Source organism: Kitasatospora sp. NBC_01539 (genome assembly GCF_045040525.1).
Classification (GTDB): Bacteria; Actinomycetota; Actinomycetes; order Streptomycetales; family Streptomycetaceae; genus Kitasatospora.
Genome location: NZ_CP109390.1, coordinates 3,261,218 through 3,376,560, shown reverse-complemented (window position 1 = coordinate 3,376,560; position 115,343 = coordinate 3,261,218). Strand labels below are relative to the sequence as shown.

The window sequence follows — 115,343 nt, the reverse complement described above, 5'->3', positions numbered from 1 at the left end:
GCCCTCAAGGGGGCCGGCTCGGTGCGGATCACCGGCAAGGGCACCAGCGGCGGCCAGTCGGTCACCTTCGACCTGGCCGCCGACACCGACGGCAACTGCGCGGGCACCATGGGCCTGAGCGGCCAGGGCAGCTTCCGGCTGGTCAAGCTCGGCACCCAGCTGTGGGTGAAGCCCGACGCGGTGTTCTGGCTCGGCCACGGCGGGCCCGCCGCCCAGGACCTGGTCGGCGACAAGTACCTGAAGACCACCACCGACAACACCGACTTCTCCGCCATGGGCACCGTCTGCGACCTGGACGCCCTCGGCGGCTCCCTCGCCGACCGGGCGGGCGTCCTCGCGGTCGGCGGCACCGCCACCGTGGCGGGCGTCCCGGCGGTCACCGTCACCGGCGACGGCGAGGACGGCCGCAGCACGCTGGCGGTGGCCACCCGCGGCGCGCCGTACCCGCTGCAGGTGGAGCGGACCGGCGGCGTCGAGACCGGCCGGGTCGACCTGAAGGAGTTCGGCGTGCCCGTGCCCACCACCACCCCCTCGCCCGCCGAGACCGTCGACCTCGACGCGCTGAACGGCGGCGGCACCGACGACGGCAGCGGGTCCGCCGACCCCGCCTACCCGTCCGACCCCGCCGACCCGTCCGGCTCCGCGGAGCCGTCCGAGCCGTCGGAGCCCGAGCCGGTGAACCCCGTCGGCCTGCCGCTCTGACCGCCGGCCGCCGCGCCGGGCCCGCGCCCGCGACCGCCCCGCCCGGCGTCGCGGGCTTCTGCGTCACGGGGCGCCGCGGTGTGCGCCCTAGGATGTGTCCCTAGACCAAGAGGACGGGCCCGCCCCCGGTCTCACCCGAACCCGAACCTGAGGATCGCTGCATGCCTGGCATCACGCGCGAGGAGGTCGCCCACCTCGCCCGGCTGTCGCGTCTGGAGTTGCAGGCCGAAGAGCTGGACCACTTCGCCGAGCAGCTCGACGTGATCATCGGCGCGGTCGCCCGCGTATCCGAGGTCGCCGGACAGGACGTCCCGCCGACCTCCCACCCGCTGCCGCTGACGAACGTCATGCGCGCCGACGAGGTGCGGCCCTCGCTCACCCCCGAGCAGGCCCTCTCCGGCGCACCGGCCAGCGAGGAACAGCGTTTCCGTGTGCCCCAGATCCTCGGGGAGGACTGACCGATGACCGAGCTCATCCGCTACACCGCCGCAGAGACCGCCGCCGCGATCGCCGCCGGCCGGGTCTCCGCCGTCGAGGTCGCCCAGGCGCACCTGGACCGCATCGACGCCGTCGACAAGAAGGTCAACGCCTTCCTCCACGTCGACACCGAGGGCGCGCTGAACGCCGCCCGCGCCGTCGACGAGAAGCGCGCCCGCGGCGAGGAACTCGGCCCGCTGGCCGGCGTCCCGCTCGCCCTCAAGGACGTCTTCACCACCAAGGGCGTCCCCACGACCTGCGGCTCGAAGATCCTCGAAGGCTGGGTCCCGCCGTACGACGCCACCGTGACGACCCGTCTGAAGGACGCCGGCGTCGTCGTGCTCGGCAAGACCAACATGGACGAGTTCGCGATGGGCTCCTCCACCGAGAACTCCGCCTACGGCCCCACCGGCAACCCGTGGGACCTCTCCCGCATCCCCGGCGGCTCCGGCGGCGGCTCCGCCGCGGCGCTCGCCGCGTACGAGGCCCCGCTCGCCATCGGCACCGACACCGGCGGCTCGATCCGCCAGCCCGGCGCCGTCACCGGCACCGTCGGCGTCAAGCCGACCTACGGCACCGTGTCGCGCTACGGCCTCGTCGCGTTCTCCTCCTCGCTCGACCAGGGCGGCCCGTGCGCCCGCACCGTCCTCGACGCGGCGCTGCTGCACGAGGCCATCGCCGGGCACGACCCGCTCGACTCCACCTCGGTCGACGCCCCCGTGCCCGCCGTCGTCGCCGCCGCGAAGCTCCGCGACGTCCGCGGCATGCGCATCGGCGTCGTCAAGGAGTTCGGCGGCGAGGGCTACCAGGCCGGCGTCATGCAGCGCTTCCACGAGTCCGTGGAACTGCTGCGCGAGCTCGGTGCGGAGGTCGTCGAGGTCTCCTGCCCGTCGTTCACCCTCGCCCTGCCCGCCTACTACCTCATCGCGCCCAGCGAGGCCTCCTCCAACCTGGCCCGCTTCGACGCCATGCGGTACGGCCTGCGCGTCGGCGACGACGGCACCCGCTCCGCCGAGGACGTCACCGCCCTCACCCGCGAGGCCGGCTTCGGCGCCGAGGTCAAGCGCCGCATCATCCTCGGCACGTACGCCCTCTCCTCGGGCTACTACGACGCCTACTACGGCTCCGCGCAGAAGGTCCGCACGCTCATCTCGCGCGACTTCGACGCGGCCTTCGCCGGCGTGGACGTGCTGATCTCGCCCACCACCCCGACCACGGCCTTCCCGATCGGCGAGCGCGCGGACGACCCAATGGCCATGTACCTCGCCGACCTGTGCACCATCCCGTCGAACCTGGCGGGCAACGCGGCCATGTCGCTGCCCTGCGGCCTGGCCCCGGAGGACAATCTCCCGGTCGGCCTCCAGATCATCGCCCCCGCGATGGCGGACGACCGCCTGTACCGCGTGGGCGGCGCCGTCGAGGCCGCACTCAACGACAAGTGGGGACACCCCCTGCTGGAGGAGGCACCGGCTCTGTGAGCAGCATCGCGAAGGCCAAGGGATTCAAGCACTCCAAGCCCGGCCTCTGGCTGTCCATCGGCACCACCGCGTTCGGCGCGGTCTCGATCGCCAAGGACGTCAAGAAGGCCCGCGGCGACCACGACACCCTCAAGCTGATCAACGCCCTGGTCGGGGCCGCCGCCCTGATCACCGGCACCGCCCTGCTGCTGCGCGAGCTCAGGCAGCTCGGCGACGACGACGTCCTGCTGGGCTGACGGGCCCGCACCTCTCAAGATTTCAACGAAGGGGGCGCAGTGAGCGCCATTAGCCTGGTCTCGTACGAGGACGCTCTTGCCTCGTACGACCCGGTGATGGGCCTTGAGGTCCACGTCGAGCTGGGGACCAAGACCAAGATGTTCTGCGGCTGCTCGACCGAGCTCGGCGCCGATCCGAACTCCCAGACCTGCCCGACCTGCCTCGGCCTGCCCGGCTCGCTGCCGGTCGTCAACGCGGTCGGCGTGGAGTCGGCGATCCGCATCGGTCTGGCCCTGAACTGCTCGATCGCCGAGTGGTGCCGGTTCGCCCGGAAGAACTACTTCTACCCGGACATGCCGAAGAACTTCCAGACCTCCCAGTACGACGAGCCGATCGCCTTCGACGGCTACCTCGACGTGCAGCTGGAGGACGGCGAGATCTTCCGCGTGGAGATCGAGCGCGCCCACATGGAGGAGGACACCGGCAAGTCGACCCACGTCGGCGGAGCCACCGGCCGCATCCACGGCGCCTCCCACTCGCTGCTCGACTACAACCGGGCCGGCATCCCGCTCATCGAGATCGTCACCAAGCCGATCCAGGGCGCCGGCGAGCGGGCCCCCGAGGTCGCCAAGGCGTACGTCGCCGAACTGCGCGAGCTCATCCGGGCGCTCGGCGTCTCCGAGGCCCGCATGGACAAGGGCCAGATGCGCTGCGACGTCAACCTGTCGCTGCGCCCCAACGGCACCGAGACGTTCGGCACCCGCAGCGAGACGAAGAACGTCAACTCCCTGCGCAGCGTCGAGCGGGCCGCCCGGTTCGAGATCCAGCGGCACGCCACCGTCCTCACCGACGGCGGCACCATCGTGCAGGAGACCCGGCACTTCCACGAGGAGAACGGCAGCACCACCGCCGGCCGGATCAAGGACAACGCCGAGGACTACCGGTACTTCCCGGAGCCCGACCTCGTGCCGATCGCCCCGGCCCGTGAGTGGGTCGAGGAGATCCGGGCGTCGCTGCCCGAGCTGCCGCGGGTGCGCCGCGCCCGCCTGCAGGCCGAGTGGGGCCTGTCCGACAAGGACATGCAGGCCGTGCTGAACGCCGGCGCGGTCGCACCGATCCTGGAGACCATCGCCGCCGGCGCCCCCGCCGACCAGGCCCGCAAGTGGTGGCTCGGCGAGCTCGCCCGCCGCGCCAACGAAGCCGGCACCGACCTCACCGACCAGCCGATCACCCCGGCCCAGGTCGCCCGGGTCTGCGCCCTGGTCGCCGAGGGCAAGCTCAACGACAAGCTGGCCCGCCAGGTCATCGAGGGCGTCCTCGCCGGCGAGGGCGAGCCGGACGAGGTCGTCGCCGCCCGCGGCCTGGCCGTCGTCTCGGACGACTCCGCGCTCGGCGCGGCCGTCGACCAGGCCATCGCCGACAACCCGGACGTCGCCGCGAAGATCCGCGACGGCAAGGTGCAGGCCGTCGGCGCACTGGTCGGGGCGGTCATGAAGACCACCCGCGGCCAGGCCGACGCGGCCCGCGTCAAGGACCTCATCCTGGCCAAGCTGGTCTGAGGCCCCGCACTCCACGGAACCCGCCCCGTCGCCCCGGCGACCGGGCGGGTTCCGTGCGTCCGGCCCCGACCGGCAGACGCCCTAAGGCACCCCCGGACGTCCCCTAAGGCCCCGCACCCCGCGGAGATCCGGCATCCTGCCGATGCGGCGCACCCCCCTGGGCGAGGAGGCTCGTGGTCGACGACGAACGAGGGGACCCCGATGATCGAGTACGAGCTCATCCGGCAGCAGCAGGCCGAACTCCACCGGCAGGCAGCCCACGCCCGGCTCGCCCGGGAGGCCGCCGAGGCCGCCCGCGGCGACCGGACGCCCGCCCGCTGGCGGCGGTTCGCGGACGGCGTACGCCCGGCCGGCCGGCGCCCCGCGCGCACGGCCGAATGCTGACAGAACGGTACGACCCGGCCCTCCGGCCGGCGCACGGAGGGGAGGACGCCGACGGCGCCTCCCCTCCCGGCCGTCCGGACCGTGGGAAAACCCCTCCGAACCCGTCCGGCCCGTGTGGCATGCTCGCCGCCATGGAGCAGCAGTACTCGGTGAGCCCCGTCTTCGTCGGCCGCGGCACGGAGTGCGAGGCGCTCGCCGCCGCGCTGCGCCGCGCGGACACCGGCGAACCCCAGGCCGTCCTGGTCGGCGGCGAGGCCGGGGTGGGCAAGACCCGCCTCGTCGAGGAGTTCCTCGCCACGGCCGCCGCCGCGGGCGCCGTCACCGCCCTCGGCGGCTGCCTGGAGATCGGCGCCGAAGGCCTGCCGTACGCCCCGCTGGCCACCGCGCTGCGCCGCCTGCACCGGTTGCTCGGCGCAGACCTGGAACAGGCCGCCCGCGGCATGGAGGGCCACCTCGCCCGCCTGCTGCCGGACTTCGGCGAGGCCGACGGCGAGCCCAACAACGAGTACGGCCGCGCCCGGCTCTTCGAGCACACCGAGCGCCTCTTCGAACGCCTCGGCGCGGAGCGCACCCTCGTCCTCGTCGTCGAGGACCTCCACTGGTCGGACCGCTCCACCCGCGAACTGCTCGCCTACCTCATCCGCACCCTGCACCGCGCCCGGGTGATGATCGTCGCCACCTACCGCACCGACGACCTGCACCGGCGCCACCCGCTGCGGCCCTTCCTCGCCGAGCTGGAGCGCCAGCGCACCGTGCAGCGCCTCGAACTCGACCGCTTCGACCGGCCCGAGGTGACCGCCCAGCTCGCCGGGATCCTCGGCACCGAGGCCCCGGAACTGGCCCTCGTCGACCGCATCCACCGCCGCTCCGAGGGCAACCCGTTCTTCGTCGAGGAACTCGCCACGGCCCACCAACAGGGCTGCCTCGCCGGGATGACCGACTCGCTCCGCGACATCCTGCTGGTACGCGTCGAGGCCCTGCCCGACGCCACCCAGCAGGTGCTGCGGATCGCCGCCGAGGGCGGATCCTGCGTGGAGCACGCCCTGCTGGCCGCCGTCCTCGACGAGGGCGAGGAACGCCTCATCGAGGCGCTGCGCACCGCCGTCGGCGCCAACATCCTGCGGCCCGACCCCGACGGCGAGGGCTACTGCTTCCGGCACGCGCTCGTCCGCGAGGCCGTCTCGGACGACCTCCTGCCCGGCGAGCGCCACCGCATCAACCGCCGCTTCGCGGCCGCGCTGGAGGCCGACCCCTCCCTCGTCGGCGGGGACGTCAGGCCCGCCCGGCTGGCCAACTACTGGTACCACGCGCACGACCCCGCCCGGGCCCTCCCCGCCGCCCTGGACGCCGCCCGCGCCGCCCGCCGCCGCAACGCCTTCGCCGAGCAACTGCGCATGCTGGAAAGGGCCCTGGAACTCTGGGACGAGGTCTCCGAGGAGGACATGGCCCGCACCCTGCGGCCCTACGACTGGGCGGAGACCTACCCCGCCTGCACGTGCGCGCGCAGCACCCACGACGAGGCCTGCGACCGGCTGAAGATCGTCGACGTGCTCGCCGAGGCCGTCGTCGCCGCCCGGCGCAGCGGCGAACGCGAACGCGGTCTCAGCCTCGCCAAGCGCGCCGTCGGCATGGTCGACGAAGGCCGCAGCCCGTTGCGCGCGGCGTGGTTCCGGATGCAGCGGGCCCGGATGCTCGGCCACCTGCACCGGCCCGGCGGCGACACCGAACTGGAGCACGCCCGGCAGCTGGTCGCCGACCTCGGGCCGTCCGCGGTGCAGGCCGAGGTGTTCGCCCTGGAGGCCTCCCACGCGATGCTGCGCCGGCCCGGCCCGGGCCACCTGGAACTCGCCGAACGGGCCGTGCGGATCGCCCGCGAGGTCGGCGCCGTGGACGTCGAGCAGCACGCCCGGATGACCCTGGCGGGCCTCACCGCCGACTTCGGAGACCCGGCCGCCGCCCAGGCGCTCCTCGCGGACGCGGTGGAGCGCGCCCGCGAGATCGGCACCCCCGACCTCTACCTCCGCGGCCTCAACAACCTGGCCAGCCTGCTCAACGACCTCGGCCGCTCCGAGCGGGCCGCCGAGGCGGCCGAGCGCGGCCTGGAGGCGGCCGGCCGCACCGGCCTGCTCGGCAACACCGGGTCGATCCTGTCGGGCAACCTGGTGGAGGCGCTGATCACGGCGGGCCGCACCCGGCGGGCCGCCGAGGTGCTCGACGACTGGGACACCGACCCGGCCCGGGCCTCCAGCCACGAGTTCCGGTACCGCCTGCACGCCGAACTCGCCCTGCTGGACGCCGACCCGGAGAGCGCCGCCGCCCACCTCGCGCAGTCCCGCGCGGCCGGGCGCAACGACCAGCCGCAGCACACGCTGCCGGCCGCACGGGTCGCCGTCAGCGTCGAGGCGCGCCTGGGGCGGCCGCTCGCGGCCCGGGCGGAGCTGCTGGCCGTGCTCGACGCCGGGCTGCCCGCGGGCAGTGCCGCGACCGTCCTGCCGCTGCTCGCGGCCGCCGCCGCCGCCGAGGCCGACGCCCGCGCGCTGCCCGCCGCGGCCGAGGGCCGGGCCGCCGTCCTGGCCCGGATCGCCGCGGCGGCGCCGCCGGGCACCGGCGTGCCGCTGCACACGGGCTGGGCCCTCCTGCTGGAGGGCGAACTCGCCCGCGCGGCCGGCGACGACGAACGGGCCGCCGCCTCCTGGCAGGCGGCGATCGACGTGCTGCGGCCGTGCGGACCGCCCGGTCCGACGGCCCTGGCCCTGCTGCGGGCCGCCGAGTGCGCCGCCGCGGCCGGGCGGCGCGAGGAGGCGCGGACGCTGCTGCGGGAGGCCGCCGACCTCGCCGGGAGGGCCGGGGACCGGCACCTGGCGGCGGAGGCCGCCCACCTCGCCGACCGGGCCGGGCTCGCCGCGGCGCCCGCCGGCCCGCGGGTGCCCGTCCAGGCGGCCGGGCCGGAGGCCGTCCTCGGTCTCACGCCGCGCGAGCACGACGTGCTGCGGCTGCTGGCCCTGGGCCGGACCAACCGGCAGATCGCGGAGGAGCTGTACATCTCGCCGAAGACGGCGAGCGTGCACGTCTCCAACATCCTGGCGAAGCTCGGGGTGGCGGGCCGCGGCGAGGCGGCGGCGGTCGCGCACCGGCTGCGGCTCTTCGGTGCGGACGGCCCCGCGCGGGCGGGCGCCTGAGGTCCGCCGGTTGGGCCGATCGGGGGGCGTGACCGGCACAACGGGGCGCACGGCACATTCCGGGCGCCCGTGCCGCCGCCCGCCGGACCGGCACGGAAGCCTCCGCCGCCACCGGCACCATTACTCTAAGTTGAGCATGCGTGCCGTTGAGTGACCGTTGTGGTGTAGTGTCCCGGGTGGGAACACTGGTACGGCACGGCGGAACAGGCCCCCCGCGACGCGATGGTGACGTGGCGTCAGGGTGCGTCTGATCGCTGCGAAGCCGAGGTCCGGGAGCGGACGAGCCCCGGGCCGGAGGGGGAGATGTCGAGTGAACTCCACCGATGCGCTGCTGCCCGCCGCAGCCCCGGCCTCCGCGGCGCAGGACGCCGCCGGCCCGCGACGCCGGTCCGCGGCGCGCCCCGCCCGCAGGCCCGGGCTCCCGGGGCTGCCGGCCGGCGTGCTGCTCGTGGTCGCCGCCGCGTACACCGTCGGGGCGGCGCTCGGCTGGGGGACGCACGAGCTCGCCCTGGTCATGGGTGACTTCGGCCTCGCCGCCGCCGCGGCCGCCGCCGCGCTCTCCTGCCTCGTGCACAGCCTCCGGATCGGCGGCCCGGCCCGGCCGGCCTGGCTGCTCTTCGGCCTCGCCTCCGCCGTCGTGGCTTTCGGGAACGGCGCCTGGGGCTGGTACGAGGTCGTCCTGCGGACCCCGCTGCCGCAGGACTCGCCCGCCGACTACGCCTTCCTGCTGTTCGCGCCGCTCGCCATCACCGGACTGCTGGTGCTGGCCCAGCGGCCCCGCACCGCGGCCGGATGGTTCTGCCTGCTGCTGGACGGCTGGCTGGTCGCCGGGTCGCTCTTCACGCTGAGCTGGAGCCTCGCGCTCGGCCGCACCGCACAGGGCCAGTCCGGAGACCCGCTGGACGTCGCCCTCGCGCTCGCCTACCCGGTGATGGACATCCTGCTGGTCAGCCTGGTGGTCGGTCTGCGCTTCCGGCGGCGCGACGGCAACCGCGCCGCGGTGCACACCGCGATGGTGGCGCTCGCCGTCACCGTCGTCTGCGACGCCCTCTTCACCTCGCCCGAACTGCGCAGCAGCTACCACTCGGGCGAACTCCTGGACGCCGGCTGGTTCGCCGGCAGCCTGCTGCTGGCCTGGGCGCCGTGGTCGCCGGGCGCCCGGCGCCCCTCCCGCGAGCACCCCTCCGCGGGCGGCGTCCCGCGGCGCCGGGTGGCCTCCACCTTCAGCGCCCTCACCCCGTACGCGGCCGCCGCCGTCTGCACCGCCGGCATCCTCTACAACGCGCTCGGCGACGAGCACCCGGTCGACCGCGTGGTGCTCGCCGCCGCCTGCACCGTGGGCCTCGCCCTCATCGTGCGGCAGGGCGTGATGCTGCTCGACAACCTGTCGCTCGCGCAGGAGCTCGCCCACAAGGAGTCGCACTTCCGCTCCCTGGTGCAGGGCTCCAGCGACGTCATCATGATCGCCGGGGCGGACGGCGTGCTCTCCTACGTCAGCCCCGCCGCGCTGGGCGTCTACTCGCGCGACCCGGAGGACCTCGTCGGCGGCAACCTGCTGACCCTGGTGCACCCCGAGGACGTCGACCGGGTGCTCCGCGAGGTGCGCCGCTTCCTGGCCCGCGGCCACCTGCCCGGGCTCGCCGAGAGCACCGAGCCCTCCGCCCGGGTCGAGTGCCGGATCCGCTCCGGCACCGGCGAGTGGCTGCACGTCGAGTCCACCGTCAACCGCCACCGCGACGGACTGATCCTCAACAGCCGGGACGTCACCGAGCGGGTCCGGCTCCAGGCGCAGCTCCAGCACAACGCCTTCCACGACCCGCTCACCGACCTGCCCAACCGGGCGCTGTTCGCGCAGCGCCTCGGCGCCGCGCTCGCCGGCCCCGCGGGCGGCCGGGCCGGCGGCGGGCGCGAGCCGGCCCCGGGCCGCACCGGGGCCGCCGTCCTCTTCGTCGACCTCGACGGCTTCAAGGCGGTCAACGACAGCGTCGGCCACCAGGCCGGCGACCAGCTGCTGGTGCAGGCCGCGGGCCGGCTCCGGCGCGCGGTGCGCTCCGGCGACACCGTCGCCCGGTTCGGCGGCGACGAGTTCGCCGTGCTCGTCTGCGGCCGGCTCGACCCCGAGCGCGTCCAGGACCTGGCCGAGCGGGTCCGCGCCGCCCTCTCCGAGCCGTACTGGATCGGCGGCACCGAGCTCGGCGTCGCCGCCAGCATCGGCATCGCCATCGCCCCGCGCGACCACGGGCCCGGCGCCGGCCCGAAGGCCGCCACCGACGAGCTGATGCGCAACGCCGACCTCGCGATGTACCGGGCGAAGTCCGAGGGCAAGGGCCGGGTGGTGCTCTACCAGGCGGGGATGCGGGCCGACCTGGAGCGCCGGGCCGACCTGGAGAGCCGCCTGCGCACCGCCGTGCGCGAGGGCGGTTTCACCCTCCTCCACCAGCCGGTCGTCGACCTCGCGACGGGCCAGGTCGTCGGGGTCGACGCGCAGGCCCGCTGGCGTTCCGCGCAGGGGCTGCTGCTCACCCCGGCGGAGTTCCTGCGGACCGCGGAGCAGGGCGACGCGGCCGCGAGGTTCGCCCGCTGGATGCTGCAGGAGGCGGTGGCCGCGGCCGCCGCCCGCCGCCGCGAGTGGTCCTGCACCGTGCCGGTACGGGTGCGCCTCAGCGCCGAGCGGCTCTGCGCCCCCGGCCTGTACGAGGCGGTCGCGGCCGCCCTCCGCGAGACCGGCCTGCCCGCCGAGCAGCTGGTGGTGGAGCTGGCCCGGACGGGCCCGGACCGCACCGCAGACGAGCTCGGCCGGCGGCTCGCCGCGCTGCGCCGGCTCGGGGTGTCGACCGCGGTCGGCGGGTTCGGCGCGGGCAGCGGCTCTCTGGGGGCGCTGGCCCGGCTGCCGTTCGACCTGCTCGGGCTCGACCGCAGCCTCGTCCAGGACGTCGCCGACTCGGCCCTGGCCCGCGCCCTGGCCGGCCACGCGCTGCGGCTGGGCCGCGATCTCGGCCTGGTGACGGGGGCGGACGGGGTGGACCACCCGCGCCAGGCCGCCGTCCTGCGGGAGCTCGGCTGCCGTCAGGCGCAGGGCCAGGCGTTCGCCCCGGCACTCGACGAGGCGCGGCTGAGACGGGCGCTGGCCCGCCGCGCGTACCCGGTGCCGCGGCCGCTGGGGGCGCCCGCGGGCCGGCGGTCGCATCCCGGCGCGGAGGCCCGACCGGGTGGCCGGGCGGACGGCGGGCAGGGCCGGGCCGGCCCGCTCCACACCGCCTCCGACCTGCCCGAACGCCATGTCGTGGGCGGTCCGCAAGGGGGTCCGCATGGCGAGACTGCAATCCCACCAGCTTGACACCCCATGCCGCAGGGGAGGAAGGTCGGTGCCATGCGCACCCGAATTCTCGTACTTGGCGGGCGCGTCGGCTGAGTGGGCCTGTGTGCTCCACTGCATGAGACCGACGCGCCACCCCTCGCATGCCCTGGGCACGAGGGGTTTTTTGTTGCACGCGAACCGTTCCACCTTCGCCAGACCACTGGCCCCAAACGCCACACATCGGGACGATTGGGGCAGAGCCGGAGACCGGCCCACCGCACGGCAGGACCCTCAACTGCCGGGGCCGGCAGAACCCGAGAAGAGACAGGCAGATGACTGAGCACGCCGCATCCCCCCGCCGCGGGGACACCCCGGCAGCCCACGCTCCGGGTCCCCAGACGACCGTCGAGACCATGACCGGAGCGCAGTCGCTCATCCGCTCGCTCGAAGCCGTAGGCGCGGACACGGTCTTCGGCATCCCCGGCGGGGCCATCCTCCCCGCCTACGACCCGCTGATGGACTCCACCAAGGTCCGCCACATCCTCGTCCGGCACGAGCAGGGCGCCGGCCACGCGGCGACCGGGTACGCGCAGGCCACCGGCCGGGTCGGCGTCTGCATGGCGACCTCCGGCCCCGGCGCCACCAACCTGGTCACCCCGATCGCCGACGCCTACATGGACTCCGTGCCGATCGTCGCGATCACCGGCCAGGTCGCCTCCAAGGCGATCGGCACCGACGCCTTCCAGGAGGCGGACATCTGCGGCATCACGATGCCGATCACCAAGCACAACTTCCTCGTGACCGACCCGGCCGAGATCCCCCGGGTCATCGCCGAGGCGTTCCACATCGCGGCCACCGGCCGGCCCGGCCCCGTCCTGGTCGACATCGCCAAGGACGCCCTGCAGGCCACCACCGTCTTCCGCTGGCCCGTCGAGACCTCGCTGCCCGGCTACCGCCCGGTCACCAAGCCGCACGCCAAGCAGATCCGCGAGGCCGCCAAGCTGCTGGTCGGCGCCCGGCGCCCGGTGCTGTACGTCGGCGGCGGCGTGCTCAAGGCCCAGGCCGCCACCGAGCTGCGCATCCTCGCCGAGCTGACCGGCGCCCCCGTCGTCACCACCCTGATGGCGATCGGCGTCTTCCCGGACAGCCACCCGCAGCACCTCGGCATGCCCGGCATGCACGGCTCCGTGCCCGCGGTCACCGCGCTGCAGAAGGCCGACCTGCTCTTCACCCTCGGCGCCCGCTTCGACGACCGCGTCACCGGCAAGCTCGACAGCTTCGCCCCCAACGCCAAGGTCGTGCACGCCGACATCGACCCCGCCGAGATCGGCAAGAACCGCCCGGCCGACGTGCCGATCGTCGGCGACGCCCGCGAGGTCCTCGCCGACCTGATCGTCGCCGTCCAGGCCGAGTACGACGCCGGCCACCGCGGCGACTACACCGAGTGGTGGTCGAAGCTCGACGAGTGGAAGAAGACCTACCCGCTCGGTTACGAGCCGGCCCCGCCCGGCGAGCTGTCCCCGCAGCAGGTCATCGAGCGGATCGGCCGGCTCGTCGGGCCGGACGCCATCTACGCGGCGGGCGTCGGCCAGCACCAGATGTGGGCCAGCCAGTTCATCACCTTCGAGAAGCCGGCCACGTGGCTGAACTCCGGCGGCGCCGGCACCATGGGCTACGCCGTGCCCGCCGCGATGGGCGCCAAGGCGGGCAAGCCGGACACCCCGGTCTGGGCGATCGACGGCGACGGCTGCTTCCAGATGACCAACCAGGAACTGGCCACCTGCGCGCTCAACAACATCCCGATCAAGGTCGCCGTCATCAACAACGGCTCGCTGGGCATGGTCCGCCAGTGGCAGACGCTGTTCTACAACCAGCGGTACTCCAACACCGTGCTGCACGCCGGCCCGGAGCACGACGGCATCGAGCCGCCCGCCCGCGGCACCCGCATCCCCGACTTCGTGCTGCTCTCCGAGGCGATGGGCTGCGTCGGCCTGCGCTGCGAGCGCCCGGAGGACCTCGACGCGGTCATCAAGCAGGCCATGGAGATCAACGACCGCCCGGTCGTCATCGACTTCATCGTCCACCAGGACGCCATGGTCTGGCCGATGGTGGCCGCCGGCACCAGCAACGACGAGATCCTCGCCGCCCGGGACGTGCGCCCGGACTTCGGCGACGACCTCGACTGAAGCCCCCACGGACAGATAGAGAGCCAATGACCGTCATGTCCAAGCACACCCTCTCCGTCCTGGTCGAGAACAAGCCCGGCGTGCTCGCCCGCATCGCCTCCCTGTTCTCCCGGCGGGGCTTCAACATCGACTCCCTCGCCGTCGGCCCGACGGAGCACCCGGACATCTCCCGGATGACCATCGTGGTCAACGTCGAGGACCTCCCGCTGGAGCAGGTGACCAAGCAGCTCAACAAGCTGGTCAACGTGATAAAGATCGTCGAGCTGGACCAGGCCCAGGCCGTCCAGCGCGAGCTGGTCCTGGTGAAGGTCCGCGCGGACGCCGAGTCCCGCTCGCAGATCGTCGAGATCGTCCAGCTGTTCCGCGCGAAGACCGTCGACGTCTCGCCCGACGCGGTGACCATCGAGGCCACCGGCAGCAGCGACAAGCTGGAGGCGATGCTCCGCATGCTCGAGCCGTACGGCATCAAGGAGCTCGTCCAGTCCGGTCTGGTGGCGATCGGGCGCGGTGCCCGGTCGATCACCGACCGCTCGCTGCGCGCCCTCGACCGCAGCGCGTAGCCGAGCCGTCTCACCACCTGAAGCAACGCCCCACACCCCGCCGGGTCACCGTACGGTGGAGACCGCACCACCCGGCATCACCATCACGCAAGGAGATGTGCCCCCGTGGCCGAGCTGTTCTACGAAGACGACGCCGACCTCTCCATCATCCAGGGCCGCAAGGTCGCGGTCATCGGTTACGGCAGCCAGGGCCACGCCCACGCGCTGTCGCTCCGCGACTCGGGCGTGGACGTCCGTGTCGGCCTCCTGGAGAGCTCCAAGTCCCGTGCCAAGGCGGAGGAGGCCGGCCTGCGCGTCGTCACCCCGTCCGAGGCCGCGGCCGAGGCCGACGTCATCATGATCCTGGTGCCGGACCCGATCCAGTCCGACGTGTACGAGGAGGCCATCGCGCCGAACCTCAACCCGGGCGACGCCCTGTTCTTCGGCCACGGCCTGAACATCCGCTTCGGCTTCATCAAGCCCCCGGCGGACGTCGACGTCTGCATGGTCGCCCCGAAGGGCCCGGGCCACCTGGTCCGCCGCCAGTACGAGGAGGGCCGCGGCGTCCCGTGCATCGTGGCCGTCGAGCAGGACTCCACCGGTGGCGCCTTCGACCTGGCGCTCTCGTACGCCAAGGGCATCGGCGGCACCAAGGCCGGCGTCATCAAGACCACCTTCACCGAGGAGACCGAGACCGACCTGTTCGGTGAGCAGGCCGTCCTCTGCGGTGGCACCGCCGCCCTGGTCAAGGCCGGTTTCGAGACCCTGGTCGAGGCCGGCTACCAGCCGGAGATCGCCTACTTCGAGTGCCTGCACGAGCTGAAGCTCATCGTCGACCTCATGTACGAGGGCGGCCTGGAGAAGATGCGCTGGTCGGTCTCCGAGACCGCCGAGTGGGGCGACTACGTGACCGGCCCCCGCATCATCACCGCCGACACCAAGGCCGAGATGAAGAAGGTCCTCACCGAGATCCAGGACGGCACCTTCGCCAACACCTGGATCGCGGAGTACAAGGCCGGCCTGCCGAAGTACAACGAGTACAAGAACGCCGACGCCGAGCACCTGCTGGAGACCACCGGCAAGAAGCTCCGCAAGCTGATGAGCTGGGTCGACGAGGAGGCGTAAGCGCCTCCGGAGGTCCTTCCTCCTTGTACAACACGGCTGTTCCCGTCCGGGTGATTTCGCCGGACGGGAGCAGCCCGTGCACCAGCCCGCCGATACACTTCCGAGTGCGCGTCAGGCCCACAGCGTCGTGCGTCTCCTACGCGGCATGCCACCTTCCCCCGCCGAACACGCCACCTACGTGCCGGGGCGAACCGGACAGTTAAGGACAACACTGTCGTGAGCAAATCCGTCGTTCTGATCGCCGAAGAGCTGTCGCCCGCCACCGTCGACGCCCTCGGTCCCGACTTCGAGATCCGGCACTGCAACGGTGCCGACCGCACCGAGCTGCTGACCGCCATCGCCGACGTGGACGCGATCCTCATCCGCTCCGCCACCAAGGTGGACGCCGAGGCCCTGGCCGCCGCGAAGAAGCTGAAGGTCGTCGCCCGGGCCGGTGTCGGCCTCGACAACGTCGACGTCTCCGCCGCCACCAAGGCCGGCGTGATGGTCGTCAACGCGCCGACCTCCAACATCGTCACCGCCGCCGAGCTCGCCTGCGGTCTGCTGATCGCCAGCGCCCGGCACATCGCGCCCGCCAACGCCGCGCTCAAGCAGGGCGAGTGGAAGCGCAACAAGTACACCGGTGTCGAGCTCTCCGAGAAGGTGCTGGGCGTCGTCGGCCTCGGCCGCATCGGTGTGCTGGTCGCGCAGCGCATGTCGGCCTTCGGCATGAAGATCGTCGCGTACGACCCCTACATCCAGGCCGCCCGCGCGGCCCAGATGGGCGTCAAGCTCGTCTCGCTGGAGGAGCTGCTGGAGGTGTCGGACTTCATCACCGTCCACCTCCCCAAGACCCCCGAGACGATCGGCCTGATCGGCGACGAGGCGCTGCACAAGGTCAAGCCGTCCGTGCGCATCGTCAACGCCGCCCGCGGCGGCATCGTCGACGAGGCCGCGCTCGCCTCCGCGCTGAAGGACGGCCGCGTGGCCGGCGCCGGCCTGGACGTCTACGCGAAGGAGCCGTGCACCGACTCCCCGCTGTTCGCCTTCGACAACGTGGTCGCCACCCCGCACCTGGGCGCCTCCACCGACGAGGCCCAGGAGAAGGCCGGCATCGCCGTCGCGAAGTCGGTGCGCCTCGCGCTCGCCGGTGAGCTCGTGCCGGACGCGGTCAACGTCCAGGGCGGCGTGATCGCCGAGGACGTGCGCCCGGGCCTGCCGCTCGCCGAGAAGCTCGGCCGGATCTTCACCGCGCTGGCCGCCGAGGTGGCCGTCCGCCTCGATGTCGAGGTCCGCGGCGAGATCACCCAGCACGACGTCAAGGTGCTCGAACTCTCCGCCCTCAAGGGTGTGTTCGAGGACGTGGTGGCCGAGACGGTGTCGTACGTCAACGCCCCGCTGTTCGCGCAGGAGCGCGGTGTCGAGGTACGCCTGACGACCTCCAGCGAGAGCCCCGAGCACCGCAACGTCATCACCGTGCGCGGCACGCTGGCCGACGGCGGCGAGGTGGCCATCTCCGGCACGCTCTCCGGCCCGAAGCAGATCCAGAAGATCGTCGGCGTGGACGGCTTCGACGTCGACGTGGCGCTCACCGACCACATGGCGTTCTTCACCTACGAGGACCGGCCCGGCGTGGTCGGCACCCTCGGCCGCATCCTCGGCGACGCCGGCATCAACATCGCCGGCATGCAGGTCGCCCGGGACGGCTCCGGCGCGCTCGCGTCCATCACCGTCGACAGCGAGATCTCGCAGGACGTGCTGAACGCCATCGCCGCCGAGATCGGCGCGAAGTTCGCCCGCGCGGTGAACCTCGGCTGAGTCCCCCCAGGGCTGTGACCAGGGCCCGGACCGCTTCGGCGGTCCGGGCCCTGCGCGTTCCCGCCGGTGTTGGCGGCCGTTCGCGTCTCAGATACTAGGAAATCCAACTATTCGTGCAGACAACCCGGCCGGACCGTCGTACGGTGAAAGGGTCATACGGTGAGCCACCCCCGAAGCCCGGGGCGCGTGGCCCGTGTGCGCGCACGTACGCGCATCCGGCAGGCGATCCCTGCCCGCGGCGTACCAACCCTCCCCACCCCGGCGCCCTCGAGCGGCGCATGCATCAAGGAGTCGGTATGCCCCCCGTCGCAGACCGCCACGCCCCCGCCACCCCCACCGCCCCCGCGCCGCGCCGCCGCCGGCGCAGCGAACCCGCTCCCCGGCGCGCCGCCGACGCGCTGCAGCGCGCCCTCGACCGCCGTGACAACGGCGGGGTGACGGGTCATCACCTGCACTGACGACCCCGCTGGGCCGAAAGACTGACGTGGCGTCACTCCAACGAGTGCACCATGGCCACGGACGAGCGAAAGGGCTCGCCCTCCCCGGCGCGATGATCCTAATTTGGGCCGTCCGGGAGGGTGATCGACGTCCGCACGGTGCGGGCGGCCGCAGGATCAGGCCACCCCTGCCGGGGAGGCCCCTCCCGTGCGTATGCCCGCAGCCCTCGCGCTCGCCCTCGTCACCTTCGCCGCCCCGGCCGCCTGGGCCGAACCGGGCCCTGACCGTGCCCCGGCACCACCGGGCACCCCGGTGACCGTCCTGCTGGAACTGGACACCGAAGCCGCCGCCCCCGCCTGGCAGCGGGCCGCCGCCGACGCCCGGCGGCAGCGCCGCAGCCCGGAGGCCGTCCGCGCCCGGGCCGCCGGCGCCGGTGCCGAGCAGCGCGCCCGCGCCGCCCGTGCCCTCGACGGGCTCGCCGGCTCGGTGCGCGCCGCCGCCCCCGGGGCGCGCGTCGTCTACCGCACCCACACGCTGGTCAGCGGGCTCGCCGTCGCGGTGCCCGCCGCGGCCGTGCCCCGGCTGTCGGCGCTGCCAGGCGTGCGCGCCGTCCACCGGATCGCGCTCAAGCACCGGGCCAACGCCTACTCGGTGCCGCTCACCGGGGCGCCCGCCGTCTGGTCCGGCCCCGCCGGGAACACCGGCACGGGGGTGCGGATCGGCGTCATCGACTCCGGCATCGACTACACCCACGCCGACTTCGGCGGGCCCGGCACCGTCGCGGCCTTCACCGCCGTCGACGGGGCGCGCCCCGCACCCGCCGGGCTCTTCCCGAACGCCAAGGTGACCGGGGGCACCGACCTCGTCGGCGACGACTACAACCCGGACCCGTCCGCCGAGCACTACCAACCCGTGCCGCACCCCGACGCCAACCCCATCGACTGCGCGCTCAACGGCCACGGCACCCATGTCGCCGGCACCGCCGCAGGTCTCGGCGTCACCCGCGACGGCCACCCCTACACCGGGCCCTACCGCACCGGCCTCGACCCGGCCGGGTTCACCGTCGCCCCCGGCGCGGCCCCCGGCGCGCAGCTCCACGCCATCCGCGTCTTCGGCTGCGACGGCTCCACCGACCAGCTCTCCCAGGCCCTCGACCTCGCCGCCGACCCGAACGGCGACGGCGACCTCACCGACCGCCTCGACGTCGTCAACCTCTCCCTCGGCAGCGGCTTCGGCAGCCCCGACGACGCCGACGCGCTCGCCGCCGACCGGCTCTCCGAGCTCGGCACCGTCGTCGTCGCCTCGGCCGGCAACGAGGGCGACGTGTACGGCATCGGCGGCAGCCCCGGCAGCGCCGCCCGCGCCGTCACCGTCGCCGCCTCCGTCGACCCGCACAGCGACGCCGACGGCATCCGGGTGCTCGCCCCCGAGCCGATCGCCGGCACCGTGCCCGGCCACTGGAGCGCCGAGTACCGCGGCTGGGCCGACCACGACGTCACCGCCGAGCTCGCCCTGCCCGTCGGCCAGACCGACGGCTGCACCGCCTTCGACGCCGCCGACGCCGCCCGCCTCAAGGGCCGCATCGCCGTCCTCGCCTGGCGCAGCAAGGACTCCGACCGGGCCTGCGGCTCCGCCCCGCGCGCCGACCACGCGGCGGACGCCGGCGCGGTCGGCGCGCTCTTCGCCGCCGACGCCGAGGGCCTCGCCGAGATCGCCGGCAACGACCGCATCCCGGCCGTCCTCCTCGGCCGCGCCGACGGCGACCGGCTCACCGCCGCGGCCGCCGCAGGCCCGGTCCGCGTGCAGCTCGCCGCCCCCGGCAACACGCTGCACGGCGCCGTCGGCCAGGAGCAGCCAGGGCGCACCGACACCCTCACCGCCTTCACCTCCCGCGGCATCGGCGTGCCCGGCATCGTCAAGCCGGACGTCGCCGCGCCCGGCGAGACCATCTGGTCGGCCAAGGCCGGCAGCGGGGCCGACGGCATGCGCGAGGACGGCACCTCGATGGCGGCCCCGCACGTGGCGGGTCTCGCGGCGCTCGTCCGCGCCGCCCACCCCGACCGGACGGTCGCCGAGGTCAAGGCCGCACTCATGAACACCGCGGTCGACACCCACCGCGGCGAGGGCCCCGACGGCCCGGTGTACGGGCCCGAGCGCACCGGCGCGGGCCGCGCCGAGGTCGACGCCGCCGTCGCCACCCCCGCCGTCGCCTACGCGGCGGGCGAGGGCGCGGTCGACGGGGCGGTCGGCGTCTCGTTCGGCCCGGTCGCCGTCACCGGGCCCACCGAGCTGCGTCGCGAGGTGGAGGTCCGCAACTTCGGCGAGGCGCCGCTGACGTACGCCATCGGTTACGCCCCCGCCACCGAGCAGCCGGGCGCCTCGTTCGGCCTCTCGCCGGCGCAGGTCACCGTGGAGCCCGGCGGCACGGCCAGGGTCACCGTGACCCTGCGCGTGCCCGGCCGCCTCGACCGCACCCCCGACCAGACGCTCGACCTGACCCAGGCGGGGCACGCGCGCAGCCTGCGCGGCGAGCTCTCCGGGCGTCTGCGGCTCACGCCGGTCGGCGCGGACGTGCCGGTGCTGAGGGTCCCGCTGTTCGCCGCGCCCCGGGCCGCGTCCGCCGTCACGGCCGGTCCGCAGGTCGCCGCACCCCGCGCCGGGACGGACCTGCTGGCCCTGACCGGCAGCGGCGCCCCGACCGCCGACGGGTCCGGCCTGCTGAGCGCGTTCGTGCTCGGCGGGGAGGCGCCGCGCTGGCCGGACTGCTCGGCGAACCCCGAGCAGCAGCCCGAGGACCTCTGCGTGGACCGGCCCGGCGAGCGGGCCGCCAACCTGCGGGCGGCCGGCGCCGCCAGTGACGCGCCCGCGCACGCCGACCCGCTCGCGGAGGGCACCCTCTACCTGGCCGCCGCCCTGTGGGCGCCCGCCCCGACCCCCGTCGGGATCTTCGGCGTGCGCGCCTCGCTCGACACCGACGGCGACGGCCGCACCGACGCGATCACCGCCGCCGCCCGGCTGCGCGGCAGCGACGTGCTGGTGGCCCGCACCACGGACGCCCGGACCGGCAAGGAGCTCGACGTCCAGCCGCTGAACGCGCGCTGGGGCGACACCGACACCGCCCTGCTGGACGGCGACGTGCTGGTGCTGCCCGTCCGGCTCTCCGCACTGCCGGGCCTGCGGGCGGGCGCGAGCACCGTCCGGTACGCCGTGTGGACGGCGCAGGTGCTGCCGGGTGCGCCGAGCGAGCAGGACGCCATCGCCTCGATCGGGCTGGACGGGGGCCGTCCCGGCCTGGCCCTCGACGTGCTGCACCCGGCGCTGGACGTCCGGCACGGCGTCGACGGACCGCCGGCGGTCGTGGTGCCGGAGGGACCGGGAGCGGTGCTGCAGGTCACCCGGAACGACGCCGGGGCCCGGCTGCTACTGCTCCACCACCTCAACGCGGACGGGCGCCGCGCCGAGGTCGTCACTCTGCGCTGAGCCGGCCGCCCGGTCCGGTGCGGGCCGGGCGGGGTGCTCCCCCCGCCCGGTCAGCACGATCTTCGACAGCACGTAGGTGATCGGGATCGCGACCGCCGCGGCCGGCAGCGGCGCGATCCGGTCGTCCATCCGCGCCCATTCGACGAGCGCGAAGACGCCGCCGCTCTGCACGAGGTAGTTGGTGACGTTGGGCAGCGGGAAGAGCAGGAACTTCCGCCAGGTCGGCCTGGTGCGGTACGTGAAGTAGGTGTTCATGAAGAACGACCCGACCATGCTGAGGAAGAACGCCCCGGTGAAGGCCGCGAAGTACGGCAGGTGCGGGTGCAGCAGCAGGTACAGCAGGTAGAACGTGCCGGTGTTGACCGCGCCGACCAGGCCGAACCGGACGAGCTGCCAGAGCTGCGGCCTCACACCGGTTCCCCGGCGCGGTAGCCCTCGGCGCGGAACGCGGCGCGCGGCACGTTGGTCTCCTTGACCAGGAAGTGCGGGCGGCGCTTGGTCTCGTAGTAGATCCGGCCGATGTACTCGCCTATCAGGCCCAGCATCACCATCTGCAGACCGCCCAGGCCGACGATGGCGACGATCAGCGTGACGTACCCGGGGGAGTCGACGCCGTCGATCAGGGCCACGCCGGTGATCCACGCGGCGTACAGCGCGGCGACGCCGACCAGGGCGAGGCCCAGGTAGATGGCGATCCGAAGCGGCCGGTTGTTGAACGAGATCAGGCCGTCGATGCCGTAGTTGAGCAGGGCGCCGAAGTGCCACTTCGTCTCGCCGGCCTCGCGGGCGACGTTCTCGTAGTCGAAGGTGACGGTGTCGAAGCCGATCCAGGAGAAGAGTCCCTTGGAGAAGCGGTTGTACTCCGGCAGCGCGAGCAGGGCGTCCACCGCGGGGCGCGAGAGCAGCCGGAAGTCACCCACGCCGTCCTGGAGTTCGACGTCGACCCAGCGGTTGACGAGCCGGTAGTAGAGCTTGCTGACCGCGGTGCGCAGCGGCAGGTCGCCCGTCCGGCTGCGGCGGGCGATGACCTGGTCGTGGCCGCGGTCGTACAGCTCCAGCATCCGCTCGATGAGCTCCGGCGGATGCTGGAGATCGGCGTCCATGAGCACCACCGCGTCGCCGGTGGCCTCCTTGAGGCCGGCGAGCATGCCGGCCTCCTTGCCGAAGTTCCGGCTGAAGGAGACGTAGCGGGTGGTGTCCGGGTGCTCGGCGGCGATCTTGCGCAGCCGGTCGAGGGTGTCGTCGGCGCTGCCGTCGTCGACGTAGCAGAGCTCGTAGTCGACGGGGAGCGCGTCGAGGGTCTCCCGGATCGCGGCGTCGAAGAGCTCGACGACCGCTTCCTCGTTGTAGCAGGGCACCACGACGGACAGTCGCACCCGCGTACCTCCGGCCTTCCCGCAGTCGGCGGCCGAACGCTTAGCCCCCTGGCCCTGCCTGTCTGAATTCACACAGATGGTACCGGTCCGCCACTCACCGCAGGCGCGTTCCGGCGCCGCAGCGGGGTGACCACCGCCACGCCGAGGAGCACCGCGGCGGCCGCTCCGCTCGCGGCGAGTCCCGCCGTCAGGCCCGGCGGACGGTAGTCGCAGGAGACCGTGGACGCCCCGGCGCCGAGCGGTACGCCGATCATCCCCAGCTCGGAGCGCGGGGCGCGGGCGGGCCCTCCGTCCACCGAGCAGTGCCAGCCGTCGACGGCCGGCACGGAGACGAGCGCGGTGCCGGTCGACCCGGCCGGCAGCCGGGCGTGCAGGGTGTGGCCGCCGGTGGTGACCTTCGTCGCACCGGTGAGCCCGCCCAGGGCGGCGTGCAGCGCCGAGCGGTCGAGGCAGCCGACCGGCAGGCCGGGGATCTCCGTCCGGTGGGAGGCTCGCAGCCGGACGGTGAGGGTGCCGTCGGCGGGCACCTCGCCGAGCTCGCGGATCGGCATCGCGGTCATCGGCTGCCGTCCCCAGCTGTTGGACGTGCCCCGCGGGCCCATCACGGCGCCGCCGAGCCACGGGGCGTAGAGGAAGGCGGTGCGGCCGGGGGTGCAGGACGCGGCGAGGGTTGTCCAGGTGCCGCCCTTGCGGGTCGCCGGGACGGTCCAGCCGCCGGCGGACCGGACCGGCCGGGGCCCGTCGGTCCAGCGCGGTTCGGGGGTCTCGTACACGTGCGCGCCGAGCAGCGACTCCTGGCGGCTCCACACCGAGCGGGTGTCCGGGGCGACGGCGGGGTGCACGGTGACCAGCGGCGCGGCGGGGGCGTGCCGGACGACGAAGCCGCCCGGGGCGGCGGTGCCGTCGAGGTGGGTGGTGACGCCGAACAGCGCCTGCCCGACCGGGTCGGCCGGGCTGAGGGTGTGCCGGCCCTGGATGTACCAGCCGGCGCCGAGCCCCTGCAGCATCCCGGCGGTGACCGCCGGCAGGTAGCTGCTGTAGTACGAGCCGCCCTCGCCGCCGAGCAGCAGCGGGTCGTTGTTGGCGAACTCGTGCGGACCGGGGTCGGTGCGGCCCCGAGGCCACTGCTCCGCCCGCCGCAGGGCGTCGCGGGCGTCGAGCGCCTGCGCGGAGAGCGTCGTGCGGGGCACGTAGAACGGCAGCCCGTCGCGGATCCTCGTGACCGCCCAGGTGGTGTGCACCGCACCGGCGAACACCCCTGCCACGAGCAGCACGCCGGCGGACCGGCGCACGAGCGGGCGCGTCGGCCGGTGGGCGAGCGCGAGCAGCGCACCGAGGACGAGCGCGCCGCCGGCCGCCGTGGCGATCCAGGTCGACCAGCGCACCGAGCTCTGTCCGTGCCCGGCCAGCGCCAGCACGGCGACCAGGCCGGCGCCGCCGAGCAGCGCCCGGGTGTCCGGGCGGCGGGCGAGCGAGACCCAGGCGGCCATCACCAGCAGGCCGCTGAGCACGAACGAGGCCCGGTAGGGGCTGCCGTTGGGGATGGCCAGCCCGTGCCAGAGCAGGATGGTCGGCTCCCACACGAAGCTCGCGCCGACCAGGACGAGCAGGGCGCACCATCCGGCGCGCTCGGCCGGGCGGACCTTCCGGTTGAACGGCAGCGAGGCGGCCAGCAGCAGGCCCAGCACGCCGACGAAGACGTTCGGCAGCTGGTGGTCGGCGCGGCCGCCGGGCAGCAGCTGCGCGAGGTAGTCGGTGAGGCCGGGCGCGCCCTCGTACACGGCGGGCGGGGCCGGCTGGGACGCCTTGCTGGCCTTGAGCGACACGGTCATGGCGGGTGCGGCCAGCAGGATGCCGACGGCGAACATCGAGGCGGCCCGCCCGGCCGGCCGCAGCCGGGCACGCACCGGCCGGCCGTCCAGCGCCAGGCGCAGCAGCAGCACGAGGGCGGAGGCGAGGGTGGCCATCGCGGCGGTGTAGAAGTTGCCCGCCCACGCGGCGGCGACCAGCAGCGTGCCGAGCACCCAGTGGCGGCCGCGCAGGCACCAGTCGCAGGCCAGGCCGACGGCGGGCAGCGAGAGCAGGCCCCACATCCACATCGGGTCGGGGGAACCGTCGTTCAGCACCCAGGCGCACAGGCCGTAGCCGACCGCGAGCAGGGCCCGCTGCCAGGCCGCGCCCGGGGCGATGCGGCCGAGCAGCACCGTCATGGCGGCGGAGCCCGCACCGATGCCCAGCAGGGTGACGAGGAAGACCGGCAGGTCGACGGCGTCCCGCGGGAAGAGGCCGACCAGCCAGGAGAACGGGTTCATCAGGTAGGTGAGGAAGTCGCCGAGGAAGGGCGCGCCGTACCCGCTGTTCCAGTTGAAGAACAGGTCGCCGGTGGACTCGCCGTGCATCAGGTCCCACAGGTGCGCGTGGAACGGCACGAACTGGTTGCCGAGGTCGTTCACCGCCCGCGAGCGGCCGCCGAAGGGGTACGTGCCGCGCAGCGCCGTCGCCAGGCAGAACGCCGACATCGACAGCACCGCCGCCAGACCTGCTGCGGCCGCCCCGCTGCTCCGGAGGCGGCGCGCGATGGATCGCTGGCTCACTGCGGGGTGCTCCTGTCCGGCCCGTGCGGGCCCCACGGATGATGCGGTCGCGCGGCGTCGGGCCGGGCGGTCACCGAGCATAGGCATGGCGTCAGCCCGCCTGGCCCCACGTGCCGAACGGGGCGCCCGGCACGGGTTGACGCGCGGTGTAGAGGTGGCCGTCGCAGCCGAGCGCCGCGGCGGTGATCCGCCCGTCGGCGTCGGAGGCGAGGGCGGGGGTGTGCGCGAGCAGCGGCCCGTCGTGCTGCCAGTCCCGGCCGTCCGCGCGCAGCGCGGTGCGCCCGCCGTCGTCGCGGACGGCGATCGCGCCGTCGGCGACGGCGACCCGTCCGAAGCCGCCGGGCGGCGCGGACTCGGCGACCACCCGCCAGACCGCGGTGCCCGGGCGCCGTTCGGCGGTGAGGACGCGGGCGCTGCGGGGCTCGCGGTAGTGCACCCGCAGCGCGCCGTCCGCGGCGAGCCGGGCGGTGACGGGCCCGGCCGGTACGGGCAGCCCCGTCGGGCGGGCCGGGCGCAGCGGGCCGCCCGGGGTGTCGGAGGCCCAGTGCGCGACGGTGCGGCCCGGGGCGAAGAGGTGGCTGTTGCCGTCGGCGTCGACCACGGCGCCGAGGCCGTCCTGGACGCCGGGGCCGGCCTCCGGCGGCAGGGACAGCACGGTCCAGGGGCCGTCCAGGGTGCGGACGGCGACCGAGCCGTTCCAGCTGCGGACGGCGACCTGCACGGTGCCGTCGGACAGGGCCAGCCCGATCGGGTAGCCGGCCTCCATCGACCGCACCGGATCCTCGCCCTCGGGCGTTCCGAGGCTCTGCCACGGCCCGTACGCGGCCGGCCCGGTCTGCACCGCGGTGACGATCTCGCGGCGGTGGTCGGCCGGGGCGTGGCCGAGCACGGTGCGGACCCCGAGCAGCCGCAGCCGGCCGTCGGCCTGGCGGAGCGCGTGCAGCTGCCCCTCCAGGCCGGTGCCGTCGACGGGGTGCGGGCCCGTCCAGCGGCTGCCGGTGCGGGTCCAGTGCACGGCGGTGCCGTTGAGGAGGGCGAAGGCGGCGAGCCCGCCGCCGGTGAGCGGCTGCAGCCAGGCGCCGCTGCCGGGGGCGCGGTACCGGGTGGACTGGGCCCAGCCGTTGCGCAGCGCTCCGGCGCCGACCTTGCGGTCGCCGCAGCCGGCCGGGTCGCCGCAGTGGCGGTTGTCGGCCCAGCCGTAGCTGTTGAGCGCGACGACCTTGCGGCCGACGGCGGCCTGGTCGAGGTTGTGGGGGAGGACGGCGTTGACGTACCCGAGGTAGTGCTCGACGGAGGCGGCGCGGGCCCGCCCGCCGGCCCAGTGCCGGGCGAGGGCGGCCTGGGCGAAGTACGCGGAGTAGGTGTGGTCCTGGTGGTCGAGGTAGACCGGGGGGGCCTGCGGGGTGCGGCCGGGTTTGGTGGAGTGCTCGGGGTTCGGGTCGAGCGTGCGCACGACGGTCGGGCGGAAGTGGTCGAGCACGGCGTGGAGGGTGGCGACGAGCTGTTCGCGGCTGTACCCGGCACCGGGCGGCAGGCCGCTGCGGACGGGCGGCAGGGTGGCCAGGCGCGGGGTCTCGCCGACCCAGAGGCCGCGCAGGCTGTCCTTGCGGTGGAGGCTGACGGAGCGGGCCTCGACCAGGGCGAGCAGGATGAGCTGGACGTACGGGGCGGCGCGCAGCGTGTGCTGCTCGACCTGGTGGCCGTCGATGTAGCTGACCAGGGATATGTCCCACGCGCCGGTCTCGTCGCCGGTGGCGAGCAGGGACAGTGCGGCGGTGAGGCCGTTGATCCGGGCCCGGGTGTAGGCCGGGCGGTCGGCGCGGGTGACGCGGCCGAGCTCGTTGTGGAGCACGTTGCGGCCGTCCGACTCGCCGTCGGTGAGGCAGACCGTGACGCAGGCGGCGCCGGAGGCGAGCGCGTGGTCGAGGTCGGGATTCATGAAGTAGAGATTGTCGTCCGGATGTGCGATGACGTGCACGAACGACTCGGTGATGTCGTGCGCGGCGATCGCGGTCGCCCGGACCGGCGCGGCCGGCTGCGCCGCGGGCCCCCGGTCCTCGCGCACGGCCTGGGCGACGCCGCAGCCTGCGGCGGGCAGGGCGAGTGCCCCGCCGGCCAGCCAGAGCAGGCGGCGTCTGCGGATCCGACCCCCCATGGTGCTTTCCCCCGTGAATTCCCCGTGTAGATCTGCTGGATTTTAACCGAGCGATTTCCGGTGCGGCCCGGCCCCCCGGACGGCGACCCTTCCGGGACGTCCGAATAGTGGACATAAGGTGTCATCCACTGGGACGCGGAGTAGGGTCCGGGGCATGTCTCGCAGCCTTCGTCTCGCAGTGATCCCCGGTGACGGCATCGGCCAGGAAGTCGTGGCCGAGGGCCTCAAGGTGCTCGGCGCCGCCCTCCCCGCCGACGTGAAGCTGGAGACCACCGAGTACGACCTCGGTGCCCGGCTCTACCACCGCACCGGCGAAACCCTGCCGGACTCCGTGCTGGAGGAGCTCAAGGGCCACGACGCGATCCTCCTGGGCGCCATCGGCGACCCGAGCGTGCCGTCCGGCGTGCTGGAGCGCGGTCTCCTGCTGAAGCTCCGCTTCGCCTTCGACCACCACATCAACCTCCGCCCGGGCAAGCTCTTCCCCGGCGTGAAGTCGCCGCTGGCCGGTGACCCGAAGATCGACTTCGTCGTCGTCCGCGAGGGCACCGAGGGCCCGTACGTCGGCAACGGCGGCACGCTGCGCACCGGTACCGAGCACGAGGTGGCCACCGAGGTCAGCCTCAACACGGCCTTCGGCATCGAGCGCGCCGTGCGCGACGCGTTCGCCCGGGCCCAGGCCCGCCCCCGCAAGAAGCTCACGCTCGTCCACAAGAACAACGTGCTGGTGCACGCCGGCCACCTGTGGACCCGGATCTTCGAGCGGGTCGGCCGGGAGTTCCCCGAGGTCACCACCGACTACCTGCACGTCGACGCCGCGACGATCTTCTTCGTCACCCAGCCCGAGCGCTTCGACGTGATCGTCACCGACAACCTGTTCGGCGACATCCTGACCGACCTCGCCGCGGCCGTCACCGGCGGCATCGGCCTGGCCGCGTCCGGCAACATCAACCCCACCGGCGCGTTCCCGTCGATGTTCGAGCCGGTGCACGGCTCCGCCCCGGACATCGCCGGCCAGGGCAAGGCCGACCCGACCGCCACCGTGCTGTCCGTCGCCATGCTGCTGGAGCACCTCGGCTACGCCGCCGAGGCCGCCGCCGTCGAGGCCGCGGTCACCGCGGACCTCGCCGAGCGCTCCGGCACCCGCTCCACCTCCGAGGTCGGCGACGCGCTCGCCGCCCGAGTATCCGGCTGACGGGCCGGGAACGATCGGTTCCGGCCTCGGGCCGGACCCAGCACGGCAGCCCACCGGCTGTTCGGCACGGCCCTCTGGATGCGAGTATCGACAGTGGGCCGTGCCGTCGTGCGTTCTTCACTCCGGCGGGTCGGCCCCGACCAACCCCACGGTGAAGGACAGGCAGTCATGAGTACGCCCACCCAGGCGCCCATCGCGTTCGACCTCAAGCCCTCCGCGCACCCGCTGTCCGACGCGGAGCGCGAGGCCCGGCTGGCCAACCCCGGGTTCGGCCGGATCTTCACCGATCACATGGTCACCATCCGGTGGACCGAGGGCCTGGGCTGGCACGACGCCCAGCTGACGCCGTACGCCCCGCTGGAGATCGACCCGGCGAACATGACGCTGCACTACGGCCAGTCGATCTTCGAGGGCCTCAAGGCGTACCGCCAGGCGGACGGTTCCATCGCCACCTTCCGGCCGGAGGCCAACGCGGCCCGCTTCCAGACCTCCGCCCGCCGGCTCGCGATGCCCGAGCTGCCGGTCGAGACCTTCGTCGAGGCGGTCGAGCTGCTCGTCCAGCAGGAGCAGGCCTGGGTGCCGGACCAGCCCGAGCAGAGCCTCTACCTGCGGCCCTTCATGTTCGCCACCGAGGTCGGCCTGGGCGTGCGCCCGGCCAACTCCTACCTCTTCATGATCATCGCCTCGCCGGCCGGCGCCTACTTCCCCGGTGGCATCAAGCCCGTCTCCGTCTGGCTCTCCGAGGAGTACGTCCGGGCCGCGCCCGGCGGCACCGGCGCCGCCAAGTGCGCGGGCAACTACGCCGCCTCGCTCATCGCCCAGGCCCAGGCCGCCGAGAAGGGCTGCGACCAGGTCGTCTGGCTCGACGCCGCCGAGCACCGGTGGATCGAGGAGATGGGCGGCATGAACCTGTACTTCGTCTTCGGCGAGGGCCGGGACGCGACCATCGTCACCCCCGAGCTGTCCGGCGCCCTCCTGCCCGGCATCACCCGCGACTCGCTGCTGCAGCTCGCCGCCGACCTCGGCTACCAGGTCGAGCAGCGGAAGATCTCCACCGACGAGTGGAAGCAGGCCAACGCCGACGGCACCCTCACCGAGGTCTTCGCCTGCGGCACCGCCGCGGTCATCACCCCGGTCGGCTCGGTGAAGTCCACCCGTGCGGACTGGACCGTCGGCGCGGGCGAGCCCGGGCCGGTCACCATGGAGCTGCGCAAGGCCCTGCTGGCCATCCAGGGCGGCCAGGCCCCCGACACCCACGGCTGGCTGCACAAGATCGTCTGACCCGCGGGCCCGGGCGTCCCGCCTCGGCGGGACGCCCGGCCCGGGTAACCTCGGAGTGCTCCGCTCGTTGAGCCGGACGACATCGGAAGGAGCGGCCGTGAGCGCGGTGACGCACGACCTTCACGACACCTGGCCGAGCGGCGACGACGATCTGCTGGAGGCCTTCCTCACGCTGGACACCCCCGAGGGGTTCACGGCGGAGCTCATCGAGGGGGAGATCGTCGTGACGCCACCGCCCGACGGCGGCCACGAGACCGCGATCGGCCGGATCGTCCGTCAGGTCCACCGGTACGGCCCGCCGGACCTGGACTTCGCACCCGGCAAGGGGCTGATCGTCCCCGGCGGGCGCTACGTCCCGGACGGCACGTTCACCGAGGCCGACGCGCTGCGCGGCCGCGGCTCCTGGTCGGAGCCGGACGGCGTGCTGATGGTGCTGGAGGTCACGTCCCGGCGCCCCGGCAAGGACCGCGAGGCCAAGCGCGTCGGCTACGCCGCGGCCGGCATCCCGCTCCACCTCCTCGCCGACCGCGAGTTCGACCGGATCGTCCTGCACAGCGACCCCCGGAACGGCGAGTACACCACCGTCACCGGTGTGCCGGCGGGGGATCCGCTACCGCTGCCCGGGCCGTTCGGCTTCACGCTCGCCACCGACCGCCTCACCTGAGCCGTTCCGCATCGCGAGACGCCGGCGCCGCATTCCGGATGGTGTGCCAGACTGCGAACGTGTCCTCGCTCTCGCTGATCATTAGCAGCAGGCGCGCCGGTCCGCAGTGACCGCTCCGCAGTACCCGATGCGGAGCGCCCACGAGCGTCCAGACCCGCGCGCAGACCTCTCGCACCCGCGAGGGGTCTTTTGTTTTGCCCCCCGGACCGGCCGGAGCCCCCACAAGGGGCGGAGGGACACCGGGAGCGCGCGGGATGCTGGACAGTGGAGCCGGTCCCCAGACCCGGCAACAGCAGTAACTCCCCGAACGGAGAACCCAGGGCCATGACCGAGGCCAGCACCCCCAACGACAGCTTCCACGTCTTCGACACCACGCTGCGCGACGGCGCCCAGCGTGAGGGCATCAACCTCACCGTCGCGGACAAGCTGACCATCGCCCGGCACCTGGACGAGTTCGGCGTCGGCTTCATCGAGGGCGGCTGGCCTGGCGCCAACCCCCGCGACACCGAGTTCTTCGCCCGCGCCGCCGTCGAACTCGACCTGCAGCACGCCCAGCTGGTCGCCTTCGGCGCGACCCGCCGGGCCGGCGGCCGCGCAGCCGACGACCCGCAGCTCGCCGCCCTCGTCAACTCCGGCGCCCCGGTCGTCACCCTGGTCGCCAAGTCGCACGACCGGCACGTCGAACTCGCCCTGCGCACCACGCTCGACGAGAACCTGGAGATGATCCGCGACAGCGTCGCGTACCTCCGCGAGCAGGGCCGCCGGGTCTTCATCGACTGCGAGCACTTCTTCGACGGCTACAAGGCCAACCCGCAGTACGCGCTCGCCGTCGTCCGGACCGCCCACGAGGCCGGCGCCGACGTCGTCGTGCTCTGCGACACCAACGGCGGCATGCTGCCGCTCGGCGTCCGGGAGACCGTCGCCGAGGTGCTCGCCGCCACCGGCGCCCGGCTCGGCATCCACGCCCAGGACGACACCGGCTGCGCGGTCGCCAACACCCTCGCCGCCGTCGACTCCGGCGCCACCCACGTGCAGTGCACCGCCAACGGCTACGGCGAGCGGGTCGGCAACGCCAACCTCTTCCCGGTGGTCGGCGCCCTGGAGATCAAGTACGACCGCCGGGTGCTCCCCGAGGGCCGGCTCGCCGAGATGACCCGCATCTCGCACGCCGTCGCCGAGGTCGTCAACCTCACGCCCTCCACCCACCAGCCGTACGTGGGCTTCTCCGCGTTCGCGCACAAGGCCGGCCTGCACGCCTCGGCCATCAAGGTCGACCCCGACCTGTACCAGCACATCGACCCCGAGCGGGTCGGCAACACCATGCGGATGCTCGTCTCCGACATGGCCGGCCGGGCCTCCGTGGAGCTCAAGGGCAAGGAGCTCGGCTACGACCTCTCCGCCGACCGCGACCTCGTCGGCCGGGTGGTCGCCAAGGTCAAGGAGCAGGAGAACCTCGGCTTCACGTACGAGGCCGCCGACGCCTCCTTCGAGCTGCTGCTGCGCGACGAGGTGCGCGGCCGCCGGGAGCGCTTCTTCACGCTGGAGTCCTGGCGGACCATCAGCGAGCAGCGCACCGAGGGCACGGCCGGCAACGAGGCCACCGTGAAGCTCTGGGCCAAGGGTGAGCGGCGGATCGCCACCGGGGAGGGCAACGGGCCCGTGGACGCCCTCGACAAGGCCCTGAGGGCCGCCCTGGAGCGCATCTACCCGCAGCTCGGCAAGCTGGAGCTGGTGGACTACAAGGTGCGCATCCTGGAGGGCCAGCACGGCACCGGCTCCAAGACCCGGGTGCTCATCGAGTCCGGCGACGGCGAGGCCACCTGGGCCACCGTCGGCGTCGCCGACAACGTCATCGGCGCCTCCTGGCTGGCCCTGGAGGACGCCTACACCTACGGGCTGCTGCGGGCCGGGCTGGAGCCCGACGCGGCCTGACGGGCCCGTCACGGTCCGACGGGGCCGGACGCGCGGAGGGGCCGGCCGGACCTGGTGGTCCGGCCGGCCCCTTCCGATGTCCGCGGCCGGTTCCCGCGGACGGCTCCTCGCGGTCAGCGCAGGCGGGCCAGGAGGGCGTGCTCGACGAGGGTGATGAGGGCGCTCTTGGCGCTGTCCCTGCGTCGGGCGTCGAGGGTGACGATGGGGGTGTCGGGGCCGAGCTGCAGCGCCTCGCGGACCTCGTCGGGAGTGTGGGCCTGGTGCCCGTCGAAGCCGTTGAGGGCGACGACGAAGGGCAGGCCGCTGTTCTCGAAGTAGTCGAGGGCGGGGAAGCAGTCGGCGAGGCGGCGGGTGTCGACGAGGACGACGGCGCCGATGGCGCCGCGGACGAGGTCGTCCCACATGAACCAGAACCGGTCCTGTCCGGGGGTGCCGAACAGGTAGAGGATGAGGTCCTCGTCGAGGGTGATGCGGCCGAAGTCCATGGCGACCGTGGTGGTGGTCTTGCCGGAGACGTGGCTGAGGTCGTCGATGCCGGCGCTGGCGCTGGTCATGACGGCTTCGGTGCGCAGCGGGTTGATCTCGGAGACGGCGCCGACGAGGGTGGTCTTGCCGACACCGAAGCCGCCGGCGACGACGATCTTCGCGGAGGTGGTCGCGCGGCTCGGGGCGGCCGCGTTAGAGCTTGCGAAGTCCACTGAGGACCCTTTCGAGCAGCGTGACGTCGGGCTGGTTGCCGGATTCGCCGCCGGCAGCGGGCTGGTGGATCGTGACGAGGCCGGCCTCGGCGAGGTCGGCGACGAGGATGCGGGCCACACCCAGGGGCAGTCCGAGCAGCGCCGACACCTCGGCGACGGACTTGACCTCGGTGCACAGGCTGCAGATCCGCTGGTGCTCGGGCAGCAGCGTGGCCATGCGGCCGGGATCGACGGCGGCGGACACCAGTGCCTCGATCGCCAGCTCGTACCGCGGCCGGGTGCGGCCACCGGTCATCGCGAAGGGCCGGATCAGCGGCCCGGAGTCGGAGTCGTCCTCGAACTCCTCGACGTGGCCCGGGTCCTGCGGGGCGTGTTCGGGAAAGCCCTCCGGCCCCGGGTAGTCCTGGTACCCGGCGTCCTGGCCGCCGTAGTGGCCGCCCTGGCCGTCGCCGTAGGGCTGTTGCCGGTCCCCGTAGGGACCGGGGTGGTACTGCCGGCCTCCGGGGGCGGCGTACGGCTGCTGCTGGTACGGCTGTCCGTGGCCGACGCCGGGGGCTCCGAACGCGTCATGGCCGGTACCGGGGTACGGGACGCCGTACTGACCGCTGCGGTCGTCTGGCGGTGTCACGGTTCCTCTCCTCACAAGGTGCGGCGGTGCTTTGCAGGTCCGGACACGGGGGTGTCCGGACCGGTGGTGCGAAGGCCGTACAACGCCCGAACCCGAGTCCGCCGGCGGGTGCCGGAGGACTCGGGGACGGGCAATGAGGTCATTCGAATACCAGGACGGTATCCGACGAACCGTCAGTGCAGCAGGCTGCCCTGGAGTTCTGCCCGGAGGGCGGGGGTGAGGACGGCTCCGGCGCGGTCGACGAGGAGGGCCATCTCGTAGCCGACGAGGCCGATGTCGGAGTCGGGTGCGGCGAGGACGGCGAGGGCGGAGCCGTCGCTGACGGCCATGAGGAAGAGGAAGCCGCGCTCCATCTCGACGACGGTCTGGTTGACGTCGCCGCCCTCGAAGATCCGGCTTGCGCCGGAGGTCAGCGAGGTGAGGCCGGAGGCGACGGCGGCGAGCTGGTCGGCGCGGTCCCGGGGGAAACCTTCGGACATGGCCAGCAGGAGACCGTCTGCGGAGACCACCACCGTGTGCGACACCCCGGGGGTGTTGTCCACGAAATTGGTGATCAGCCAGTTCAGGTTCTGTGCGGCCTGGCTCATCTGACTCAACTCATCGCTCCTGGTGGTTCGAGCCGCCGAAGAGATCGGTGCTGCTGTTCTGGTTGCCGCCACGACCCCGGTTCGGGTCCACGCGGAAGCTGCCGGTGGCCCCCGGGTCACCGACGGCGTTACGTCCCTGCTCCACACCGCGGCGCAGGTTGGTCAGGCGTCCGCGGACCTCCTCCGGGTTGCGGGAGACCTGGGGGCCTTCCGTCGGAGCAGGCTTGGCGTTGCCGGGCACGAGATTCTGCTTGGGCACGCGGCGCGGCAGACCGGAGGGCGTGGTGCCCCCGGACGAGGGCTCGCGCACCTGCTCGGCGCGCTGCCAGCTGCCGTCGTTCGCCGACTGCCAGGCGGTCGACGGGCCGGTCGGACCGGTCGGGCCGTAGCCGCCGAGCGACGACACCTCGTGGCCGCGGGACTCGTCCAGGTCGGAGTTGTCCTTCGCACCGGTGAACCAGTTCGGCTTGTCCTCGGCCGACTCGCCGCCGAAGCCGCTGCCGCCACCGAAGGCACCGCCGCCGCCGCCGGCCAGCTGCTGGCCGGGACGCCGCTGGGGCAGGCCGCTGTCGGCCGTGTGCGCGGCCGGGGCCGCGGGCAGCGCCGGCGGCGTGTCCGCGCCGTAGGCGGGCGCCGCGGGCTGGTTCTCGTAGCCGTACGGCTGGTAGCCGTCGCCCTGGTAGCCGGTCTGCTGCGGGATGCGGTCGTAGCCGCCGTCCTGCGCGTACGGCGCCTGGCCCTGGTACTGGTCGTAGCCGTCCTGGGCGTCGTAGCCCTGGCTGCCCTGGCCCTGGTAGGCGTTCGGGTCGTAGCCCTGGTAGTCGCCGTCGTAGGCGTCCTGGTAGCCGTCCGGGGAGTAGCCCTGGTCCTGGTAGCCGCCGTCCTGCTCGTAGCCCTGGGGGGCGTACTCGTCGGCGTAGGGGGCGTCGGTCTCGATCGCCTCGGCGTCGATGACCCGGTCGTCCGGGCCGGCCTCCAGCGCGGCCGTCCGGCGGCGCTCGTCGAGGCGCTGCGAGCGCTGCATGGCCTCCAGCGCGGGGCTGAAGCCGCTGTTGCCAGCGCCGGTCAGGTGGTCGTCGAAGCCGAGCTCGGCGGCGCTGCGCTGGCCCTGGAGGTCCTGCTGCCAGCCCTGGGTGGGCTCCTGCTCGGAGAAGATCCGGGAGACCGTGAACTCCTCCTCGGGCTCCGGGGCGTCGAGCAGCTGCACCAGGGGCTGCGGGAGCATCACCAGCGAGGTGGTGCCGGCGGACTCGCCGGACGGGCGCAGCTGCACGCGGATGTCGTGCCGCTGGGACAGCCGGCCGACCACGAAGAGGCCCATGCGGCGCGAGATGGTGGCGTCGACCGTGGGCGGCTCGGCCAGCTTCTCGTTGATCTCCGCGAAGTCGTCGGCGGTGAGGCCGATGCCCTTGTCGTGGATCTCGACCAGGACACGGCCGTCGGGCAGGCGCGTCGCGTTGACGAGCACCCGGGTCTGCGGGCTGGAGAACGTGGTGGCGTTCTCCAGCAGCTCGGCCAGGAGGTGGACGAGGTCGGTCACGGCCGCGCCGATGATCTCGGCCTCGGGGATGCCGGCCAGCTCGATGCGCTCGTACTGCTCCACCTCGGAGGCGGCGGCGCGGAGCACGTCGACCAGCGGGACGGGCGTGTTCCAGCGGCGGCCCGGCTCCTCGCCGGCGAGGACGAGGAGGTTCTCGCCGTTGCGGCGCATGCGGGTCGCGAGGTGGTCCAGCTTGAAGAGGTTCTCCAGCTGGTCCGGGTCGGCCTCGTTGTTCTCCAGGTCCGTGATCAGCGCCAGCTGGCGCTGGATCAGGCTCTGGCTGCGGCGCGACAGGTTGGAGAAGATCGCGTTGAGGTTGCCTCGGAGCAGGGCCTGCTCGGAGGCGAGGGACACCGCCTGGGAGTGCACCTGGTCGAACGCGCGGGCGACCTCGCCGATCTCGTCGGTGCCGTACAGCGGGATGGGCGAGACCGAGGTGTCCACGCGGTCCGGGTCGGTCTTGGAGAGCTTCTCGACCAGGTCGGGCAGACGGTGGTTGGCGATCTCCAGCGCGGCGCTGTTGAGGGTGCGCATGCCGAGGATCATCGAGCGGGCGATGAAGCCGGTGAGCAGACCGGCCAGCGCGAGCGCGGCGATCACGATGCTGGAGTTGAGGATGGCGTCGTTCTGCGCGCGGGACTTGATGTTCGCGGCGTCGCCGACGACCTCGGTGAGCAGCTTGGCCTCGGTGGCGCGCAGGCCGCTCATGTGGCTGGCGCTGGCCTGCTGCCAGTTCTGGACGGTGAGGCCGGCGTTCTTCGCGGTGTTGAAGAGCTGGTCGGCCTTGTCCTTGTCCTTGCTGTCGGTCACGCGCAGCGCGGCGTCCGAGTAGGCCAGGCCGATGTTGAGCAGGTTGGTGACGGTCGGCACGGTCTGGCCGTCCGGCATGCGCAGCGGGCTGCGCTGGTCGGCGGCGCCCTGGGCGACGAGCGCGTCGGCGTAGACCTTGGCGTCGGCGGCGCTGGAGCCGGTGTTGAACTCGCTGATCGCGGTCTGCTCCAGCTTCGCGGCGACCAGCAGCGACTGGATGAGCTCGGTGGTCTCGTACTTGGTGACCGTGCCCTGCGAGATGCCGGCGAGCAGGCTGAGCATCAGCGCGCGCTGGGTCGAGGCGGAGGCCTTGGCCAGCGACATCGCGTAGATCGCGCGGCCCTTGCTGGTGATGTTGGAGCTGCCGAAGCCGACCGAGTTGTCGATGGCCAGCAGCGGGGCGAACATCACCGAGTACGCGGCCTGGGTGGCCGAGGCGAGCAGCTCCGGCTTGTAGGCGTTCTCCCGCAGGTGGGGAAGGGCGACCACGAGCTCCTGGAAGGCGGCGTTGCGGCGCTGGAGCGTCTCGTCGTCGGCGATCTTCGCGTAGGCCGCGTTGTACGCCTTGAGGGCGTCGTCGGTCTTCTTGCGCAGGTCAGGGAGCTTGTTCTGCGAGTCGGTGCCGGTGAGGATCGGCACGATCGAGAGGTCGCGCTCGTTCTCCAGCGCGTCCGCGAGGTCGGTCGCGGCGTTGGCCAGGCGGGCGGTCTTCACCGCGCGGTCGGCCGTGTGGAAGTCGTCGAGCGAGGAGTTGACGCGCAGACCACCGAAGACGAGGCCGATGATGACCGGCACGATCATGATCGCGACGAGGCGGGTCGGCACGCGCCAGTTCCGGGGGGAGAGGCTGTCGTACCGGCCGCTCTTCCCCGGTGCCGGCGATGCGGCCTTGCCCTGGCCGGCCGGTCCCGACGACGGGCCCGGGCGGTTGCCCGGGCCGCTGAGTATCTGGGTCGGCGGCCCGGCGGGGCCTCGGCCCGTCCGGTCCTCGTTCGCGGCGAACGCGGAGAAACCGCCGGATGCCTGGCCGTTCGTGCCCGGCTCGTCCTGGCGGGGCTCGGTACGCCGCTGCGGGGTGTCTGGCTGCTTACGCCTCACTCGACAACAACCTCTCGGCCGATGGTTCGGCCATGGATCAATCCAGCGGCTACCCCCGCCGGCCGCAGCCCGCTGCTGGGTGAAACTGCCATATGGGGTGACTACGGGGTAGCTGGAATTTCAGCACGTGCAGGGATGGGGGACAAACAGGTCCCCCCGACCGACCTGTGCCGAAAAAATCGGACAAATGGTGACGACTCGGGTCGAACCGGCGGGTTGACAGTGCACAGTGGATCGAAATCTTCACCAACTGTCACTGTTGATCTCGAAATGCCTACCGAACTGTTATGAGCGGATAAACACGCGCCCGCCCCCGAGCCCTGCCGGGCCGTGGAGCGGGCGCGCGCCGTCATCGGTCTTCCCGTCCCCGGTCAGCGCAGACGGGCCAGGAGGGCGTGCTCGACCAGGGTGATGAGGGCGCTCTTGGCGCTGTCCCTGCGTCGGGCGTCGAGGGTGACGACGGGGGTGTCGGGGCCGAGCTGCAGGGCTTCCCGCACCTCGTCCGCGGTGTGGGGCTGATGTCCGTCGAAGCCGTTGAGGGCGACGACGAAGGGCAGGCCGCTGTTCTCGAAGTAGTCGAGGGCGGGGAAGCAGTCGGCGAGGCGGCGGGTGTCGACGAGGACGACGGCGCCGATGGCGCCGCGGACGAGGTCGTCCCACATGAACCAGAACCGGTCCTGTCCGGGGGTGCCGAACAGGTAGAGGATGAGGTCCTCGTCGAGGGTGATGCGGCCGAAGTCCATGGCGACCGTGGTGGTGGTCTTGCCGGAGACGTGGCTGAGGTCGTCGATGCCGGCGCTGGCGCTGGTCATGACGGCTTCGGTGCGCAGCGGGTTGATCTCGGAGACGGCGCCGACCAGCGTGGTCTTGCCGACACCGAAGCCGCCGGCGACGACGATCTTCGCGGAGGTGGTGGCGCGGCTGGGGGCGGCCGCGTTAGAGCTTGCGAAGTCCACTGAGGACCCTTTCGAGCAGCGTGACGTCAGGCGCACCGCCCGACTCGCCCGCCGCAGCGGGCTGGTGGATGGTGACCAGGCCGGCCTCGGCCAGGTCGGCGACGAGAATGCGGGCGACCCCGAGCGGGACCCCGGCGAGCGCCGAGATCTCGGCGACGGACTTGACCTCGCGGCAGAGCCCGACGATCCGGGCGTGCTCCGGCAGCAGTCCGCCCGAGCGCTCGGCCGAGCTGGTGGTCGAGATCAGCGCCTCGATCGCCAGCTGGTACCTGGGCCGCGTGCGGCCACCGGTCATCGCGTACGGACGGACGAGCGGCTGCTGCTCGTAGCCGCCGGACTGCTGCTGCCCACCGTAGCCGCCGGCCTGCTGGCCGCCGTAGCCACTGCCGTACCCGTTGCCGTAGGAGCCGGCCGGTGTCGGGGGCGGGGTCATAGGTCCTCCTCGTGCTGCCGCCGTTCGCAGCGGGGTTCCAGCCGGACGGTGCCGGCTGAGGCGGTCGGCCGCCCGGGGGCGGCCGATGGTCGGTGCGCCCGACCAGGCGGGCCGGGCGCATGGGGGTCGGGATCAGTGCAGCAGGCTGCCCTGGAGTTCTGCCCGGAGGGCGGGGGTGAGGACGGCTCCGGCGCGGTCGACGAGGAGGGCCATCTCGTAGCCGACGAGGCCGATGTCCGAGTCGGGTGCGGCGAGGACGGCGAGGGCGGAGCCGTCGCTGACGGCCATGAGGAAGAGGAAGCCGCGCTCCATCTCGACGACGGTCTGGTTGACGTCGCCGCCCTCGAAGATCCGGCTTGCGCCGGAGGTCAGCGAGGTGAGGCCGGAGGCGACGGCGGCGAGCTGGTCGGCGCGGTCCCGGGGGAAACCTTCGGACATGGCCAGCAGGAGACCGTCTGCGGAGACCACCACCGTGTGCGACACCCCGGGGGTGTTGTCCACGAAATTGGTGATCAGCCAGTTCAGGTTCTGTGCGGCCTGGCTCATCTGACTCAACTCATCGCTCCTGGTGGTTCTGGCCGAAGCCGTCGAAGCCCTGCGGCTGCTGGCCGAAGTTCTGTCCCTGTCCCTGACCCGCCTGCCGGCCCTGCTGGATGCCCCGGCGCAGGTTCGTCAGACGGCCCCGCACCTCCTCGGGGCTCCGGGAGACCTGCGGGCCGGTCAGCGGCGCCGCCTCGGCGGTGCCGGAGACCAGGTTGGCCTGCGGGGTGCGCCGGGGCAGGCCCGACGTGGTCAGCCCACCGGTCGAGGGCTCGCGCACCTGCTCGGCACGGCGCCAGCGCTCGTCGTTCGCCGACGGACGCCACGGGGCGTCCGCCGCCTCGCGGTCCCGCTGCGGCTCGCCGCCGGGCCGGGCCTGACCCTGCTGCGGACCACCCTGCGGGCGGGCCTGGGGACCACCCTGCGGGCCACCCTGGGGGCGGCCCTGCGGCGGCTGCTGCGACTGCTGCTGCTGAGGAGCCTGCGGACGCTGCGGGGCCTGCGGCCTCTGCTGCTGCGGGGCGGGGCGGCCCTGCGGGGCGGCGGCGGCCGGCGAGGCGGTGCCGGGACGCTGCGGACGGTACTGCCGCTCCTGCTCCTGCTGCGGCCGCGGCCGGGACTGCTGCGGGGCACCCTGGGCCGCGTCCTCGGGACGGAACCACTGCTGGGTGTCCTCGGCGGGGCCGGTCGGCAGGGCCATCGGCTGGTTCTGCTGCTGCGGAGCCTGCTGAGGGGCCTGCTGCTGGGCCTGCTGCCCGTACGCCTGGCCGGGGCCGGGCGCCTGCGACGGGTCCGGCAGGACCGGCGCGACCAGGCCGAGGCCCAGCGGGTCGCGCGGGTCGATGTCGCTGGCCTCGAAGCGCGGGCGGGAGAACTGCACGGTCGAGTCGACCGGCTGCTGGTCGTCCTGACCCTGGGGGAGCGGCGCCTGCGGGCGGCGCTGCGGGTCCTGCTGGGCGGGGATGCCGGGGCGCTGCCCGCGGGTCTCCGGACCGTCGGCCGGCCGCTGACGCTCGGGCATCGGACGCCGGGCGCCGGGCGCCTGCTCCTGACCCGGGCCACGGCGGGGGAGACCGCCCTGGACACCGGGACCGCCCTGCGCACCGGGACCACCCTGGGCCCCGGGAACGCCCGGGGCGCCGGACGCGCCGGGCACGCGGCGCGGCTGCTGCCCGGGGGCGGCACTCTCGCGCATCGCCTGGCCGACCTCACGGGTCGGCAGGCCGCCGGCGGCGCGGCCGCCCTGAGGCTGCTGCGGCGCCTGCTGCTGCGGGGACTGGCCCTGCTGCTGGCCCTGCTGGCCGCCCATCGGGCCCTGGCCGAGCTGCGGCCGGCCGCCGGGGCCGCCGGAAGGCGCGGCCGAGGACTGGCCGAGCGCGGCCGCGGCCCGGCCGGCGAGTGCCTCGGCGGTGCTGGCACGGCCCTGCTGGCGGGGCGTCGGAGCGGCGCCGCGGCCCTTGCCGGCCGCACCGCCCGGACGGCCCGCGCCACGGCGGTCGGCCGTGTTGGTGACGTCGACGGGCAGCATGACCAGCGCGGTGGTGCCGCCGGAGTCGCTGGGGCGCAGCTGGATGCGGATGCCGTGTCGCAGGGACAGGCGGCCGACCACGAAGAGGCCCATGCGGCGGGAGACGGAGACGTCCACGGTGGGCGGGCTGGCGAGACGCTCGTTGATGTCCGCGAGGTCGTCGGGGCTGAGGCCGATGCCGGTGTCGTGGATCTCGACCAGCACGCGGCCGTCGGGCAGCGCGTGGCCGGTGACCCGGACGCGGGTCTGCGGGCTGGAGAACGAGGTCGCGTTCTCCAGCAGCTCGGCGAGCAGGTGGACGAGGTCGTTGACGACGCGGCCGGCGACCTCGGTCGACGGCACCGCGGCGAGTTCGATGCGCTCGTACTGCTCCACCTCGGAGGCGGCGGCGCGGAGCACGTCGACCAGCGGGACGGGGCGGGTCCAGCGGCGGCCCGGGTCCTCGCCCGCGAGGACGAGGAGGTTCTCGCCGTTGCGGCGCATGCGGGTCGCGAGGTGGTCCAGCTTGAAGAGGCTGGCCAGCTGGTCCGGGTCGGCCTCGCGGCTCTCCAGCTCGGAGATGAGCGACAGCTGGCGCTGGATGAGGCCCTGGCTGCGGCGCGAGAGGTTGGTGAACATCGCGTTGATGTTGCCTCGCAGGAGGGCCTGCTCGGCGGCGAGGCGGACGGCCTCGCGGTGCACCATGTCGAACGCGTGGGCCACGTGGCCGATCTCGTCCGCGGAGTCGACGCCGACGGGTTCGACGGTGACGTCGACGTCGTGCGGGTCGCTCTCGGAGAGGGTCTTGACGAGCTCGGGCAGCCGCCGCTCGGCGACGTCCTCGGCCGCGGCCTGCAGACGGGTCAGCGAGCGCACCATCGAGCGGGCCACGATCGCGGCGCCGGCGATGGCGACGATGAGCACGACGGCGATCAGCGCGGCGTTGAGCAGCGCCTCGGTGTCGGCGGTGGACTGCAGCTCCTGGGCCTTGCCGTCCAGCACCTCCAGGAGCTGGCTCTCGATCCGCTGCTCGGCGTTGATCTTGACGCTGGCGGCCTCGTACCAGTCCTGGTAGCTGCGCGGGTCGGTCTGGCGGATGCCGTTGGTGTTCAGCACCTGCTGGGTGTACCGGTCGGTGTCCGCGATCGTCTGGTTGAAGCTCAGGCTGGAGCGCAGCCTGCGGGCCTCGGCATCGCCGTAGATGGCGGTGAAGTTGGCGAGGGCGCTCTCCTCGGAGACCTGGAGGCGGATGCCGAAGGTCTCGTCGGAACCGGTGAGGTCGGCCCGCTCGGGGCGCGCCAGGGCAGCGGCGATGAGCGCCCGCTGCATGGAGCTGTTCTCCTTCGAGAGGGCGAACTGGCTCAGCGCCCGGGTGATCTTGATCAGCTCGGTGGAGTTCGACGCGATCGCGATCTCCTCGGTGATCCCGATCAGACCCTTGATGATGACGTCGTAGTTGAGGACGGTCGCCTGGATGTTGTCGCGGTTGCTGTAGGCGGAACCACGGGCCTCGGAGAGCTGGTTGAGGTCCTTGCGGACCTGCAGCAGCAGCGCCTTGCCACCGGCGAGGTCGAGCTCGTCGAACTTGTCGGCGCTGGCGGCGAAGGCCTTGCTCAGCTGGTCCGTCGTCTTCTGCGAGTCGACGATGTCCGGGTCCTGGCGGTTGCCCTGGCTCACCGTGAGCGGGCCGGCGCTGATGTCGCGCTCGGTCTCCAGCGCGTCGGCCAGCGCGGTCGCCTTGCGGGCGAGGTCCGCGAGGTCGGTCATCTGCGCGAGCTGGCGGGAGTTCTCCATGGAGACCTGCACCCGCAGGCCGCCGAGCACGAGCGCCACCATCACGGGGAGCAGCAGCAGCGCGATCAGGCGCGTCCGGATGCGCCAGTTGCGCAGCGCGAACCTGTTGAAGCCGGTTGCCCGGCGGTAGGTCAGCGTGCTGCGGAGCCGCCCGCGGGCGTCCCGCCTGTCGGCTTGATCACTTCCGTCCGTGACGGTGTCGGTGGCCGGCTCGGCGTTGCCGGTGGGCGGCCGGTCGCCCTGGCCCGTCATCGGCGCTGCCTGGTGGGGGCCTGCGGCGGGCTCGCGCGACTCCGGGTCACCCGCGGCGCCGCTGCCCTTCTTGAAACGTCCCTGCACTGGCGTCGCAACCTCTGGACCGGGCGCCCCTCCCCGCTGGCGCGGAGGGGGACGGTGTCGAGTTTTTCCGTGGCATTCCAGCACAGCGCGGGAAGTCCAACAAGGGGCGTTATGACACGGTGTCCTGAGCTACTGACCGCGCGCGCCATCTCACGGAGTGTGTGGCAACCGGTCGGTAATACGGCCTTTTTCGGACACTGGAGGGTTGCATGCCAAGCCTGCGGCGTCCCGACATGTGCGAAAAATGTCCGAGATGTGTGGAATGACGGAATATTGCGGCGATCCAGAATGCCCCGCACGACCGAAATGCATGCCAAATTGTGAGCAAAGTCACAGCCTGATGTGTAGCTTTGGTCACGGCTCCTGTGACAGGAGATCCTTAGCCTTGGCACGGTCGCGGGGAGCCTGCCCGGCTCCCGCCGCCGTAAAAGTCCCCCTCCCGGAAACCAAGGTGCCCCGCCCATGTCGCAGCCGATCACGGCCACGAAGTCCACGCTCTCCGACCAGGCCACCGCCAACCCGCGTCGGACGACCCTGGCCGCGGTCGGGGACCTCGCGCTCCTCCCCGGCGTCGCCGCCTCCCAGCAGCCCCGCGAGTACGGCCTGGAGCTGCCCGCCGTCACCGCCAACCCGCGGCGCACCCGGCTGATGGTGGCCCCGGCCCCGCGCACCCCGCAGGACTGAGCGGCCGCCGGATCGCGCCGCCGCGGACGCGCCCCCCGGGGGCGCCCGCGCACACCGAGGGGCACGGGCCGTACGGCCGGTGCCCCTCGCGGCGTCCCCGGGCCCGTGCGGCCCGGCGGCGGGCGGCCCACGCGATAGCCTGGGGATGATCGAGCAGGTCGACGAACCGAGAGGCTGCAGGGTGCGAATCGCCAGGTTTTCCGTCCGGGAAGGGAGTCCTGCCGCGGGCAGCGTCTCCTTCGGTGTCGTCGAGGGCGATGCGGCGCAACCCGATTCCCTGGTCGTCCACGCGCTGGCCGGCCACCCCTTCGGCCCGCCGCAGCTGACCGGCGAGAGCTACCGGATGCAGGACGTCCGGCTGCTGACCCCGATGCTCCCGAACAAGATCGTGGCCGTCGGCCGCAACTACGCGGCGCACGCCGCGGAGCTCGGCCACGACGTGCCGGACGTGCCGCTGACGTTCTTCAAGCCGTCCACGTCGGTGATCGGCCCGACCGAGGCCATCGCCTACCCGCCCTTCTCCTCCGACGTGCAGCACGAGGCCGAGCTCGCCGTGGTGATCGGCCGCATGTGCCGTGAGGTGCCGGCGGAGCGGGTGCCCGAGGTGATCCTCGGCTACACCTGCGCCAACGACGTCACCGCCCGCGACGTGCAGCAGCGCGAGGGCCAGTGGGCGCGCGCCAAGGGCTTCGACACCTCGTGCCCGCTCGGCCCGTGGATCGAGACCGAGCTGGACCCGTCGGACCTGGCCGTCACGTGCACGGTCAACGGCGAGCTGCGGCAGGCCGGCCGCACCTCCCTGATGGTGCGTTCGATCGCCGAACTGATCGTCCACATCTCCGAGGCGATGACGCTCCTCCCCGGCGACGTCATCCTCACCGGCACCCCCGCGGGCGTCGGACCCATCAACGTCGGCGACGAGGTCGCCGTCTCCGTCGAAGGCATCGGCACTCTCGCCAACAAGGTGATCAAGCGTGGCTAACTCCGCCCCGGGCTCCGACGTCCGGGTCCGTTTCTGTCCGTCCCCGACCGGCAACCCGCACGTCGGTCTCGTCCGCACCGCCCTCTTCAACTGGGCCTTCGCCCGCCACCACGGCGGCACGCTGGTCTTCCGGATCGAGGACACCGACGCGGCCCGCGACTCCGAGGACTCCTACGACCAGCTGCTCGACGCCATGCGCTGGCTCGGCTTCGACTGGGACGAGGGCCCCGAGGTCGGCGGCCCGCACGCGCCGTACCGGCAGTCGCAGCGGATGGACGTCTACGCCGACGTCGCCCGCCGCCTCCGGGAGGCCGGCCACGCCTACCGCTGCTACTGCTCCACCGAGGAGCTCGACGCCCGCCGCGAGGCCGCCCGCGCGGCCGGCAAGCCGTCCGGCTACGACGGCCACTGCCGCGCGCTGGACGACGAGCAGGTCGCCGTGTACGAGCGCGAGGGCCGCACGCCGATCCTCCGCTTCCGGATGCCCGACACCGCGCTGACCTTCGACGACCTCGTGCGCGGCCCGGTCACCTTCGACCCCAAGGACGTGCCCGACTACGGCATCGTCCGGGCCAACGGCGCGCCGCTCTACACGCTGGTCAACCCGGTCGACGACGCGCTGATGGGCATCACCCACGTGCTGCGCGGCGAGGACCTCCTCTCCTCGACGCCGCGTCAGATCGCGCTGTACGCCGCGCTCGCCGAGATCGGCGTCGGCCCCGGCACCACCCCGCGCTTCGGCCACCTGCCGTACGTGATGGGCGAGGGCAACAAGAAGCTCTCCAAGCGCGACCCGCAGGCCTCGCTCAACCTCTACCGCGAGCGGGGCTTCATCCCGGAGGGCCTGCTCAACTACCTGGCGCTGCTGGGCTGGTCGCTCTCCGAGGACCAGGACCGCTTCTCCATGGAGGAGTTCGTCGCGGCCTTCGACGTCTCCAAGGTCAACGCCAACCCGGCGCGCTTCGACCTCAAGAAGTGCGAGGCGATCAACGCCGAGCACCTGCGCGCGCTGGCCCCGGAGGACTTCGTCCGCCGCCTGGTGCCGTACCTGCAGGCCCCCGGCCTGCTGCCGGCGGAGCCCACCGCGGAGCAGCTCGACCTGCTCGCGAAGGTGGCCCCGCTCACGCAGGAGCGCATGGTCGTGCTGAGCGAGATCGTCGGCATGGCGGGCTTCCTCTTCGTGAGCCCGGACGACTTCGCCGTCGACCCGGACGACGCCGCCAAGGTGCTCGTCGCCGACGCCCGCCCGGTGCTGGAGGCCTCGGCCAGGGCGCTGGAGGCCCTGGAGGACTTCAGCCCGGAGCCGATCCAGGCCGTGCTGCGCGAGGCCCTGGTGGACGGGCTCGGCATCAAGCCGAAGTTCGCGTTCACGCCGCTGCGGGTGGCCGTCACCGGCCGCCGGGTCTCCCCGCCGCTCTTCGAGTCGATGGAGCTGCTGGGCCGCGCCGAGACGCTGCGCCGGCTCGCCGCCGCGCTGGAGCACGTACCGGCCTCCTGAGCCCTTCCCCGGGCGGCTGCGGCCCCGGTCGCTGACCAGGCCCGCAGCCGCCGGGGGTGCTGCCTGCGCTTATCGATTTTGGAGCGGGGCCGGGCGTCGGGTAATGTTCTTTCTGCGCCGCCCGGGCAGGGTGGCGTGAGACACCGAGGAAGACCCCGAGGGGTTGAACTCTGGTGGGGTATGGTGTAATTGGCAGCACGACTGATTCTGGTTCAGTTAGTCTAGGTTCGAGTCCTGGTACCCCAGCGCAGTACAGAGCAGTACAGGCCCCCGTTGTGTAGTGGCCTAGCACGCCGCCCTCTCACGGCGGTAGCGCCGGTTCGAATCCGGTCGGGGGTACGCAGTTCTATAATTGCAGAGTGAATAATGAGTATGCCCCCGTTGTGTAGTGGCCTAGCACGCCGCCCTCTCAAGGCGGTAGCGCCGGTTCGAATCCGGTCGGGGGTACTCAGCACCAGTGATGGTGCGGGCCCCCGTTGTGTAGTGGCCTAGCACGCCGCCCTCTCACGGCGGTAGCGCCGGTTCGAATCCGGTCGGGGGTACTTTTGGGGTATGGTGTAATTGGCAGCACGAGTGATTCTGGTTCATTTAGTCTAGGTTCGAGTCCTGGTACCCCAGCCAAACGAAGCTCCGGGAAACCGGGGCTTTTTTGTTTTTCCGCTCCGGCCCTGAACGGCTCCGGAGCATGCCGAAGGACCCGCCCGGTATTCCGGGACGGGTCCTTTCCCGGTGCCGGCCTCCGCGCGGGGTCCGCCGGAGGCGCCGGGCGGTCAGCCGCGGCGCAGCGCCTCGGTGAGGCGGTTCGCGGCCTCGATGATGGCCTGGGCGTGCATCCGGCCCGGGTGGCGGGTCAGCCGCTCGATCGGACCGGAGACCGACACGGCCGCCACCACGCGGTTGGACGGGCCGCGCACGGGGGCGGAGACGGACGCCACGCCCGGCTCGCGCTCGCCGATCGACTGGGCCCAGCCGCGCCGCCGCACGCCGCTGAGGGCGGTGGCGGTGAAGCGGGCGCCCTGGAGGCCGCGGTGCAGGCGCTCGGGCTCCTCCCAGGCGAGCAGCACCTGGGCGGCGGAGCCGGCCTTCATCGGCAGCGTGGAGCCGACCGGTACGGTGTCGCGCAGGCCCGAGAGGCGCTCGGCGGCGGCGACGCAGATCCGCATCTCGCCCTGGCGGCGGTAGAGCTGGGCGCTCTCGCCGGTGACGTCCCGCAGGTGCGTGAGCACCGGGCCGGCGGTGGCGAGGAGCCGGTCCTCGCCCGCGGCGGCGGAGAGTTCGGCGAGTCGGGGGCCGAGGATGAAACGGCCCTGCATGTCCCTGGTGACCAGGCGGTGGTGTTCGAGTGCGACGGCGAGACGGTGGGCCGTGGGCCGCGCCAGACCGGTGGCGGCGACCAGCCCCGCCAACGTGGCGGGGCCCGACTCCAGTGCGCTGAGCACCAGAGCGGCCTTGTCGAGAACGCCGACGCCGCTAGTGTTGTCCATGTCTCGATACTGCAGTCTCAGTGGGCGAGACGCAAGTTCAATCTCCCGAGAAAAGCGTCACTCTTGATGGAGCAGCCCGGGAGACGTCCAGGATCGACCCTCACCAAGGTGTCCACATCCTGGACACGACGATCCGGTGTGCAGGTCACGCCTCGCAGCGAGCCTCACCAGGGCGGCATGGGACAAGACCTCGGACACACGAGAAGGCCGGCAATGCGGCCGGCTGGAGGGAAAGCGATGGGACGGACACTCGCAGAGAAGGTTTGGGACGACCACGTCGTCCGGCGCGCCGAGGGCGAGCCCGACCTCCTGTTCATCGACCTGCACCTGCTCCACGAGGTCACCAGCCCCCAGGCCTTCGACGGCCTGCGGCTGGCGGGCCGACCGGTCCGCCGCACCGATCTCACGATCGCGACCGAGGACCACAACACCCCCACCCTCGACATCGACAAGCCGATCGCCGACCCGGTCTCCCGGGTCCAGCTGGAGACGCTGCGTCGCAACGCCGCCGAGTTCGGCGTGCGCATCCACTCGTTGGGTGACATCGAGCAGGGCGTTGTGCACGTGGTGGGCCCGCAGCTGGGCCTGACCCAGCCCGGCACCACCGTGGTCTGCGGCGACTCGCACACCTCCACCCACGGCGCCTTCGGCGCGCTGGCGTTCGGCATCGGCACCAGCCAGGTCGAGCACGTGCTGGCGACCCAGACGCTGCCGCTGGCCCCGTTCAAGACCATGGCGATCACCGTCGAGGGCGAACTGCCCGAGGGCGTCACCGCCAAGGACCTGATCCTCGCCATCATCGCCAAGATCGGCACCGGCGGCGGCCAGGGCTACGTCCTGGAGTACCGCGGCTCGGCGATCCGCAGCCTCTCCATGGAGGCCCGGATGACGATCTGCAACATGTCGATCGAGGCGGGCGCCCGCGCCGGCATGATCGCCCCCGACCGCACCACGTTCGACTACCTGGAGGGCCGTCCGCACGCCCCCAAGGGCGAGGACTGGGACGCCGCCGTCGCGTACTGGGAGACCCTCGCCACCGACGAGGACGCCGTCTTCGACGCCGAGGTCTTCATCAACGCCGACGAGCTCACGCCGTTCGTCACCTGGGGCACCAACCCGGGCCAGGGCGCCCCGCTCGGCTCCTCGGTGCCGGACCCGGCGTCCTTCGAGGACCCGCAGGAGCGGATCGCCGCCGAGAACGCCCTGGCGTACATGGGCCTGGAGGCCGGCACCCCGCTGCGCGAGGTCGCCGTCGGCGCCGTCTTCGTCGGCTCCTGCACCAACGGCCGGATCGAGGACCTCCGGGCCGCCGCCGCCATCCTCGACGGCCGCCAGGTCGCCGACGGCGTGCGGATGCTGGTCGTGCCGGGCTCGGTGCGCGTCGCTCTGCAGGCCGTCGAGGAGGGCCTGGACAAGGTCTTCACCGCGGCCGGCGCCGAATGGCGCCACGCGGGCTGCTCGATGTGCCTCGGCATGAACCCGGACCAGCTGGCCCCCGGCGAGCGCTGCGCCTCGACCTCGAACCGCAACTTCGAGGGCCGCCAGGGCAAGGGCGGCCGCACCCACCTGGTGTCGCCCCAGGTCGCCGCCGCGACCGCGGTGCTGGGCACGCTCGCGTCGCCCTCCGACCTGTCGTCCAACGTCGCTGTGGAGGTCTGAGCAGCCATGGAGAAGTTCACCACCCACACCGGCCGGGCCGTCCCGCTGCGCCGCTCCAACGTCGACACCGACCAGATCATCCCGGCCCACTGGCTGAAGAAGGTCACCCGGTCTGGCTTCGAGGGCGGGCTGTTCGAGGCGTGGCGCAAGGACGAGAACTTCGTCCTCAACCGCCCGGAGCGCCAGGGCGCCAGCGTCCTGGTCGCCGGCCCGGAGTTCGGCACCGGCTCCTCCCGCGAGCACGCCGTCTGGGCGCTGCAGAACTACGGCTTCCAGGCCGTCGTCTCCTCGCGCTTCGCCGACATCTTCCGCGGCAACTCGCTGAAGAACGGCCTGCTGACGGTCGTCCTCCCGCAGGAGACCGTCGAGCAGCTGTGGACGCTGATCGAGGCCGACCCGACGGCGGAGATCACCGTCGACCTGGAGGCCCGCGAGGTCCGCGCCGAGGGCGTCACCGCCTCCTTCGAGCTGGACGACAACGTCCGCTGGCGCCTGCTGAACGGCCTGGACGACATCAGCATCACCCTGCAGAACGAGGGCGACATCGCCGCTTTCGAGGCGACCCGCCCCTCTTTCAAGCCGCGCACGCTGCCGGTGGCCTGACCGCCCGCAGTCCCGCACGTACGCCGGATGGCCCGCTCCCCTCGGGGGGGCGGGCCATCCGCCGTTCGGGGTGCCGCGGGGGGCGGTACGGCCGACCGGGGGAGCGGAGTTCGAGCCGGAGTTCGGGTCTGACACGCACTCGGGATAGGACCGGGCATTTGCCCAAGAGGCCCCTTGCGCAGGGCATCTCGCAACAGATGGCACAATCGTTGCATGCACCGGCACGATGAACCTCCGTACGCGGGTGGCGAACCCGTGTACCCGGAGGACAACGGCGGTGCTGCCGGTGGTCGGGACGACGACCGGACGGACGACCAGACCTCACCTGCTGAGGAACCGGACGACCCGGAAGTCGCAGCGCTCTACGCGCTCGTGGCCGAGCGGTTGAAGCAAGCGCACGCTCGCGTATCTGCGCTGAACGTGTCAACGGATGCAAAGACCGCTCTCACCCGTCAACTGCTGATCGTCACGGAGACCGCCAAGCGCGATCTCCCGGGGGCGGCCCGGCGGTTGAGTCGCTTTGTGCAGGACCTCGACGCGGGGCGCCCGCCGCTCGGCTGAGGTCGCGAACGCGCAAATCCATTGCGACACTAGGGTGATTCACGCGTTTGGTAATTGAAAGTCCGCAGATACATACCTAACGTGCGAAATGAACGGATGGATTCATCCGGCGCCCGTTTCCGAAGGGGAAGACGTGAACAAGGCTCAGCTTGTCGAAGCGGTGGCCGAGCAGCTGGGCGGTCGCAAGGCTGCCGCAGAGGCCGTCGACGCAGTGCTCGACACCATGGTGCGTGCCGTCGTGGCCGGTGACCGGGTCTCGGTCACCGGCTTCGGCACTTTCGAGAAGGTGGAGCGCTCGGCGCGCTTCGCCCGCAACCCCCAGACCGGCGAGCGCGTGAAGGTCAAGAAGACCTCGGTGCCGCGCTTCCGCCCGGGCCAGGGTTTCAAGGACCTCGTCAGCGGCTCCAAGAAGCTGCCGAAGGAGGGTCCGTCGGTCAAGAAGGCCCCCAAGGGCTCGCTCACCCCGGGCAAGAGCGGTGCCACCACCGCTGCGGCCAAGCGCGCCGCCACCAAGCGCGTCGCGGCCGCCGCCGGCACCGCCGCCGCCAAGAAGACCGCCGCCAAGAAGGCGGCTCCCGCCAAGACGACGGCTCCCGCCAAGACGACGGCCGCGGCGGCCAAGAAGACCACCGCCACCGCCAAGAAGGCGGCCCCCGCCCGTACGACGGCCGCGGCGGCCAAGAAGACCACCGCCACCGCCAAGAAGGCCGCTCCGGCCAAGACGACGGCCGCGGCGGCCAAGAAGACCACCGCCACCGTCAAGAAGGCCACGGCGGCGGTCAAGAAGACCGCCCCCGCGAAGAAGACCACGACGCGCAAGACCACCGCGCGCAAGACCGCCGCCAAGTAGCCTCTGCCGGCCCTTCGGGCGACGGCCGGTCAGAGCTCGGCGACAAGCTGCGGCGGCCCGCACACCGGGAGACCGGGTGCGGGCCGCCGCATTCTCTCGTCCGGGTGCGGGCGCCCTCAGCCCTCGGCGCCCGGGTCGGGGAACGTCTGCAGCGTCACGAAGACCACCCGGCGCCCGGCGCCCTCGCCCTCGGTGCGGATCCGCACCCGCTGGCCGGGCCGCAGCAGCCGCAGGCCGCCGGCGTCGAAGGCCGCGGAGTCGAAGGGCACCGGCGTGCCGTCGTCGAGGAGCACGGAGCCCGCCCGGGTGCCGGGGTCAAAGGTGAACGCGGTGGCCTGCATGGCCGACAGCATAGCGAGCGGCCGTTCAGACCAGGGCGGCCGCCGCGGCCGCCGTCCGCGGGCCCACCCCGAGCGCCAGCGCCTCCATCAGGTCGTCGCCGGTGTCCACGTCCCGGCGCACCGAGGCGACCTGCGCGGGCCTCAGCTCGCGCGCCCCGCCGCGGGCGTGCCGCGCCCGCGAGCCGTCGCCGAACGCCGGTCGCAGCGGACCGCCGGGCGGGCAGGCCAGCAGGGTCGTGCCGAGGCCGGGGGCGTCCGGCAGGAAGGCGCGCGCGGCGGGCGGCACCGCGGCCAGCACCCGGGCCAGTTCCTCCGGCCGCAGCGCCGGAAGGTCGGCCGAGAGGGCGGCCACCGGGGCGTGCGGGGCGATCGCCGCGGCCCGGGCCGCGCCGTGCGCGAGCGCGGCGTTCAGCCCGCCGCCCGGCTCGTCGCCGATCACCAGCACCCCGAGCCGGGAGAGTTGCGCGGCCGCCTCGTCGTCCCGGGTCACCACCAGCACCCGGGCCACCGCCGGACAGGCCAGCGCCGCCGCGGCGGTGTCCAGGGCGAAGGCCAGGGCGAGTCGCGGCCGGTGCGCGCCGGCGAAGTCCGCCAGCCGGCTCTTGGCGAGCCCGAGCGGTTTCACCGGCAGTACGAGCGACCAGCCGGGCCGGGCAGGTGGCAGCGCAGGAGGCCCGGCGGGGCGTACGGTGTCCTCGGTCATCGGCGCCATTGTGGCTCCGGCTGCCAGGCCCTGACCAGGCAACCGCCTCCTGCGTGCGATTGGTCACTCGCCCGGCGCCCGGCCGGGCGGCTGCTCGACAGCCGGTCCGCCCGCGGGTGAGACTGGTCGGCGCCCCGGGTCCTCCCGGCCCTCCGGCCGGGGAGCCGCAGGTCACATCGCCCGGACGCGGCGGCGAACGCCGCTCCGGGAGTGCACCGGGGGCCCCTGCCGGGACACCGGGAGGCGACGGACGACCGCGGCACCGCGTGCCGCACGGATGGACAGGAGCTGGAGTGGCCCGCCGCTCGTACGCCAAGTTCGGCAACGCCGACTACGGGATCTGGTACCGCTTCGCGGCCGTGCTCGTGAAGCCGGTGACCAACGCGCTGGCGAGGACCGACTGGCGCGGCTGGGAGCACCTGCCGACGAAGGGCGGCTTCCTCGCGGTCGTCAACCACAACTCGGTGATCGACCCGGTGTTCTACGCCCACTGGCAGTACAACAGCGGCCGACCGCCGCGGATACTCGGCAAGTCCCAGCTGTTCTCCGTACCGTTCATCGGCTTCATGCTCCGCAAGACCGGCCAGATCCCGGTGTTCCGCGAGTCCACCGACGCGGCGGAGGCGTTCCGCGCCGCGATCGACGCCGTCAACGGCGGCCAGTGCGTGCAGTTCTACCCCGAGGGCACGCTCACCCGCGACCCCGACCTCTGGCCGATGACCGGCAAGAGCGGCGCCGCCCGCGTGGCACTGATGACCGGCGCACCCGTCATCCCGGTGGCGCACTGGGGCGCGCACGAGATCGTCCCGCCCTACGGCCGCGGCCCGAACAAGTACAACCTCTTCCCCCGGCACAAGGTGATCGTCTCCGCGGGCCCGCCCGTCGACCTGAGCCGCTACCAGGGCCAGGAACTGACCGCGCAGGTGCTGCGGGACGCGACCACCGACATCATGAACGCCATCACCGCCGTCCTGGAGGGCATCCGCGGCGAGGAGGCCCCCGTCGAGCGCTACGACATGCGCAAGGCCGCCCGGGAGCGTGCCGCCGCCGCCGCGGCCAAGGGCGACCGGGCCAAGAAGAGCGACGCCGAGGGGAGCGCCGAGTGACGCGCTGCGCCGTCTTCGGGACGGGTTCCTGGGGCACCGCCTTCGCGATGATCCTCGCCGACGCCGGCTGCGAGGTCGTGCTGTGGGGCCGCCGCCGGGAGCTGGTGGACGCGATCACCGCGACCCGCGAGAACCCCGACTACCTGCCCGGTGTGCCGCTGCCGCCGTCCGTGAGCGCCACCACCGACGCCGCCGAGGCGCTGGCCGGCGCCGACTTCGCGGTGCTCGCCGTGCCCTCGCAGACCCTGCGCGCCAACCTCGCCGCGTGGACGCCCCTGATCGAGCCGCAGACCGTGCTCGTCAGCCTGATGAAGGGCATCGAGCTCGGCACCGCCGAGCGGATGAGCGAGGTGATCCAGGAGGTCGCCGGGGTCGGCCCGGAGCGGGTCGTCGTCGTCTCCGGCCCCAACCTGGCGCCGGAGATCGCCCGCCGCCAGCCGGCCGCGAGCGTGGTCGCCTGCACCGACGAGTCCGTCGCACAGCGCTTCCAGAAGGCCTGCCACACGCCGTACTTCCGCCCCTACACCAACACCGACGTGGTCGGCTGCGAGCTCGGCGGCGCCGTCAAGAACGTCATCGGCCTCGCGGTGGGCATGGCGGCCGGCATGGGGCTGGGCGACAACACCAAGGCAACCCTGATCACCCGCGGCCTCGCCGAGACCACCCGGCTCGGACTGGCGCTCGGCGCCGACGCGCACACCTTCGCCGGCCTCGCCGGCATGGGCGACCTCGTCGCGACCTGCTCCTCCCCGCTGTCGCGCAACAACACCTTCGGCATGAACCTCGGCCGCGGCATGACCCTGGAGGAGACCGTCGCGGCGACCCGGCAGACCGCCGAGGGCGTGAAGTCCTGCGAGTCGGTGCTCGACCTGGCCCGGCGCAACGGCGTCGACATGCCGATCGTGCAGGCCGTCGTCGACGTGGTGCACAACGGCCGCCCCACCCAGGAGGTGCTGGCCGGCCTCATGGCGCGCTCGGCGAAGGCGGAGCGACGGTGACGGGAACGGCGGCGGTCGCACGGTAGTCTCACAGCCGATATGAGCATCGAACAGACCTCCCTGAACCAGCCCGACAAGCCCCGGGTCGCGATCGTCTTCGGTGGCCGCAGCTCCGAGCACGGCGTCTCGGTCGTCACCGCCGCGAGCGTGCTGCGCGCCATCGATCGCAGCAAGTACGAGGTGCTGCCGATCGGCATCACCCACGAGGGCCGCTGGGCGCTGGTCGGTGACGAGCCGTCCCGGATGGCCATCGCCGACGGGCGGATGCCCGACGTCGCCCAGGTCGCCGAGTCCGTCGAGGGCCAGGTCTCCCTGCCGCTCTCCCCGGGCAGCCGCGAGGTGGTCTGGAGCGAGCCCGGCGAGGCCCCCAAGGCCCTCGGCGACGTCGACGTCGTGCTGCCCCTGCTGCACGGCCCCTGGGGCGAGGACGGCACCCTCCAGGGCCTGCTGGAGCTCTCCGGCGTGCCGTACGTCGGCTCCGGCGTGCTGGCCAGCGCGGTCGGCATGGACAAGGAGTTCACCAAGCGCGTCCTCGACTCGCACGGCATCGGGGTCGGCGACTGGACCGTCGTCCGCCCCCGCGAGTGGGAGAGCGAGGACGGCCGCGCCGCCGCCCGCGAGCGGATCGCCGCGCTCGGCCTGCCGCTCTTCGTGAAGCCCTGCCGGGCCGGGTCGTCCATGGGCATCACCAAGGTCAAGGACCTCGCCGACCTCGACACCGCGATCGAGGAGGCCCGCCGGCACGACCCCAAGGTCATCGTCGAGCGCGGCGTCACCGGCCGCGAGATCGAATGCGCCGTGCTGGAGTTCGAGGACGGCCCGCGCGCCAGCGTGCCCGCCGAGATCCTCGTCGGCGGCGACTTCGAGTTCTACGACTTCGAGGCGAAGTACATCGACTCCTCGGACGTCCGGATCCCCGCGGAGCTCGGCGCGGACGAGACCGCCGAGATCCGCCGCCAGGCTGTCGCCGCGTTCGAGGCGCTCGGCTGCGAGGGCCTCGCCCGGGTCGACTTCTTCCTGCTGGAGGACGGCCGCTGGGTGGTCAACGAGATCAACACCATGCCCGGCTTCACCCCCATCTCGGCCTACCCGAAGATGTGGGAGGCCACCGGCGTGCCCTACCCCGAGCTGATCGACCGCCTGCTGGCCGCCGCGCTGCGCCGCTCCACCGGCCTGCGCTGACGCCCGCCCCCCGCACCATCGGCCCGCGCCCCCGCCCACCGGCGGGGGCGCGGGCCGTTCCGCGGTCAGAGCCCCTCCGGCACCGTCGCCTTCACCGCGTCGGACAGCGCGGGCAGCGGGTCGGCGTAGTTCGGGTAGGCGCCCTCGGGCACCGTCACCTCGACGTAGGCCCTGCGCAGCGTCGTGACGAAGCGGTGGCCGCCCGCACCGTCCGAGGTGAAGCCCCACTGCACGCCGTTGATCTCCGGGGCGTTGGCCAGCGGGTCGTCGTCGAGGTAGTCCGGGCGGGCGATGCCGCAGCGCAGCACCGTCCGCGGCGAGCTCGCCCAGGCGGCCGTGTACGGCGAGGCCGGCGACGGGTCCTGCCGGCGGTGGCCCTGCACGCTCTGCGGCAGGGCGCGGTCGAGCGCGGCGCAGAACGGCGCCGCACCGGCCGACGGCACCGGCGGCGCGACCTCCCCGGAACCCAGGTTGCCGAGCAGCAGCAGGCCGCAGCCCAGCAGCGCCGCGGGCGGTGCGAGCCAGCGGACGGGGGCGGGCAGGGCGGACAGACGCGAGAGGGCCACCCGCCGATGGTAGCCGCGCGCTACAGGCGCACCACCGGACAGGTCAGCGTCCGCGTGATGCCCTCGATCTGCTGCACCTGGGCGACCACGAGCCGGCCCAGGTCGTCGATCGAGTCGGCCTCGGCCCGGACGATCACGTCGTAGGGGCCGGTCACGTCCTCGGCCTGGACCACGCCGTGGATCTTCGCGATGGACTCGGCCACGGAGGTGGCCTTCCCCACTTCGGTCTGGATCAGGATGTACGCCTGTACCACGGGAGACCTCCGGGCGGCTGGGGGTGGGCGGGCCAGCCTGATCACCACGCTACCGCTCACCTCCGCGGGGAGGGGAGACCCGTGCACCGCCGGAGGGCGTACGCTGCGCGCGGGGGCGCGCGAACACCGCTTCATTCGAGTCGAGAGGACGGCAGATGCAGGGGACCGTGGGCGAACTCGGCGAGTTCGGACTCATCAGGGAGCTCACCGCCCGGCTGACACCGACGCCCGCCGTCGTACTCGGCCCCGGGGACGACGCCGCCGTGGTCAAGGCCCCCGACGGGCGCGTCGTGGCGACCACCGACGTCCTCATCGAGGGCCGGCACTTCCGCCGCGACTGGTCCACCGCCTACGACGTCGGCCGCAAGTCCGCCGCGCAGAACCTCGCCGACGTCGCCGCGATGGGGGCCGTGCCGACCGCGATCCTGCTGGGCTTCGTCGCCCCCGCCGACCTCCCCGCCACCTGGGCCACCGAGCTGATGGACGGCCTGCGCGACGAGTGCAAGGTCGCCGGGGCCGCCGTCGTCGGCGGCGACGTGGTGCGCGGCGACGCGGTCACGCTCGCCATCACCGCCCTCGGCGACCTCCAGGGCCGCTCCCCGGTGCTGCGCTCCGGCGCGCAGGTCGGCGACGTCGTGGCGGTCACCGGCTGGCTGGGCTGGTCGGCCGCCGGCCTCACCGTGCTGCAGCGGGGCTTCCGCTCGCCGCGCGCCTTCGTGGAGGCGCACCGGCGGCCCGAGCCGCCGTACCACGCCGGCCCCGCCGCGGCGGACCTCGGCGCGACCGCCATGGTCGACGTCAGCGACGGCCTGGTGGCCGACCTCGGGCACGTGGCCGCCGCCAGCGGCGTCGACATCGACCTGCACGCCGCCGACTTCGACGTGCCCGCGCAGATGGCCGACATCGGGCAGGCGGTCGGCGTCGACCCGCTGCTGTGGGTGCTCTCCGGCGGCGAGGACCACGCGATCGTCGCGACCTTCCCGCGGAGCGTCCAACTCCCGGCCCGCTGGCGGGTGGTCGGTGAGGTGGTGCGCACCGCCCGCCCCGGCCGCGGCGGCCGGGTCACCGTCGACGGCGCCCCGTGGGAGCGGGCCGGCGGCTGGGACCACTTCGCCGAGCAGTGACCGCCGCCCGGCGGGCCGCACCCGGGCGCGCTGGGTCCGGAAGCCCCCGCCGCAGCGCGTAGTCTTGCGCTGGAGCCGGGTGGGTGAGTCCGCCACGCCCGGCCGCCCGGTGCCGACCGGCCCGGACCGTACGGAATTGGGGCCGCCAGCCCCGAGGGAGAGCAGGCCACCATGCGAATCGGCGTCCTCACCAGCGGCGGCGACTGCCCCGGCCTCAACGCGGTGATCAGGTCCGTGGTGCACCGCGGGACCGACGTCCACGGCGACGAGATCGTCGGCATCGAGGACGGCTTCCTCGGCCTCATCGAGGGCCGGGCCCGCCCCATCTCGCACGACGACGTCACCGGCCTGCTCACGCTCGGCGGGACGATCCTCGGCTCGGCCCGCGTCCAGCGCGAGCGGATCGAGCAGGCCGTGCGCGAGTGCCGCCCGCTGGCCGACCGGCTGGGCATCGACGCGCTGATCGCCATCGGCGGCGAGGGCACGCTCACCGCCGCGCGGAAGTTCAGCGACGCCGGCCTGCCCGTGGTGGGTGTGCCCAAGACCATCGACAACGACATCGACGCCACCGACGTCACCTTCGGCTTCGACACCGCCGTGCACGTCGCCACCGAGGCGATCGACCGGCTGAAGACCACCGCCGAGTCGCACCAGCGGGTCATGGTCGTCGAGCTGATGGGCCGGCACACCGGCTGGATCACCCTCACCGCGGGCGTCGCGGGCGGCGCCCACGGCATCCTCATCCCCGAGAAGCCCTTCGACATCGAGGCCGTGGCCCGCATGGTCGAGGACCGCTTCCGCCGCGGCAAGACCTTCGCGATCATCGCGGTCGCCGAGGGCGCCAAGCCGATGCCCGGCACGCTGCGCTTCGACCACGGCGGCGTCGACCAGTTCGGCCACCAGACCTTCGGCGGCATCGGCAACCGGCTCGCGCACGAGCTGGAGGACCTGCTCGGCAAGGAGGCCCGGCCGGTCATCCTCGGCCACACCCAGCGCGGCGGCACGCCCACCGCGCGCGACCGGGTGCTCGCCACCCGCTTCGGCTGGCACGCCGTCGAGGCCGTCCACAAGGGCGCCTTCGGGCACTTCACGGCCCTGCGCGGCACCGAGATCGACCTGGTGCCGATCGCCGACGCCGTCGCCGAGCTGAAGACCGTGCCCGAGGAGCGCTGGCTGGAGTCGGAGGCCGTGCTCTGACCGGCCCCCGGTAGGTTGTCGGTCATGGATCCGACCGCCGCCGCGCCCCACGTCCCGACCTCCGCCGGCTCCGCCGCGCCGCCCCGTGTGCTCACCGTGGCGGGGTCGGACAGCGGCGGCGGGGCCGGCATCCAGGCCGACCTCAAGGCGATGCTCGCCCTCGGCGTGCACGGCATGAGCGTGATCACCGCCGTCACCGCGCAGAACTCGCTGGGCGTGCAGGGCTACTGGGAGCTGCCCGCGGAGGCCGTCCGGGCACAGTTCCGCAGCGTCGTCGACGACATCGGCGTGCAGGCCGTGAAGACCGGCATGCTGGCGTCGATCGAGCTCGTCGAGACCGTCTCCGAGCTGCTCGCCGGCATCGACGCCCCGGTCGTCGTCGACCCGGTCGGCGTCTCCAAGCACGGTGACGCGCTGCTCGCCGCGGAGGCCGTCGCGACCGTCCGCGAACGCCTGCTGCCGGTCGCGACCCTGGCCACTCCCAACCTCCACGAGGTAGCCCAGCTCACCGGCATCACGGTCACCGGCGAGCACGACATGCCCGCCGCCGCCGAGGCCGTGCTCGCGCTCGGCCCGCGCTGGGTGCTCGTCAAGGGCGGACACCTCGAAGGCGAGGCCGCCGACCTGCTGTGCGGCGCGGACGGCGAGCGCCACTGGTACCGCGCGCCCCGCCACGACAACCGGCACACCCACGGCACCGGCTGCACCCTGGCCAGCGCCGTCGCCGCGGAACTCGCCAAGGGCGCGGAGGTGCCCGAGGCCGTCGCGGCGGCGAAGGAGTACGTCACGGGGGCGATCCGGGCCGGGTTCGCCCTGGGAGCCGGCATCGGGCCCGTCGACCACGCGTGGCGCACGCGCTGAGCCGATCCGGCCCGCGGCCCGGTCTCACCGGGCCGGGGCCGCGCCCGTTCCCCGTCGCGGGTCCGTACCGGAGCCCGGGACGATGTCCGTGCCGTCGCCCGGCGCGGTGCCCGTGTCCGGGGCAACGCAGGAAAGCCGACCCACCCGAGGGTGGATCGGCTTACCGGAGGACCGGCGTACCGGTCTGCGCGTCAGCGCGAGACCTTACCGGCCTTGATGCACGAGGTGCAGACGTTGAGCCGCTTCGGCGTCCGCCCAATCACAGCGCGCACCGTCTGAATGTTGGGGTTCCAACGACGGGGGGTACGGCGGTGAGAGTGGGAGATGCTGTTGCCGAAGCCCGGCCCCTTGCCGCAGACGTCGCAGTTGGCAGCCACAGGAGTCACTCCAAGACTTCAGATCAGTTACGTTCGAAAACCCCGGCTGAACCCACCGGCACCACTCACGTGGTGCGAATCGGATCAAGGGGGAGCCCGGGTTGTTCCAGGCAACCGGAAGAGCATACAACGGCTGTTCCCGCCCCAAGAAACTACCACGTCGGAGGGGGTGATCGTCCCTGGCGCCGGGGCCGCCCGGGTGCGTCCCCGGCTGCGGCCTGGGTCCGGCCCGGGGGTCCGGCGGCGGGGACGGCCCCCGGCCCGGGGCACGGCCCGCCCGGGCCCGCTCCCGGCCGCGACGGCCGCGGGCGGCCCCGATAACCTGCCAGCATCGCCCCACCGCCACCGCGTCCGGCCGTCACTCCGCCGGTCCGCGTTCCCGTGGCGTTCACCCGGAGGAGACCTGGTGCTGGACACGCTCGACGCCACGGCCGTCCGCACCTGGTGCCGCCTCGCGCTGACCGCCCTCGGCCAGGCCCGGGAGGAGATCGACGCGCTCAACGTCTACCCCGTGCCCGACGGCGACACCGGCACCAACCTCTACCTGACCGTGGAGGCCGCCACCGAGGCCGTGGAGAGCGCGGACGGCGCCGCCGGGGCGTCCGCCGACGGCGGCGGCCTCGGCCCCGCCACCGCCGCGATGGCCCGCGGCGCCCTGATCGGCGCCCGCGGCAACTCCGGCGTCATCCTCGCCCAGTGGCTGCGCGGCCTCGCCGAGGTGCTCGCCGAGGGCGGCGACGCCGCCACCCTGCGCCGGGCCCTGCCGCGCGCCGCCGAGGCCGCCTACCAGGCCGTCGCGGACCCCGTCGAGGGCACCTTGCTGACCGTCGCGGCCGCCGCCGCCCGGGCCGCCGCCGACCAGGACGGCACCCTCGCCGACACCGCCCGCACCGCGTGCATCGCCGCCCGCACCGCCCTCCTGCACACCCCCGAGCAGCTCGACGTGCTCGCCGAGGCCGGCGTGGTCGACGCCGGCGGCCGCGGCCTCGTCACGGTGCTCGGCGCGCTCGCCGACACCGTGCTCGGCCGCACGCCGATGGGCCCGATGGCCCTGCGGCACGCCGCCGACCTGCCCGCCACGGGCCACCCGGACCACCACGCCGAGCACGTCGGCCACACCGAGCACGCCGGCCACTGCGAGGGCCACGCCCGCCCGGCCGGCCACCCCGCCTTCGAGGTGATCTACCTGCTGGAGGCGCCGGACGAGGCGCTGCCCGCCCTGCGCGACCGGCTCGCCGCCCTCGGCGACTCGCTGGTCGTCGGTGGCGGCGACGGCCTGTGGCGGGTCCACGTGCACGTCGACGACGCGGGCGCGGCCGTCGAGGCCGGCGTCGGGGCGGGCCGCCCCTACCGGATCCGGATCACGCACTTCGCCGAGGCCGCCGCGCGGGCCGGCGAGGCGGGCCGACGTCCGGAGCCGTCCGCGCCCGGCCGCGCGGTGCTCAGCGTCGTCAGCGGCGACGGCCTCGCCGAGCTCTGCGAGCAGGCCGGGTCGGCGGTGCTGCACGCCGACCCGGACCGCCCGCCCGTCAGCGCCGAACTCGCCGACGCCGCGCGCCGCTGCGCCGCCCCCGAGGTCGTCGTGCTGCTCAACGATCCGGAGCTGCGCGCCGCCGCCGGCGCCGCCGCCGACCAGCTGCGCGCGGACGGCCTGCGGATCGCCGTCCTGCCCACCCGCTCGCCGGTGCAGGGCCTGGCCGCGCTCGCCGTCCACGACGCCTCGCGCCGCTTCGACGAGGACGTCGTCGCCATGACCTCCGCCGCCGGAGCCACCCGCTACGCCGAACTCGCGGTCGCCGAGGGGGAGTCCTGGACGATGGCCGGCGTCTGCCAGGCCGGTGAGGTGCTCGGCCTGATCGACGGCGACGTCGTCCTCATCGGGGCCGACCCGGCCGCCGTCGCCGGCACCCTGCTGGAACGCATGCTCGCCTCGGGCGGTGAACTCGTCACCCTCGTCCTCGGCGCGGGCGCCCCCGGCGGCCTGGCCGACGACCTCGTCGCGCACGCCCGGCGCCAGCGCCCGGAGGTCGACACGGTCGTCTACCGCGGCGGGCAGGAGTCCGAGCTCCTGCTCATCGGCGTCGAGTGACCCGTTCTGTCGCCCCCGTGGTGTCCAATAGGGCCTGATGGGCGCTCTCGATGAACCACTGACCAAGCTGGTCGGCGACCGCACCGCGAAGGTGCTCGCCGACTCGCTCAAGCTGCGCACGGTCGGCGACCTGCTGCACCACTACCCGCGCCGGTACGTGGAGCGCGGGCAGCTCACCAGCCTCGACGAGCTGGAGGTCGACGAGCACGTCACCGTGCTGGCCCGGATCGAGAAGGTGACGCTGATCCCCTTCCGCGGGCGCAAGGGCGACCGGCTGGAGGTGATCGTCACCGACGGCCGCAGCCGGCTCACCCTGGTGTTCTTCAACCAGGGCTGGCGCCAGAAGGACCTCCGTCCGGGCGCGCAGGGGCTGTTCGCCGGCAAGGTGGGGCTCTTCAACCGCACCCGGCAGCTCGCCGGTCCGGACTACCAGCTGCTCGACGAGGACGCCGACTCCGGCACCGCGACGGCCTTCGCCGGACGGCTCATCCCCGTCTACCCGGCCAGTGCCCAACTGCCCAGCTGGAAGCTGGTGAAGTGCGTCGAGATGGCGCTCGACGCGCACCTCGGCGACGTCGGCGAGCCGCTGCCCGCCGAACTCCGCGCCGAGCACGACCTCCTGCCGATCGCCGAGGCACTCGAACTCATCCACCGCCCGCGCAGCCAGGCCGACCGCGAACGCGCGCAGAGCCGCCTCCGCTGGGACGAGGCGTTCGTCCTGCAGGTCGCCCTCGCCCGGCGCCGCGCCGCGGACTCCGCGCTGCCCGCCACCGCGCGGCACCGCCGCACCGGCGGCCTGCTCGACGCCTTCGACGCACGGCTGCCCTTCGAGCTGACGGACGGTCAGAAGACCGTCTGCGCCGAGATCTTCGACGACGTCGCGGCCGAGCACCCGATGCACCGGCTGCTCCAGGGCGAGGTCGGCTCCGGCAAGACCCTCGTCGCGCTGCGCGCGATGCTCGCGGTGGTCGACGCCGGCGGCCAGGCCGTGCTGCTCGCCCCCACCGAGGTGCTGGCCCAGCAGCACCACCGCTCGATCGTCGAGATGATGGGCGACCTCGCCGAGGGCGGCATGCTCGGCGGCTCCGACCTCGGCACGAAGGTGGCGCTGCTGACCGGCTCGATGGGGGTGCCCGCCCGCCGCCAGGCCCTCCTCGACATGGCCTGCGGCGACGCCGGGATCGCCATCGGCACCCACGCCCTCATCGAGGACAAGGTGCAGTTCCAGGACCTCGGGCTGGTGGTGGTCGACGAGCAGCACCGCTTCGGCGTGGAGCAGCGCGACGCCCTGCGGGCCAAGGGCGAGCGCCCCCCGCACCTGCTGGTGATGACGGCGACGCCGATCCCGCGGACGGTCGCCATGACGGTCTTCGGCGACCTGGAGACCTCCGTCCTGGACCAGCTGCCGGCCGGCCGCTCGCCCATCTCCACCCATGTCGTGCCCGCACTGGAGAAGCCCAACTTCCTTGCCCGCGCCTGGGAGCGGGTGCGCGAGGAGGTCGGCAAGGGCCACCAGGCGTACGTCGTCTGCCCGCGGATCGGGGACGAGCCGGAGGAGCCGAGGAAGAAGCGGAAGGCCGCCGAGGACGACCTGGAGGACGTGGGCGCGGCGTCCGACGACCGCAGGCCGCCGCTGGCGGTCGTCGAGACGGCGGAGATGCTCGCGAAGGGACCGCTGGCCGGGCTGCGCGTGGAGATCCTGCACGGTCGGCTCACCCCGGAGGCGAAGGACGACGTGATGCGGCGCTTCACGGCGGGCGCGGTCGACGTGCTCGTCGCGACCACGGTGATCGAGGTGGGCGTCAACGTGCCCAACTCCACGGTGATGGTCATCATGGACGCCGACCGCTTCGGCGTCTCGCAGCTGCACCAGCTGCGCGGCCGGGTGGGCCGCGGCAGCGCGGCGGGCCTGTGCCTGCTGGTCAGCGACATGCCCGCGGCGAGCCCGGCGAGGTCCCGGCTCGACGCGGTGGCCGGCACCCTGGACGGCTTCGAGCTCTCCCGGATCGACCTGGAGCAGCGCCGCGAGGGCGACGTGCTCGGCCAGGCGCAGTCCGGCGTGAAGTCCTCGCTGAAGGTGCTGTCCGTGCTGGACGACGAGGACGTCATCGCGACCGCCCGGACGGAGGCCGCCCGGCTGGTCGCCGCCGACCCCGACCTGGCCGACCACCCGGAACTGCGGACCGCCCTGGAGAGCCTGCTCGACGAGGACCGCGCCGAGTACCTCGAAAAGGGCTGACCCGGCGTCACGCAGCCCGCCGCCGGGGCGGATTGTCAGTGCTCGGAGAGAGAATGTAAGTGTTCGGGACGCACCCCCAAGGTGCGTTCCCGGCACGACACTTGGGGGTCCAGCCCATGGCATTCCGTCATCTCAACGAGCTCCCGCTCGGCGACAAGATCTTCCGGATCGAACTCGCCAGCGAGGACGACCGCGAGGTCACCCTCACCCTGGCCGGCTGGCGCGAGGGCGCGTCCGCCACCCCGCTCGCCTCCGGCAAGATCCGTCTGCCGGTGGAGGACGTCGCCAGCCTGCGGATCGCGCTCAACCGCGCGCTGCGGGCGCTGGCGATCGTCGCCGACGTCTCCGAGCCCATCCCCGACCGCGACGTGCTCCGCGAGCTCTACCCCGGACACGGCGCGCCGTGGGTGCCGCAGCACGAGGAGGAGCTGGTCCGCCGGTTCCACGAGGGCGACACCGTCGCCCGGATCGCCGCACGGTACGGCCGCACCCCCGACTCCGTCCGTACCAAGCTGCGCGAGCTGGGCCACGACCCGCGCCGCCCCGAGTACTGCCCGCCCGACGGCTGCCTGTCGTGGTCGCGGTTCGCCTCGCCCGCCCTGCTGGGGGCCACGGCGCCCGCCGAGTGACGCACCGCGCCGCCCGGCGCGCTTGAATGGGGGAGCCCCGCCGGCCTGCCGGCGGGGCTCCCGCCGTGCCGGACGCGCCGCGCCCGGCCCGCCCCAACCACACGTAAGGACCGCACTCCCCATGACCCGCGTCATCGCCGGTGTCGCCGGCGGCCGCCGGCTGGCCGTCCCGCCCGGCCGCTCCACCCGCCCCACCTCGGACAAGGCCCGGGAGGCGATGTTCTCCACCCTGGCGGCGCTGCGCGGCACCGTGCTGGGCGCCAGGATGCTCGACCTGTTCGGCGGTTCCGGGGCGGTCGGCCTGGAGGCCCTCTCCCGCGGCGCCGAGCACGTGCTGCTGGTCGAGGCCGACGCGGTCGCGGCCCGCGTCATCCGCGACAACGTCCGCACCCTGGGCCTGCCGGGCGCCGAGGTGCGGGCGGACCGGGCCGAGCGGGTGGCGGCCGGGCCGGCCCCGCAGACCCCGTACGACCTGGTGTTCCTCGATCCGCCGTACTCCGTGACGGACGGCGAGCTGTGCGAGATGCTGATCACACTCCGTGCCGGGGGCTGGATCGCGGAGGACGCACTCGTCACCGTGGAACGCAGCACGCGCGGCGGTGAGTTCTGCTGGCCGGAGGGCTTCGACGCGCTGCGCTCGCGCCGTTACGGCGAGGGCACGCTCTGGTACGGTCGCGCCGCCGACGAGGCCGATCGACACTCGTAGCACCGGTCACCCCACTAGGGAGCACACGACATGCGCCGCGCCGTCTGTCCGGGATCCTTCGACCCCATCACCAACGGACACCTCGACATCATCGAGCGGGCCTCGAAGCTCTACGACGTCGTCCATGTCGCCGTGCTGGTCAACCAGAACAAGCAGGGCATGTTCACCATCGAGGAGCGCATCGCGCTGATCGAGGAGACCACCGCCAAGCTCGGCAACATCGTGGTCGAGTCGCACACCGGCCTGCTGGTCGACTTCTGCCGCGAGCGCGGCATCCCGGCGATCATCAAGGGCCTGCGGGCGGTCAGCGACTTCGACTACGAGCTGCAGATGGCCCAGATGAACCACGGCCTCACGGGCGTGGAGACGCTCTTCGTGCCGACCTCGCCGACGTACAGCTTCCTCTCCTCGACCCTCGTCAAGGAGGTCGCCTCGCTCGGCGGCGACGTCTCGCACCTGCTGCCCGAGACGGTGCACCGCCGGCTGGTCGACCGGATCGCCGAACGCCGGGGCTGAAACGGACAGTTCTGGCCAACCGTCACAATCCGCCCGCGCCGCCGCGCACCGGTCGTGCCGGACGTTGTGAGCGGCGGCCCCTGTGGTCGTACAGTCTGTAGTCCTGCCCCGCGGCGCCGCCGTGTCGTCGGGGACTGCCTCCGCCACTAGCCAGGCGGCACACGGAAAGACTGAAGCGCCCGTGGACGTGCAGCAGAAACTCGACGAGATCGTCGCGTCGGTCGAGAACGCCCGCGCGATGCCGATGTCGGCCTCGTGCGTGGTCAACCGCGCCGAGCTGGTCTCGATGCTCCGCGACCTGCAGGGCGCCCTGCCCGCCGAGCTCGCCCAGGCCCAGTCGGTCGTCGCCGACCACCAGCAGGTGGTGGCCGACGCGCAGGCCCAGGCCGACGAGATCATCCGCGGTGCGCACGACGAGCGCGGCTCGCTCATCTCCGACACCGAGGTCGTGCTGCGCGCGCAGAACGAGGCCGACCGCATCCTGGCCGAGGCCCGCGCCGAGGTGGAGACCAAGCGCGCCGAGGCCGACGACTACGTCGACTCCAAGCTCGCCAACTTCGAGGTCGTCCTCACCAAGACGCTCGGCGCCGTCGGCCGCGGCCGGCAGAAGCTGCGCGGCGCCGGGGTCTACGAGCCGGACGCGGACGCCGACACCGACGGCGAGGAGTTCCGGCCGCGGGTCAGCCCCAGCCCCGAGGCCGACGAGTACGTCGACGTGAAGCTCGCCACCCTGCAGGCCGTGCTCGGCGCGACCCTGGAGGCGGTCGGCAAGGGGCGCGACAAGCTGCTCGGCAAGGCCCCGATCGACGAGCTCGGCGCCTACCTCGCCGCCGCCGACGAGGCGCAGCAGGCCAAGGACCGCGCGGAGGCGGTCGCCTCCGGCTTCGCCACCGAGGGCGAGGAGCAGCCCTGGTACCGCGAGGAGATCCCGCAGCAGCAGAGCTGGCCCGACCGGACCCCGGCCGCGGCCGGCTGGCAGGCCCCCGGCGAGGATCCGTACGCGGGCCAGGGCGCGCCGCAGTACGCGGACGCCTACAACGGCGGCTACGACCCGGCGGCGGGCGGCCAGGCCGACCCGTACGGCGGCTACGGCTACCAGCAGCCCGCCGCCGCGTACCAGGGGCAGGACGTCTACCCCGCGCAGGAGGCCTACCAGGGCCAGGAGCAGGGGGTCGACCCCTACTACCAGCAGCAGCAACAGGGCTACCAGACCGACGCGTACGGCAACGCCTACGGCTACCCGCAGCAGCCCCAGCAGCAGGTGCCGATGCCGCACCAGCAGCAGCCCGGGCTGGACGAGACGAGCTTCTTCGACACCAGCATGATCGACATGACCAGGCTGCGGGAGCTGGGCGGCCGCTGACGCGGGGGCCGGCCACCGACTTTGGGCCTGGCCGGAGTCTCGGGTAGTCTGACCACTCCGGCCTGTTCGTACCGGCCTCGTCGCGTGCCCGCACACGGGCTGCGCGTCCACCGCAGGACCGTGCACACCGCAGGGCCGTGCACACCGCATGAACGATCCGCGCCGCGCAGGGATGCGCGCCGCCACAGGAAGTCAGGACACCTTGAACCGCCTCGACCACCGCGACCCCCTCGTGTTCGACACGCACGAGCTCGGCCGTCGTCCGGGCTCGATGCGCAAGGTGTCCCGCACCCTGGAGGCGCCCGAGGGCCTCGGCATCGCCGACGTCATCGGTGTGCCGGGGAAGAGCCCGATCACGCTGGAGCTCCGCCTGGAGTCGGTCGTCGAGGGCGTGCTGGTCACCGGCACGGCCGAGACGCACGTCGAGGGCGAGTGCTCGCGCTGCCTGGAGCCGGTGGAGGACGACCTGGAGGTCGACTTCCAGGAGCTCTACTACTACCCGGAGTCCGAAGAGCGCCACCGCGCCCGGACGCCGGTCGCCGACGTCCTCGACGAGGAGTCGGACGAGGAGACTTACCGCCTGGAGGGCGATTTCTTCGACCTCCAGCCGGTGCTGCGTGACGCGGTGGTGCTCGCACTGCCGCTGCAGCCGGTGTGCCAGGACGACTGCCTGGGCCTCTGCTCCGCCTGCGGGGCACGCCTGAGCGACGACCCGGACCACCACCACGAGGCCGCCGACCCCCGGTGGGCGGCTCTGCAGGGACTCTCCGCCGCCCCCGGCGACGAGGGTGACGGAATCAAGAACAGCGACACCCGTGAGGGTCTCGCCGAGAACCAGGAGAAGTAGCCGTGGCTGTTCCGAAGCGGAAGATGTCGCGCAGCAACACGCGCCACCGCCGGTCCAACTGGAAGGCCGTCGTTCCGGCCCTCGTGGCGTGCGACCGCTGCCACGAGCCGAAGCTGGGTCACATCGCGTGCCCGAGCTGCGGCACGTACAACCGTCGCCAGGTCCTCTCGGTCTGATCGGCGGGTGTACGGATCGATGTCGGACGGTAACTCTTCCCGCAGGTCGGCTCCCTCGAACGGGGGCAGGCCCGGCGGGCCGGCTTCGACCGATTACGACGTCCTGGAAGGGCGCCTCGGGTACGTACTCGAGCGCGCCCTTCTGGTGCGTTCCCTGACCCACCGCTCGTACGCGTACGAGAACGGCGGGCTGCCCACCAACGAGCGCCTGGAGTTCCTCGGCGACTCGGTGCTGGGCCTCGTGGTGACCGACACCCTCTACCGCCTCCACCCCGAGGTCGCCGAGGGCACGCTCGCCAAACTCCGGGCCGCGGTGGTCAACTCCCGCGCGCTCGCCGAGGTCGGCCGCACCCTGGAGCTCGGCGCCTTCATCCGTCTCGGCAAGGGCGAGGAGGGCACCGGCGGCCGCGACAAGTCGTCGATCCTCGCCGACACCGTCGAGGCCGTGATCGGCGCCGTCTACCTCGACCGGGGCCTCGACGCCGCCACCGACTTCGTCCACCGGCTGTTCGACCCGCTGATCGAGGAGTCCTCGCAGCTCGGCGCCGGACTGGACTGGAAGACCAGCCTCCAGGAGCTCACCGCCGCCGTCGGCATCGGCGTGCCGGAGTACGTCGTCGCCGAGTCGGGCCCGGACCACCAGAAGAACTTCGACGCCGCCGCCCGCGTCGCCGGTCAGGACTACGGCCACGGAAGCGGACGCTCCAAGAAGGAAGCCGAGCAGAAGGCCGCCGAGAGCGCCTGGCGCGCGATCAAGGCCAAGTACGCCGAGAGCACGCCCGACTCCACCGCCTGAGGCCGCCGCCATGCCCGAGCTCCCCGAGGTCGAGGTCGTCCGCCGCGGGCTCGCCCGCTGGGTGAGCGGCCGGACGGTCGCCGACGTCCAGGTGCTGCACCCGCGTTCCGTCCGCCGGCACCTCGCGGGCGGGCCGGACTTCGCCGACCGCCTCGCCGGCGCCACGCTCGGTGAGGCCCGGCGGCGCGGCAAGTACCTCTGGGTGCCGCTCGACGGCACCGGCCACACCCTGGTCGGCCACCTCGGCATGAGCGGGCAGCTGCTCGTGCAGGACCCGGCCACCCCCGACGAGACCCACCTGCGGGTGCGGTTCCGCTTCACCGACGGCGGGCGCGAACTCCGCTTCGTCGACCAGCGCACCTTCGGCGGCCTCGCCGTCGAGGACGCCGAACCGGGCGACCCGGAGGTCACCCCCCGCTCGCTCGCGCACATCGCCCGCGACCCGCTCGACGAGCGGTTCGACGACGAGGCGTTCCTCACCGCCCTGCGCGCCCGGCGCACCACCGTCAAGCGCGCGCTGCTCGACCAGACCCTGATCAGCGGCGTCGGCAACATCTACGCCGACGAGTCGCTCTGGCGGGCCCGGCTGCACTACGACCGGCCGACCGCCTCGCTGCCCCGCCCCCGGGCCGCCGAACTCCTCGGCCACGCCCGGGACGTCATGAACGCGGCGCTCGCCGTCGGCGGCACCACGTTCGACAGCCTCTACGTCAACGTCAACGGTGAGAGCGGCTACTTCTCCCGCGACCTCGACGCCTACGGCCGCGAGGGCGAGCCCTGCCACCGCTGCGGCACGGCGATGCGGCGCGCCGCCTGGATGAACCGCTCCAGCTACTTCTGCCCCCGCTGCCAGCGGACGCCCCGCGCGGCCTGACCCCGCGGCCGCGCTCGGCCCGGTCGGCGCCGTACCCGCGGTCAGGCCGGCGCCGTCTCCTGCTGCGGCTCCACGCCGTGCAGCGCGCCCTCGTCCTCACCGAACCAGGCCACGCCGACCGCACTCGCCACCGCGAGCACGAAGCCGAACGCGGCGAGCCAGCCCAGTCCGGCCCTGGCGGAGTCGCCCAGCCAGAGCACGCCGACCACGCCCGGCACCACCGTCTCACCGACCACCAGCGCCGCGGTCGCGGCGTTCACCGAACCGACCTGCAGGGCCACCGTGTGCAGGTACATCCCGCCCAGGCCGCCCACCAGGATCGCGTACAGCGCCGGGTCCGCCAGCAGCCGCACCAGGTCGAACGGCTCGACGCCGTCCAGGACGCGCACGCCGACACCCAGCGCGCCGAACCCCAGACCGGACAGCAGACCCGCCACGACCGCCGCACCGCGCCCCAGCCGCCGCACCAGCAGGCCGCCGCCCGCGATCAGCAGCACCGTCACCGCCAGCAGCCACCAGTGCACCGCCCGCGCCGCGTGGTGCTCGCCCTCCGGGCCGGCCGCCACGGCGAGCATCACCAGCGCACCGCAGAGCACGCCGATCGAGGCCCACTCCATCCCCTTGAGCCGCAGCCCCAGCAGCCGGACGCTGAGCAGCGCGGTGATCACCAGGTTGGCACTGATGATCGTCTGCGACAGGAACAGCGGCAGCAGCCGCGCCGCCAGCGCTCCCAGCATGAACCCCACGAAGTCGAGCACCGTGCCGAGGATGAACTCCCAGGTCACCGCCGCCTTGGCGGTCGACGCGAGGCTCGGGCCGCCGTGCTGCGTCACGGCGGACGCCCCGCCGGCCCGGGCCGCCTCCTCGCGCGCCGACCTGCGGGCGCCCACCGCCTGCAGGACGGACCCGGTGCCGTAGCAGACGGACGCCGCGACGGCGGTGGCAAGGCCGATGAACACGGAGGACTCCGATCGGGGCGGGACGGGCAGGCACCACTATGCCGGGCCGGCGGCCCCGCGCGGCCGCACCGGCGGGGATTCCGGCCGGTCGGCGGGGGTGGTCCCGTCCCCGGGGCGTACGGCGGCCGCGTGTCCGGGGGCCAGGCGCGCCGACCGGCGTAGCGTCGGACGTATGAGAACCGTTTCGCGTGGACCGGTGGCGGCGCTCGTCGCGCTGCTGGCCGGGATGCTGCTGCTCCTGGTGCCCGCCACCGCGTACGCCGGGGTGTCGGACGCCGCCGCCGCCCTGAGGCAGGGACAGGTGTACGTCGACCCCGCGATGGCCGGCCGCTACCCCGAGGCCCGCGCGGCCGCCCTCACCCGCACGATCGCCGACGCCGACAAGCCCGTCTTCGTCGCCGTCGTCCCCGCGGACGACGACTACCCCGCCGCCACCGTCGCCCGCGACCTGCGCACCGAGACCGGCATCGTCGGCGTGTACGGGATCTGGCGCGGCGACGAGTTCCGGGCGTTCTCCGACCGGGCGGCCCTCGCGCCCGCCGCCGCCGACCGGATCGCCGACGCCGCCGCCCGCGCCCACCCCGGCGACATCGCCGGCACCCTCGACGACTTCACCGCCCAGGCCGTCGCCCAGACCCGCGGCCACGGCGTCGCCTCCGGCGGCGTGAGCACGGCGGCGATCGTCGTACCGCTGGTGCTCCTCGCGCTCGCCGGCACCGGTGCGTTCCTGTACGTGCGCCGGTCCCGCCGGCGCCGGGACGAGCAGAACCGCGCCGACCTCGCCCGGCTGCGCACCGTCGTCGACGAGGACATCACCGCCTTCGGCGAGGAACTCGACCGGCTCGACTTCGACCCCGCGGCCCCCGGCGCCGACGACGCCCAGCGCGCCGACTACGCCCGCGCCCTCGACGCGTACGAGCGGGCCAGGCGCGGCATGGACGCCGCGACCCGGCCGCAGGAGGTCAGGCCCGTCACCGAGGAGCTCGCGGAGGGCCGGTTCGCCCTGGTGGCGCTCGCCTTCCGCCGCGAGGGCCGGCCGCCGCCGGAGCGCCGCCCGCCCTGCTTCTTCGATCCCCGGCACGGTCCGTCCGTGAAGGACGCCGACTGGGCGCCGGAGGGCGGCGCACCGCGCGCGGTGCCGGTCTGCGCCCGCGACGCGCTCCGGCTCGCGGCCGGCGAGGAGCCGGACGCCCGCACCGTGCAGACCGCGCGCGGCCGCGAACCGTACTGGAACGCCGGCCCGGTCTACGGCCCCTGGGCCGGCGGCTACTACGGCACCGGCCTGCTGCCCGCCCTCGTCGCGGGCACCGTCATGGGCTCGGTGCTGGCCCCGTCCGGCGCGTGGGCGGCGGACGGCGGCCCCGACGGGGGCGACTACTCCGGCGCCGACTTCCAGCAGGGCGACTTCGGCGGGTTCGACGGCGGCGGAGGCTTCGGCGGCGGGGGAGGCGGCGACTTCGGCGGCGGCTTCTGACCCGGCCCCGCGAGCGCCAGGCCCCGTGAGCGCCCCGCCCCGGCCCTGACCCGCCCCGGCCGTACCGCAGCCCGGACGGTCGGCGAGGGGGCCGGACGGGTGGTCCCGCACCGGCGGCACCCGGCCGTCCGCGCGCGGAGGTCCGGGAGGAGCGGTGGACGTGCCGTGAAAGCCCTCGGATCCGCCCGCGCCACGCCCGACTATGGTCGTGGCATGCACGGTCACGACAGCCACCACGCCCACCTGCTCGACCTCCGCCGGCCCGTCCGGGCCACCGCGTGGGTCCGCGGGCGCGTGCAGGAAGTCGGCTTCCGGTGGTGGACCAGGGCCAGGGCCCTGGAGATCGGACTGACCGGGTACGCGAGCAACCTCGCCGACGGGCGCGTGCAGGTCGTGGCCGAAGGGCTGCACGCCGAGTGCGAGGCCCTGCTCGCCCTGCTGCGCGGCCCGGGCACTCCGGGCCAGGTCAGTGGTGTCACCGAGATCTGGACCGCGACCGAGGGCGGGTACGAAGGGTTCGCGATCCGCTGAGCACACCGCGGTTGCCGGAGGGTGGAGAGACCTTCCGGCAACTGCCGGTGTCATCCGGTTGCCATCCGGGCAGACTCATGGTTGACTCCGCACCAGCAGTGATCCACCGGCTCCGGTGGTCCGCCCCGCCCGTGGTGTGCCCGTCCCGCCATGCAGGTGAGAGGCGCGCGGTAGCGTGCGGTGATCGTGTTGACCCGTAGGGTCTTTGGTGAGACGCTGGAAGCCCGCGCACCAGTCTGCGTTTCCCCGGAAGGGTCGAGTCGCCGTGTGCCCAGCTCACTGCGGTCGTCCTGATGTGCCCAGCCAGCACGCCCGGGGCGAGGACGAGTGCGCACCCTTCCCCCCAAGACCAATACCGCAAAACGGTTCGGTCACTCAGCGTGGAGGACCATACATCATGGCAAAGGCGCTTCTCGGGTACGTCGGCGGCCCCGACCCGCGAATGCTCTCCGAGATGCGACGGCTGCAGCAGCGCGTCCAGGACCTGGAGGCCGAGCTCAACCGCCTCCAGTCCGAGAACGACGCTCTTGCCGCTGTCGCCGACGAGCACTCGCTGCTCTCCAGCATCGGCATGGATCACCGGGAGCCCGCGCTCACCTGATCCCGTCCGAACGATCGACGCAGTCGGTGCACTGAGCTTCCCGAAAGGGATCGCAGCCTGCAAGGGACGTCCGGTGTGGCGTCCCTTCGTCGTGTCCGGAGCCCTCCCCCGCGCCAATGCTGCCCCTGCCACGGCGTGGCCAAACCGCCTCCTCACCTTCCGTCCCGCACCCAGCCGGATACAGTCGCCGGAAGGGCGTCGGCGCATGCGCGAGGAGGTCGGACGGGTGCACCTGAAAAGCCTGACGCTGCGCGGGTTCAAGTCCTTCGCCTCGGCCACCACGCTCCGCTTCGAACCGGGCATCACCTGCGTCGTCGGACCCAACGGCTCCGGCAAGTCCAACGTCGTCGACGCCCTCTCCTGGGTCATGGGCGAGCAGGGCGCCAAGTCGCTGCGCGGCGGCAAGATGGAGGACGTCATCTTCGCCGGCGCGGGCGGGCGCGCCCCGCTCGGCCGCGCCGAGGTCAGCCTCACCATCGACAACACCGACGGCGCCCTGCCCATCGACTACTCCGAGGTCACCATCACGCGGACGATGTTCCGCAACGGAGGCAGCGAGTACGCGCTCAACGGCACCGTCTGCCGCCTGCTCGACATCCAGGAGCTCCTCTCCGACTCCGGCATCGGCCGCGAGATGCACGTCATCGTGGGCCAGGGCCGCCTCGACTCCGTCCTCCAGGCCGACCCGATGGGCCGCCGGGCCTTCATCGAGGAGGCCGCCGGTGTCCTCAAGCACCGCAAGCGCAAGGAGAAGGCGCTGCGGAAGCTGGACGCCATGCAGGGCAACCTCAACCGCGTGCAGGACCTCGTCGCCGAACTCCGCCGCCAGCTCGGCCCGCTCGGCCGGCAGGCCAGGATCGCCCGCCGCGCCGCCGGCATCCAGGCCGAACTCCGCGACGCCCGGCTGCGCCTGCTCGCCGACGACCTCCTCACCCTGCGCCGCGCCGTCGAGGCGGAGATCGCCGACGAACTCGCCCTCAAACTGCGCCGTACCACCGTCGAACAGCAACTCGCCGCCGCCGTCCAGCGCGAGGCCGTCCTGGAGGCCCAGGTCGAGCAGCTCGGACCACGCCTGGAAGCCGTCCGGCAGACCTGGTACGCCCTCTCCGCCCTCACCGAACGCACCCGCGGAACCATCGGCCTCGCCGAGGCGCGCGTCCGCCACGCCCGCACCGCCGCCCGGACCGACGAGCGGCGCGGCCGCGACCCCGAGGAACTCGCCGCCGAGGCCGCCCGCATCCGCGAGGAGGAGGCCGCCCTCACCGACGCACTGGAGGAGGCGCAGTACGCCCTCGCCGAGGCGGTCGAGACCCGCAGCACCCTCGAACGCGACCTCACCGCCGAGGAGGCACGGCTCCGGACGGCCGCCCGGTCCATCGCCGACCGGCGCGAAGGCCTCGCCCGCCTCCAGGGCCAGGTCGCCGCCGCCCGTTCCCGGGCCACCGCCGCCGGCGCCGAGATCGGCCGGCTCGCCGAGGCCCGCGACGCCGCCCTCGACCGCGCCGAGACCGCCCGGCAGGAGTACCGGCTGCTCCAGGACGAGGCGGACGGCCTGGCGGCCGCCGACCGGGACCACGACAGCGCCGACGCCCGCACCCGCGCCGCGCTCGCCGACGCGGAACACGCCCTCGCCGACGCCCGGGACACCGCGGGCGCCGCCGAACGCGAACGCGCCGGCCTCACCGCCCGCCACGAGGCACTCGCCCTCGGCCTGCGCCGCAAGGACGGCAGCGGCACCCTGCTCGCCGCCGGAGGACCGCCCGGCGTGCTCGGCTCCGCCGCCGCACTCCTCACCGTCAGCCCGGGCCACGAGGCCGCCCTCGCCGCGGCACTCGGCGCCGCCGCCGAGGCCGTCGCCGTGGACGGCCTCGACACCGCGGCCGAAGCCGTGCGGCAGCTCCGCAAGCAGGACGCCGGCCGGGCCGCCCTGCTCGTCGCCGGCGCCCCCGCGCCCGCCCGGGCCGCACCCGGCCTCCCCGACGGCGCGACCTGGGCCGCCGACTCGGTCGAGGCCCCGGCCGCCCTGCGCGGCGCCGTCGCGGCCCTGCTCGCCGGCACCGCCGTGGTCGCCGACCTCGCCGCCGCCCACCTGCTCGTCACCCGGTACCCCGGGCTGACCGCGGTCACCCTGGACGGTGACCTCCTCACGGCGGGCTTCGCCCAGGGCGGCGCGGCCGGCGCGCCCAGCCTGCTGGAGACCCAGGCCCAGGTCGCCGAAGCCGCCCGCCGCATCGACGAACTCGACACCCGCTGCGCCCAGTCGGCCGAGGAACTCGCCGCCGCCGACGAACGCCGCCGCGAACTCGCCCTCGCCCACGAGCAGCTGACCGCCGTCCGGCGCGGAGCCGAGAAGGAACGGGCCCGGCTCGCCGGCTCCCTCGGCCGCTCCGCCGGCCAGGCCCGGGCCGCCGAGGGCGAGGCCGAACGCCTCACCGCCGCCGCCGACCGCGCCGAACTCGGCCTCGCCGACGCCACCGAGGCCGCGGAGGAGCTCACCGCCCGCCTGGAGGCGGCCGAGGAACTCGCCGCCGACGGCGAGGACGAGCCCGACACAGCCGAACGCGACCGCCTCGCCGCCGCCGGCGCCGCCGCCCGGCAGGGCGAACTCGAAGCCAGGCTCGCCGTCCGCACCCACGAGGAACGCGTCCGCTCCCTCACCGGCCGCGCCGACCAGCTCGACCGCGCCGCCGCCGCAGAACGCGAGAGCCGCGCCCGCGCCGCCGAACGCCGCCACCGCGCCCGCCACGACGCCGAGTCGGCCGCGGCCGTCGCCGACGGCGCCCGCCGACTCCTCGCGGCCGTGGAGTCCTCCCTCGCCGCATCCGACGCCGAACGCACCGCCGTCGAGCAGGACCGGACCGGCCGCGAGGCCGAACTGCGCATTGCCCGCGAACACGGCCGCGGCCTCACCGCCGAACGCGACCGCCTCGTCGACGCCGGCCACCGCGACGAGGTGCTGCGCGCGGAGAAGCGCCTGCGCATCGAGCAACTGGAGGCCCGCGCACTCGACGAGTTCGGCATCGGGGGCGAGGAACTGCTCGACGGCTACGGCCCGGACACGCCCGTGCCGCCGCCCACCCCCGAGGAGGGCCGGGAGCCCGGCGAGCCGCGCCCGTACGACCGGGCCGAGCAGGAGAAGCGGCTCAAGGCGGCCGAACGCGCCTACCAGCAGCTCGGCAAGGTCAACCCGCTGGCCCTGGAGGAGTTCACGGCGCTGGAGGAACGCCACCGCTTCCTCGGCGAGCAGCTCGACGACCTGAGGAAGAGCCGGCGCGACCTCATGGACATCGTCCGCGACGTCGACACCCGGGTCGAACAGCTCTTCACCGCCGCGTTCCACGACACCGCCGCACAGTTCGAAGGCGTCTTCTCCCGCCTCTTCCCCGGCGGCGAGGGACGTCTCCTGCTCACCGACCCCGCGTCGATGCTGACCACCGGCGTCGAGGTGGAGGCCCGCCCGCCCGGCAAGAAGGTGAAGCGGCTCTCGCTGCTCTCCGGCGGCGAGCGCTCGCTCACCGCCGTCGCCCTGCTGGTGGCGATCTTCAAGGCCCGGCCCAGCCCGTTCTACGTGATGGACGAGGTGGAGGCGGCCCTCGACGAGACCAACCTGCGCCGACTCGTGTCGATCATGGAGGAGCTCCGGGAGAGCTCCCAGCTGATCGTCATCACCCACCAGAAGCTCACCATGGAGTCGGCGGACGCCCTCTACGGCGTCACCATGAAGGGCGACGGCATCTCGCAGGTGATCAGCCAGCGGCTGCGCACCGGGACACCCCCCGCCCGCCCGGCCGGGGGAGAGCCCCGGGAACGGCCCGCGGCGGCACCCGCGGGCTGAGCCACGCCGTCCGGCTGCTCCCGGCCCTTGCGGGCGTCGCCGATACTGGGGGGGTTATGGAATACGTGATCCTTGCCGTAGTCATCGCCGTGGTCGCCATCGGCGCGATCGCGGGCCTCGTCGTCACCGGCAGACGACGCAAGCCGCTGCCTCCCAGGCCCGAGGCACCCGTCATCACGCCGCCGCGCGAGCCGCAGGTCGGCGAGGAATCCGCCCCGCCCACCGAGGCGCCGGCCCAGACCATCGAGGAGGTGCCGCTCCCCGAAGCCGAGGAGCAGGCCCCGGCGGAGGCCGCGGCCCCGCCCGCCGTCGAGGTGCCCGAGCCCACCGCCGGCCGCCTGGTGCGGCTGCGCTCCCGGCTCTCCCGCTCGCAGAACACGCTCGGCAAGGGCCTGCTGGCCCTGCTCTCCCGGGATCGCCTCGACGAGGACACCTGGGAGGAGATCGAGGAGATCCTGCTCACCGCGGACGTCGGCGTCGCCCCCACCCAGGAGCTCGTGGACAACCTGCGCACCCGCGTGAAGGTGCTCGGCACCCGCAGCCCCGCGGAGCTGCGCGCGCTGCTGCACGAGGAGCTCGTCGCCCTGATCGGGTCGGACGCCGACCGCACCGTGCGCTCCACCAAGCACGAGGAGGGGCCGGCGGTCGTCCTCGTCGTCGGCGTCAACGGCGTCGGCAAGACCACCACCACCGGCAAGCTCGCCCGGGTGCTCGTCGCCGACGGGCGCCGGGTGGTGCTCGGCGCCGCCGACACCTTCCGTGCGGCCGCCGCCGACCAGCTGCAGACCTGGGGCGAGCGGGTCGGCGCCCACACCGTGCGCGGGCCGGAGGGCGGCGACCCGGCCTCCGTCGCGTTCGACGCGGTCAAGCAGGGCATCGCCGAGGGCGTCGACACCGTGCTCGTCGACACCGCCGGCCGCCTGCACACCAAGACCGGACTCATGGACGAGCTCGGCAAGGTCAAGCGCGTCGTCGAGAAGCACGGCCCGGTCGACGAGGTGCTGCTCGTGCTCGACGCCACCACCGGTCAGAACGGGCTCGTACAGGCCCGGGTGTTCGCCGAGGTGGTCGACATCACCGGCATCGTGCTGACCAAGCTGGACGGCACGGCCAAGGGCGGCATCGTCATCGCGGTGCAGCGCGAACTCGGCGTACCGGTCAAACTCATCGGCCTCGGCGAGGGCGCGGACGACCTGGCGCCCTTCGAGCCGGCCGCGTTCGTGGACGCGCTGATCGGCGACTGAGTCCGGCACCGTCCGTCCCGGCGGGCCGTCTCCTTCGGGAGGCGGCCCGTCCTGCTTTTCCCCGGCCGTCCTGCTTTTCCCCCGGCGGCCCTGCATTCTTTCCGGCCGTCGGTGCGGGGGAGGAGGGGATCAGGCGGCGGGCCAGGCCGGTTCGGCGCTGCGGATGCGGCCGCGGTGGCACGCGTACGCGAGGGTGCCGAGCAGCAGCCGGGCCTCGGGCGGGCAGGCGGCGCTCTCCCGGGTCGGGCGGCGCAGCCAGCGCATCGGGCCGAGGCCGTCGAGCACGGTCGGCGGGGCGGCGACGTACGTGCCGGCGCCGTGGCAGACGAGGTCGAGCGCGGCGTCGTCCCAGCCCGTCCGGTAGAGGAGTTCGGGCAGGCGGCCGGCGGTGCCGGGGGCGACGAAGAAGAGCATCCGGCCGGTGGGGGAGGAGATCACCGGGCCGACCTGGGTGCCCATCCGCTCCAGCCGGACGAGGGCCTGCAGGCCGGCCTGCTCGGGGACGTCCAGCACGTCGAAGTGCAGGCCCGCGGGCAGGAGGACGGGGGCGTCGGACGCCCAGAGGGTGCGGAGTTCGTGCGCCGGGGTGCCGGGCGCGGCCTTCGGGCCGGCGAGCGCGTGCAGCCCCGGCGCCGCACAGTGCGGGGTGCCGCAGTCGCAGGCGGTGGTGGAGCGGTACGCGGCGCGGGCCGGTCCGGCGGCCACCGTCCAACCGAGGCGGGCGGTGTAGTCGCCGGCCGCGTCGAGGGCCGTGGCCCGGGTACGCCGCAGGGTGCCGCGCGGCGCCAGCCGCAGGTGCCGCAGCCGGAGTTCGCCGAACAGGTTGTCCATGCCTCCCCCAACAGGTTCTGCCGGTCCGTGGTTACGGGACCGTGACATCCGGTCCGAGGGCCGCGGCGGTGCGGGTGGCGCACCGGCGGCGCGCGCCGTGCGGCGTGCTCCGATTCGTGTCGCGCGCTCCAGCAGCAGGCGTGCCCCGGAGCTGCGGATACCCGGTCGTTGCGTTCGCACGAGGATTCCTCCGTCGTCTCCGGTGCCGTCAAAGCCGGTAGCATCGGCGGCAGTTGATCCGTCCGCGGGGCGGGTGGCCCAGTCGTCGGGCATGTGCCGGGGTCAACCCGACCCGGTTACCAGTGAAGCGCGCCCAGGTCACCGTTTCTTCACCCGCAGGGGTGGCGAAAGGTGGCGTTTCCACGGCGGTGCTCCCCCGGATGGCGGAAATCACGTTACGTTCGGCACGCGGATCGCAGCGGAGAGTCCACAGTGGCCGGGATTCCCGTGCGATCCACGGCAGTCGAGCAGCACGGTACGTCGAGCAAGCGCCCGAACCGTCGGGCACCACGAGCGGGGCCCCGAGGCGGGGCCGGGCGGGATGGGGACGTTCCCATGGGAGAGAAGCAACCGAACGAGAAGCTGACGTCGTGGTTCGCCCGCAGCGGCTGGTCCAAGGGCGAGTTGGCGCGGCAGGTCAACCGTCGGGCCCGGCAGACCGGCGCGCACCACGTCAGCACGGACACGTCCCGGGTGCGCAGATGGCTCGACGGCGAACAGCCCCGCGAGCCCATCCCGAAGATCATGTCGGAGCTGTTCTCCGAGCGCTTCGGCTCCGTCGTCTCCGTCGAGGACCTCGGCCTGCGGACCGCCGTACCGGTCTCGACCGTCGGCGGCGGCGTCGATCTCCCGTGGAGCGGCGACCAGACCGTCCAGCTGATCAGCGAGTACTCGCGCAGCGACCTCATGCTCAACCGCCGTGGCTTCCTGGGCACTTCACTCGCCCTCACGGCCGGCGCCGCGCTCATCGAGCCGATGCAGCGCTGGCTCACCCCCGGCCCGTCCGGCGCCCCCACCCCGATCCTCACCGCCGCGAACGGCGGCGAACCGCACACCGGCCGGCTCTCCGAGCCGGAGCTCCAACTCCTCGAACAGACCACCGTGATGTTCCGCCAGTGGGACGCGCAGAACGGCGGCGGCCTGCGCCGCAAGGCCGTCGTCGGCCAGCTCCACGAGGTCACCGACCTCCTGCAGGAGTCGTACCCCGAGCCCACCACCAAACGGCTGTTCCGCCTCACCGCCGAACTCGCCCACCTCGCGGGCTGGATGTCGTACGACGTCGGCATGCACCCCAGCGCGCAGAAGTACTACGTGCTGGCGCTGCACGCCGCGAAGGAGGCCGGCGACCGGCCGTTCGGCGCGCTCATCCTCACCGACATGAGCCGCCAGATGATCCACCTCAACCGCGGCGAGGACGCGCTCGAACTCATCCACCTCGCCCAGTACGGCAGCCGCGACACCGCCACCCCCCGCCAGCAGGCCCTGCTGTACGCGATGGAGGCCCGCGCCTACGCCACCATCGGCGAGGTCAACCGCTGCGCCCGGGCCGCCCGGCTCGCCGAGGACACCTTCAGCGACTGCCGTGCCGGCGACGGCGACCCGAACTGGCTGAAGTTCTTCTCCGAGGCCGAGCTCAACGCCGAGAACGCGCACTCCTACCGCGACCTCGCCTACCACTCCAGCCGCAGCCAGCTGTACGCGTCGATGTCCGCGCCGGTCATGGAGCGCGCCGTCGACCTCTTCCGGCAGGACGGCGAGCACGTCCGCAGCTACGCCTTCAACCTGATCGGCATGGCCAGCGTCCACCTGCTGCAGAACGAGCCCGAGCAGGCCGCCGTGATGGCCGAGCAGGCCGTCGACATCGCCGCGAAGGTGCGCTCCGAGCGGCTCAACACCCGTGTCCGCAAGACCTCCGAGGCCGCGAACCGGCAGTTCACGGGCGTGCCCGGGATCTCCCGGCTGGCCGAGCGCGTCGTGCAGGACATCCCGGAGTTCGCCTCGGCGGTCTGACCGTCCGCACCCGCCGGACGGCCGGCCTCGGTCGTCCGCTCGTGCCGTCCGGACCGGCGGTGCGTGCCGCACCACCCCCTGCGGGAACCGCTTTCGGCCACCCCCGCCCCCGAACCCCGACCGTGGGAGCCCCTCCGGCTCCGTCACCGTACGGGCTCCCCCGCCCCTTGGGCCGCGGGCCCCCACGGTCGGTGATCATCCGCCTACCTGCTGTCGTGTGCGCGGCACGGTAGCGCAAGATCTGTCATGGCACGGCCGTGGTTCACGCGGTCGTAACGCGCTCGTCGCTCGCGTCACGGCCACGAAACACCGAGCCGCATCGGCCGAAATCAGCCTTCGGCACTCTCCTTCACATCGCCGACACCCCGGGTTGTACGGGACAGGGTCCCGGGTGTGGTGCGGCTTCCATTCACGAGGAGACGCCGATGCCGGACGGCTTCAGCGCGGGCGATACCGCCTTTGTGTTCATCTGTGCGGCCCTGGTCATGTTGATGACCCCGGGCCTGGCCTTCTTCTACGGAGGCATGGTCAGGGTCAAGAGCACACTCAACATGCTGGTCATGAGCTTCATCACGCTCGCGATCGTCAGCGTGCTCTGGATCCTCTACGGCTACAGCCTGGCCTTCGGCCCCGACGCCGGCGCAGGCCTGATCGGCAACCTCGACTTCCTCGGCTTCCGCGGCATCGGGATGAACGACCTCAGCGGCACCATCCCGGTCACCGGGTTCGCGGCCTTCCAGCTGATGTTCGCCATCATCACCCCGGCGCTGATCAGCGGTGCCATCGCGGACCGCGCCAAGTTCACCGCCTGGTCGCTCTTCGTGGGCCTCTGGGTCACCGTCGTCTACTTCCCGGTCGCGCACTGGGTGTTCGCCTTCGACAAGGGCAACGGCGGCTGGCTCGGCGACCGCCACGGCGTCATCGACTTCGCCGGCGGCACCGCGGTCCACATCAACGCGGGCGTCGCGGGTCTCGCCCTCGCCCTCGTGCTCGGCAAGCGCATCGGCTTCAAGAAGGACCCGATGCGTCCGCACAGCCTCCCGCTGGTGATGCTCGGCTCGGGCCTCCTCTGGTTCGGCTGGTTCGGCTTCAACGCCGGCTCGGCGCTCGCCGCCAACGGCCTGGCCGGCATGGCGTTCATGAACACCCAGGTCGCCACCGCCGCCGCCGTCCTCGGCTGGCTCGCCTACGAGAAGATCAAGCACGGCGCCTTCACCACCCTCGGTGCCGCGTCCGGCGCCGTCGCCGGCCTGGTCGCCATCACCCCCGCCTGCGGCTCGGTCTCCCCGCTCGGCGCCATCGCCATCGGCCTCATCGCCGGTGTCGCCTGCGCCGCCGCGATCAGCCTCAAGTACAAGCTCGGCTTCGACGACTCCCTCGACGTGGTCGGCGTGCACCTCGTCGGCGGTGTCATCGGCTCCCTGCTGATCGGCTTCTTCGCCACCGGCCACGTCGGCCAGACCGCCAAGGGCCTCTTCTACGGCGGCGGCTTCGACCAGCTCGGCAAGCAGGCGCTCGGCGTGGTCGCGGTGGCGGTGTACTCCTTCGTCGTCACCTACGTCCTCGGCCTCGCCATCCACAAGACCCTCGGCTTCCGGGTCTCCGAGGACGTCGAGGTCTCCGGCATCGACCAGTCGGAGCACGCCGAGTCCGCCTACGACTTCACCGCGGTCGGTGCGAGCCTGGCCCGTGCCGTCACCACCACCCCTGCCCCCGCCGCCACGAAGGCCGAGGTCGACGCCTGATGAAGCTCATCACCGCAGTCATCAAGCCGCACCGCCTGGACGACGTGAAGGAGGCCCTGCAGGCCTTCGGCGTCCACGGCCTGACCGTCACCGAGGCCAGCGGCTACGGCCGGCAGCGCGGCCACACCGAGGTCTACCGGGGCGCGGAGTACACCGTCGACCTGGTGCCGAAGGTGCGCATCGAGATCCTCGTCGAGGACGAGGAGGCGGAGCAGCTGATCGACGTCGTCGTGAAGGCCGCCCGCACCGGCAAGATCGGTGACGGCAAGGTCTGGTCCGTCCCGGTCGACACGGCGGTGCGGGTCCGCACCGGCGAGCGCGGGCCCGACGCGCTCTAGCATCTGCACCACACGCTCTTGGCGGACCTGCCCACCGGCAGGTCCGCCGGACGCGTATCCGGCACCGCCCGCCCCACGGATGGGATCTGCGACGTGACCACGACCGAAGCCCACCCCTCCGACCCCGCCCGGTCCGACGACCACGGCGCCGCCCGCGCCCGGCTGCTCGCGGAGCCCGGCCTCGGCGGAGCGGCGCGCCGGGCCGCCCTGTCCCGTCTCAGCGACCGCTGGCTCACCGGGCTGTACCGGGAGGCCGGCGCCCCCGCCGGCACCGCCCTCGTCGCCGTCGGTGGCTACGGCCGCGGCGAACTCTCGCCCCGCAGCGACCTCGACGTCCTGCTCGTGCACGAGGGCCCCGTGGACCCGCAGCTGCCCGAGCGCATCTGGTACCCCGTCTGGGACTCCGGCGCCGCCCTCGACCACTCGGTGCGCACCCTCGACGAGGCCCGCGCCGTCGCCGCCGAGGACCTCAAGGCCCAGCTCGGCCTCCTGGACGCCCGGCACATCGCCGGCGACGCCGCCCTCACCGCCTCGCTGCGCTCCACCCTGCTCGCCGACTGGCGCGCCAGCGCCGCCCAGCGGCTGCCCGAACTCCAGCAGCTGTGCGCGGAGCGCGCCGAACGCCACGGCGAACTCTCCTTCCTCCTGGAGCCCGACCTCAAGGAGGCCCGCGGCGGCCTGCGCGACGTCGTCGCGCTCAACGCCATCGCCGCCACCTGGCTCGCCGACGCCCCGCGCGACGGCCTGGACGCCGCGGCCGCCCGCCTCGCCGACGTCCGCGACGCCCTGCACCTCGCCACCGGCCGCGCCACCGAACGCCTCAGCCTCCAGGACCAGGACCAGGTGGCCGCCGGCCTCGGCGTCCTCGACGCCGACACCCTGCTCCGCCAGGTCTACGAGGCCGCCCGCACCATCACCTACGCCTCCGACGTCACCTGGCGCGCCGTCGACCGGGTGCTCGCCGCCCGCAGCGGCCGCGGCCGGCGGATCTCGCGGATCGCCTTCCCGTTCAGCGGCGTCGGCCGGGGCTCCGGCGCGGTCGCCAAGGGCACCGTCGACCGCCGCCCGCTCGCCGAGGGCGTCGTCGAGCAGGACGGCGAGGCCGTCCTCGCCCAGGGCGCCCGCCCCGCCCAGGACCCGGTGCTGCCGCTGCGCGCCGCCGCCGCGGCCGCCCAGGCCGGGCTCACCGTCTCGTACGCCACCGTGCGGCGCCTCGCCGCCGAGACCAGGCCGCTGCCGGTGCCGTGGCCCGACGAGGCCCGGGAACAGCTCGTCACGCTCCTCGGCGCCGGCGAGGCCTGCCTGCCCGTCTGGGAGGCCCTGGAGGCCGAAGGACTGATCACCCGGCTGCTGCCGGACTGGGAGCGGGTGCGGTGCCGCCCCCAGCGCAACGCCGTGCACCGGTGGACGGTCGACCGGCACCTCATCGAGACCGCCGTACGGGCCGCCGCCATGACCCGGCGCGTGGCCCGCCCCGACCTGCTGCTCGTCGCCGCGCTGCTGCACGACATCGGCAAGGGCTGGCCGGGCGACCACTCGGAGGCGGGCGAGGTGATCGTCCGCGACGTCGCCGTGCGGATGGGTTTCGACAAGGACGACACCGACACCCTCGCGCTGCTGGTGCGCCACCACCTGACGCTGGTCGACACCGCCACCCGGCGCGACCCGGACGACCCCGCCACCGTCGACGCCATCACCAAGGTCGTCGGCACCCTCTCCCACCTCGAACTGCTGCACGCCCTCACCGAGGCCGACGCCACCGCCACCGGCCCCGCCGCCTGGAGCACCTGGCGGGCCTCGCTGGTCGCCAACCTGGCGGGGCTCGCCGCCGCCCGCCTCGCCGGCGGCGTCACGTACCCCCCGGCGGGCGAACCCACCGCCGAGGAGGAACGCCTCGCCGTCGAGGCGGGGCGCACCGGCGCCCCCGCGCTCTCGCTGCTGGCCCAGGCCGAGCAGGGCGAGGGCGGCACGGAGCCGATGGGCGTCGAGCTGACCCTCGCCATCCCGGACCAGCCGGGACTGCTCGGCACCGTCGCCGGCGTCCTGGCCCTGCACCGGCTGGCCGTCCGCTCCGCCGGTCTGCGCGAGCTCGACCCGGTCGGCGCCGGGCCCGTGCTGCTGCTGTCGTGGACCGTCGCCGCCGAGTTCGGCGAACTGCCGGAGGCGGCCCGGCTCCGCGCGGACCTGCGACGCGCCCTGGACGGCTCGCTCGACGTCGCCCGCAAGCTCGCCGAACGCGACGCCGCCGCGCCCAAGCGGCGCGGCATCGCGACCCCGCCGCCGGTGGTGTCGGTCGCCCCGGGGGCGTCCTCCAGCGCCACCATCCTGGAGGTCCGCGCGCACGACGCCCCCGGCCTGCTGCACCGCATCGGCCGGGCCCTGGACGCCGCCGGCGTACGGGTGCGCACCGCACACGTCTCCACCCTCGGCGCGGACGCCGTCGACGCGTTCTACGTCACCGACCCGGCCGGCCTGCCGCTGGAGCCCGCGCACGCCCGCGAGGTGGCGAAAGCCGTGCAGACCGCCCTCGGGTGAGCCCGCACGCCGGGCCCGGCACCACCGGGCCCGGCCCTCCGCTGCGCTGCCCCCGGCCCTTCCGCAGTACCGCTCCCTGTCGTCTGCACCGCCGCTCCCAGCCGCTCGCACCGCTGCTCCGCGCGCTCCGGGAGGCCGCCGGGCCGGCGTCCGGCAGGCGTACGGGCCGCCGCCGAGGGCGCCCGCACCCGGGGCGGGGAAGCCGGGCCGACACCGGGTGGAGACCGTTCGCCGGGCGGCCGGATACCCTGGGGGACGACGACCGTAGCCAACCGATGCCGCAAGGGACCCGCGACCGACGTGTTCGACACTCTCTCCGACCGCCTCGCAGCGACGTTCAAGAACCTCCGGGGCAAGGGCCGCCTCAGTGAGGCGGACATCGACGCCACCGCCCGCGAGATCCGCATCGCACTCCTGGAGGCGGACGTCGCGCTCCCGGTGGTCCGGGCGTTCATCAAGCAGATCAAGGACCGTGCCCTCGGTGCCGAGGTGTCCGGTGCGCTGAACCCGGCCCAGCAGATCATCAAGATCGTCAACGAGGAGCTCATCAGCATCCTCGGCGGCGAGACCCGGCGCCTGCGCTACGCCAAGAGCGGCCCGACCGTGATCATGCTGGCGGGCCTCCAGGGCGCCGGCAAGACCACCCTCGCCGGCAAGCTCGGCCACTGGCTCAAGACCCAGAAGCACACCCCGCTGCTCGTCGCCTGCGACCTCCAGCGCCCGAACGCCGTCACCCAGCTCGGCGTCGTCGCCGAGCGCGCCGGCGTCGCCTTCTACGGCCCGGAGCCCGGCAACGGCGTCGGCGACCCGGTCAAGGTCGCCCGCGACTCCATCGAGTACGCGAAGCAGAAGCAGTACGACGTCGTCATCGTCGACACCGCCGGCCGCCTCGGCATCGACGCCGAGATGATGCAGCAGGCCGCCGACATCCGTGCCGCGGTCGACCCGGACGAGGTGCTCTTCGTCGTCGACGCCATGGTCGGCCAGGACGCGGTCACCACCGCGCAGGCCTTCCTCGACGGCGTCGACTTCACAGGTGTCGTGCTCTCCAAGCTCGACGGCGACGCCCGCGGCGGTGCCGCGCTCTCCGTCGCGCACGTGACCGGCCGGCAGATCATGTTCGCCTCCAACGGCGAGAAGGTCGACGAGTTCGACGCCTTCCACCCGGACCGGATGGCCTCGCGCATCCTCGGCATGGGCGACATGCTCTCGCTCATCGAGAAGGCCGAGCAGACCTTCTCCCAGGCCGAGGCCGAGAAGATGGCCTCCAAGCTCCAGGGCGGCGGCAAGGACTTCACCCTCGACGACTTCCTGTCCCAGCTGGAGCAGGTCCAGAAGATGGGCTCGATCTCCAAGCTGCTCGGCATGCTCCCGGGCATGGGCCAGATCCGGGACCAGATCAACAACATCGACGACAAGGACGTCAACCGCGTCGGCGCCATCATCAAGTCGATGACCCCGGCCGAGCGCACCGACCCGAAGCTCATCAACGGCTCGCGCCGACTGCGCATCGCCAAGGGCTCCGGTGTCCAGGTCGGCGAGGTCAACAACCTGGTCGAGCGGTTCTTCGAGGCCCGCAAGATGATGTCGGCGATGGCCTCCGGCAAGGGCATCCCCGGCATGCCGGGCATCCCCGGGATGGGCGGCGGCGGCAGGAAGTCCGCCAAGAAGGCCCCGGCCGCCAAGGGCAAGCGCAAGTCCGGCAACCCGCTGAAGCGCGCGCAGGAGGAGGCCGCGGCCGCCGAGCGCCGCGCCCTCGGCCCGGCCGCCGGGCAGCAGCCCGCCGCCCCCGGCGGGGCGTTCGGCCTCGGCGCCGGCAAGGGCCCGTCCGACTTCGAACTCCCCAAGGAGTTCAAGGACCTCCTCTGAGGTCCCCCGGGCCACCGCCCGTGCCCGTCGGCCCGCCGCCCCTCCCGGGGCCGCGGGCCGACGGCGTTCCTGGCCCGAGGCGCCCCGAGGCGCTCTGAGGTGCCCCGAGGCGCTCTGGGCGCCCTGTGGCACCGTCGGGGCGCCCGACCGGCCGTGGGCGCGGGTACGCGGGTGCGCGGCGGCGGCAGGACGCGGCTCGCACCCGCGGCGGCTGGACGCGGCACGCACCCGACCCGGAGCCCGGTCGGCACCGGGCCGCACACATGACCGATGATGGTGGTGTGCGAGTGACGATCCGGGCGCCCAGGCCCGCGGACACGGGCCCCTACGCAGAAGCCGTCCGCCGGTCCGCCGAGCACATCGGGCGGTGGAACCCGGTGGAGCCCGACGGCCTGACGGAACTGATCGACCGCCAAGGCGCCGGGCTACGCACCTTCCTCATCGAGGACACCGCCACCGGCGGCCTCGTCGGCAAGTGCAACGTCGCCAACATGGTCATGGGCCGGTTCTGCAACGCCGCGCTCGGCTACGACTCCTACGTGCCCTTCGCCGGCACCGGCCGGATGACCGAGGGCCTGCGCCTGGTGATCGACCGCTGCTTCGCGCCGCCCGAGCGCGGCGGCCTCGGCCTGCACCGGCTGGAGATCAACGTGCAGCCCGACAACGCCCGCTCCATCGCACTGGCCCGGCGCCTCGGGTTCCGCCACGAGGGCTTCACCCCGCGGATGCTGTTCCTCGCCGGCGCCTGGCGCGACCACGAGCGGTTCGCGCTCACCGCGGAGGAGTGGACACCGCTCGACCGGTGAGGCCGGGTGCGGTGCGGGGCTTCCGGTGGTCCACAGCCGCCCGGCAGACCGGGGAACCGGTTGCCCGGCCCGACCGGTCCCTACGGCTACGGCTACGGCTACGGCTACGGCTACGGCTACGGCTACGGATGCGGTCGCGGCTGCGTTCGCGGTCGCGGCCGCCGTGCCGTGCGGCGTCCCGTCAGTGCGGCTGCTCCGCGACGACGTACCGGAAGACGTTGGCCATCCGCACCGAGGCGTCCCGCTGCACGAACGGGTGCAGCGCCTCCTCCAGTTCCTTGGTGACCAGCGCCGGACCCCACTCCTCGATCGCGACCTCGTACAAGCCGGTCGACAGCATGCCGCGGACGGCGCTGTCCAGGTCGGGGTAGGCGAACGGGCAGCTGACCCGGCCGCTGCCGGCGGCCCGGAGCCCGACCCCGGCGCACAGCCCCTCCAGTGCGCCGGGCGCGCTCAGGGCGAACGGGTCGCAGGCCGGGACCCGGCCCGACCGTCGGCGGGCGACGTCCAGCACCGAGGCGCTCTCGCACCGCTCCGGCGGCCCCCAGCCGGCCAGCACCACGTGACCTCCCTGCAGCGTCAGCGCGGCCGCCTCGGCCACCAGACGGGCCGGCTCACCCACGTACGCGAGCTCCTCGAAAACGGTGACCAGCGAATACGCCGAGCGGGCGACGGGAGTCCCCGGACGGTCGATGCCCTCGGCGCCGGACACCCGCAGCCGCCGGCCCTCCGCCAGCTCCCGGAGCTCCGCCTCCGACTCCGACCCGGCGACCTGGGCGCCCCGCTCCGCCGCCAGCAGCAGAGCGAGTCCCGAACGGCACCCGAGACCGAGCAGGCTCGTCGCCGGGCCGACCTCCAGCCGCTGGTGAACCGCCTGGTAGAGCGGCACGAGCATCCGCTCCTGGATCTCCGCCCAATCGCGCGCCCGACCGCGGGACCCCGCTCCGCCACCCGCGTGCGGGCGCTGCACGGTCGTACCGGTCACCTGCGCTGAAGCCATCGCGGCCTCCCATTCGGTGTGTGCATCCCATGCTCCGGCTCCCCCGGTGGTGCTCCGCCCCGCCTCCAGCGAACAGCGGCCGGAGCCTGCCGTCCAGAGGTGTGCAGGGAGTGTCCGTGCGCCGAGGCGTGCGCCCCGGCAGTGCGCCGGTGAAACGGATTCACGGTCCACGCCCCGATCCCCGTACCATCTGCCCCATGGCTAAGGCACCCGTTCTCACCCCCCAGGCGGAAGACTTCCCGCGCTGGTACCAGGACCTCATCAACAAGGCCGAGCTGGCCGACAACGGTCCGGTGCGCGGCACCATGGTCATCCGACCGTACGGGTACAGCCTGTGGGAGCGGATGCAGCAGGAGATGGACGCCCGCATCAAGCGGGCGGGTGCCCAGAACGCCTACTTCCCGATGTTCATCCCGCAGTCGTACCTGACGAAGGAGGCGGAGCACGTCGAGGGCTTCGCCCCCGAGCTCGCGGTCGTCACCCACGGCGGTGGCAAGGAACTGGACGAGCCCGTCGTCGTCCGCCCCACCTCCGAGACGATCATCAACGAGTACTTCTCCAAGTGGGTGCAGAGCCACCGCGACCTGCCCCTGCTGATCAACCAGTGGGCGAACGTCGTCCGGTGGGAGCTGCGCCCCCGCGTCTTCCTGCGCACCACCGAGTTCCTCTGGCAGGAGGGCCACACCGCCCACGCCACCTACGAGGACGCCCGCGCCTACGCCTCGCGCATCCACACCGAGGTCTACGGCGACTTCATGACCAACGTGCTCGGCATCGACGTCGTGCTCGGCCGCAAGACCGCCCGGGAGCGGTTCGCCGGCGCCATCAACACCCTCACGCTCGAAGGCATGATGGGCGACGGCAAGGCCCTGCAGATGGGCACCAGCCACGAGCTCGGCCAGAACTTCGCCAAGGCGTTCAACACCACCTACCAGCTGCAGGGCGCCGAGCGCGAGCACGTCTGGCAGACCTCCTGGGGCGTCTCCACCCGCATGGTCGGCGGCCTGATCATGTCGCACGGCGACGACAACGGGCTGCGCGTCCCGCCGCGCCTGGCCGCCGTGCAGGCCGTCGTCCTCGCCATCAAGGGCGACGACGCCGTGCTCGCCAAGGTCCGCGAGATCGGGGCCGCACTGGAGGCCGTCGGCGTCCGCGTCGTCGTCGACGACCGCACCGACACCCCGTTCGGCCGCCGCGCCGTCGACTGGGAGCTCAAGGGCGTACCGCTGCGCATCGAGGTCGGCCCGCGCGACCTGGAGAGCGGCACCGCGATGCTGGTCCGCCGGATCGCCGGCGGCAAGGAGCCCGTCTCCGTCGACGGGCTCACCACCCTCGTGCCCGGGATCCTGGAGGAGGACCAGGCGCTGCTGCTCCGCCAGTCCCGCGAGCGCCGCATCGCCCGCACGGTCGACGTCGCCTCGATCGACGAGGCCGTCGAGGCCGCCGCCACCGGCTGGGGCCGCATCTCCTGGGCCGAGCTCGGCCCGGCGGGCGAGGCCAAGCTGGCCGAGCAGGGCGTCTCGGTGCGCTGCATCGTCGCCGCCGACGGCTCCGTGCCGGCGACGGACGACCAGGACGGCAACATCGCGATCGTCGCCCGCGCGTACTGAGCCACTCGGCCCGGACCGGCCGGGCCCGGCAGGACCTCCTGCCGGGCCCGCCGGGTCGGGCTGCGGTTCGGTCGGGCTGCGGTTCGGTCGAGGTCTCGGCCCGGGTCGGTTCGGCCGGTTCGGTCGTGGAGGGTACGCAGGGGAACGGAGAGCGCCAGAGGTGTTCCCCGGCCCCCGGAACTGACCGGACGACAGGGAATGTTTGCAAGCCCCGAGCGCTTCCCGATGCACTTCCGTTGTATTTCCGCGGCGATTCGGCAGAATGTTAACCCCGGTTTGCATACTGCTCGTTGAGACTACTCGCCGGTCAACTCCCGGCGGTGCTGAACAAGCGGTACGGTATACGGCCCGTGGCCCTGTCAATTTCGACCGGGGCCGCGGGCCGTCCGCCTGGGGGCGGCGTGCGCGTCCCGGGCGATAGCCGAGAGCCCGCCGAGATTCGACGGGCCCACAGATGCAGGGGGTTGGTCTTGCGTCAGGTCAGAACAACGCAATTCAGGTGCACATGTGCATTCCTGGGAGATCGCTGTGAATTCCCGGTGAACGGGAACTCGCGGAACATCGCCACGCTCTCCCTCGTTGGTCCAGCGTGAGCACGACACAGCCCCTCGTCCTGGCGGCCGAACTGGCCGCCGCCTGGAGCGACATCCAGGCCCATCACCAGGACCTCCCCGACCTCGCCTCTCCCGAGGCCCTGATCGGCGAGTCCTCCTCGGCGTGCGGCACCCGGCTCGGATTCGAGCGCCTGCTGCACGAAGCCGCCCACGGCCTGGCCGCAGCACGGGAGATCCGCGACACCTCCCGGGCCGGGCGCTACCACAACCGGCGCTTCCTGATGCTCGCCTCCGAGCTCGGGCTGGCCCACCCGGTCGAGCCGCACGCCAGCAGCGGCTTCTCCCAGGTGACCATGCTCCAGGAGACCCGGGAGAGATACACCGACACCATCGAGCGGCTGGAGCACGCCCTCGGCGCACACCAGCTCGCCGTCACCGGTGAGGGCACCCAGCGCGCCTTCCGCGGTCCGGCGGCCCGACATGGTTCGTCGGGTGGCGGCGTGCGCGTCAAGGCCGTGTGCGGCTGCGGCCGCAACGTCCGCGTCGTTCCGTCGGTGCTCGCCCAGGCGTCCATCGTCTGCGGCGCCTGCCAGCAGCCGTTCAAGATCGGTTGAGGGCCACCGGCGGCCCAGCGCCGTCGGTGGTCGCTCGCTGTGCTCGGCTCTACCGGGGGCGGGGGCCCTCGGTCGGGCCGGTCCGCAGTGCGGACCGGTCGGCGGACTCCGTGACGTCCGCCACCCGTGGTCCGTGCAGGTCCACCGCCCGCCGACGCGGCGCGGTGGGGTGATGATGCGGTGAGGTCATGACGTGTGCGGTGCCGCGGACGGTGCACGGCCGCCGCGGGCAGTAAGCCCCTTGGGGTGCAGGCCCGGGATGCCCGGGGATCCGTCTCGGAGCCGGTGGACCGGAGCCGGTGGGCTGGGCCGGTGGACCGGAGGTGCACGGACCGGAGGCGCCTGAACCGGGTGCGTGGAGCCGGAGGCTCCTGGGTCGGGTGCGTGGCCCGGGTGGTGCGCCCGGACGTCGAGGAGTGGTGGGCCCGGGACCGGGCGGGCCGGAGCGGGCCATGTCGGGCGCTCGGCCGGGCTGTGGCAGAATAGACAGCTGAGTACTCGGCAGCCGAGCAGGACCCCTCTCTCCTACGGCTGGCGTGTCCACTGAACGGCCGGTCGCCGCAACCCCACGTGGTGACAGCGGCCGCTCACCCACGTCAACACCAGGAGATTCCACTCCCGTGGCAGTCAAGATCAAGCTCAAGCGTCTCGGCAAGATTCGCGCCCCGCACTACCGCATCGTCGTCGCGGACTCCCGCACCAAGCGTGACGGTCGCGCCATCGAGGAGATCGGCATCTACCAGCCGACCTACGACCCCTCGAAGATCGAGGTCGACACCGACCGCGCCCAGTACTGGCTGTCCGTCGGCGCCCAGCCGACCGAGCCGGTCCTCGCCATCCTCAAGCTCACCGGTGACTGGCAGAAGTTCAAGGGCCTGCCCGCCCCGGAGCCGCTGAAGGTCGCCGCCCCCAAGGTCGAGGACTTCTCGCACCTCTTCGCGAAGGCCGTCGCGGGCTTCGAGGACAGCACCACCGGTGTTGCCATCACCCCGAAGGCCAAGAAGGCGGACAAGGCCGAGGCTGACGCCGAGGCCCCCTCCACCGAGGCCTGAGCATGATCGAGGAAGCCCTCGATCACCTGGTGAAGGGCATTGTCGAGCACCCCGACGAGGTGCAGGTGCGCGCGCGCAACCTGCGCCGGGGCAACACCATCGAGGTCCGGGTGCACCCCGACGACCTCGGCAAGGTGATCGGCCGCGGAGGCCGTACGGCCCGCGCGCTGCGTACCGTGGTGGGAGCGCTCGGCGGCCGGAACGTCCGGGTCGACCTGGTCGACGTGGACAGCCTTCGCTGACACCAGGCCACCGGACACTCGTCAGGTATTCAGGGGCCGGCCGGGACGCACGTCGTCCCGGCCGGCCCCTGCCGGCGTTTCCGGGCCGTGTTCGGGTGGCTCGCGTCGTCCGGGCGGTTCGGACTGACCGGGCAGCCCTGGCCGCAACAGGTCGGTGGTGGCCGGCGGGGGCCCACGGCGCCCGTGGTCGCGGCCGCACCGACAGCAGCATGCAGGAGCGCTCCGGAGCGGGCGCACAGGAACGAACAGCGCAGACACACCACACGCGCCCCGGGGCGCGGGAAGACCCAGGAGAACGATCACCGTGCAGCTCGTCGTCGGTCGGATCGGCCGCGCCCACGGCATCAGGGGCGACATCAGTGTCGAGGTCCGCACCGACGAACCCGAACTCCGGCTCGGACCGGGCGCCGTCCTGCTCACCGACCCCGCGTCGGCAGGCCCGCTCACCGTGGAGAGCGGCAAGGTGCACAGCGGCCGACTGCTGCTCCGCTTCGTCGGCGTCAAGGACCGCACCGAGGCCGAGGCCCTGCGCGGCACGATCCTCATCGCGGAGGTCGACCCGGAGGACAGCCCCGACGACCCGGACGAGTACTACGACCACCAGCTGATCGGCCTTGACGTGGTGCTGAGCGACGGCACCCTCGTGGGCGAACTCACCGAGGTCCTGCACCTGCCGTACCAGGACCTGCTGACCGTGACGCGGCCGGACGGCACCGAGGTGCTGGTGCCCTTCGTCGAGCAGATCGTGCCGACGATCGATCTTGAGGAGCAGCGGGCCGTGATCACGCCTCCGCCTGGCCTCATCGACGCGGTCGCATCCGACACGGCTGAGGCTGAGGCAGAGTCTGCGGAGGCTGGGGACGGGGACGGGGACGGGAACGGTGCGGCGGCGGGCGCGGCCGACGATGCCGACCGGCCGGAGAGCGGTGCCGGGGCATGAGTGAGATGCGCATCGACATCGTCACCATCTTCCCGGAGTACCTGGAACCGCTGAACGTCTCCCTCGTCGGCAAGGCCAGGGCGCGAGGCCAGCTGGACGTCCACCTGCACGACCTGCGCAGCTGGACCACCGACGTGCACCGCACGGTGGACGACACCCCGTACGGGGGCGGCCCCGGCATGGTGATGAAGCCCGAGCCGTGGGGCGCCGCGCTGGACGCCGTGCTCGACGCGGGCCCTGCCGACAGCACCCCCACCCTGGTCGTCCCCACCCCGAGCGGGCGCCCGTTCACGCAGGAGCTCGCGCAGGAGCTCGCCGCGTGCCCGTGGCTCGCATTCGCGCCGGCGCGGTACGAGGGCATCGACCGCCGGGTCATCGACGAGGCAGCCGAGCGCATGCCGGTCGTCGAGGCCTCCATCGGCGACTACGTCCTCGCCGGCGGTGAGGTCGCCGTCCTGGTGATGGTCGAGGCCATCGCCCGGCTCCTGCCGGGCGTGCTCGGCAACGCGGAGTCCCACCGGGACGACTCCTTCGCCCCCGGTGCGATGGCGGACCTGCTCGAAGGCCCGGTCTACACCAAGCCCGCCGAGTGGCGCGGCCGTGTCGTTCCCGACATCCTGCTCAGCGGCCACCACGGCAAGATCGCGCGCTGGCGGCGGGAGCAGGCCTTCGCCCGTACCCTCGCCAACCGGCCGGATCTCGTCACCCGCTGGAAGGCGGCGTCCTTCGACAAGAAGGAGCGCGAGGCGCTCAACCTGCTCGGCCTGGTCTGGGACGAGCCGCTCGGCCGATTTCGGCCGTCCGGCGATGCTGTGGAACAATAGGCGACTGTTGTCTGTCGCTGGACGTTCCCTCGGGCTCGTCGTGGACCGGCGCACCCGCCGCAGGGGGTGTGTCGTCAGCCGATGCGGCCCGCAGCACCACCATTACTCACGACATTCCGTGGACGGCCTGTGGCGTCTGCGATGGAGAGCATCATGAGCAACAAGCTCGCTGCTGTCGACGTGGCTTCGCTGCGTACCGACGTCCCGTCCTTCCGTCCGGGTGACACCCTCAAGGTGCACGTCCGCGTCATCGAAGGCACCCGCTCGCGCGTCCAGGTCTTCCAGGGCGTTGTCATCCGCCGCCACGGCGCCGGCATCGGTGAGACCTTCACCGTCCGCAAGGTCAGCTTCAACGTCGGCGTCGAGCGCACCTTCCCGGTGCACACCCCGGTCGTCGAGAAGATCGAGGTCGTGACCCGCGGCGCCGTCCGCCGCGCGAAGCTGTACTACCTCCGTGACCTGCGCGGCAAGGCCGCGAAGATCAAGGAGAAGCGCGACAAGTGATCCGCTGCCCCGGCTTGCCGGGGCGGGGATCGATCGGCTCGGGCAAGCCCGATGGGCCGCACCCCTTGGCCTTTCAGGCCTGGAGGATAAGCTCAGCCCGATGACCACGCACGAACCCTCCACGGACCGCGTCGGAAGATCCGCACCCTCAGGTGCAGGCTCGCCGACGCGGTCCGTGGTCGTTTCTGCCGACCGGCGGACAGCCGAGCCGTCGGGCATCACCGCCGTCGTCTCCTCCGAGGCGCCGACGGCGGATCCGACAGGTCGTCCGGCGGGGGAGTCGGTGCGGGAACCTGCGCTGGAACCGGTGCTGGAACCGGTGCTGGAACCGGCCGGCGATCCGGTTGGCGATCCGACAGACGGTCGAGGCTCTGCGGAGGGTGCGTCGGACGACCCGGACGGACCCGGTGACCCGGCCGAGGCCGCCGGCGGGGACGAGACCGGCGACGGTGGCGAGACCGGCGACGGTGGCGAACCCGGCGGTTCGGCCGATCGGGACGGACCGGAGGACGGCGGGACCGGCCAGGGGCGATGGCTGCGTGACCTGCTGCTTCTCGCGGGTGCCTGCGTGACCGTACTCCTCTTGGTCAACGCCTTCGCCGCACGGCCGTTCGCCGTGCCGTCCGGCTCCATGGAGAACACCTTGCGACCGGGCGACCGGTTGATCGTCAACGAACTCGCGTACGCGTTCGGCGGGCACGTGCAGCGCGGTGACGTGGTGGTGTTCGACGGGACGGGCTCCTTCCTGCCGTACGCGGCCGAGCCGTCCGCAGGCCGGCGGTTGCTGGCGCGCCTGGGGCTGGCCTCCGGCGAGGACTCGGTGTTCGTGAAGCGGGTGATCGGCGTGGGCGGGGACAGGGTGACCTGCTGCGGTGCGGACGGGCGGCTCAGGGTGAACGGGGTGGCCCTCGACGAGAGCTCCTACCTTGCTCCCGGCGACACCGCCTCCCAGGTGGCGTTCGACATCGTGGTGCCGGCCGGAAAGCTGTGGCTGATGGGGGACCACCGGACGGTCTCCCGGGACTCGCGGGACCACCTCGGCGAGCCCGGTGGCGGCTTCGTCCCGGAGAGCAGGGTGATCGGCCGGGCAGCCTGGGTGGTCTTCCCGTTCGGCCGCTGGACCTCGTTGGAGCGGCCTGCGGCGTTCGCCGCGGCAGGGGGGACTGGTGGTCATGGGGACCAGGGGTAGAGGCCGGATCGCCGAGGCCCGGCCCGAGGAGAGCGAGACCGCGGCGACGCCCGCCCGCGGCCGGGCGGAACGCCGCAGGACGGCCCAGCGCGCCGCACGCCGCCGACGGCGCTCGCTCTTCCGCGAGCTGCCACTGGTGGTCGTGGTGGCCCTGGTGATCGCGCTGGTGCTGAAGACGTTCTTCATCCAGGTCTTCGTGATTCCTTCCGGTTCGATGGAGCAGACGATCCAGATCGGCGACCGGGTACTCGTCGACAAACTCACCCCGTGGTTCGGCAACGAGCCCGGGCGCGGCGAGGTCGTCGTCTTCCGCGACCCGGGCGGCTGGCTCGAGAACGAGCGGAAGACGTCGACGGACGGGCCGGTGGTCCGCCGGGTGAAGCAGGTCTTCTCCGCAGTCGGCCTCCTGCCGTCCGACAACGAGCACGACCTCATCAAGCGGGTGATCGGTGTCGCGGGCGACACCGTGGAGTGCTGCGACGCCAAGGGCCGGCTCAGCGTCAACGGCACGCCCGTCGACGAGACGTACATCGCGCCGGGCAACGTTCCCTCGCGGCAGCCGTTCAAGATCACGGTGCCGGCGGGACGTCTCTGGGTGATGGGAGACCACCGGGACCTCTCGGCGGACTCCCGCTTCCACATGGGCAACCCCGGTGGCGGGACGATCCCGGTGGACAACGTCGTGGGTCGTGCGTTCCTCATCGCCTGGCCGCTGCCGCGGCTCGGTCAACTCGACGTGCCGACGTCACTCTCCTCGATCCAGGCCCGCCCGGCGGCCTCCGCGACCGTGCCTCAGAGCGCCGCCGCGCAGATTCGGGCAGGCTTGCCCGGCCGGGCACCGACTCCTGCGGAACCTTCGCTCGTTATGGGTGTGTTGGGTTTCCTCCCGCTCGTTGCGGGGTGGAGCCCGGCCGGGCGGCGCCGCCGACGGTGGCCCGGCTGATGGCCGGGCCTGCCGTGTGGGAGCACGGCCGGGTCCGACAGGAGTGATAGAGAAGTGCTGGAATGCCCGGCGCATGGTCGTGGGAGTTTCCCGGTTCCCGGGGACGCCACCGGTGTCAGGACCCGCCCTCGGGGGCAGGCCTGAGGCGGGCCGACAGTCGGTTACGTAGCGTGGTGCCCGCTGTCCGGCACTGGTGAGCGCGGGCGCACGCATGCCCGCAGAGCAGGGAGGAGATGTCGTGGGGGATCTGGTGATCGGTGCCCGCTCGGGCGGCCCGGAGCCCGAAGGCCCGGGTGGCCATGCGGTCCGGTCGGCCCAGGCCGCACAGTCCGTGGGCGGGATGGACGCGGGAGTGGTGGCAGCCGCCGACGGTGGTTCCGTCGGCGCCCCGGACGACTCGGAGGGCCCCGTGGGTGAGGCGGCTGAGGACAGCACGACCGACAAGGACGGATCCGGCGACCGCGGCTCGCAGCAGCAGCGCCAGCGATCGTTCTGGAAGGAGCTGCCGATCCTCGTCGGCATCGCTCTGATCCTCGCCCTGGTGATCAAGACGTTCTTCGTCCAGGCGTTCTCGATTCCGTCGGGCTCCATGGAGCAGACGCTGAAGATCGGTGACCGTGTTCTGGTCGACAAGCTCACCCCCTGGTTCGGTTCGGAGCCGGAGCGCGGAGAGGTCGTCGTCTTCCACGATCCGGGTGGCTGGCTGAACGACGAGCCCACGCAGCGCAGCAACAGCGCCGTCGTGCGCGGCATCCAGAACGTGTTCAGCTTCATCGGCCTGATGCCTTCGTCCGACGAGAAGGACCTGATCAAGCGGGTCATCGCCGTGGGCGGAGACACCGTCGAGTGCCAGGGCAGCGGACCCGTCAAGGTGAACGGCATCGCCTTGGACGAGCCGTACATCTTCCCCGGCAACACCCCGTGCGGCGAGAAGCCCTTCGGGCCGGTCAAGGTGCCGGACGGCCGGATCTGGGTGATGGGTGACCACCGCGGTGACTCGCTCGACTCCCGCTACCACCAGGACCAGCCCGGCGGCGGCACCGTGCCGGTCGACAACGTGGTCGGGCGGGCCTTCGTCGTCGCCTGGCCGATCGGTGACTGGGCCACGCTTCCGGTCCCGTCCACCTTCGACCAGAAGGGGCTCTCCGCGGCAGGCCCGCTCGCACCGGCGGCTGCCGGGGCGGCGCTCGCGGTGCCGGCCGTCTGGTGGCTGCGCCGCCGTCGCTGAACACGGCGATCCGGCTCCCGATCGGGTGCCGATCCGAGGCCGACTCTTGCGCGAGCCGCGGTACCGACGAGTAATCTGCTCGGACGTGCCGCGGCTCGCCCTTTTCGGTCGGCTCGGCACAGCGCCTGTACCGGAGGCGCTGGCCGGACACGGCCGAGCCGACCAGGAAGGCACGACCGCGATGAGCAGTCTCACGGAACAGCGTCCGTCGGCCGCGCCGGTGCGTCGCTCGACCCCGAAGCGCATCGCATCGCTGCTGCAAGGCGTGGCGATCGCCGTCGGCTTCGCGATGCTGGTCGGCGGCGTTGCCCTGGTGGCCGTCCAGTACCGGCCGTACCGCATCCCCAGCACCTCCATGTCGCCCACGATCCAGGTGGGGGACACCGTTCTCGCCAGGAAGACCGACGGCGGCACGGTCGGCCGTGGTGACATCGTCGTCTTCAGTGAGCCGCTCTGGGGCGGTGCCACCATGGTCAAGCGGGTGGTCGCCCTCGGCGGTGACACCGTCGCCTGCTGCGATGCCGGACAGCGTCTGACCGTCAACGGCGTGGGCGTCGACGAGTCCTACGCCGACGAGAAGCTCGGGCCCGGCGCCGGTTTCAGCATCACCGTGCCGGAGGGCCGGCTGTTCCTGCTCGGTGACTCCCGGGCCAACTCGCTCGACTCCCGCAGCCACCTCGACGTTGCCGGCGGCACCGTCGCCGCGTCCGACGTGGTGGCGCGGGTGGAGGCGATCGCCTGGCCTTCCGACCGGATGGCTTCCGTGCCACGTGCCGACGCCTTCGACGCGATCGCAGGCAGGTCTGCCTCCCGGCACGGGCTTCTCGTACCCGCGACGTACGCTGCGGTGGGCGGTGCGCTGCTGGTCCTCGCGGCGGGGGCCGCAGGCGGGATCGCCGGGCTGACCGCTCGGCTGCTGAGGCGACGGCGTACCTGAGCCGTTCCGTCCTGCCCGGCCCGAGGAGGTGAGTGCGCTGGTACCCCGTCGCCGACGTGCGGTGCGCGTCCTCCTGCTCGACCCGCAGGACAGGCTGCTCCTCCTGCACGGATGCGACCCGGCCGTTCCGGACGTGACCTGGTGGATCACCCCGGGCGGCGGGCTGGAACCGGGGGAGAGCACGGGGGAGGCGGCCGAGCGTGAGCTCGCCGAGGAGGTCGGGCTCACCGGCGTGGAGCTGGGGCCGTTGGTGGCGTACGGCACGGTGTCGTTCTCCTTTCAGGGACAGCTGTACGAGCAGGACCAGTGGTTCCACCTGGCCAGGGTCGGCCAGGTCGCCGTTGAGCCCGCCCGTACGGGCGGTGGCGACGAGCACGCCCGGCTGCTGGCCGCCCGCTGGTGGACGGTCGCCGAGCTGCGGGCCACCCGGGAGACCGTCTACCCGGCCGGCCTGGCCGATGTGGTCGAGCGCCTGGTCGCGGATGGCCCGCCAGTCGTGCCGGTACGGCTCTGACGGTGGGTGTGGTGGTCCACAATGGGGTGGACGTGACGAATGAGGGGACGCCTGGATGAGTGCCGAAGACCTCGAGAAGTACGAGACCGAGATGGAGCTCAAGCTCTACCGGGAGTACCGGGATGTGGTCGGCCTCTTCAAGTACGTGATCGAGACCGAGCGACGGTTCTACCTGACGAACGACTACGACCTGCAGGTGCACTCGGTGCAGGGCGAGGTGTTCTTCGAGGTGTCGATGGCGGATGCGTGGGTCTGGGACATGTACCGGCCGGCCCGTTTCGTGCGGAAGGTGCGGGTCCTCACCTTCAAGGACGTCAACATCGAGGAGCTGGCGAAGAGCGACCTGGAGCTGCCGTCCGACGACACGTCCTTCGGAAACTGATCGAAAGCGCGTCCAGGTCACCGAGCATGGAGCGGGACATCGCTCCGTGTCGAGTTCCGCCCTGGTCGGTCACCCCTGAGGGGGACACGGGTTATCCACAGCCCCGGGTTGTCCACAGGGTCTGAGTCCCGGTCCGTCGTGCAGGCACTCCCGCGGCAACCTCCTGTCCCGGAGGTGATAGCCGTGCAGAGTTCCAACACCGGCCTCGGCCGATACGGCGAAGAAGTGGCCGCCCGCAGGCTTGCCCGCGACGGCCTGCGCATTCTCGAACGAAACTGGCGCTGTGCGGAGGGCGAGCTCGACATCGTCGCGCTCGACGGCGACACCGTGGCCGTGTGTGAGGTCAAGACCCGATCCGAGCGCGCCTTCCAGAAGCCGACCGAGGGAATCGACCGGCCCAAGGCGGCGCGGCTTCGCCGACTTGCCGAACGCTGGCTGATCGAACGCTGGCCCTCCCATTTCGAGCTCCTCGCGCAGCTCGTCGGCCCTCACCCGGCGGATGCCCCGACCGGTGGCGTACCGACAGACCGGGAGTCTGCCCGGACCCTCCCGGGGGCCGGCGTCCCTGTCGCCGCCCCCGGGGGCACCCACGGCGGAGGCCCGCCCGACGCCGACGGCGCAGCCGTTCCGCCGCCGCCCGGCGGAGTCCGGATCGACCTGATCGCGGTCGTCAACCGGATCAAAGGCGCTGCCGTGGTCGAGCACCTGCGCGGGGCGGTCTGAGATGCCCTTCGCCCGCACCTGTTCCGTCGCGCTGATGGGCGTGGACGGCGTCGTGGTCGAGGTCCAGGCGGACCTCGAACCAGGAGTGGCGGCATTCACCCTCGTCGGCCTGCCCGACAAGGCGCTCTCCGAGGCACGCGACCGGGTCCGCGCAGCCGTCGTCAACAGTGGCGAGAGCTGGCCGCAGCGGAAGCTCACCGTCGGCCTGAGCCCCGCCTCCGTTCCGAAGAGCGGAAGCGGCTTCGACCTGGCCGTCGCCTGCGCCGTCCTTGCCGCCGCCGAACGGCTCGACCCCAACACCATCGCCGAGCTCCTCATCATCGGAGAGCTCGGCCTCGACGGCCGGGTCCGGCCGGTCCGCGGCGTGCTCCCCTCGGTGCTCGCCGCAGCCGACGCGGGCTACCGCCAGGTCGTCGTCGCGGAACAGACCGCAGCCGAGGCCTCGCTGGTGCCCGGTGTGTCCGTCCTGGGAGTACGCAGCCTGCGCCAGCTCATCGCCCTGCTCACCGGGGCTCCGGCGCCGGAGGAGGAGCCCACGGCGGCCCTCGGCCGCCCGGATCCGCTGCTGGCCGGTCTGATGCTGCCCGGCATGGGCGTACGCGACCTCGGATCGCAGACCGCGCACCGGCCGGACATGGCCGACGTCGCGGGTCAGTACGAGGCCCGTCGTGCGCTCGAGATCGCGGCCGCCGGCGGGCACCACCTCTACCTGAAGGGGCCGCCCGGTGCTGGCAAGACCATGCTGGCGGAACGGCTTCCGGCCCTGCTGCCACCCCTGACGCAGTCGGAGGCCCTTGAGGTCACGGCCGTGCACTCCGTGGCGGGACTCCTCCCGCCGGGCCGGCCCTTGATCAGCACTCCGCCCTACTGCGCGCCCCACCACTCCACGACGATGCCCGCCATCGTCGGCGGCGGCAGCGGGATACCGCGACCGGGAGCCGTGTCGCTCGCCCATCGTGGGGTGCTGTTCCTCGACGAGGCACCGGAGTTCCCCGTCCGGGTGCTGGACGCGCTGCGCCAGCCGCTGGAGTCGGGAGAGGTGACGATCGCCCGGTCAGCCGGCTCGATGCGTCTTCCCGCCCGCTTCCTGCTCTGCCTCGCCGCGAACCCGTGCCCCTGCGGTCGGCACTCGATCAGGGGTGACGGCTGTCAGTGCACGCCGACCATGGTCCATCGCTACCAGGCCAGGCTGTCCGGACCGCTGCTCGACCGCGTCGACCTCCAAGTGCAGGTGTCATCGGTGACCAAAGCCGAACTGCTGGCCCGGGACACCTCGGCCGAGAACTCGGCGATCGTGGCCGCGCGTGTCCTGGAGGCACGCCGTAGGGCCGCCGCCAGGCTCGCCGGAACTCCGTGGCGGACCAACGCCGAAGTGCCGGGGCACGAACTGCGCACCCGGTGGAGCCTGGCCCCCGGCGCGCTGGCGGACGCCGAACACGACCTGGAACGGGGACTGCTGACGGCCCGGGGCCTCGACAGAGTGCTGCGAGTGGCCTGGACGATCGCCGACCTCGCCGGACGCGCCCGCCCGGTGCGGTCCGACGTCCGCGCCGGCCTCGCCCTGCGCACCGGGGTGCCCCGCTGAGTCCTGTGCCGGCCGTTACTGCTCTTCCCACCCTGCGAACCGTGGTGCTGCACGAGCCTCGGCCCACCTACCAGGTTCCGGGCTCGTCGCCTCCGGGCTGAACCCCGTACCCCCATCCTGCCCCTGTCGGACCTGCCCGTTCCGGAGACCGCCGTGGACCATATGAACACCACCGATCTGCCCTTGCCAGCTACCCCAGCCGCGCCGACTCGCGTGGAGCCGCCTGAGCCGGCCGTCGTCAACGACCAGCCCGGAGCCGGAGCCGGAGCCGGAGCCGGAACCGGAACCGCGCCGGAGTCCGCGTCCGGCGCACCGCCGCGCGGTGCCGGGGAAGCCGGCACCCGTCCACTTCACGGCGCCGCACGCGCCTCCCAGGCTGCGGCCCCGGCGTCGTTCCCGTCCTCCTCCGCGCCGCTTCCCGGGCCCGAGCGCTTGGCGAGAGCTGCACTGACGCGGCTGATCGAGCCGGGGGACGCAGTGATGGGCCGCTGGCTTCGCGATCTGAGCGCATCCAGCGTGGTTGATGCCATCCGTGGTCTGACCCCGCCCGGCAGGCTCGGACTCGACCCGGGGCGCCTCGCCGACTACCGGGCCCGCTGTCCGGACCCGGACCCGGTCGCGGACCTCCGACGGATCCAGGGCGGCGGAGGACGGTTCGTCATCCCCGGCGACCCGGAATGGCCGAGCCAACTGGACGACCTCGGCGACGGCCGACCGGTCGGTCTCTGGGTGCGCGGATCGGGTTCGCTCCGGTTGCTCGCGCTCCGGTCCGTCGCCATGGTCGGTGCCCGCGCGTGCACGGCCTACGGCGCCCACGTCGCAGGCGAACTCGCCGCCCAACTGGCCGAACGCGGGTGGGTCGTCGTCTCCGGCGCTGCTTACGGCATCGACGCCGCCGCACATCGCGGCACGCTGGCCGTCGGCGGTGCCACCATCGGCGTCCTCGCCTGCGGCGTCGACGTGGCGTACCCGCCGGGCAACGCCGAACTCATCCGCCGCATCTCCGAGCAGGGCCTGGTCATCAGTGAGCTGCCGCCCGGAGTCCATCCCAACCGATTCCGCTTCGTCCTGCGCAACCGCGTCATAGCGGCCCTCACCCGCGGCACGGTCGTCGTCGAGGCAGCCGTGCGGAGTGGTGCACTGAGCACGGCCCGCCGCGCCCGTGACCTCAACCGCCACACCATGGGGGTCGCCGGCCCCGTCACGTCGGCGCTCTCGGCAGGGGTGCACGCCCTGATCAGAAGCGGTGCGGCCACCTTGGTCACGGACGCCGCCGAGATCGGCGAGCTGATCGGGGCCATCGGGGACGATCTCGCGCCGTGCCGGTCGGGCCCGGTCCTCCCTCGCGACCTGCTCGAACCGCCGGTGGCCCGGGTGCTGGAGGCCGTCCCGGCCGCAGCCGGCGGCGCGCCCGTCGACGCCGTGGCCAGGGAAGCAGGCCTGCCGCCCGACGAGGTACGTCAGCGGCTCTACGAGTTGGCGTCCCTCGGCTACGTGGAGAGGTCCGGCACGCACTGGAGGCTGATGCGCAGACGCTGAACGCGACCCGGCGCGCCCGGCGCGTGTTGTGTTCACGCGCCGGGTGCGCCACCGGATCGGGCGACGCCCGAGTGGCGGTAGCACACCGCATTGACTCGGTCACGCTACGCTTCTTTAAGGCTTCCCTATCAGCACATGACTCGGCAGAACGGCGCAGACCAACGCATGCCCACACACATTCCGGGACACAGGGTGACCGGTGACGCCCTGTCTGCGGGAAGGGCGGGGGCCGAGGCCCGACCCGCAGCGGACCGCGTCCCTCAGGAGCCGTCCGTGCTGCGCCCCGGCGGGCCCGCGGACCGCGCGTTCACTCCAGGTCCGCACGAACATCACGGCGCATCAGGCGCCTCAGGGCTGTCGGCAGTTCGAGCCGCCCCACAGCCGACCCCGCAGGCAGCTGGACCAGCGGCCCAGCCCGGCCGGCGCACGTCGGGGGGCCTCACTCCGGCGCCCGCTGCCCAACCCGCGCCCCCCGTCGGCATCAGCGCGCCGACCCGACCGCACCCGGCTGCGCCGTACGACCAACCGACACGTGTTGCTCCGTCCGAGGCGGTGGCGGACGCAGGCATCCGGCCCGGCCAGGAGGCGCGGGGCGACACCCGCTGCAGTGCCGGGGTCGGTAGCGGGAGCGGGAATGGGACCGAACCGAACCACTCACGCGGAGCAGCCGACGGGGAGCACGCTCCGGCAGCGCCGGACGATCCGTCCGGGGATACCGCAGGGCGGCCGCGTCCGAGCTCACCGCGTTCGGGTAGTTCAGGTAGTTCGGGCAGCTCGGGCCCAGGTTCCGCGCGGCCCGGCACCTCGCGTGCGAGCGGGGCACGCGGCACTGCACCCGGCACAGCCGCGCCGCGCGTGAACCCGGCGCCGGCGACTGCGCCGCGCGCGACCCCGTCCCGGACCGTGCCCCCTCGAACGGTGCCCCCGCGCGTGGGCGGCTCCCGGCCGACCGCCTCCCGTACGCCAGGGCAGGCCGCCGACGGATCCGGGCCGGTGCTGCCGCACCGACTTCCGTCCCCCACGCACTCGTCCGGCGGATCTCGGGCAAGGGAGGACGGGCACGAGCGCGTACCTGACGGTTCGGTGGACACCGGCCGTCCGGTGGCCGCGCCGCGGGAGCCCGTACGCCCGGAGCCGCCGGTCCCCAGGCCGGGCACCCCGGAAGGCTGCGGTGCTGCTGGCACCGCTCAGAACCCGGACACCGCCGGCACCCGTGGCGCCCCTGATGCTCCGGCTTCCACAGACCCCCCGCGGCTCCAGGCCAAGGTGTCGACACCTCCCGCCGAACGCAGCGCACTCGAAACGCTCTGGCGTTCCTACAAGGAGTCCGGCGATGCCCGGCTGCGGGAGCAGCTGATCCTGCACTACTCACCGCTGGTCAAGTACGTCGCCGGCCGTGTGGGGGTTGGCCTGCCCGCCAACGTCGAGCAGGCCGACTTCGTCTCGTCCGGTGTCTTCGGCCTGATCGATGCCATCGAGAAGTTCGACATCGACCGGGCGATCAAGTTCGAGACCTATGCGATCAGCCGGATCCGCGGCGCGATCATCGACGAACTGCGAGCCCTCGACTGGATCCCGCGCTCGGTGCGGCAGAAGGCCAAGGTGGTGGAGCGAACCTACGCCACCCTGGAGGCCCGGCTGCGTCGCACACCGCACGAGCCCGAGGTGGCGGCGGAGATGGGCATCACGCTGGAGGATCTGAGGACGATCTTCAGCCAGCTCTCGCTCGCCAACGTGATGGCCCTGGACGAGCTGATCCACCCGGTAGGGGAGAGCGGTGACGCGCTGACCCTCATGGACACCCTGGAGGACTCCGGGGCGGACAACCCCGTGGAGATCGCCGAGGACCGCGAGCTACGACGCCTCCTGGCCACAGCAGTCAACACCCTGCCGGAGCGGGAGAAGACCGTGGTGACCCTCTACTACTACGAGGGCCTCACCCTGGCCGAGATCGGGCAGGTCCTGGGGGTGACCGAGAGCAGGGTCAGCCAGATCCACACCAAGTCCGTACTCCAGTTGCGCGCGAAACTCTCCGACGTCCGCTGAACCGCACAGGGCAGCGGCCGAGCCACCGAACGTGCGTCGTGGGAGGCACCCGACCGTTCGGCTGTCCGGCCCGACCGCTCGTCCGCCCGGACTGCTCGCCCGTCCTGGCTCGTTCGCGTGGTGGCGGTCCGGTGCGCCAATGCACCTCCGTAGAGTGGACGGGTGCCGAAGATCCGGGCGGCCTCGGTGGCCGAGCATCGTCAACTGCAACGGGCAGCCCTTCTCGACGCTGCCCGCGCCCTGCTGGCGGAAGGCGGGCGGGACGCGCTGACCTTCGCCGCGCTCGCCGCGCGTACCGGGCTCGCCCGTTCCTCCGTCTACGAGTACTTCGGCTCGCGCGCTGCCGTCGTCGAGGAGCTGTGCGCCGTCGACTTTCCGCTCTGGGCGGCCGAGATCGAGGCCGGCATGGCCGCGTGCGACGGTGCCCGGGACCGCTTGGAGGCGTACGTCCGGGGTCAGCTCCACCTCGCCACCGACCCCCGGCACGTCGCCGTGGTCGCCATCTCGGAGCGCGAGCTCGACGACGGTGCCCGCGAGCGGATCCGCGCGGCGCACACCGGCCTGATCACGCTCGTCGTCGAAGCGCTCGGCGATCTCGGCCACGAACGTCCGCGACTCACCGCGGCCCTGCTCCAAGGCGTGGTCGAGTCCGCCGTGCGGCAGATCGAACGGGCTGCGCCGACCGAGGCCGCGGCGATTGCCGACACGGCGGTGGCGGTGGCGCTCAACGGGCTGGGAACACCTTCCTGAGAGAGCTGCGCCGCTCCCTTCGGTGCGCGGCACCGGGCCGGCGACCGCCCGTCCCGAGACTCGCCCCGAGACCCACCCCAGGTGTCGCGCCGCAGAGGCTCGCCCGTCCCGGCCCGCCGGGCCGCTTCCGCGTGGACGGCCGTGCCGAGCGGCAGCAGCCGGACCCGCCCGGATCCGAACAGGGCCAGGGGGTCGAGGTAGCGCTGCCCACGCAGCAGCCCCCAGTGCAGACAGGCTTCCGCCGCACAGTGCCGGTGCGACTCGGCGGCCACCGCACCGATCACGTCGCCGGCCGAGACGGCGGTACCGACCGGCGGTGCTCCTTCGACCGGCAGGTACGTCGTGCGCAGAGGGGGGGTCCCCGAGGCAGGGTGGGTCACCACGACCACCGGTCTGCCGGCCACGCTGCCCGCGAAGGTCACCACACCGGCGGCCGCAGCCTTGACCGGGCTGCCGTCCGCGGCCGCGAGGTCGACCCCGCGGTGTCCCGCGGCCCAGCGCAACGCGGGTGGCTCGAAGCGGCGGAGCAGCGCGCCGGGGCCGCCGACCGGCCAGACCCTCCTGCCGTCGGCGGTGCCCTCGAAGGGCCGAGCACCGCCGTCCACCCCGACGCGCTGCCGGATGCCGGTGCTGGTGCCGGTATCGGCATCGGTGCCTGCCCGTGCACCGGCCGGAGGCAGCGTGATCGTGAGCAGGCTCGCCAGCAGCAGGGCCATGAGCAGGGTCCGCTGCCGGTGATCCGGGGCGGGTGGCGGCAGGGCGTGCGGTGTGGGCTGCCCCGTGGTCGGGGGCGGTGCCAGGAGAAGGGGCCGGGTGACAGGATCGCGGGTCATATGGTTCAGGCTCGCCGTCACTGCGTGGACGGTTCGGCGTGAGCCCCGGTCCTGTGGACAACCGGGGGTTGTGGACAACCACGTCCACCCGCCCGGGTGAACATCCACCGGCGCGGGACGAACGCGCGGGACCGGCAGGCGGCCGTCGGCAGCAGGACCGCGCACCCGCCCCCTTCCCGAGCGGGCCCGGCCGGAACCCGGTAGGGCCCGCTCGCGCGCGGCCGTCCCGCCAGCGCCCGGCCCAGGCAGTCGCAGGCCCCGTCAGTCGCAGGGCCCGGCCGTGCTCCGTCCCGACCCTTCACCCACGGCCGGCCGGTGGGGGTCCGGTGGGTGCTCGCGCGGGGAGGCCGGGCGTGCCGTGCGGCGTCCGCAGGCCGCCGGAGTCGCCCGCAACTCGGGCCTTCCCGTACACTTCACACGCGACCCGGTCCACCGGGTCGACTTCGCACGCCCCGCCACCGGTGGAGTGGCCGCCTCTTCAAAGGGTCGGCCGATGCTTCCCGGTGCGAGTGCCGCTCGGTCCGCCGAGCCTGTCGCGGCCCCGGCCGCCCAGGTTTCGGTGGCTTGGCACGCGCGGGTCGTCAGGCGTGACGGTCACCTGGCCGGCACGGAGACAACCGAGAGACCCGGCACCCTGCCCTAGCTGCGGCGCGCCGGGCGCAACACTGAGGAGCACGGCCATGGCCGTCGTCACGATGCGGGAGCTGCTGGAGAGCGGCGTCCACTTCGGTCACCAGACCCGTCGTTGGAACCCGAAGATGAAGCGTTTCATCTTCACGGAGCGCAACGGCATCTACATCATCGACCTCCTGCAGTCGCTGAACTACATCGACCGCGCCTTCGAGTTCGTCAAGGAGACGGTTGCCCACGGTGGCAGCATCCTCTTCGTCGGCACGAAGAAGCAGGCCCAGGAGGCCATCGCCGAGCAGGCCGCTCGCGTGGGCATGCCCTACGTGAACCAGCGCTGGCTCGGCGGCATGCTGACCAACTTCTCGACCGTCTACAAGCGTCTGCAGCGCCTCAAGGAGCTCGGCGAGGTCGACTTCACGGATGTGGCCGGTTCCGGCCTCACCAAGAAGGAGCTCCTCGTCCTCCAGCGTGAGTACGACAAGCTGGAGAAGACCCTCGGCGGTATCCGCGACATGCAGCGCGTTCCCAGCGCCGTGTGGATCGTGGACACCAAGAAGGAGCACATCGCGGTCGGCGAGGCCCGGAAGCTCCACATCCCGGTCGTCGCGATCCTCGACACCAACTGCGACCCCGACGAGGTCGACTACAAGATCCCGGGCAACGACGACGCGATCCGCTCCGTCACCCTGCTGACCCGTGTGATCGCCGACGCCGTCGCGGAGGGCCTGAAGGCCCGTGCCGGTGTCGCCAAGGGCGACACCAAGGCCGACCCGGGCGCCGACCAGCCGCTGGCCGACTGGGAGAAGGACATCCTCGAGGGCCAGAAGGCCGACGAGGCTCCTGCTGCCGACGCTGCTGCCGAGGCCCCCGCCGAGGCTGAGGCCCCCGCCGCCGAGGTCGAGGCTCCGGCCGCCGAGGCTGAGGCCCCCGCCGCCGAGGTCGAGGCTCCGGCCGCCGAGGCCGAGCAGGCCTGACGTACCAAGGGTGAGGGGCACCCGCCGGGTACGACACCGGTAGGTGCCCCTCTCTCCCGTGCCGGGGCCGAACCATCAGCCCCGGCGCCACCCCACGCAGACACGCGAGACGTGAGAAGAGATCACACCATGGCGAACTTCACCGCCGCGGACGTCAAGAAGCTCCGTGAGCTCACCGGCGCCGGCATGATGGACTGCAAGAAGGCCCTGGACGAGGCCGAGGGCGATGTCCAGAAGGCCCAGGAGCTGCTCCGCATCAAGGGCCAGAAGGGCGTTGCCAAGCGCGAGGGCCGCGACGCCTCCAACGGCGCCCTGACCGTCGTCCTCGAGGGCGGCAACTCCGGTGTCCTGGTCGAGCTGAACTGCGAGACGGACTTCGTCGCCAAGGGTGACAAGTTCGTCGTCGTCGCCGACGCGATCGCCAAGCACGTCGCCGCGGCCGCCCCGGCCGACCTCGAGGCCGCCCTGGCGTCCGAGATCGAGCCCGGCAAGACCGTCCAGCAGTTCGTGGACGAGGCCAACGCCAACCTGGGTGAGAAGATCGTCTTCAAGCGCTTCGCCCAGTTCGCCGGTGACGGTTTCGTCGCCGCCTACATGCACCGCACCTCTCCGGACCTGCCGCCGCAGGTCGGCGTCCTGGTCGAGCTCGACAAGGAGAACGCCGAGGTCGCGAAGGACGTCGCGCAGCACATCGCCGCGTTCGCGCCGAAGTACCTCTCCCGCGAGGAGATCCCGGCCGCCGACATCGAGAACGAGCGTCGCGTCGCCGAGGCCACCGCGCGCGAGGAGGGCAAGCCCGAGGCTGCGCTCCCGCGGATCGTCGAGGGTCGTGTGACCGGCTTCGTCAAGGAGAACGCCGCGCTGGAGCAGGCGTTCGCCAAGGACAACAAGAAGACCGTCGCCAAGGTTCTCGAGGAGAACGGCGTCACCCTCAAGCGCTTCGTCCGCTTCCGCGTCGGCGCCTGAGACCCGTTCCCCGTCGCTTCCGGCCTAAGGTAGGAAGCGCTGCGCGTCGCAGACGCGGCAGGAACGCGCCGAGCGGGCTCTCCGGCACCCCACGGGGGGCGCGTCGGCACCATGAACGACGAGGAGGCCATTGCCGTGCAGGACACCGTACCGGTTCCCGCGGCAGTGGCCTCCTCGCGCGTACGCACAGGGTCGGGCACCGTACCCCCGGCGCTGTGAGCAGCACATGCAGCCCTGCGAGCCCGCAGGTGGAGAAGGAGAAGGCCATGCAGGAGACGCTGGAGACCGGCCGGGACACGCAGGAGGGTTCGCGCCGCCGGGTGCTGCTGAAACTGTCGGGTGAGGCCTTCGCCGGCGGCGGCGGCCTGGGCGTGGACCCGGACGTGGTGCACAAGATCGCCCGCGAGATCGCCACCGTGGTCCGCTCCGGCACCGAGGTCGCCGTGGTGATCGGCGGCGGCAACTTCTTCCGCGGAGCGGAGCTGCAGGTCCGCGGGATGGACCGGGCCCGCTCCGACTACATGGGCATGCTCGGCACGGTGATGAACTGCCTGGCGCTGCAGGACTTCCTGATCAAGGAAGGCATCGAGACCCGGGTGCAGACCGCCATCACGATGGGCCAGGTCGCGGAGCCGTACCTCCCGCTGCGTGCGGTGCGGCACCTGGAGAAGGGCCGCGTTGTGATCTTCGGTGCGGGGATGGGCATGCCCTACTTCTCCACCGACACGACGGCGGTGCAGCGCGCGCTGGAGGTCCACGCCGAGGTCCTGCTGATGGGCAAGAACGGCGTCGACGGCGTCTACGACGCGGACCCGCGCACCAACCCGGAGGCCGTCCGGTTCGACTCGCTGGACTACACCGAGGTGATCTCCCGCGACCTCAAGGTGGCGGACCTGACCGCGATCACCCTGTGCAAGGACAACGCCCTGCCGATCCTGGTCTTCGAGCTGCTGGCTGAGGGCAATATCGCCCGGGCGGTGAATGGTGAGAAGATCGGCACACTCATCAGCCAGGACTCGGCCCGGCCCTGAGCAGCAATCAGCCGTCCGGGGCACCGGTACGGGACTACAGCAGATGAACCGGACAGGGAGCAGACAGTGATCGAAGAGACCCTCCTCGAGGCCGAGGAGAAGATGGAGAAGGCCGTCGCGGTCGCCAAGGACGACTTCGCCGCGATCCGCACCGGCCGTGCCCACCCGGCGATGTTCAACAAGATCGTGGCCGAGTACTACGGTGCCCTGACGCCGATCAACCAGCTCGCCTCGTTCTCCGTGCCGGAGCCCCGCATGGCGGTGATCACGCCGTTCGACAAGAGCTCCCTGCGGAACATCGAGATCGCCATCCGCGACTCCGACCTGGGCGTGAACCCGTCGAACGACGGCTCCCTGATCCGCGTCGTCTTCCCGCAGCTGACGGAGGAGCGCCGCAAGGAGTACATCAAGGTCGCGCGCGGCAAGGGCGAGGACGCCAAGGTCTCGATCCGCTCGGTGCGCCGCAAGGCCAAGGACGCGATCGACAAGCTCGTGAAGGACGGCGAGATCGGCGAGGACGACGGCCGCCGCGGCGAGAAGGAGCTCGACGACACGACGGCCCGTTACGTGGCCCAGGTCGACGAGCTGCTGAAGCACAAGGAAGCCGAGCTTCTCGAAGTCTGACGAACGACGCCCCGGACGCCCGCGCCACCGTGCACGGCCGCCGGGGTCGATCTTGAAACGCTTGCCACCGAGTTCTCTGCTGCGGGTGGCCCCCGCGTCGCCGACACGGTGCGGCGCCGGTCGATCCGGCACCGAACGGGTCACTCGCAGCAGCCTGTGGTGTACCGAAGGGGCACTGCGGCACAGAATCGGACCATGCCCCGCGCCCAGGAGACACCCGTGGCCCCACCCGACCAGCAGCCCCGCAAGCAACGCGGCGGCCGCAACCTTCCGGCCGCGATAGGCGTGGGGGTGGGGCTCGGGGCGGTGATCGTGGCCTCCCTGTTCGTGGTCAAGGTCCTGTTCCTGGTGGTCGTGATCGCAGCGGTGGCCGTGGGCGTGTGGGAGCTGAACTCCCGGCTGGCGGAGACCAAGGGCGTGCACGTGCCGCTGGCACCGCTCGCCGCCGGCGCGGTGGCGATGCCGCTGGTCGGCTACCTGGCGGGTGCCGGATGGTCGGCGGCGGTGCTGGCGCTGACCGGGCTGGCCGTTCTCGTCCAGCGGATGAGCCGGCCGCCGGAGAACTACCTGCGGGACATAACGGCCGGAATCTTCACGGCGTTCTACGTGCCGTTCCTGGCGACCTTCGTGGCACTCATGCTGGCCGCGGACGACGGCTCCTGGCGGATCCTGCTGTTCCTCGTCGTCACCATCTGCAGCGACACCGGCGCCTACGCGGTGGGCTACAAGTTCGGCCGCAACAAGCTGGCTCCCGCGATCAGCCCCGGCAAGACCCGCGAGGGCCTGGCGGGCGGCATCGCGTTCTCCATGGTCGCCGGCGCGCTGTTGATGGAGTTCGTCATCGACGACGGGGCCTGGTGGCAGGGTCTGATCCTCGGGGCGTGCGCGGCGGTCACGGCGACGCTGGGCGACCTCGCGGAGTCGATGATCAAGCGGGACATGGGCATCAAGGACATGGGCACGCTGCTGCCGGGCCACGGCGGCATCATGGACCGGCTGGACTCCCTGCTGCCGACCGCGCCAGTGGTCTGGCTGCTGCTGACGGCTTTCGTGGGCGGCTGACCCGCCCTCCGGCCGTGACGAAGGCCCCGGACGCCTGGCGTCCGGGGCTTTCGCGTATCTGCGGCACTGGGTGGACCATGCCCAAGCCCGGAGAACATGCTCCGGCGAGGTGACGAAAAGCCCCCTACCTGCGTGTTCTCCGCTGGAAGGGGGCTTTCGCGTTGGTGCCGGGTCGTCAGGTCGTCGGTTCACCGGGTCGGAGCATGTCGTCGATGGCCTTCCGCGCGCGGTCCCGGCTGTTCGGCATGAGGTGGGCGTACACCCGGCGGGCGAACCACAGCCGTTCCCGGTGCCGGGCTCACGGACACCAGGAGCCGTCGCTCCGGCTCGCCCGGGCCTCCACCGTGTAGCCCTGCTCCCCGCCGAATGCCCAGGACACGGCGAGATGGGAGGTGGCGCCGTCGATCTGCTTGGTGAAGCAGAGGCCGATCCGTTCGCCGGCCGGGTCGTGGCGCCAGTCGGGTTCGTCCGGCTCGGGCGGTGCCGGCAGCCAGCCGTTGCGGGCGGCGGCCGTCCGGTAATAGGCGACGACGTCAGCCCGCCGGGAGGGCTCGGCGTACCCCTGGCCGAAGTACGCGAAGCGGTCGTCGTCGTCGCAGCCGGTGTACGACTCGCCGTCGGCCTGTGCTCCTTGCGGGGTGCCGACTGTCCGGACCTGGGCGGCCATCGGGTCCTGCAGTGCCGCGTCCGCGAAGGTGCAGCCGTAGATTCCGCCGTTGAGGGCCCACCAGCCGCCGATGACGGTGAGTGTGGCGAAGACCATCCCGCCCGCAACGACGGACGCTCCCACCCGAAGATCGTTCACGGGTGGGAGCGTACAGACCCGCAGCGGGTTCTCCGCCGGCAGGGCGTCTTCGCGTTGGTGCCGGGCCGTCAGGCCGTCGGTTCACCGGGTCGGAGCATGTCGTCGGTGGCCTTCCGCGCGGTCCCGGCTGTTCGGCATGAGGTGGGCGTAGGCCCGGAGGGTCAGGGCCGGGTCCGCGTGACCGAGGTAGTCACTGACGGCTCGGATGCTCTCCCCG

General features: G+C 73.1%; 97 protein-coding genes, 5 tRNA genes and 2 pseudogenes (2 of these 104 running past the window's edge). 80 read left to right on the top strand and 24 right to left on the bottom strand.

What is annotated here, in order from left to right; translation table 11 throughout:
• The 14 genes from OG335_RS14340 to OG335_RS14275 form a co-directional block, all read left to right on the top strand.
• A protein-coding gene (locus tag OG335_RS14340; RefSeq protein WP_405011485.1) for a hypothetical protein crosses the window boundary here: on the top strand, positions 1-702 show its 3' portion. It extends 261 nt beyond the left edge of the window; 702 of the gene's 963 nt are visible here — the last part of the coding sequence; the start codon falls outside the window, past its left edge; it ends in the stop codon at positions 700-702.
• Positions 703-863: 161 nt separating this feature from the next.
• The gene (gene gatC / locus OG335_RS14335; protein ID WP_033820075.1) at positions 864-1,160 is read left to right on the top strand and encodes an Asp-tRNA(Asn)/Glu-tRNA(Gln) amidotransferase subunit GatC; all 297 of its coding nucleotides are present in this window, start codon (positions 864-866) and stop codon (positions 1,158-1,160) included.
• 3 nt (positions 1,161-1,163) lie between these two features.
• Positions 1,164-2,657: an Asp-tRNA(Asn)/Glu-tRNA(Gln) amidotransferase subunit GatA gene (gatA, locus tag OG335_RS14330; protein ID WP_405011484.1), complete on the top strand. Its 1,494-nt coding sequence runs from the start codon at positions 1,164-1,166 to the stop codon at positions 2,655-2,657.
• On the top strand, positions 2,654-2,893 hold the full coding sequence (locus tag OG335_RS14325; RefSeq protein WP_405011483.1) for a hypothetical protein: 240 nt from the start codon (positions 2,654-2,656) through the stop codon (positions 2,891-2,893). Before gatA ends, OG335_RS14325 begins: the two co-directional genes overlap by 4 nt.
• Before the next feature lie 39 nt (positions 2,894-2,932).
• On the top strand, positions 2,933-4,432 hold the full coding sequence (gene gatB / locus OG335_RS14320) for an Asp-tRNA(Asn)/Glu-tRNA(Gln) amidotransferase subunit GatB (protein ID WP_405011482.1): 1,500 nt from the start codon (positions 2,933-2,935) through the stop codon (positions 4,430-4,432).
• 201 nt (positions 4,433-4,633) lie between these two features.
• Positions 4,634-4,816 carry a hypothetical protein gene (locus tag OG335_RS14315; protein ID WP_405011481.1) on the top strand — a complete coding sequence of 61 codons (183 nt, stop codon included), beginning with the start codon at positions 4,634-4,636 and terminating at the stop codon, positions 4,814-4,816.
• Between the two features lie 131 nt (positions 4,817-4,947).
• Positions 4,948-7,995, top strand: coding sequence for an AAA family ATPase (locus tag OG335_RS14310; RefSeq protein ID WP_405011480.1), 3,048 nt, complete (start codon positions 4,948-4,950; stop codon positions 7,993-7,995).
• Between the two features lie 310 nt (positions 7,996-8,305).
• Positions 8,306-11,332, top strand: coding sequence for a putative bifunctional diguanylate cyclase/phosphodiesterase (locus OG335_RS14305; protein ID WP_405011479.1), 3,027 nt, complete (start codon positions 8,306-8,308; stop codon positions 11,330-11,332).
• A 293-nt stretch (positions 11,333-11,625) separates the two neighbouring features.
• Positions 11,626-13,479, top strand: coding sequence for an acetolactate synthase large subunit (locus OG335_RS14300; protein WP_405011478.1), 1,854 nt, complete (start codon positions 11,626-11,628; stop codon positions 13,477-13,479).
• Positions 13,480-13,514: 35 nt separating this feature from the next.
• A complete protein-coding gene (ilvN, locus tag OG335_RS14295) occupies positions 13,515-14,039 on the top strand; it encodes an acetolactate synthase small subunit (RefSeq protein ID WP_380553057.1) in 525 nt (174 codons plus the stop codon).
• 105 nt (positions 14,040-14,144) lie between these two features.
• Entirely contained in the window at positions 14,145-15,143 is a 999-nt protein-coding gene (gene ilvC / locus OG335_RS14290) for a ketol-acid reductoisomerase (RefSeq protein WP_405011477.1), read from the top strand.
• Between the two features lie 216 nt (positions 15,144-15,359).
• Positions 15,360-16,940 carry a phosphoglycerate dehydrogenase gene (gene serA / locus OG335_RS14285; protein ID WP_405011476.1) on the top strand — a complete coding sequence of 527 codons (1,581 nt, stop codon included), beginning with the start codon at positions 15,360-15,362 and terminating at the stop codon, positions 16,938-16,940.
• Between the two features lie 296 nt (positions 16,941-17,236).
• Positions 17,237-17,398, top strand: a complete 162-nt coding sequence (locus OG335_RS14280) for a hypothetical protein (RefSeq protein ID WP_405011475.1) — start codon at positions 17,237-17,239, stop codon at positions 17,396-17,398.
• A 193-nt stretch (positions 17,399-17,591) separates the two neighbouring features.
• Positions 17,592-20,858, top strand: a complete 3,267-nt coding sequence (locus tag OG335_RS14275) for a S8 family serine peptidase (RefSeq protein WP_405015398.1) — start codon at positions 17,592-17,594, stop codon at positions 20,856-20,858.
• On the opposite strand, the gene OG335_RS14270 is transcribed toward OG335_RS14275, so the two are convergent.
• From OG335_RS14270 to OG335_RS14255, 4 genes are all read right to left on the bottom strand, one after another.
• On the bottom strand, positions 20,799-21,269 hold the full coding sequence (locus OG335_RS14270) for a GtrA family protein (RefSeq protein WP_405011474.1): 471 nt from the start codon (positions 21,267-21,269) through the stop codon (positions 20,799-20,801). The genes OG335_RS14275 and OG335_RS14270 overlap by 60 nt on opposite strands.
• A complete protein-coding gene (locus tag OG335_RS14265) occupies positions 21,266-22,234 on the bottom strand; it encodes a glycosyltransferase family 2 protein (RefSeq protein ID WP_405011473.1) in 969 nt (322 codons plus the stop codon). The genes OG335_RS14270 and OG335_RS14265 overlap by 4 nt, the downstream gene beginning before the upstream one ends.
• A gap of 68 nt (positions 22,235-22,302) precedes the next feature.
• Positions 22,303-24,828 carry a YfhO family protein gene (locus tag OG335_RS14260; RefSeq protein ID WP_405011472.1) on the bottom strand — a complete coding sequence of 842 codons (2,526 nt, stop codon included), beginning with the start codon at positions 24,826-24,828 and terminating at the stop codon, positions 22,303-22,305.
• A 91-nt stretch (positions 24,829-24,919) separates the two neighbouring features.
• Positions 24,920-26,983, bottom strand: a complete 2,064-nt coding sequence (locus tag OG335_RS14255; RefSeq protein WP_405011471.1) for a PIG-L family deacetylase — start codon at positions 26,981-26,983, stop codon at positions 24,920-24,922.
• A 154-nt stretch (positions 26,984-27,137) separates the two neighbouring features.
• Here OG335_RS14255 and OG335_RS14250 point away from each other — a divergent pair, with 154 nt between their 5' ends.
• The 4 genes from OG335_RS14250 (at position 27,138) to cimA (ending at position 32,052) form a co-directional block, all read left to right on the top strand.
• Complete coding sequence (locus tag OG335_RS14250; protein WP_405011470.1) at positions 27,138-28,175, top strand: 3-isopropylmalate dehydrogenase; 1,038 nt, start codon at positions 27,138-27,140, stop codon at positions 28,173-28,175.
• A 168-nt stretch (positions 28,176-28,343) separates the two neighbouring features.
• Complete coding sequence (locus tag OG335_RS14245; protein WP_405011469.1) at positions 28,344-29,456, top strand: branched-chain amino acid aminotransferase; 1,113 nt, start codon at positions 28,344-28,346, stop codon at positions 29,454-29,456.
• A 97-nt stretch (positions 29,457-29,553) separates the two neighbouring features.
• Positions 29,554-30,120, top strand: coding sequence for a Uma2 family endonuclease (locus tag OG335_RS14240; RefSeq protein ID WP_405011468.1), 567 nt, complete (start codon positions 29,554-29,556; stop codon positions 30,118-30,120).
• 324 nt (positions 30,121-30,444) lie between these two features.
• Positions 30,445-32,052, top strand: a complete 1,608-nt coding sequence (gene cimA / locus OG335_RS14235) for a citramalate synthase (RefSeq protein ID WP_405011467.1) — start codon at positions 30,445-30,447, stop codon at positions 32,050-32,052.
• Between the two features lie 113 nt (positions 32,053-32,165).
• Here cimA and OG335_RS14230 read toward each other — a convergent pair whose 3' ends face one another.
• The 8 genes from OG335_RS14230 to OG335_RS14195 all read right to left on the bottom strand — a co-directional run bounded on the left by OG335_RS14230 (position 32,166) and on the right by OG335_RS14195 (position 42,982).
• The gene (locus tag OG335_RS14230) at positions 32,166-32,750 is read right to left on the bottom strand and encodes a GTP-binding protein (RefSeq protein WP_405011466.1); all 585 of its coding nucleotides are present in this window, start codon (positions 32,748-32,750) and stop codon (positions 32,166-32,168) included.
• The gene (locus tag OG335_RS14225; protein ID WP_405011465.1) at positions 32,731-33,378 is read right to left on the bottom strand and encodes a DUF742 domain-containing protein; all 648 of its coding nucleotides are present in this window, start codon (positions 33,376-33,378) and stop codon (positions 32,731-32,733) included. The genes OG335_RS14230 and OG335_RS14225 overlap by 20 nt, the downstream gene beginning before the upstream one ends.
• Positions 33,379-33,551: 173 nt before the next feature.
• Positions 33,552-33,965: a roadblock/LC7 domain-containing protein gene (locus OG335_RS14220; protein WP_405015397.1), complete on the bottom strand. Its 414-nt coding sequence runs from the start codon at positions 33,963-33,965 to the stop codon at positions 33,552-33,554.
• A gap of 10 nt (positions 33,966-33,975) precedes the next feature.
• Entirely contained in the window at positions 33,976-37,140 is a 3,165-nt protein-coding gene (locus tag OG335_RS14215; RefSeq protein WP_405011464.1) for a nitrate- and nitrite sensing domain-containing protein, read from the bottom strand.
• A gap of 644 nt (positions 37,141-37,784) precedes the next feature.
• Positions 37,785-38,369: a GTP-binding protein gene (locus tag OG335_RS14210; protein ID WP_405011463.1), complete on the bottom strand. Its 585-nt coding sequence runs from the start codon at positions 38,367-38,369 to the stop codon at positions 37,785-37,787.
• Positions 38,350-38,802: a DUF742 domain-containing protein gene (locus tag OG335_RS14205; protein ID WP_405011462.1), complete on the bottom strand. Its 453-nt coding sequence runs from the start codon at positions 38,800-38,802 to the stop codon at positions 38,350-38,352. Before OG335_RS14205 ends, OG335_RS14210 begins: the two co-directional genes overlap by 20 nt.
• Positions 38,803-38,934: 132 nt before the next feature.
• On the bottom strand, positions 38,935-39,348 hold the full coding sequence (locus OG335_RS14200) for a roadblock/LC7 domain-containing protein (protein ID WP_405015397.1): 414 nt from the start codon (positions 39,346-39,348) through the stop codon (positions 38,935-38,937).
• 10 nt (positions 39,349-39,358) lie between these two features.
• The gene (locus OG335_RS14195) at positions 39,359-42,982 is read right to left on the bottom strand and encodes a nitrate- and nitrite sensing domain-containing protein (RefSeq protein WP_405011461.1); all 3,624 of its coding nucleotides are present in this window, start codon (positions 42,980-42,982) and stop codon (positions 39,359-39,361) included.
• A 462-nt stretch (positions 42,983-43,444) separates the two neighbouring features.
• On the opposite strand from OG335_RS14195, the gene OG335_RS14190 reads away from it, so the two are divergent.
• The 8 genes from OG335_RS14190 to OG335_RS14155 all read left to right on the top strand — a co-directional run bounded on the left by OG335_RS14190 (position 43,445) and on the right by OG335_RS14155 (position 46,767).
• On the top strand, positions 43,445-43,666 hold the full coding sequence (locus tag OG335_RS14190) for a hypothetical protein (protein ID WP_405011460.1): 222 nt from the start codon (positions 43,445-43,447) through the stop codon (positions 43,664-43,666).
• 181 nt (positions 43,667-43,847) lie between these two features.
• The gene (locus OG335_RS14185; RefSeq protein ID WP_405011459.1) at positions 43,848-44,648 is read left to right on the top strand and encodes a fumarylacetoacetate hydrolase family protein; all 801 of its coding nucleotides are present in this window, start codon (positions 43,848-43,850) and stop codon (positions 44,646-44,648) included.
• Positions 44,641-46,146: a glutamate--tRNA ligase gene (gene gltX, locus OG335_RS14180; RefSeq protein WP_405011458.1), complete on the top strand. Its 1,506-nt coding sequence runs from the start codon at positions 44,641-44,643 to the stop codon at positions 46,144-46,146. The genes OG335_RS14185 and gltX overlap by 8 nt, the downstream gene beginning before the upstream one ends.
• A gap of 174 nt (positions 46,147-46,320) precedes the next feature.
• Positions 46,321-46,392 (top strand) — tRNA-Gln (locus tag OG335_RS14175).
• Positions 46,393-46,412: 20 nt separating this feature from the next.
• Positions 46,413-46,485, top strand: a tRNA-Glu gene (locus tag OG335_RS14170).
• Positions 46,486-46,520: 35 nt separating this feature from the next.
• Positions 46,521-46,593: transfer RNA gene (locus OG335_RS14165), tRNA-Glu, on the top strand.
• 22 nt (positions 46,594-46,615) lie between these two features.
• A tRNA-Glu gene (locus tag OG335_RS14160) sits at positions 46,616-46,688 on the top strand.
• A gap of 4 nt (positions 46,689-46,692) precedes the next feature.
• Positions 46,693-46,767: transfer RNA gene (locus OG335_RS14155), tRNA-Gln, on the top strand.
• 149 nt (positions 46,768-46,916) lie between these two features.
• Here OG335_RS14155 and ndgR read toward each other — a convergent pair.
• Entirely contained in the window at positions 46,917-47,630 is a 714-nt protein-coding gene (gene ndgR, locus OG335_RS14150) for an IclR family transcriptional regulator NdgR (protein ID WP_100888419.1), read from the bottom strand.
• Positions 47,631-47,867: 237 nt separating this feature from the next.
• Between ndgR and leuC the strand changes: the two genes are divergently transcribed.
• From leuC to OG335_RS14130, 4 genes are all read left to right on the top strand, one after another.
• Positions 47,868-49,289, top strand: a complete 1,422-nt coding sequence (gene leuC, locus OG335_RS14145; protein ID WP_405011457.1) for a 3-isopropylmalate dehydratase large subunit — start codon at positions 47,868-47,870, stop codon at positions 49,287-49,289.
• 6 nt (positions 49,290-49,295) lie between these two features.
• Positions 49,296-49,892 carry a 3-isopropylmalate dehydratase small subunit gene (leuD, locus tag OG335_RS14140; RefSeq protein WP_405011456.1) on the top strand — a complete coding sequence of 199 codons (597 nt, stop codon included), beginning with the start codon at positions 49,296-49,298 and terminating at the stop codon, positions 49,890-49,892.
• A 372-nt stretch (positions 49,893-50,264) separates the two neighbouring features.
• Positions 50,265-50,453, top strand: coding sequence for a hypothetical protein (locus tag OG335_RS14135; RefSeq protein ID WP_405015396.1), 189 nt, complete (start codon positions 50,265-50,267; stop codon positions 50,451-50,453).
• Between the two features lie 133 nt (positions 50,454-50,586).
• On the top strand, positions 50,587-51,303 hold the full coding sequence (locus OG335_RS14130) for an HU family DNA-binding protein (RefSeq protein WP_405011455.1): 717 nt from the start codon (positions 50,587-50,589) through the stop codon (positions 51,301-51,303).
• 116 nt (positions 51,304-51,419) lie between these two features.
• Here the strand turns inward: OG335_RS14130 and OG335_RS14125 are convergent, their stop codons facing one another.
• Together OG335_RS14125 and cofC are read right to left on the bottom strand one after the other, a co-directional pair.
• Positions 51,420-51,644: a hypothetical protein gene (locus tag OG335_RS14125; RefSeq protein ID WP_405011454.1), complete on the bottom strand. Its 225-nt coding sequence runs from the start codon at positions 51,642-51,644 to the stop codon at positions 51,420-51,422.
• 25 nt (positions 51,645-51,669) lie between these two features.
• Entirely contained in the window at positions 51,670-52,347 is a 678-nt protein-coding gene (cofC, locus tag OG335_RS14120) for a 2-phospho-L-lactate guanylyltransferase (RefSeq protein WP_405011453.1), read from the bottom strand.
• Positions 52,348-52,640: 293 nt separating this feature from the next.
• Between cofC and OG335_RS14115 the strand changes: the two genes are divergently transcribed.
• Genes OG335_RS14115 through OG335_RS14105 form a run of 3 tightly spaced genes read left to right on the top strand, consistent with a single transcriptional unit; the run spans position 52,641 to position 55,633 of the window.
• Complete coding sequence (locus tag OG335_RS14115; RefSeq protein ID WP_405011452.1) at positions 52,641-53,453, top strand: lysophospholipid acyltransferase family protein; 813 nt, start codon at positions 52,641-52,643, stop codon at positions 53,451-53,453.
• Positions 53,450-54,451 (top strand): NAD(P)H-dependent glycerol-3-phosphate dehydrogenase, encoded by a 1,002-nt coding sequence (locus tag OG335_RS14110; RefSeq protein ID WP_405011451.1) that lies wholly within the window; start codon positions 53,450-53,452, stop codon positions 54,449-54,451. The genes OG335_RS14115 and OG335_RS14110 overlap by 4 nt, the downstream gene beginning before the upstream one ends.
• Before the next feature lie 39 nt (positions 54,452-54,490).
• A complete protein-coding gene (locus tag OG335_RS14105) occupies positions 54,491-55,633 on the top strand; it encodes a D-alanine--D-alanine ligase family protein (RefSeq protein ID WP_405011450.1) in 1,143 nt (380 codons plus the stop codon).
• Positions 55,634-55,698: 65 nt separating this feature from the next.
• Here OG335_RS14105 and OG335_RS14100 read toward each other — a convergent pair whose 3' ends face one another.
• Together OG335_RS14100 and OG335_RS14095 are read right to left on the bottom strand one after the other, a co-directional pair.
• On the bottom strand, positions 55,699-56,199 hold the full coding sequence (locus OG335_RS14100; RefSeq protein ID WP_405011449.1) for a DUF3515 domain-containing protein: 501 nt from the start codon (positions 56,197-56,199) through the stop codon (positions 55,699-55,701).
• Positions 56,200-56,219: 20 nt separating this feature from the next.
• Positions 56,220-56,453: an Lrp/AsnC family transcriptional regulator gene (locus tag OG335_RS14095; RefSeq protein WP_405011448.1), complete on the bottom strand. Its 234-nt coding sequence runs from the start codon at positions 56,451-56,453 to the stop codon at positions 56,220-56,222.
• Positions 56,454-56,608: 155 nt separating this feature from the next.
• On the opposite strand from OG335_RS14095, the gene OG335_RS14090 reads away from it, so the two are divergent.
• The 3 genes from OG335_RS14090 to thiD all read left to right on the top strand — a co-directional run bounded on the left by OG335_RS14090 (position 56,609) and on the right by thiD (position 59,635).
• On the top strand, positions 56,609-57,577 hold the full coding sequence (locus OG335_RS14090) for a thiamine-phosphate kinase (protein ID WP_405011447.1): 969 nt from the start codon (positions 56,609-56,611) through the stop codon (positions 57,575-57,577).
• A 171-nt stretch (positions 57,578-57,748) separates the two neighbouring features.
• The gene (locus OG335_RS14085) at positions 57,749-58,774 is read left to right on the top strand and encodes a 6-phosphofructokinase (protein ID WP_405011446.1); all 1,026 of its coding nucleotides are present in this window, start codon (positions 57,749-57,751) and stop codon (positions 58,772-58,774) included.
• Positions 58,775-58,798: 24 nt separating this feature from the next.
• Positions 58,799-59,635 (top strand): bifunctional hydroxymethylpyrimidine kinase/phosphomethylpyrimidine kinase, encoded by an 837-nt coding sequence (gene thiD, locus OG335_RS14080; RefSeq protein ID WP_405011445.1) that lies wholly within the window; start codon positions 58,799-58,801, stop codon positions 59,633-59,635.
• Positions 59,636-59,826: 191 nt separating this feature from the next.
• On the opposite strand, the gene rpmB is transcribed toward thiD, so the two are convergent.
• Positions 59,827-60,012 (bottom strand): 50S ribosomal protein L28, encoded by a 186-nt coding sequence (rpmB, locus tag OG335_RS14075; RefSeq protein WP_014138233.1) that lies wholly within the window; start codon positions 60,010-60,012, stop codon positions 59,827-59,829.
• A gap of 406 nt (positions 60,013-60,418) precedes the next feature.
• On the opposite strand from rpmB, the gene OG335_RS14070 reads away from it, so the two are divergent.
• The 10 genes from OG335_RS14070 (at position 60,419) to mutM (ending at position 70,247) form a co-directional block, all read left to right on the top strand.
• Positions 60,419-62,101, top strand: coding sequence for a DAK2 domain-containing protein (locus OG335_RS14070; protein WP_405011444.1), 1,683 nt, complete (start codon positions 60,419-60,421; stop codon positions 62,099-62,101).
• A gap of 37 nt (positions 62,102-62,138) precedes the next feature.
• Entirely contained in the window at positions 62,139-64,340 is a 2,202-nt protein-coding gene (gene recG / locus OG335_RS14065) for an ATP-dependent DNA helicase RecG (RefSeq protein ID WP_405011443.1), read from the top strand.
• 116 nt (positions 64,341-64,456) lie between these two features.
• On the top strand, positions 64,457-64,969 hold the full coding sequence (locus OG335_RS14060) for a hypothetical protein (protein ID WP_405011442.1): 513 nt from the start codon (positions 64,457-64,459) through the stop codon (positions 64,967-64,969).
• A 121-nt stretch (positions 64,970-65,090) separates the two neighbouring features.
• The gene (rsmD, locus tag OG335_RS14055; RefSeq protein WP_405011441.1) at positions 65,091-65,675 is read left to right on the top strand and encodes a 16S rRNA (guanine(966)-N(2))-methyltransferase RsmD; all 585 of its coding nucleotides are present in this window, start codon (positions 65,091-65,093) and stop codon (positions 65,673-65,675) included.
• Between the two features lie 30 nt (positions 65,676-65,705).
• Positions 65,706-66,191 (top strand): pantetheine-phosphate adenylyltransferase, encoded by a 486-nt coding sequence (coaD, locus tag OG335_RS14050; RefSeq protein ID WP_405011440.1) that lies wholly within the window; start codon positions 65,706-65,708, stop codon positions 66,189-66,191.
• 181 nt (positions 66,192-66,372) lie between these two features.
• The gene (locus tag OG335_RS14045) at positions 66,373-67,554 is read left to right on the top strand and encodes an ATP synthase F0 subunit B (RefSeq protein WP_405011439.1); all 1,182 of its coding nucleotides are present in this window, start codon (positions 66,373-66,375) and stop codon (positions 67,552-67,554) included.
• Positions 67,555-67,726: 172 nt separating this feature from the next.
• The gene (locus OG335_RS14040; protein ID WP_405015395.1) at positions 67,727-68,401 is read left to right on the top strand and encodes a YceD family protein; all 675 of its coding nucleotides are present in this window, start codon (positions 67,727-67,729) and stop codon (positions 68,399-68,401) included.
• Positions 68,402-68,403: 2 nt separating this feature from the next.
• Complete coding sequence (gene rpmF / locus OG335_RS14035; RefSeq protein ID WP_030056747.1) at positions 68,404-68,577, top strand: 50S ribosomal protein L32; 174 nt, start codon at positions 68,404-68,406, stop codon at positions 68,575-68,577.
• 19 nt (positions 68,578-68,596) lie between these two features.
• On the top strand, positions 68,597-69,373 hold the full coding sequence (gene rnc / locus OG335_RS14030) for a ribonuclease III (protein ID WP_405011438.1): 777 nt from the start codon (positions 68,597-68,599) through the stop codon (positions 69,371-69,373).
• Positions 69,374-69,383: 10 nt separating this feature from the next.
• Complete coding sequence (mutM, locus tag OG335_RS14025) at positions 69,384-70,247, top strand: bifunctional DNA-formamidopyrimidine glycosylase/DNA-(apurinic or apyrimidinic site) lyase (protein WP_405011437.1); 864 nt, start codon at positions 69,384-69,386, stop codon at positions 70,245-70,247.
• Positions 70,248-70,288: 41 nt separating this feature from the next.
• Here the strand turns inward: mutM and OG335_RS14020 are convergent, their stop codons facing one another.
• Positions 70,289-71,206, bottom strand: coding sequence for a hypothetical protein (locus tag OG335_RS14020; RefSeq protein ID WP_405011436.1), 918 nt, complete (start codon positions 71,204-71,206; stop codon positions 70,289-70,291).
• A gap of 172 nt (positions 71,207-71,378) precedes the next feature.
• Here OG335_RS14020 and OG335_RS14015 point away from each other — a divergent pair, with 172 nt between their 5' ends.
• From OG335_RS14015 to ftsY, 5 genes are all read left to right on the top strand, one after another.
• On the top strand, positions 71,379-72,680 hold the full coding sequence (locus OG335_RS14015) for a hypothetical protein (RefSeq protein ID WP_405011435.1): 1,302 nt from the start codon (positions 71,379-71,381) through the stop codon (positions 72,678-72,680).
• Positions 72,681-72,893: 213 nt separating this feature from the next.
• Positions 72,894-73,211: an acylphosphatase gene (locus tag OG335_RS14010; protein ID WP_405011434.1), complete on the top strand. Its 318-nt coding sequence runs from the start codon at positions 72,894-72,896 to the stop codon at positions 73,209-73,211.
• A 397-nt stretch (positions 73,212-73,608) separates the two neighbouring features.
• The gene (locus OG335_RS14005; RefSeq protein WP_405011433.1) at positions 73,609-73,812 is read left to right on the top strand and encodes a hypothetical protein; all 204 of its coding nucleotides are present in this window, start codon (positions 73,609-73,611) and stop codon (positions 73,810-73,812) included.
• 226 nt (positions 73,813-74,038) lie between these two features.
• Complete coding sequence (gene smc, locus OG335_RS14000; RefSeq protein ID WP_405011432.1) at positions 74,039-77,647, top strand: chromosome segregation protein SMC; 3,609 nt, start codon at positions 74,039-74,041, stop codon at positions 77,645-77,647.
• 56 nt (positions 77,648-77,703) lie between these two features.
• Positions 77,704-78,891 carry a signal recognition particle-docking protein FtsY gene (ftsY, locus tag OG335_RS13995; protein ID WP_405011431.1) on the top strand — a complete coding sequence of 396 codons (1,188 nt, stop codon included), beginning with the start codon at positions 77,704-77,706 and terminating at the stop codon, positions 78,889-78,891.
• A 129-nt stretch (positions 78,892-79,020) separates the two neighbouring features.
• Here the strand turns inward: ftsY and OG335_RS13990 are convergent, their stop codons facing one another.
• Positions 79,021-79,722 carry a bifunctional DNA primase/polymerase gene (locus tag OG335_RS13990; RefSeq protein ID WP_405011430.1) on the bottom strand — a complete coding sequence of 234 codons (702 nt, stop codon included), beginning with the start codon at positions 79,720-79,722 and terminating at the stop codon, positions 79,021-79,023.
• A 555-nt stretch (positions 79,723-80,277) separates the two neighbouring features.
• Here OG335_RS13990 and OG335_RS13985 point away from each other — a divergent pair.
• From OG335_RS13985 to OG335_RS13960, 6 genes are all read left to right on the top strand, one after another.
• A complete protein-coding gene (locus OG335_RS13985) occupies positions 80,278-81,732 on the top strand; it encodes a hypothetical protein (protein ID WP_405011429.1) in 1,455 nt (484 codons plus the stop codon).
• A 425-nt stretch (positions 81,733-82,157) separates the two neighbouring features.
• Positions 82,158-83,477: an ammonium transporter gene (locus OG335_RS13980; RefSeq protein ID WP_405011428.1), complete on the top strand. Its 1,320-nt coding sequence runs from the start codon at positions 82,158-82,160 to the stop codon at positions 83,475-83,477.
• Complete coding sequence (locus tag OG335_RS13975) at positions 83,477-83,815, top strand: P-II family nitrogen regulator (protein ID WP_405011427.1); 339 nt, start codon at positions 83,477-83,479, stop codon at positions 83,813-83,815. The genes OG335_RS13980 and OG335_RS13975 overlap by 1 nt, the downstream gene beginning before the upstream one ends.
• Before the next feature lie 93 nt (positions 83,816-83,908).
• Entirely contained in the window at positions 83,909-86,350 is a 2,442-nt protein-coding gene (locus tag OG335_RS13970) for a [protein-PII] uridylyltransferase (RefSeq protein WP_405011426.1), read from the top strand.
• A 300-nt stretch (positions 86,351-86,650) separates the two neighbouring features.
• The gene (gene ffh / locus OG335_RS13965) at positions 86,651-88,219 is read left to right on the top strand and encodes a signal recognition particle protein (RefSeq protein ID WP_405011425.1); all 1,569 of its coding nucleotides are present in this window, start codon (positions 86,651-86,653) and stop codon (positions 88,217-88,219) included.
• A gap of 263 nt (positions 88,220-88,482) precedes the next feature.
• Positions 88,483-89,025 carry a GNAT family N-acetyltransferase gene (locus tag OG335_RS13960; RefSeq protein ID WP_405011424.1) on the top strand — a complete coding sequence of 181 codons (543 nt, stop codon included), beginning with the start codon at positions 88,483-88,485 and terminating at the stop codon, positions 89,023-89,025.
• A gap of 181 nt (positions 89,026-89,206) precedes the next feature.
• Here the strand turns inward: OG335_RS13960 and OG335_RS13955 are convergent, their stop codons facing one another.
• Positions 89,207-90,025, bottom strand: a complete 819-nt coding sequence (locus tag OG335_RS13955) for a class I SAM-dependent methyltransferase (RefSeq protein WP_405011423.1) — start codon at positions 90,023-90,025, stop codon at positions 89,207-89,209.
• Positions 90,026-90,222: 197 nt separating this feature from the next.
• Between OG335_RS13955 and proS the strand changes: the two genes are divergently transcribed.
• The 18 genes from proS (at position 90,223) to OG335_RS13865 (ending at position 108,201) form a co-directional block, all read left to right on the top strand.
• Positions 90,223-91,635, top strand: coding sequence for a proline--tRNA ligase (gene proS, locus OG335_RS13950; RefSeq protein ID WP_405011422.1), 1,413 nt, complete (start codon positions 90,223-90,225; stop codon positions 91,633-91,635).
• Positions 91,636-92,224: 589 nt separating this feature from the next.
• Positions 92,225-92,803 (top strand): hypothetical protein, encoded by a 579-nt coding sequence (locus OG335_RS13945; RefSeq protein ID WP_405011421.1) that lies wholly within the window; start codon positions 92,225-92,227, stop codon positions 92,801-92,803.
• 620 nt (positions 92,804-93,423) lie between these two features.
• On the top strand, positions 93,424-93,855 hold the full coding sequence (rpsP, locus tag OG335_RS13940; RefSeq protein ID WP_405011420.1) for a 30S ribosomal protein S16: 432 nt from the start codon (positions 93,424-93,426) through the stop codon (positions 93,853-93,855).
• 2 nt (positions 93,856-93,857) lie between these two features.
• A complete protein-coding gene (locus OG335_RS13935) occupies positions 93,858-94,097 on the top strand; it encodes an RNA-binding protein (protein WP_405011419.1) in 240 nt (79 codons plus the stop codon).
• 304 nt (positions 94,098-94,401) lie between these two features.
• On the top strand, positions 94,402-95,037 hold the full coding sequence (gene rimM, locus OG335_RS13930; protein ID WP_405011418.1) for a ribosome maturation factor RimM: 636 nt from the start codon (positions 94,402-94,404) through the stop codon (positions 95,035-95,037).
• Between the two features lie 5 nt (positions 95,038-95,042).
• Complete coding sequence (trmD, locus tag OG335_RS13925; protein ID WP_405015394.1) at positions 95,043-95,861, top strand: tRNA (guanosine(37)-N1)-methyltransferase TrmD; 819 nt, start codon at positions 95,043-95,045, stop codon at positions 95,859-95,861.
• Positions 95,862-96,014: 153 nt separating this feature from the next.
• On the top strand, positions 96,015-96,365 hold the full coding sequence (rplS, locus tag OG335_RS13920; protein WP_405011417.1) for a 50S ribosomal protein L19: 351 nt from the start codon (positions 96,015-96,017) through the stop codon (positions 96,363-96,365).
• Between the two features lie 319 nt (positions 96,366-96,684).
• Positions 96,685-97,554 (top strand): signal peptidase I, encoded by an 870-nt coding sequence (gene lepB / locus OG335_RS13915; RefSeq protein WP_405015393.1) that lies wholly within the window; start codon positions 96,685-96,687, stop codon positions 97,552-97,554.
• Positions 97,538-98,497 carry a signal peptidase I gene (gene lepB, locus OG335_RS13910; RefSeq protein WP_405011416.1) on the top strand — a complete coding sequence of 320 codons (960 nt, stop codon included), beginning with the start codon at positions 97,538-97,540 and terminating at the stop codon, positions 98,495-98,497. Before lepB (OG335_RS13915) ends, lepB (OG335_RS13910) begins: the two co-directional genes overlap by 17 nt.
• Positions 98,498-98,735: 238 nt before the next feature.
• On the top strand, positions 98,736-99,725 hold the full coding sequence (gene lepB, locus OG335_RS13905; protein WP_405011415.1) for a signal peptidase I: 990 nt from the start codon (positions 98,736-98,738) through the stop codon (positions 99,723-99,725).
• Positions 99,726-99,906: 181 nt separating this feature from the next.
• Positions 99,907-100,662, top strand: coding sequence for a signal peptidase I (gene lepB / locus OG335_RS13900; RefSeq protein WP_405011414.1), 756 nt, complete (start codon positions 99,907-99,909; stop codon positions 100,660-100,662).
• Positions 100,663-100,723: 61 nt separating this feature from the next.
• Positions 100,724-101,176, top strand: a complete 453-nt coding sequence (locus tag OG335_RS13895) for an NUDIX hydrolase (protein ID WP_405011413.1) — start codon at positions 100,724-100,726, stop codon at positions 101,174-101,176.
• A gap of 55 nt (positions 101,177-101,231) precedes the next feature.
• Positions 101,232-101,558 (top strand): DUF2469 domain-containing protein, encoded by a 327-nt coding sequence (locus OG335_RS13890; RefSeq protein ID WP_405011412.1) that lies wholly within the window; start codon positions 101,232-101,234, stop codon positions 101,556-101,558.
• A gap of 183 nt (positions 101,559-101,741) precedes the next feature.
• Positions 101,742-102,281, top strand: a complete 540-nt coding sequence (locus tag OG335_RS13885) for a YraN family protein (RefSeq protein WP_405011411.1) — start codon at positions 101,742-101,744, stop codon at positions 102,279-102,281.
• Between the two features lies 1 nt (position 102,282).
• Positions 102,283-103,866 (top strand): YifB family Mg chelatase-like AAA ATPase, encoded by a 1,584-nt coding sequence (locus OG335_RS13880; RefSeq protein WP_405011410.1) that lies wholly within the window; start codon positions 102,283-102,285, stop codon positions 103,864-103,866.
• Between the two features lie 162 nt (positions 103,867-104,028).
• The gene (gene dprA, locus OG335_RS13875; protein ID WP_405011409.1) at positions 104,029-105,405 is read left to right on the top strand and encodes a DNA-processing protein DprA; all 1,377 of its coding nucleotides are present in this window, start codon (positions 104,029-104,031) and stop codon (positions 105,403-105,405) included.
• A gap of 1,266 nt (positions 105,406-106,671) precedes the next feature.
• Positions 106,672-107,451 (top strand): RNA polymerase sigma factor WhiG, encoded by a 780-nt coding sequence (gene whiG / locus OG335_RS13870; protein ID WP_405011408.1) that lies wholly within the window; start codon positions 106,672-106,674, stop codon positions 107,449-107,451.
• 162 nt (positions 107,452-107,613) lie between these two features.
• On the top strand, positions 107,614-108,201 hold the full coding sequence (locus tag OG335_RS13865; RefSeq protein WP_405011407.1) for a TetR/AcrR family transcriptional regulator: 588 nt from the start codon (positions 107,614-107,616) through the stop codon (positions 108,199-108,201).
• A gap of 200 nt (positions 108,202-108,401) precedes the next feature.
• Here the strand turns inward: OG335_RS13865 and OG335_RS13860 are convergent.
• Positions 108,402-108,917: pseudogene (locus OG335_RS13860) on the bottom strand (peptidoglycan DD-metalloendopeptidase family protein); the annotation flags it as partial.
• 797 nt (positions 108,918-109,714) lie between these two features.
• On the opposite strand from OG335_RS13860, the gene rpsB reads away from it, so the two are divergent.
• From rpsB to OG335_RS13835, 5 genes are all read left to right on the top strand, one after another.
• The gene (gene rpsB, locus OG335_RS13855) at positions 109,715-110,638 is read left to right on the top strand and encodes a 30S ribosomal protein S2 (RefSeq protein ID WP_405011406.1); all 924 of its coding nucleotides are present in this window, start codon (positions 109,715-109,717) and stop codon (positions 110,636-110,638) included.
• 129 nt (positions 110,639-110,767) lie between these two features.
• Positions 110,768-111,604 carry a translation elongation factor Ts gene (gene tsf / locus OG335_RS13850; RefSeq protein ID WP_405011405.1) on the top strand — a complete coding sequence of 279 codons (837 nt, stop codon included), beginning with the start codon at positions 110,768-110,770 and terminating at the stop codon, positions 111,602-111,604.
• Between the two features lie 266 nt (positions 111,605-111,870).
• Positions 111,871-112,635, top strand: a complete 765-nt coding sequence (gene pyrH / locus OG335_RS13845) for a UMP kinase (RefSeq protein WP_405015392.1) — start codon at positions 111,871-111,873, stop codon at positions 112,633-112,635.
• A gap of 66 nt (positions 112,636-112,701) precedes the next feature.
• Positions 112,702-113,259, top strand: a complete 558-nt coding sequence (frr, locus tag OG335_RS13840; RefSeq protein WP_405011404.1) for a ribosome recycling factor — start codon at positions 112,702-112,704, stop codon at positions 113,257-113,259.
• 156 nt (positions 113,260-113,415) lie between these two features.
• Entirely contained in the window at positions 113,416-114,321 is a 906-nt protein-coding gene (locus OG335_RS13835) for a phosphatidate cytidylyltransferase (RefSeq protein ID WP_405011403.1), read from the top strand.
• Between the two features lie 298 nt (positions 114,322-114,619).
• On the opposite strand, the gene OG335_RS13830 is transcribed toward OG335_RS13835, so the two are convergent.
• Together OG335_RS13830 and OG335_RS13825 are read right to left on the bottom strand one after the other, a co-directional pair.
• Positions 114,620-115,126 (bottom strand): hypothetical protein, encoded by a 507-nt coding sequence (locus OG335_RS13830; protein ID WP_405011402.1) that lies wholly within the window; start codon positions 115,124-115,126, stop codon positions 114,620-114,622.
• Positions 115,127-115,194: 68 nt separating this feature from the next.
• Positions 115,195-115,343 (bottom strand): annotated as a pseudogene (locus tag OG335_RS13825) (site-specific integrase) (its annotated part continues 23 nt past the right edge of the window); the annotation flags it as partial.

Coding starts and splice junctions, on each gene's coding strand:
- gatC (WP_033820075.1), top strand. CDS start 864: ATGCCTGGCATCACGCGCGAGGAGGTCGCCCACCTCGCCCGGCTGTCG.
- gatA (WP_405011484.1), top strand. CDS start 1,164: ATGACCGAGCTCATCCGCTACACCGCCGCAGAGACCGCCGCCGCGATC.
- OG335_RS14315 (WP_405011481.1), top strand. CDS start 4,634: ATGATCGAGTACGAGCTCATCCGGCAGCAGCAGGCCGAACTCCACCGG.
- OG335_RS14310 (WP_405011480.1), top strand. CDS start 4,948: ATGGAGCAGCAGTACTCGGTGAGCCCCGTCTTCGTCGGCCGCGGCACG.
- OG335_RS14300 (WP_405011478.1), top strand. CDS start 11,626: ATGACTGAGCACGCCGCATCCCCCCGCCGCGGGGACACCCCGGCAGCC.
- ilvN (WP_380553057.1), top strand. CDS start 13,515: ATGTCCAAGCACACCCTCTCCGTCCTGGTCGAGAACAAGCCCGGCGTG.
- OG335_RS14280 (WP_405011475.1), top strand. CDS start 17,237: ATGCCCCCCGTCGCAGACCGCCACGCCCCCGCCACCCCCACCGCCCCC.
- OG335_RS14275 (WP_405015398.1), top strand. CDS start 17,592: ATGCCCGCAGCCCTCGCGCTCGCCCTCGTCACCTTCGCCGCCCCGGCC.
- OG335_RS14255 (WP_405011471.1), bottom strand. CDS start 26,983: ATGGGGGGTCGGATCCGCAGACGCCGCCTGCTCTGGCTGGCCGGCGGG.
- OG335_RS14250 (WP_405011470.1), top strand. CDS start 27,138: ATGTCTCGCAGCCTTCGTCTCGCAGTGATCCCCGGTGACGGCATCGGC.
- OG335_RS14245 (WP_405011469.1), top strand. CDS start 28,344: ATGAGTACGCCCACCCAGGCGCCCATCGCGTTCGACCTCAAGCCCTCC.
- cimA (WP_405011467.1), top strand. CDS start 30,445: ATGACCGAGGCCAGCACCCCCAACGACAGCTTCCACGTCTTCGACACC.
- OG335_RS14220 (WP_405015397.1), bottom strand. CDS start 33,965: ATGAGCCAGGCCGCACAGAACCTGAACTGGCTGATCACCAATTTCGTG.
- OG335_RS14205 (WP_405011462.1), bottom strand. CDS start 38,802: ATGACCCCGCCCCCGACACCGGCCGGCTCCTACGGCAACGGGTACGGC.
- OG335_RS14200 (WP_405015397.1), bottom strand. CDS start 39,348: ATGAGCCAGGCCGCACAGAACCTGAACTGGCTGATCACCAATTTCGTG.
- OG335_RS14190 (WP_405011460.1), top strand. CDS start 43,445: ATGTCGCAGCCGATCACGGCCACGAAGTCCACGCTCTCCGACCAGGCC.
- ndgR (WP_100888419.1), bottom strand. CDS start 47,630: ATGGACAACACTAGCGGCGTCGGCGTTCTCGACAAGGCCGCTCTGGTG.
- leuC (WP_405011457.1), top strand. CDS start 47,868: ATGGGACGGACACTCGCAGAGAAGGTTTGGGACGACCACGTCGTCCGG.
- leuD (WP_405011456.1), top strand. CDS start 49,296: ATGGAGAAGTTCACCACCCACACCGGCCGGGCCGTCCCGCTGCGCCGC.
- OG335_RS14125 (WP_405011454.1), bottom strand. CDS start 51,644: ATGCAGGCCACCGCGTTCACCTTTGACCCCGGCACCCGGGCGGGCTCC.
- cofC (WP_405011453.1), bottom strand. CDS start 52,347: ATGACCGAGGACACCGTACGCCCCGCCGGGCCTCCTGCGCTGCCACCT.
- OG335_RS14105 (WP_405011450.1), top strand. CDS start 54,491: ATGAGCATCGAACAGACCTCCCTGAACCAGCCCGACAAGCCCCGGGTC.
- OG335_RS14090 (WP_405011447.1), top strand. CDS start 56,609: ATGCAGGGGACCGTGGGCGAACTCGGCGAGTTCGGACTCATCAGGGAG.
- OG335_RS14085 (WP_405011446.1), top strand. CDS start 57,749: ATGCGAATCGGCGTCCTCACCAGCGGCGGCGACTGCCCCGGCCTCAAC.
- thiD (WP_405011445.1), top strand. CDS start 58,799: ATGGATCCGACCGCCGCCGCGCCCCACGTCCCGACCTCCGCCGGCTCC.
- recG (WP_405011443.1), top strand. CDS start 62,139: ATGGGCGCTCTCGATGAACCACTGACCAAGCTGGTCGGCGACCGCACC.
- OG335_RS14060 (WP_405011442.1), top strand. CDS start 64,457: ATGGCATTCCGTCATCTCAACGAGCTCCCGCTCGGCGACAAGATCTTC.
- rsmD (WP_405011441.1), top strand. CDS start 65,091: ATGACCCGCGTCATCGCCGGTGTCGCCGGCGGCCGCCGGCTGGCCGTC.
- coaD (WP_405011440.1), top strand. CDS start 65,706: ATGCGCCGCGCCGTCTGTCCGGGATCCTTCGACCCCATCACCAACGGA.
- OG335_RS14040 (WP_405015395.1), top strand. CDS start 67,727: ATGCGCGCCGCCACAGGAAGTCAGGACACCTTGAACCGCCTCGACCAC.
- rnc (WP_405011438.1), top strand. CDS start 68,597: ATGTCGGACGGTAACTCTTCCCGCAGGTCGGCTCCCTCGAACGGGGGC.
- mutM (WP_405011437.1), top strand. CDS start 69,384: ATGCCCGAGCTCCCCGAGGTCGAGGTCGTCCGCCGCGGGCTCGCCCGC.
- OG335_RS14015 (WP_405011435.1), top strand. CDS start 71,379: ATGAGAACCGTTTCGCGTGGACCGGTGGCGGCGCTCGTCGCGCTGCTG.
- OG335_RS14010 (WP_405011434.1), top strand. CDS start 72,894: ATGCACGGTCACGACAGCCACCACGCCCACCTGCTCGACCTCCGCCGG.
- OG335_RS14005 (WP_405011433.1), top strand. CDS start 73,609: ATGGCAAAGGCGCTTCTCGGGTACGTCGGCGGCCCCGACCCGCGAATG.
- ftsY (WP_405011431.1), top strand. CDS start 77,704: ATGGAATACGTGATCCTTGCCGTAGTCATCGCCGTGGTCGCCATCGGC.
- OG335_RS13990 (WP_405011430.1), bottom strand. CDS start 79,722: ATGGACAACCTGTTCGGCGAACTCCGGCTGCGGCACCTGCGGCTGGCG.
- OG335_RS13985 (WP_405011429.1), top strand. CDS start 80,278: ATGGGAGAGAAGCAACCGAACGAGAAGCTGACGTCGTGGTTCGCCCGC.
- OG335_RS13980 (WP_405011428.1), top strand. CDS start 82,158: ATGCCGGACGGCTTCAGCGCGGGCGATACCGCCTTTGTGTTCATCTGT.
- OG335_RS13975 (WP_405011427.1), top strand. CDS start 83,477: ATGAAGCTCATCACCGCAGTCATCAAGCCGCACCGCCTGGACGACGTG.
- OG335_RS13960 (WP_405011424.1), top strand. CDS start 88,483: ATGACCGATGATGGTGGTGTGCGAGTGACGATCCGGGCGCCCAGGCCC.
- OG335_RS13955 (WP_405011423.1), bottom strand. CDS start 90,025: ATGGCTTCAGCGCAGGTGACCGGTACGACCGTGCAGCGCCCGCACGCG.
- proS (WP_405011422.1), top strand. CDS start 90,223: ATGGCTAAGGCACCCGTTCTCACCCCCCAGGCGGAAGACTTCCCGCGC.
- OG335_RS13935 (WP_405011419.1), top strand. CDS start 93,858: ATGATCGAGGAAGCCCTCGATCACCTGGTGAAGGGCATTGTCGAGCAC.
- trmD (WP_405015394.1), top strand. CDS start 95,043: ATGCGCATCGACATCGTCACCATCTTCCCGGAGTACCTGGAACCGCTG.
- rplS (WP_405011417.1), top strand. CDS start 96,015: ATGAGCAACAAGCTCGCTGCTGTCGACGTGGCTTCGCTGCGTACCGAC.
- lepB (WP_405011416.1), top strand. CDS start 97,538: ATGGGGACCAGGGGTAGAGGCCGGATCGCCGAGGCCCGGCCCGAGGAG.
- lepB (WP_405011414.1), top strand. CDS start 99,907: ATGAGCAGTCTCACGGAACAGCGTCCGTCGGCCGCGCCGGTGCGTCGC.
- OG335_RS13890 (WP_405011412.1), top strand. CDS start 101,232: ATGAGTGCCGAAGACCTCGAGAAGTACGAGACCGAGATGGAGCTCAAG.
- OG335_RS13880 (WP_405011410.1), top strand. CDS start 102,283: ATGCCCTTCGCCCGCACCTGTTCCGTCGCGCTGATGGGCGTGGACGGC.
- dprA (WP_405011409.1), top strand. CDS start 104,029: ATGAACACCACCGATCTGCCCTTGCCAGCTACCCCAGCCGCGCCGACT.
- rpsB (WP_405011406.1), top strand. CDS start 109,715: ATGGCCGTCGTCACGATGCGGGAGCTGCTGGAGAGCGGCGTCCACTTC.
- tsf (WP_405011405.1), top strand. CDS start 110,768: ATGGCGAACTTCACCGCCGCGGACGTCAAGAAGCTCCGTGAGCTCACC.
- pyrH (WP_405015392.1), top strand. CDS start 111,871: ATGCAGGAGACGCTGGAGACCGGCCGGGACACGCAGGAGGGTTCGCGC.